This is a genomic window from Dysgonomonas sp. 520 (assembly GCF_010501095.1).
Lineage (GTDB): Bacteria > Bacteroidota > Bacteroidia > Bacteroidales > Dysgonomonadaceae > QVMP01.
Window position 1 is genome coordinate 1 of sequence record NZ_QVMP01000009.1, and the last position, 115,343, is coordinate 115,343.

101 protein-coding genes and 3 tRNA genes (1 of these 104 running past the window's edge) are annotated in these 115,343 nt (G+C 38.0%); 47 read left to right on the forward strand and 57 right to left on the reverse strand.

Features of this window, described 5'->3' with window-relative positions; all coding sequences use genetic code 11:
• Positions 1–188: hypothetical protein (locus D0T56_RS16625; RefSeq protein ID WP_221412340.1), on the forward strand; the 188-nt coding region annotated here is incomplete at its 5' end.
• Between the two features lie 85 nt (positions 189–273).
• Here D0T56_RS16625 and D0T56_RS06935 read toward each other — a convergent pair.
• Both D0T56_RS06935 and D0T56_RS06940 read right to left on the reverse strand, forming a co-directional pair.
• A complete protein-coding gene (locus D0T56_RS06935) occupies positions 274–783 on the reverse strand; it encodes an outer membrane protein (protein WP_163319423.1) in 510 nt (169 codons plus the stop codon).
• Positions 784–992: 209 nt separating this feature from the next.
• A complete protein-coding gene (locus D0T56_RS06940) occupies positions 993–2,744 on the reverse strand; it encodes a cellulase family glycosylhydrolase (protein ID WP_163319424.1) in 1,752 nt (583 codons plus the stop codon).
• 90 nt (positions 2,745–2,834) lie between these two features.
• Here D0T56_RS06940 and D0T56_RS06945 point away from each other — a divergent pair.
• From D0T56_RS06945 to D0T56_RS06970, 6 genes are all read left to right on the forward strand, one after another.
• Positions 2,835–2,908: transfer RNA gene (locus D0T56_RS06945), tRNA-Pro, on the forward strand.
• Positions 2,909–3,655: 747 nt separating this feature from the next.
• Positions 3,656–3,976 (forward strand): hypothetical protein, encoded by a 321-nt coding sequence (locus D0T56_RS06950; protein ID WP_163319425.1) that lies wholly within the window; start codon positions 3,656–3,658, stop codon positions 3,974–3,976.
• Between the two features lie 120 nt (positions 3,977–4,096).
• Positions 4,097–6,274, forward strand: coding sequence for a TonB-dependent receptor (locus D0T56_RS06955; RefSeq protein ID WP_163319426.1), 2,178 nt, complete (start codon positions 4,097–4,099; stop codon positions 6,272–6,274).
• Between the two features lies 1 nt (position 6,275).
• The gene (locus tag D0T56_RS06960; RefSeq protein ID WP_163319427.1) at positions 6,276–7,076 is read left to right on the forward strand and encodes a cation transporter; all 801 of its coding nucleotides are present in this window, start codon (positions 6,276–6,278) and stop codon (positions 7,074–7,076) included.
• A gap of 335 nt (positions 7,077–7,411) precedes the next feature.
• The gene (locus D0T56_RS06965; protein WP_163319428.1) at positions 7,412–7,594 is read left to right on the forward strand and encodes a hypothetical protein; all 183 of its coding nucleotides are present in this window, start codon (positions 7,412–7,414) and stop codon (positions 7,592–7,594) included.
• A 75-nt stretch (positions 7,595–7,669) separates the two neighbouring features.
• A complete protein-coding gene (locus tag D0T56_RS06970; RefSeq protein WP_163319429.1) occupies positions 7,670–8,071 on the forward strand; it encodes a hypothetical protein in 402 nt (133 codons plus the stop codon).
• Positions 8,072–8,287: 216 nt separating this feature from the next.
• Here D0T56_RS06970 and D0T56_RS06975 read toward each other — a convergent pair whose 3' ends face one another.
• The 4 genes from D0T56_RS06975 to D0T56_RS06990 form a co-directional block, all read right to left on the reverse strand.
• A complete protein-coding gene (locus D0T56_RS06975) occupies positions 8,288–9,157 on the reverse strand; it encodes a hypothetical protein (protein ID WP_163319430.1) in 870 nt (289 codons plus the stop codon).
• A 53-nt stretch (positions 9,158–9,210) separates the two neighbouring features.
• The gene (locus tag D0T56_RS06980) at positions 9,211–9,546 is read right to left on the reverse strand and encodes an AlpA family transcriptional regulator (protein WP_163319431.1); all 336 of its coding nucleotides are present in this window, start codon (positions 9,544–9,546) and stop codon (positions 9,211–9,213) included.
• 214 nt (positions 9,547–9,760) lie between these two features.
• Positions 9,761–10,546: a hypothetical protein gene (locus tag D0T56_RS06985; RefSeq protein WP_163319432.1), complete on the reverse strand. Its 786-nt coding sequence runs from the start codon at positions 10,544–10,546 to the stop codon at positions 9,761–9,763.
• 25 nt (positions 10,547–10,571) lie between these two features.
• Entirely contained in the window at positions 10,572–11,864 is a 1,293-nt protein-coding gene (locus tag D0T56_RS06990; RefSeq protein WP_185153855.1) for a site-specific integrase, read from the reverse strand.
• Between the two features lie 374 nt (positions 11,865–12,238).
• On the opposite strand from D0T56_RS06990, the gene D0T56_RS06995 reads away from it, so the two are divergent.
• Positions 12,239–13,027, forward strand: coding sequence for an aspartate dehydrogenase domain-containing protein (locus tag D0T56_RS06995; protein ID WP_163319433.1), 789 nt, complete (start codon positions 12,239–12,241; stop codon positions 13,025–13,027).
• Here the strand turns inward: D0T56_RS06995 and D0T56_RS07000 are convergent.
• Together D0T56_RS07000 and D0T56_RS16630 are read right to left on the reverse strand one after the other, a co-directional pair.
• Positions 12,998–13,894: an NAD(P)-dependent oxidoreductase gene (locus D0T56_RS07000; protein WP_163319434.1), complete on the reverse strand. Its 897-nt coding sequence runs from the start codon at positions 13,892–13,894 to the stop codon at positions 12,998–13,000. The genes D0T56_RS06995 and D0T56_RS07000 overlap by 30 nt on opposite strands.
• Before the next feature lie 77 nt (positions 13,895–13,971).
• Complete coding sequence (locus D0T56_RS16630; RefSeq protein WP_221412341.1) at positions 13,972–14,115, reverse strand: hypothetical protein; 144 nt, start codon at positions 14,113–14,115, stop codon at positions 13,972–13,974.
• Positions 14,116–14,297: 182 nt separating this feature from the next.
• Here D0T56_RS16630 and D0T56_RS07005 point away from each other — a divergent pair, with 182 nt between their 5' ends.
• Positions 14,298–15,665, forward strand: coding sequence for an MFS transporter (locus D0T56_RS07005; protein WP_163319435.1), 1,368 nt, complete (start codon positions 14,298–14,300; stop codon positions 15,663–15,665).
• 6 nt (positions 15,666–15,671) lie between these two features.
• On the opposite strand, the gene D0T56_RS16730 is transcribed toward D0T56_RS07005, so the two are convergent.
• Both D0T56_RS16730 and D0T56_RS07010 read right to left on the reverse strand, forming a co-directional pair.
• Positions 15,672–15,794 (reverse strand): hypothetical protein, encoded by a 123-nt coding sequence (locus D0T56_RS16730; protein WP_255491093.1) that lies wholly within the window; start codon positions 15,792–15,794, stop codon positions 15,672–15,674.
• 222 nt (positions 15,795–16,016) lie between these two features.
• On the reverse strand, positions 16,017–17,015 hold the full coding sequence (locus D0T56_RS07010) for a class II fructose-bisphosphate aldolase (protein WP_163319436.1): 999 nt from the start codon (positions 17,013–17,015) through the stop codon (positions 16,017–16,019).
• A 332-nt stretch (positions 17,016–17,347) separates the two neighbouring features.
• Here D0T56_RS07010 and D0T56_RS07015 point away from each other — a divergent pair, with 332 nt between their 5' ends.
• From D0T56_RS07015 to D0T56_RS07030, 4 genes are all read left to right on the forward strand, one after another.
• Positions 17,348–17,986 (forward strand): hypothetical protein, encoded by a 639-nt coding sequence (locus D0T56_RS07015; protein ID WP_163319437.1) that lies wholly within the window; start codon positions 17,348–17,350, stop codon positions 17,984–17,986.
• Between the two features lie 76 nt (positions 17,987–18,062).
• Positions 18,063–19,544 (forward strand): proline--tRNA ligase, encoded by a 1,482-nt coding sequence (gene proS / locus D0T56_RS07020; RefSeq protein WP_163319438.1) that lies wholly within the window; start codon positions 18,063–18,065, stop codon positions 19,542–19,544.
• Entirely contained in the window at positions 19,534–20,109 is a 576-nt protein-coding gene (locus D0T56_RS07025) for a hypothetical protein (protein ID WP_221412342.1), read from the forward strand. Before proS ends, D0T56_RS07025 begins: the two co-directional genes overlap by 11 nt.
• A 139-nt stretch (positions 20,110–20,248) precedes the next feature.
• Positions 20,249–20,773, forward strand: coding sequence for a C40 family peptidase (locus D0T56_RS07030; RefSeq protein ID WP_163319439.1), 525 nt, complete (start codon positions 20,249–20,251; stop codon positions 20,771–20,773).
• Positions 20,774–21,633: 860 nt separating this feature from the next.
• On the opposite strand, the gene D0T56_RS07035 is transcribed toward D0T56_RS07030, so the two are convergent.
• Positions 21,634–21,721, reverse strand: a tRNA-Ser gene (locus D0T56_RS07035).
• A gap of 122 nt (positions 21,722–21,843) precedes the next feature.
• Between D0T56_RS07035 and D0T56_RS07040 the strand changes: the two genes are divergently transcribed.
• The gene (locus tag D0T56_RS07040; protein ID WP_163319440.1) at positions 21,844–23,064 is read left to right on the forward strand and encodes a site-specific integrase; all 1,221 of its coding nucleotides are present in this window, start codon (positions 21,844–21,846) and stop codon (positions 23,062–23,064) included.
• A 35-nt stretch (positions 23,065–23,099) separates the two neighbouring features.
• Here D0T56_RS07040 and D0T56_RS07045 read toward each other — a convergent pair whose 3' ends face one another.
• A complete protein-coding gene (locus D0T56_RS07045) occupies positions 23,100–24,101 on the reverse strand; it encodes an AbiH family protein (protein WP_163319441.1) in 1,002 nt (333 codons plus the stop codon).
• A gap of 115 nt (positions 24,102–24,216) precedes the next feature.
• On the opposite strand from D0T56_RS07045, the gene D0T56_RS07050 reads away from it, so the two are divergent.
• Positions 24,217–25,152 carry a hypothetical protein gene (locus D0T56_RS07050; RefSeq protein WP_163319442.1) on the forward strand — a complete coding sequence of 312 codons (936 nt, stop codon included), beginning with the start codon at positions 24,217–24,219 and terminating at the stop codon, positions 25,150–25,152.
• 31 nt (positions 25,153–25,183) lie between these two features.
• Here the strand turns inward: D0T56_RS07050 and D0T56_RS07055 are convergent, their stop codons facing one another.
• The gene (locus D0T56_RS07055) at positions 25,184–25,546 is read right to left on the reverse strand and encodes a hypothetical protein (protein WP_163319443.1); all 363 of its coding nucleotides are present in this window, start codon (positions 25,544–25,546) and stop codon (positions 25,184–25,186) included.
• Between the two features lie 206 nt (positions 25,547–25,752).
• Here D0T56_RS07055 and D0T56_RS07060 point away from each other — a divergent pair, with 206 nt between their 5' ends.
• On the forward strand, positions 25,753–26,238 hold the full coding sequence (locus D0T56_RS07060; protein ID WP_163319444.1) for a hypothetical protein: 486 nt from the start codon (positions 25,753–25,755) through the stop codon (positions 26,236–26,238).
• 117 nt (positions 26,239–26,355) lie between these two features.
• Positions 26,356–28,188 carry a hypothetical protein gene (locus tag D0T56_RS07065; RefSeq protein WP_163319445.1) on the forward strand — a complete coding sequence of 611 codons (1,833 nt, stop codon included), beginning with the start codon at positions 26,356–26,358 and terminating at the stop codon, positions 28,186–28,188.
• A gap of 265 nt (positions 28,189–28,453) precedes the next feature.
• Here the strand turns inward: D0T56_RS07065 and D0T56_RS07070 are convergent, their stop codons facing one another.
• Entirely contained in the window at positions 28,454–29,845 is a 1,392-nt protein-coding gene (locus D0T56_RS07070) for a WG repeat-containing protein (protein ID WP_163319446.1), read from the reverse strand.
• Between the two features lie 760 nt (positions 29,846–30,605).
• On the opposite strand from D0T56_RS07070, the gene D0T56_RS07075 reads away from it, so the two are divergent.
• From D0T56_RS07075 to D0T56_RS07095, 5 genes are all read left to right on the forward strand, one after another.
• Complete coding sequence (locus D0T56_RS07075; RefSeq protein ID WP_163319447.1) at positions 30,606–31,193, forward strand: tyrosine-type recombinase/integrase; 588 nt, start codon at positions 30,606–30,608, stop codon at positions 31,191–31,193.
• A gap of 644 nt (positions 31,194–31,837) precedes the next feature.
• Positions 31,838–32,218, forward strand: a complete 381-nt coding sequence (locus D0T56_RS07080) for a hypothetical protein (protein ID WP_163319448.1) — start codon at positions 31,838–31,840, stop codon at positions 32,216–32,218.
• 124 nt (positions 32,219–32,342) lie between these two features.
• A complete protein-coding gene (locus D0T56_RS07085; RefSeq protein ID WP_163319449.1) occupies positions 32,343–32,999 on the forward strand; it encodes a hypothetical protein in 657 nt (218 codons plus the stop codon).
• Positions 33,000–33,085: 86 nt separating this feature from the next.
• Positions 33,086–33,811 (forward strand): hypothetical protein, encoded by a 726-nt coding sequence (locus D0T56_RS07090; RefSeq protein WP_163319450.1) that lies wholly within the window; start codon positions 33,086–33,088, stop codon positions 33,809–33,811.
• A 2-nt stretch (positions 33,812–33,813) separates the two neighbouring features.
• Entirely contained in the window at positions 33,814–34,251 is a 438-nt protein-coding gene (locus D0T56_RS07095) for a tetratricopeptide repeat protein (RefSeq protein WP_163319544.1), read from the forward strand.
• 164 nt (positions 34,252–34,415) lie between these two features.
• Here D0T56_RS07095 and D0T56_RS07100 read toward each other — a convergent pair.
• Both D0T56_RS07100 and D0T56_RS07105 read right to left on the reverse strand, forming a co-directional pair.
• A tRNA-Ser gene (locus tag D0T56_RS07100) sits at positions 34,416–34,502 on the reverse strand.
• Between the two features lie 399 nt (positions 34,503–34,901).
• The gene (locus D0T56_RS07105) at positions 34,902–35,714 is read right to left on the reverse strand and encodes a hypothetical protein (RefSeq protein WP_163319451.1); all 813 of its coding nucleotides are present in this window, start codon (positions 35,712–35,714) and stop codon (positions 34,902–34,904) included.
• Between the two features lie 366 nt (positions 35,715–36,080).
• On the opposite strand from D0T56_RS07105, the gene D0T56_RS07110 reads away from it, so the two are divergent.
• The 4 genes from D0T56_RS07110 (at position 36,081) to cdaA (ending at position 39,926) form a co-directional block, all read left to right on the forward strand.
• Positions 36,081–36,908 carry an AraC family transcriptional regulator gene (locus tag D0T56_RS07110; RefSeq protein ID WP_163319452.1) on the forward strand — a complete coding sequence of 276 codons (828 nt, stop codon included), beginning with the start codon at positions 36,081–36,083 and terminating at the stop codon, positions 36,906–36,908.
• Between the two features lie 168 nt (positions 36,909–37,076).
• The gene (locus D0T56_RS07115; RefSeq protein ID WP_163319453.1) at positions 37,077–38,255 is read left to right on the forward strand and encodes a Xaa-Pro peptidase family protein; all 1,179 of its coding nucleotides are present in this window, start codon (positions 37,077–37,079) and stop codon (positions 38,253–38,255) included.
• Positions 38,252–39,085 (forward strand): dihydropteroate synthase, encoded by an 834-nt coding sequence (gene folP / locus D0T56_RS07120; protein ID WP_163319454.1) that lies wholly within the window; start codon positions 38,252–38,254, stop codon positions 39,083–39,085. The genes D0T56_RS07115 and folP overlap by 4 nt, the downstream gene beginning before the upstream one ends.
• 16 nt (positions 39,086–39,101) lie before the next feature.
• Positions 39,102–39,926: a diadenylate cyclase CdaA gene (gene cdaA / locus D0T56_RS07125; RefSeq protein ID WP_163319455.1), complete on the forward strand. Its 825-nt coding sequence runs from the start codon at positions 39,102–39,104 to the stop codon at positions 39,924–39,926.
• Between the two features lie 9 nt (positions 39,927–39,935).
• Here the strand turns inward: cdaA and D0T56_RS07130 are convergent, their stop codons facing one another.
• The 3 genes from D0T56_RS07130 to panC all read right to left on the reverse strand — a co-directional run bounded on the left by D0T56_RS07130 (position 39,936) and on the right by panC (position 42,575).
• On the reverse strand, positions 39,936–41,261 hold the full coding sequence (locus D0T56_RS07130) for an MATE family efflux transporter (protein ID WP_163319456.1): 1,326 nt from the start codon (positions 41,259–41,261) through the stop codon (positions 39,936–39,938).
• A gap of 63 nt (positions 41,262–41,324) precedes the next feature.
• Positions 41,325–41,678: an aspartate 1-decarboxylase gene (gene panD, locus D0T56_RS07135; RefSeq protein WP_163319457.1), complete on the reverse strand. Its 354-nt coding sequence runs from the start codon at positions 41,676–41,678 to the stop codon at positions 41,325–41,327.
• 30 nt (positions 41,679–41,708) lie between these two features.
• Positions 41,709–42,575, reverse strand: coding sequence for a pantoate--beta-alanine ligase (panC, locus tag D0T56_RS07140; RefSeq protein WP_163319458.1), 867 nt, complete (start codon positions 42,573–42,575; stop codon positions 41,709–41,711).
• A 231-nt stretch (positions 42,576–42,806) separates the two neighbouring features.
• Here panC and D0T56_RS07145 point away from each other — a divergent pair, with 231 nt between their 5' ends.
• The 4 genes from D0T56_RS07145 (at position 42,807) to D0T56_RS07160 (ending at position 48,544) form a co-directional block, all read left to right on the forward strand.
• A complete protein-coding gene (locus D0T56_RS07145; RefSeq protein ID WP_163319459.1) occupies positions 42,807–43,619 on the forward strand; it encodes a glycogen/starch synthase in 813 nt (270 codons plus the stop codon).
• Between the two features lie 207 nt (positions 43,620–43,826).
• A complete protein-coding gene (locus D0T56_RS07150; protein WP_163319460.1) occupies positions 43,827–46,160 on the forward strand; it encodes a T9SS type A sorting domain-containing protein in 2,334 nt (777 codons plus the stop codon).
• Positions 46,161–46,354: 194 nt separating this feature from the next.
• Entirely contained in the window at positions 46,355–47,749 is a 1,395-nt protein-coding gene (locus D0T56_RS07155; RefSeq protein ID WP_163319461.1) for a DUF4270 domain-containing protein, read from the forward strand.
• Positions 47,750–47,917: 168 nt separating this feature from the next.
• Entirely contained in the window at positions 47,918–48,544 is a 627-nt protein-coding gene (locus D0T56_RS07160; protein ID WP_163319462.1) for a LysE family translocator, read from the forward strand.
• Between the two features lies 1 nt (position 48,545).
• Here the strand turns inward: D0T56_RS07160 and D0T56_RS07165 are convergent, their stop codons facing one another.
• Positions 48,546–49,625, reverse strand: a complete 1,080-nt coding sequence (locus D0T56_RS07165; protein ID WP_163319463.1) for a magnesium and cobalt transport protein CorA — start codon at positions 49,623–49,625, stop codon at positions 48,546–48,548.
• 131 nt (positions 49,626–49,756) lie between these two features.
• On the opposite strand from D0T56_RS07165, the gene D0T56_RS07170 reads away from it, so the two are divergent.
• Complete coding sequence (locus D0T56_RS07170) at positions 49,757–51,403, forward strand: sulfatase-like hydrolase/transferase (RefSeq protein WP_163319464.1); 1,647 nt, start codon at positions 49,757–49,759, stop codon at positions 51,401–51,403.
• Between the two features lie 15 nt (positions 51,404–51,418).
• Here the strand turns inward: D0T56_RS07170 and D0T56_RS07175 are convergent, their stop codons facing one another.
• The 6 genes from D0T56_RS07175 to D0T56_RS07200 form a co-directional block, all read right to left on the reverse strand.
• Positions 51,419–52,165 (reverse strand): YgcG family protein, encoded by a 747-nt coding sequence (locus D0T56_RS07175; protein WP_163319465.1) that lies wholly within the window; start codon positions 52,163–52,165, stop codon positions 51,419–51,421.
• Positions 52,166–52,170: 5 nt separating this feature from the next.
• Entirely contained in the window at positions 52,171–52,758 is a 588-nt protein-coding gene (locus tag D0T56_RS07180) for a LemA family protein (protein ID WP_163319466.1), read from the reverse strand.
• Between the two features lie 287 nt (positions 52,759–53,045).
• Positions 53,046–54,365, reverse strand: coding sequence for a TldD/PmbA family protein (locus tag D0T56_RS07185; protein WP_163319467.1), 1,320 nt, complete (start codon positions 54,363–54,365; stop codon positions 53,046–53,048).
• 4 nt (positions 54,366–54,369) lie between these two features.
• Entirely contained in the window at positions 54,370–55,806 is a 1,437-nt protein-coding gene (locus D0T56_RS07190) for a TldD/PmbA family protein (RefSeq protein WP_163319468.1), read from the reverse strand.
• Between the two features lie 308 nt (positions 55,807–56,114).
• Positions 56,115–58,133, reverse strand: a complete 2,019-nt coding sequence (locus D0T56_RS07195; protein ID WP_163319469.1) for an AAA family ATPase — start codon at positions 58,131–58,133, stop codon at positions 56,115–56,117.
• Between the two features lie 283 nt (positions 58,134–58,416).
• Complete coding sequence (locus tag D0T56_RS07200) at positions 58,417–59,232, reverse strand: AraC family transcriptional regulator (protein ID WP_163319470.1); 816 nt, start codon at positions 59,230–59,232, stop codon at positions 58,417–58,419.
• Positions 59,233–59,541: 309 nt separating this feature from the next.
• Between D0T56_RS07200 and D0T56_RS07205 the strand changes: the two genes are divergently transcribed.
• Positions 59,542–60,273 (forward strand): hypothetical protein, encoded by a 732-nt coding sequence (locus tag D0T56_RS07205; protein ID WP_163319471.1) that lies wholly within the window; start codon positions 59,542–59,544, stop codon positions 60,271–60,273.
• A gap of 57 nt (positions 60,274–60,330) precedes the next feature.
• On the opposite strand, the gene D0T56_RS16855 is transcribed toward D0T56_RS07205, so the two are convergent.
• From D0T56_RS16855 to D0T56_RS07255, 10 genes are all read right to left on the reverse strand, one after another.
• Positions 60,331–60,699, reverse strand: a complete 369-nt coding sequence (locus D0T56_RS16855) for a LysM peptidoglycan-binding domain-containing protein (protein WP_163319472.1) — start codon at positions 60,697–60,699, stop codon at positions 60,331–60,333.
• Positions 60,700–61,179 (reverse strand): BON domain-containing protein, encoded by a 480-nt coding sequence (locus D0T56_RS07215; protein WP_163319473.1) that lies wholly within the window; start codon positions 61,177–61,179, stop codon positions 60,700–60,702.
• A gap of 198 nt (positions 61,180–61,377) precedes the next feature.
• The gene (locus tag D0T56_RS07220; protein WP_163319474.1) at positions 61,378–62,610 is read right to left on the reverse strand and encodes a peroxiredoxin; all 1,233 of its coding nucleotides are present in this window, start codon (positions 62,608–62,610) and stop codon (positions 61,378–61,380) included.
• Positions 62,611–62,783: 173 nt separating this feature from the next.
• Entirely contained in the window at positions 62,784–63,290 is a 507-nt protein-coding gene (locus tag D0T56_RS07225; RefSeq protein WP_163319475.1) for a gliding motility lipoprotein GldH, read from the reverse strand.
• Positions 63,253–64,746: a regulatory iron-sulfur-containing complex subunit RicT gene (locus D0T56_RS07230; protein ID WP_163319476.1), complete on the reverse strand. Its 1,494-nt coding sequence runs from the start codon at positions 64,744–64,746 to the stop codon at positions 63,253–63,255. Before D0T56_RS07230 ends, D0T56_RS07225 begins: the two co-directional genes overlap by 38 nt.
• A gap of 65 nt (positions 64,747–64,811) precedes the next feature.
• Complete coding sequence (locus D0T56_RS07235; RefSeq protein ID WP_163319477.1) at positions 64,812–65,930, reverse strand: DNA polymerase III subunit; 1,119 nt, start codon at positions 65,928–65,930, stop codon at positions 64,812–64,814.
• Positions 65,931–66,006: 76 nt separating this feature from the next.
• On the reverse strand, positions 66,007–66,957 hold the full coding sequence (locus D0T56_RS07240) for a methylenetetrahydrofolate reductase (protein ID WP_163319545.1): 951 nt from the start codon (positions 66,955–66,957) through the stop codon (positions 66,007–66,009).
• Between the two features lie 8 nt (positions 66,958–66,965).
• Positions 66,966–68,300 (reverse strand): RIP metalloprotease RseP, encoded by a 1,335-nt coding sequence (rseP, locus tag D0T56_RS07245; protein WP_163319478.1) that lies wholly within the window; start codon positions 68,298–68,300, stop codon positions 66,966–66,968.
• A gap of 22 nt (positions 68,301–68,322) precedes the next feature.
• The gene (locus tag D0T56_RS07250; protein WP_163319479.1) at positions 68,323–69,471 is read right to left on the reverse strand and encodes a 1-deoxy-D-xylulose-5-phosphate reductoisomerase; all 1,149 of its coding nucleotides are present in this window, start codon (positions 69,469–69,471) and stop codon (positions 68,323–68,325) included.
• Between the two features lie 8 nt (positions 69,472–69,479).
• Entirely contained in the window at positions 69,480–70,355 is an 876-nt protein-coding gene (locus tag D0T56_RS07255) for a murein hydrolase activator EnvC (RefSeq protein WP_163319480.1), read from the reverse strand.
• Positions 70,356–70,806: 451 nt separating this feature from the next.
• Between D0T56_RS07255 and D0T56_RS07260 the strand changes: the two genes are divergently transcribed.
• A complete protein-coding gene (locus D0T56_RS07260) occupies positions 70,807–72,009 on the forward strand; it encodes a pyridoxal phosphate-dependent aminotransferase family protein (protein WP_163319481.1) in 1,203 nt (400 codons plus the stop codon).
• Between the two features lie 115 nt (positions 72,010–72,124).
• The gene (locus D0T56_RS07265; RefSeq protein WP_163319482.1) at positions 72,125–73,444 is read left to right on the forward strand and encodes a gliding motility-associated C-terminal domain-containing protein; all 1,320 of its coding nucleotides are present in this window, start codon (positions 72,125–72,127) and stop codon (positions 73,442–73,444) included.
• Position 73,445: 1 nt separating this feature from the next.
• Here D0T56_RS07265 and D0T56_RS07270 read toward each other — a convergent pair whose 3' ends face one another.
• From D0T56_RS07270 to D0T56_RS07285, 4 genes are all read right to left on the reverse strand, one after another.
• Complete coding sequence (locus tag D0T56_RS07270; protein WP_163319483.1) at positions 73,446–75,788, reverse strand: ATP-dependent helicase; 2,343 nt, start codon at positions 75,786–75,788, stop codon at positions 73,446–73,448.
• 115 nt (positions 75,789–75,903) lie between these two features.
• The gene (locus D0T56_RS07275) at positions 75,904–76,380 is read right to left on the reverse strand and encodes a single-stranded DNA-binding protein (protein ID WP_163319484.1); all 477 of its coding nucleotides are present in this window, start codon (positions 76,378–76,380) and stop codon (positions 75,904–75,906) included.
• 58 nt (positions 76,381–76,438) lie between these two features.
• On the reverse strand, positions 76,439–76,984 hold the full coding sequence (locus tag D0T56_RS07280) for a mechanosensitive ion channel domain-containing protein (protein WP_163319485.1): 546 nt from the start codon (positions 76,982–76,984) through the stop codon (positions 76,439–76,441).
• A gap of 1,025 nt (positions 76,985–78,009) precedes the next feature.
• A complete protein-coding gene (locus tag D0T56_RS07285) occupies positions 78,010–78,387 on the reverse strand; it encodes a VOC family protein (RefSeq protein ID WP_163319486.1) in 378 nt (125 codons plus the stop codon).
• A gap of 288 nt (positions 78,388–78,675) precedes the next feature.
• Between D0T56_RS07285 and D0T56_RS07290 the strand changes: the two genes are divergently transcribed.
• Positions 78,676–78,996 carry a DUF3784 domain-containing protein gene (locus tag D0T56_RS07290; RefSeq protein WP_163319487.1) on the forward strand — a complete coding sequence of 107 codons (321 nt, stop codon included), beginning with the start codon at positions 78,676–78,678 and terminating at the stop codon, positions 78,994–78,996.
• Positions 78,997–79,095: 99 nt separating this feature from the next.
• On the opposite strand, the gene D0T56_RS07295 is transcribed toward D0T56_RS07290, so the two are convergent.
• Positions 79,096–79,815, reverse strand: coding sequence for an MBL fold metallo-hydrolase (locus tag D0T56_RS07295; protein ID WP_163319488.1), 720 nt, complete (start codon positions 79,813–79,815; stop codon positions 79,096–79,098).
• On the reverse strand, positions 79,812–80,633 hold the full coding sequence (locus D0T56_RS07300; RefSeq protein ID WP_163319489.1) for a hypothetical protein: 822 nt from the start codon (positions 80,631–80,633) through the stop codon (positions 79,812–79,814). Before D0T56_RS07300 ends, D0T56_RS07295 begins: the two co-directional genes overlap by 4 nt.
• Before the next feature lie 325 nt (positions 80,634–80,958).
• Between D0T56_RS07300 and D0T56_RS07305 the strand changes: the two genes are divergently transcribed.
• On the forward strand, positions 80,959–81,813 hold the full coding sequence (locus D0T56_RS07305) for an SH3 domain-containing protein (RefSeq protein WP_163319490.1): 855 nt from the start codon (positions 80,959–80,961) through the stop codon (positions 81,811–81,813).
• Between the two features lie 69 nt (positions 81,814–81,882).
• Here the strand turns inward: D0T56_RS07305 and D0T56_RS07310 are convergent, their stop codons facing one another.
• The 6 genes from D0T56_RS07310 to D0T56_RS07335 all read right to left on the reverse strand — a co-directional run bounded on the left by D0T56_RS07310 (position 81,883) and on the right by D0T56_RS07335 (position 87,496).
• Positions 81,883–83,151 carry a hypothetical protein gene (locus D0T56_RS07310; RefSeq protein WP_163319491.1) on the reverse strand — a complete coding sequence of 423 codons (1,269 nt, stop codon included), beginning with the start codon at positions 83,149–83,151 and terminating at the stop codon, positions 81,883–81,885.
• 25 nt (positions 83,152–83,176) lie between these two features.
• Positions 83,177–83,584, reverse strand: coding sequence for a PaaI family thioesterase (locus D0T56_RS07315; RefSeq protein WP_163319492.1), 408 nt, complete (start codon positions 83,582–83,584; stop codon positions 83,177–83,179).
• Positions 83,585–83,687: 103 nt separating this feature from the next.
• Positions 83,688–84,194: a thioredoxin gene (gene trxA / locus D0T56_RS07320; protein WP_185153856.1), complete on the reverse strand. Its 507-nt coding sequence runs from the start codon at positions 84,192–84,194 to the stop codon at positions 83,688–83,690.
• Positions 84,181–84,399, reverse strand: a complete 219-nt coding sequence (locus D0T56_RS07325) for a DUF6132 family protein (RefSeq protein WP_163319493.1) — start codon at positions 84,397–84,399, stop codon at positions 84,181–84,183. The genes trxA and D0T56_RS07325 overlap by 14 nt, the downstream gene beginning before the upstream one ends.
• 288 nt (positions 84,400–84,687) lie before the next feature.
• Positions 84,688–87,129, reverse strand: a complete 2,442-nt coding sequence (locus tag D0T56_RS07330; protein WP_163319494.1) for a CoA-disulfide reductase — start codon at positions 87,127–87,129, stop codon at positions 84,688–84,690.
• A gap of 7 nt (positions 87,130–87,136) precedes the next feature.
• The gene (locus D0T56_RS07335) at positions 87,137–87,496 is read right to left on the reverse strand and encodes a MarR family winged helix-turn-helix transcriptional regulator (protein ID WP_163319495.1); all 360 of its coding nucleotides are present in this window, start codon (positions 87,494–87,496) and stop codon (positions 87,137–87,139) included.
• Between the two features lie 213 nt (positions 87,497–87,709).
• Here D0T56_RS07335 and D0T56_RS07340 point away from each other — a divergent pair, with 213 nt between their 5' ends.
• Positions 87,710–88,948, forward strand: coding sequence for an MFS transporter (locus D0T56_RS07340; RefSeq protein ID WP_163319496.1), 1,239 nt, complete (start codon positions 87,710–87,712; stop codon positions 88,946–88,948).
• Positions 88,949–89,043: 95 nt separating this feature from the next.
• On the forward strand, positions 89,044–89,631 hold the full coding sequence (locus D0T56_RS07345; RefSeq protein ID WP_163319497.1) for a Spy/CpxP family protein refolding chaperone: 588 nt from the start codon (positions 89,044–89,046) through the stop codon (positions 89,629–89,631).
• A 339-nt stretch (positions 89,632–89,970) separates the two neighbouring features.
• Here the strand turns inward: D0T56_RS07345 and D0T56_RS07350 are convergent, their stop codons facing one another.
• Both D0T56_RS07350 and D0T56_RS07355 read right to left on the reverse strand, forming a co-directional pair.
• Positions 89,971–91,674, reverse strand: coding sequence for a hypothetical protein (locus D0T56_RS07350; RefSeq protein WP_163319498.1), 1,704 nt, complete (start codon positions 91,672–91,674; stop codon positions 89,971–89,973).
• Between the two features lie 27 nt (positions 91,675–91,701).
• The gene (locus tag D0T56_RS07355) at positions 91,702–93,354 is read right to left on the reverse strand and encodes an alkaline phosphatase (protein WP_163319499.1); all 1,653 of its coding nucleotides are present in this window, start codon (positions 93,352–93,354) and stop codon (positions 91,702–91,704) included.
• Positions 93,355–93,516: 162 nt separating this feature from the next.
• Between D0T56_RS07355 and surE the strand changes: the two genes are divergently transcribed.
• Together surE and lpxB are read left to right on the forward strand one after the other, a co-directional pair.
• Complete coding sequence (surE, locus tag D0T56_RS07360) at positions 93,517–94,329, forward strand: 5'/3'-nucleotidase SurE (protein WP_163319500.1); 813 nt, start codon at positions 93,517–93,519, stop codon at positions 94,327–94,329.
• 579 nt (positions 94,330–94,908) lie between these two features.
• Positions 94,909–96,048, forward strand: a complete 1,140-nt coding sequence (lpxB, locus tag D0T56_RS07365; RefSeq protein WP_163319501.1) for a lipid-A-disaccharide synthase — start codon at positions 94,909–94,911, stop codon at positions 96,046–96,048.
• Positions 96,049–96,130: 82 nt separating this feature from the next.
• On the opposite strand, the gene D0T56_RS07370 is transcribed toward lpxB, so the two are convergent.
• Positions 96,131–99,079 (reverse strand): PEP/pyruvate-binding domain-containing protein, encoded by a 2,949-nt coding sequence (locus D0T56_RS07370; protein WP_163319502.1) that lies wholly within the window; start codon positions 99,077–99,079, stop codon positions 96,131–96,133.
• A gap of 93 nt (positions 99,080–99,172) precedes the next feature.
• Positions 99,173–99,337 carry a hypothetical protein gene (locus tag D0T56_RS07375; RefSeq protein ID WP_163319503.1) on the reverse strand — a complete coding sequence of 55 codons (165 nt, stop codon included), beginning with the start codon at positions 99,335–99,337 and terminating at the stop codon, positions 99,173–99,175.
• Between the two features lie 388 nt (positions 99,338–99,725).
• Between D0T56_RS07375 and D0T56_RS07380 the strand changes: the two genes are divergently transcribed.
• Positions 99,726–101,396 carry a putative transporter gene (locus tag D0T56_RS07380; RefSeq protein WP_163319504.1) on the forward strand — a complete coding sequence of 557 codons (1,671 nt, stop codon included), beginning with the start codon at positions 99,726–99,728 and terminating at the stop codon, positions 101,394–101,396.
• Positions 101,397–101,470: 74 nt separating this feature from the next.
• On the opposite strand, the gene D0T56_RS07385 is transcribed toward D0T56_RS07380, so the two are convergent.
• Both D0T56_RS07385 and D0T56_RS07390 read right to left on the reverse strand, forming a co-directional pair.
• A complete protein-coding gene (locus tag D0T56_RS07385; protein WP_163319505.1) occupies positions 101,471–103,405 on the reverse strand; it encodes a family 10 glycosylhydrolase in 1,935 nt (644 codons plus the stop codon).
• A 152-nt stretch (positions 103,406–103,557) separates the two neighbouring features.
• The gene (locus tag D0T56_RS07390; RefSeq protein ID WP_163319506.1) at positions 103,558–105,507 is read right to left on the reverse strand and encodes an ATP-binding cassette domain-containing protein; all 1,950 of its coding nucleotides are present in this window, start codon (positions 105,505–105,507) and stop codon (positions 103,558–103,560) included.
• Between the two features lie 306 nt (positions 105,508–105,813).
• On the opposite strand from D0T56_RS07390, the gene D0T56_RS07395 reads away from it, so the two are divergent.
• Positions 105,814–107,934 (forward strand): tetratricopeptide repeat protein, encoded by a 2,121-nt coding sequence (locus D0T56_RS07395; protein ID WP_163319507.1) that lies wholly within the window; start codon positions 105,814–105,816, stop codon positions 107,932–107,934.
• Positions 107,935–107,996: 62 nt separating this feature from the next.
• Here D0T56_RS07395 and D0T56_RS07400 read toward each other — a convergent pair whose 3' ends face one another.
• Positions 107,997–108,599: a nitroreductase family protein gene (locus D0T56_RS07400; protein ID WP_163319508.1), complete on the reverse strand. Its 603-nt coding sequence runs from the start codon at positions 108,597–108,599 to the stop codon at positions 107,997–107,999.
• 180 nt (positions 108,600–108,779) lie between these two features.
• Here D0T56_RS07400 and D0T56_RS07405 point away from each other — a divergent pair, with 180 nt between their 5' ends.
• From D0T56_RS07405 to D0T56_RS07425, 5 genes are all read left to right on the forward strand, one after another.
• Positions 108,780–110,636, forward strand: a complete 1,857-nt coding sequence (locus D0T56_RS07405; RefSeq protein ID WP_163319509.1) for a hypothetical protein — start codon at positions 108,780–108,782, stop codon at positions 110,634–110,636.
• 77 nt (positions 110,637–110,713) lie between these two features.
• Positions 110,714–110,962 (forward strand): type II toxin-antitoxin system ParD family antitoxin, encoded by a 249-nt coding sequence (locus D0T56_RS07410; protein WP_163319510.1) that lies wholly within the window; start codon positions 110,714–110,716, stop codon positions 110,960–110,962.
• Entirely contained in the window at positions 110,955–111,254 is a 300-nt protein-coding gene (locus D0T56_RS07415; RefSeq protein WP_163319511.1) for a type II toxin-antitoxin system RelE/ParE family toxin, read from the forward strand. Before D0T56_RS07410 ends, D0T56_RS07415 begins: the two co-directional genes overlap by 8 nt.
• Before the next feature lie 301 nt (positions 111,255–111,555).
• Positions 111,556–112,053, forward strand: a complete 498-nt coding sequence (locus D0T56_RS07420) for a transposase (protein ID WP_255491096.1) — start codon at positions 111,556–111,558, stop codon at positions 112,051–112,053.
• A 371-nt stretch (positions 112,054–112,424) separates the two neighbouring features.
• A complete protein-coding gene (locus tag D0T56_RS07425; RefSeq protein WP_163319513.1) occupies positions 112,425–112,793 on the forward strand; it encodes a hypothetical protein in 369 nt (122 codons plus the stop codon).
• 29 nt (positions 112,794–112,822) lie between these two features.
• Here the strand turns inward: D0T56_RS07425 and D0T56_RS07430 are convergent, their stop codons facing one another.
• A complete protein-coding gene (locus tag D0T56_RS07430; protein ID WP_163319514.1) occupies positions 112,823–114,787 on the reverse strand; it encodes a hypothetical protein in 1,965 nt (654 codons plus the stop codon).
• A 79-nt stretch (positions 114,788–114,866) separates the two neighbouring features.
• A protein-coding gene (locus D0T56_RS07435; RefSeq protein ID WP_163319515.1) for a hypothetical protein crosses the window boundary here: on the reverse strand, positions 114,867–115,343 show its 3' end. The gene runs 645 nt beyond the window's last position; only the last 477 of its 1,122 coding nucleotides appear in the window; the start codon falls outside the window, past its right edge; it ends in the stop codon at positions 114,867–114,869.

The following is a 115,343-nucleotide window of genomic DNA, read 5'->3' on the forward strand; positions in this document are numbered from 1 at the left end:
GATTATTTACAGAAGCCCTTTATTATTTTTTTTCATTCATTTTTAAACAGGCTCTAAAAAGTCTAGATGACTTCGATGTCAAAAATATAATTAAAAAATCTTTTTATCGCTTTTTGTGTTATAAAAATAAGGTTAGTTTGTTCCAAGATATTGCAAGTTCATATTCAATGATTAGTTTTTACGAATAAAAAAAACCGATGGAAATAAATCCATCGGCTCACAAAGATCAGTTAATCTACAATAAAATGTAAATTATAACCAAACCAAATATTATCAGAATCTGATACCATATCCGAGCATAATAACAGCGCAGTCGTTATCGCCGAACATGAATTTACCTTCGGCATTCAGATAATTTTTCGCATCCAGATTGTAACTAATGCCGCCTCCCAAGTTAAACGCAAGATCGGTAGAGCTTTTCGACTTCGTTCTCACTTCTATACCACCAGTATCAATAACAGTCTTTTTTCCCCAGAAGTTATTCTGCATACTGAAACCTACTAACGGATAGAAACTCAATTGGCTAGGTTTCAAATTAATGACATAATGAACGTTCAAGTTCAAATCCAATCCTGTAACTTTATTTTTCGGAAAAAACACCATAAGATCAGGTGCTATACGAACGTTATTCAGAAGATTGTACCTGAATTGAGCCCCTACTCCAAATCTTTCATAATCTGTCTGGTAACCGATATTAGCCAAAACTGACGTATTTCCTTTTTGTGCAGACATGCTAATTGATGCCGCAAATAAAACCGCTACTAAAAACAAAATCTTTTTCATAATTTTTCTTATTTTAATTTTCTAAATATTTCTGTTTTCATTAATAACTTTAACACGAACACCGGGTCGTTTGTTCATGTCAAGACATAATTCCTTTCAGAGAATCAATTACTTACTTATCAGTGTTATATATATACGAAGAAAGGATACTCGACCAAATCGAATACCCTTTCCGTAAATTTTTTATTAAAAATACTTCGCTACTCTCTCTATTTTTTACTTATTTCGATGGAGCTAAACTTAACTCCACCTTTTTCGAAATATACTCTCAATGTATTTTTCCCTTTATTCAGCGTCACTTTATTGAACGTTGATGTATGCCAGTTCAATTTGCTGCCGGAGGTTGATACTGTTTTTGTTCTTTTATTGTTCACCGACAAATAAACCGCTCCTGCCGTATTTTCCGCTATTGTGCAAAGATTTATACTATAAGTCCCTGCTTTCTCCACATCTATCGTATATTGCAACCATTCTCCGTCCTCTATCGAAAACACACAGAAACCGTTACCGAGATTTTTACAAGGCATAATATCCACGCCATCATTCCGGTATGCATTACCTTTGTTCCAAGGAGTATTTATACCTGTCGATGTTCTGTAATTAGCCGTATCTTTATCATAAAAAGCAAAATTGCAACGACCTAAATCGTAATCGGTTGCATAAACAGTAAGAGGGGAATTATCTTTCAGCAGATGTTTTGTATAGGGCATGGTTTCGGTTGTTTTGGTTTGCCTGAACAAAGCATCTATATAATCTTTCTTGAAAATCGTATTCTGAAGTTTTGTGTCTTCGGCTAACTTCATCAAACCCTTATAAGCGACATCTGCCGATGGCCTTTCTGCTTCACTTTTCCAATACTGCTTTATCAATTCATATTCTGCATTTGTAGGGATTACCATAGGACAACTGTTCGGCATCTTTTTATAATTCCACCAACACCACCCGATATTATTTTCCTCTAAAAGTTTTATGGCATCGGTATGCCATGTATTTGAGTTTTCGCCCGATTCGCTCAGCCAAAGCGGAGCGTTATTCTCTTCGCTGAATTTCAAATAACCGGCAATTTCACCCAAGGTATTATAATTCCAATATTTATGAATACTGATAACCATATTATCGTCCCAAAGCGGAAAAATTCCGTTGTAATTATTGCCCCAGCAATTACCCGAAATGACGATCATGTGATTTTTATCGACCTGCCTGATCGCCTTTGTTATCTCGATGTATAACTGCCTCAAAGGCTCGTTCAGTTTTTCTTTACAACCATTCAAATCTTCCGAGTCCTGAAATCCCCAGTTCGGTTCATTCAAAATATCGTATCCGCCTATCCATTCTTTATCTTTATATCGCTCGGCCAGTTTCTTCCAAAAAAGCACTGTATTCTCTTTATGCCGGGCACTATTCCACAATTTCACATCGGCTGCGTCGGATATGGCCAAATCATTGCCTTGCCCTCCGGGAGCTGCATGCAAATCGAGAATAAGATACATTTTGTTAGCTTCGCACCATGCAAGCAAAGAATCCGTCAGGCTGAACCCTTCTTCCAACCACTCAACTCCATTTTTAGACGGCTGCATGTATAAATTATAGTGCATTGGCAATCTGATACTATTAAATCCCCAAGTGGCTAATAAATCTATATCTTCTTTTTGCACACCGTTTTTCAACCATGCCGAATAGAACTCTTTGGTTTTATCAGCCCCGACCAGTTCTGATATGCGTCGTTTTATATCTGTTTGATTTTTAGAAATGCCCGAAAGTTGCATCATGTAAGGTTCTTGCAACATCCAACCACCCAACCCCATTCCTCGCAACAAAAATTCTCCGTCATTATCCACAATCCGTGTGCCCTCAGTTCTTAAAAAACCGGCAGCATATAAGTTCGTAATCGGGAAAATAGAAATGAAAATAGAGGTCAACAAAATGGTTTTTAATTTTCTAAATCTAAGTGTTTTTCTCATGATAGACTATGATTATTTGAAAAATTAGCTACTAAGGTAGAATAAAGCTTGCGATTATTAAAATATTATACTAATTTCGCATCACATTTTCGGGATGTAGCTCAGCCCGGTAGAGTACACGTCTGGGGGGCGTGTGGTCGCAGGTTCAAATCCTGTCATCCCGACTATTTGATAATCAAGAGGTTAGGCGCGCCGTTTAGCCTCTTTTTATTTTGCCATAGTAAAACATTAGTAAAACATTCAGCCAAAGATATTTTTAGTAAAACATAAAAAATGTGTTTTCAAATTTAGAGGGGTGAGAGAAAATCTCTTTTTGGGGGTGGCTTTTGGTCAAGTAGGTCATGGTTTTCAGCAGAGATTAAAGCAAAAACTACATTTATTGAGTAAAAAGCACTCAAAAATGGCAAAAACATACCATTTCCGAGTGCTTTTTGTTAAAAGTTTTTGTGTCGTATGAATCGACAACTCCCATAACCTTTTATATAGGGATTAGAATTAAAAAGACATGATTTTGATGTTAAATACTTACATTTTATATTTAAGGTCAAAAAGCAATGGAAAAACACTCAAATTTCAGCAAAAAACGTGCAAAATTAGCCTGTTTTCTTTAATTAAATTAGTCCTCTTATGTGTACCACATTCCCATAAATATTAGTAAGAAATTTATAGTTATATAAACAGTTTATTTTCAACAGGATAACTTCACTTGTGTCTGTTTAGAGTTTTTGACTATATTTCCCTCTTATTTTGGCTAAAAAATGACCTTTCTTTCTCTCTAATTATTTTTTTACAAATCATATATCAGGAGAATTGAAATAATAGTCAACATTCCAATCAATGATGCATACTCTCATTTTTAAGAAAATCAGATTCTTAGCTAATTTTAATCTAAATTTATATATCTTTGCAGCATGAAATATTTATCTCTAATATTATCCATCAGTGTGTTGCTGTTATCAGTAGTACCTTGTTGTTTAGAGGATAAATGTTTGTCTGCTTATACCGAAACCGTTGATACGGATGATGATACTAACAGTTGTGATGACTGTTCTGATAATAGTTGTTGTTCTCCTTTTTTGCATTGTAATACTTGTTCAGGATTTCCGGAAGCCCGTTACAACAATCCAATAGAAGTAACTATTACTTTAATTTCTGATTGCGAATTAGAATATATTTTAAGAAACGATCTTCCTGATTTTATTTCTTCAATCTGGCGACCGCCAAAAGCATAAATCAACTTTTAATTTTACAGGACATTTAGAATATGCCCTGCGTTTTTTGCGATAATACATTATTTGTAGTATCGTAACTCCTATATCATTTCAAATTGAAGATTAAAAAGAAGAATAAAAATGAAAACAAAAATTATACTGATGTTATTTTTAGCATTCAGCTTTTCCAATATTTTCGCACAAAACACACTTAGAGTCAAATTAATAGATTGTGATAGCAAAGAGATATTAATAGGTGCTAATATTGTGCTACAAAACACAACGAACGGTACATCTTCCGATACCGAAGGTTTGGCGGTTCTCTCCAATATTCCTGATGGAAAACATAAGTTTGAAATTACTTATGTGGGATATGAAAAAACCATCAAAGAGTTTACATTCCCTTTGGCTTCGGATGAAGTTATTGTTATCAGGGTTGAAGCGGACGAAGAAACATTGCAGGAAATAGTTGTTTCTTCGACAAGGGGAACACGTACTTTTAAAGATATTCCTACACGCATTGAATTTATAAATGCCGAAGAATTAGGCGAAAAAGGGGTTATGAAACCTGGCGATATACGTATGTTATTAAATGAAAGTACGGGTATTATGACACAACAAACATCTGCCATATCGGGTAATTCATCTATCCGTATTCAGGGCTTGGACGGTAGATACACCCAAATATTAAAAGACGGTTTTCCTGTATTTTCGGGTGCAGCAAGCGGATTAGGCTTATTACAGACACCGCCTCTCGATTTAAAGCAGGTTGAAATTATAAAAGGTTCTTCTTCTACCTTATACGGTGGCGGTGCGATTGCGGGTTTGGTAAACCTTATATCGAAAACACCTGAAAAAGAAAGGGATTTTTCAATACACCTGAACGGGACAACAGGCAAAGGACTTGATGTAAACAGCTTTTTCGGTCAGAAATTCAATAAAGTAGGTACTACCATATTTGCATCATATAACCGTAACTGGGCTTATGACCCGTCTGATGTGGGTTTTACGGCAATACCAAAGTTCGACAGGTTTGTTTTAAATCCGAAACTATTTCTATACTTGTCAGAAAATACAGATTTTAATTTCGGTATAAACTCTATGATCGAAAACCGTCTGGGTGGCGATATGGAGTATGTAAAGGATAAAGGGAACGAAGAACACTCTTATTTTGAACGGAATAAGACACAAAGGCATTCAAGCCAACTTACATTCGAACACCGTTTTGACAAACAAAACAGGCTGAATGTAAAAAACAGTGTAACATATTTCAGTCGTAAACTTGAAATTCCCGATTTTAAATTTGACGGGGATCAGTTATCGTCTTTCTCGGAGGTATCCTATATACATACAAAGGAAAAAACGGAATGGGTAGCAGGTGCAAATGTGTGGACGGATAAATTTACAGAAAAGAAACGGACAGATTTTCCCTTGCGTGATTACAACATGACTACTTTAGGTCTGTTTGTGCAAAACAACACCAAAATAACCGATTGGATGAATTTAGAAAGCGGATTACGTACCGACTATGTTACCGACTACGGTTTCGCAGTTTTACCTCGTATATCTTCTCATTTCAAGATTACAGAGAAATTTTCATCTCGTGTAGGCGGTGGATTCGGATATAAAGCACCTACTATCTTTTCGGAAGATAGCGAACGAATTCAGTTTCAAAATGTTTTACCAATAGATGATGACAGAAATAAACTGGAAAGAAGCTACGGGGCAAATGTGGATTTTACCTATAAAACAGGTTTGTTTAACGATCAAGTCTTTTTAAGTATAAACCAGTTATTCTTTTATACTTACCTGAAAAATCCGCTTGAACTTCAAGCTGCGGATAATAACCGTTGGCAGTTTAATAACATAGATGGTCATGTAGACAGTAAAGGTGCTGAAACCAATATGAAGATAAAGTATAAGGACTTCGGTTTGTTTCTCGGCTACACCTATACAGATGCTAAGGTTAAGGAAGATGGCAGAAGCTACCAAAAAACCTTAACTCCGAAACATAAAATCAATTCTGTATTAATGTATGAGGTGGAAGATAAATGGAAAATCGGATTGGAAGCCTATTATACAGGAAAACAAAATCTGAATGACGGCAAGAAAGGTAAGGATTACCTTATCTGCGGATTAATGATGCAACGGATTTGGGAAAAGTTCTCTATATATGCTAACTTTGAGAACTTTACCGACAGACGGCAAACAAGATTTGACACCATTCATACAGGTTCTATGACTAACCCTGAATTTCGGGATATTTACGCACCGTTGGACGGTTTTGTCCTGAATGCTGGGATTATAATTAAATTGTAGAATGATAAAAACAATTTTTAAAATTGAACAGATGGATTGTCCGAGTGAGGAAAACCTCATTCGGATGAAACTTCAAAACATAGAGGGTATTGCCAAACAGGAATACGACCTGAGAGGCAGGACACTGACCATTTACCATACAGGCGACTATCAAGCAATCGAACAGCAACTTGCGACCTTAAATCTCGGTTCACGTTTTATAGAAAGTTCAGAAACGACAGAAGAGTTTCAGGCAGAAGAAGATAATAAACAGCGTAAAGTCCTTTGGATTGTACTGGCTATCAATTTCGGTTTTTTCCTGATTGAGATGTCAACTGGTGTTATCTCTAAATCAATGGGATTAGTCGCTGATAGTCTCGATATGCTTGCAGATGCTTTTGTGTATGGTTTAAGTTTGTTCGCTGTGGGTGCAGCCGTAAGCCGTAAGAAGCGTGTTGCCATGATTTGCGGATATTTCCAGATCGTTTTGGCTGCAATCGGTTTTATAGAGGTCGTCAGGCGGTTTACAGGTGCAGAAGAAATGCCCGTTTTTCAAACTATGATAGGAATATCCGTACTCGCTTTGATAGCCAATGTTATATGCTTGCTTTTGCTTCAAAGGACAAAAAGCAAAGATGCCCATATTCAGGCAAGTATTATTTTTTCATCTAATGATGTAATTATAAATGCAGGGGTTATTCTTGCGGGATTCTTGGTATGGCAGTTAGATAATCAAATCCCCGACCTTATAATTGGTAGTATTGTATTCCTTATTGTAATAAGAGGTGCTTTGAGAATATTGAAACTCAGTAAGCATACTTAATTATTTTTTTCATCATAGATATTAGAAATTATTAGTTAAAATAGAATTAAAGATTTGTTAAATAATAATTCATTGTATATTTGTGAATGAATTAGCTATAAAGCGTTGTAACTATTCATTTTATTAAAATATAGGAGCGTTAGCTTTTATTCTTGTCTTAGAAAACGACCAATTTTAAAGACGCACAAGGATAATCGGTTGATGCCTACGTTTACGTGGGGTTAACTTGTTTGTGCGTAAGGTGCTTGGTCGTACCTCTAAGACAGACAGGTTACATCCCACGTTCCGTTTTCTATAACCTCTATTTTGGGATTGAATAGAACAAATTATTTATTATGAAAACTTTTAAACTTATTCTTGGGGTTATTTTAGCAATAGCCTCTTTAGTTACTCTTAGCCAGCTGTCAGGAGGTGATGCACAAGGTGCAGGTCTTGCAGGCTCTTTGACAGGATTTCTCTTAATCGGAGGTTTAGCTGCTTGGTTAATTTACAGTGGTACTAAATCCGACAATAAATGACCGACAAAATAAAACATTATTTAACTTAATTAAATCAATATGAAAAATCTATTTTTATTCATTACTCTATTTAGTATGTTATTTAGTTTCACATCTTGCTCCGATGATGACGATGATAATGGCGGTCAAGGTTCAGGAAGTTCCTCTTTAATCAATCCTCCAACTTGGATTATCGGCACTTGGATAGCTGATAATAATACTTGTAAGGCTGAATTTAAAACTAACAACCTACTTTTTACCGCTTTTGGAATGGGAGAAGTCACGGTTGACCTTGACAAAGAGTCTAAACAAACCTATTACACGGTGAAAGAGATCACAAAAACGAATTCGGAATATCAGATAAACAGCACCCTTGACAATGGAATAGGAACTTCTTATACTTCCGTCTATAGATTTAAGAAAATATCAGATACTCAAATTGTCTATTACAATCCTGTTGGAAATTCTTTTATAGAAATCACGATGAACAAACAATGAAAATATTAAATTTAAGGCTATTTAGAAGCGATTTAAGACACTTTCTTTACCCTTGCGAGGATTTGTGCATCTTCAATGAAAATCAAGTCTTAAAATGTTAAAATTTCACATTTATTGATAATTAAATAAAGAGGTTGATAAATTAAGTCTATCAACCTCTTTTTATTAGAAATTCCGTACACCTATATTATAGGAAAATATAATTAAATATTTTCATTAATAAGAATAATATCTTTCATCACTATATAGTAACTGTTTGAATTTTTCTTCAATGAGATGCCTTAGGTATTTTCTTCTCTTATCTAATCCATATTTGTGTATAAGGTATTCCAGTTCTTGCTTTGAACTCTTTCTTCTTTCATACTTTTTTTCATCAAGTAACTCTATCCAATATTGAGGGTGTGTATACAAAACCATTTTGCGTCTCGCTTTTTGTGGCATAGTCTTATTCCCATCAAACCTGTCAACAATTAAAAAATCGTCATATTTTTTTAATAAACTATGGAATAAGAATTCTAACTTATCAGTATCCAATAAATCTTTTAAAGACCTAATATTAAGCTCCTTTAATTCATCTGTTTTAAAACCTACTTCAAATCTTAAAATATTATCTTTTAACCCATATTGCAGAGACTTATCATAGATTTTTACATAATAATTATCAAGATCAAACCTCTTGAATTTCATAGATTTTTGATTTTTAGGGTCACGACAAGGCAATTTTAGTTTAAACATCAAAATAAATTTATCAATAAACCTATTTGGTTCCATGTCTAAATTGACATTAAACCCCATCTCGCAAATCGTCATTCTTGTTTTTGACAAATCATATTTCAAGCGTTTCTCTAAATCTTCTAATACCTCCAAAAGATTTTGATAAGTAAAATCATTGTAATTAAACCATTTGTCTTTTTCATTTTTGGATTTTCGACCTTTCATTGCATTATGATAAGAATGTAATGAACCTTCAAGATGAGTTCCCTTTTGTGTAGAAACTAAACTCATATTGTAAAGCCTTGCAATCTTTGTATTTTCTCCATCCTCCTTTTTTATTTCACGAATGGTAGACTTTCGTCTACCATCCATAAAATACTTATCTATAGAGGGTTTATCATCAAAGTATATTTTAATGAAATCTATCACGACACCCTCCTTTCCATATGATTGACAAACTCTGTATCTTTACGATTAAGATACTCTACCTTTGTTTCTACTCGACCAGAAAATACCCAGTCAAGAATTTCACTACGTTTGAAGTAAATCTTCTTTCTGCCCTGACCCTTATAATAAGGGACTTCATTATGTTGAATCATTTTATTAAGGGCATCCATTGAATAACCTGTCAACTCACAAAACCCATCTTTATCTAAAATCTCAGATTCCTCTTTGCTATCACTCGGAAAAAAGATTTTTAGCAAATCTATAAACTGCCTTACAGTCAATGCTGCTATAGGCAAATCATAATTTATAACCATAATAACTAAAATTTATATAATGTCTTTCCCTCGTTGGTCGACACAACGAGTTGTTTGACAAATACAAAAAAAGCCTGTGGTCGATGTTTTTTCCAAATTAAAGCTTAGAAAAAACAACTTTACAAACGCCTGTTTTTTAGATATTTACATGATATTAGGTAAGGAGATGACTGTGGTTGCTGTGGTCATTTTTTAGAAGAAAGGTGTATTGGGGTCATTCTATAATTTTTCTCAGTTCTTTTTCCCATTTGTCAGGAATATTAGCACCACTACATTCTGCTTTTGTATGTCCTATACTTTGTGCAGATAATGCATACCATTGGTCACCCATAAACGAAGAAAGTATATATATTAAATATTTCAGTTTAGCTTTTTTAGTTAACTTAAGTTTGTATATGAGATAAAAATCTGCTTTTCTTATGCAAAATAGAAATGTGTTTTTATCTACACTTATGGGAGAAAAGGCAATATGATCATCATCAATACAAAGGTCATATATTGCTTCTATTTTCGAATAAGTATCTGGTTTAAAAATTATTTCGTCAAATGGCTCAACAGATGTTTCAATTTCGTTATTATCAGAGAAATTGAGATTGTTAATCTCTGACAAAGAAGAAACAAAAGCCTTTTTCACTTTATCTATAGCATTGTTAATTACATCTGGAGGAAAAGTGTTGAAACCTATGTATACTGAAAAGTTCGGGTCTCCTGGCTGAGCATCATTCTGACGAGTAACCAAATTAGGAGTAACCATATATAGAACACTCACATTTAACAGTTTTATTCTATCTGCAAGAAGTTTATTCTTTGTTGTTATCGTATATTTTGTAGCTTCTATAATGAGACCTGCAATATCTTCTATATCAGTAATTGTAGAAAGAGATAAGCCTAAATTATTTTGAATTGAATCTTTAACAAAGCTCAATAAATCTTCTATTTTAGATAGTTTTCCTTCTATTTCTCTGTTCAAATCTGGATTCTGCTTAATTTCTTCGTTCATGATATTTTAAGATTAATGCCTAAACTTACAAAACTTTTGCAGCTTCATCAATAACAGAACTGCCAAAACTATCGAGATATGTATTTGTCGTTTGTAAATCGTTATGTCCCAGAATCTGACTTATAACTTCACGAGGTATATTATTTCCTTGCAGTGTCATAGCCATTGTATGACGAGAAACGTAGCTTGTCAGGTTAATATCTTCCATTTCTAATTCTTTTGCTAACAGTTTAAGCGAAGTTGAATATTTCTTATATCTATAGCGAATGTGTTTGTATAGTTTCTCATCCGTATATCCTTCTATCGAAACAATCGGCAGAATATAATGTGGAACTATTTTGGTATTATTCTTAAACCATTCGATAAGACTTGATATTTCATCTGTGATCTTTATTTGAATAGGAGATATTTTTCTCTGGGTCTGTGTCTTTTGACGTTTGTATACTATATAACTGCCATTTTCATACCTGATTATATTTTTGCTTTGGAGTTGAGCCATATCAATAAAGCTAATACCATAGCAGTAATAGGAAAACAGAAATAGTTTTCTTGCTGTCTCTGTCCTGATGGATTTACCTTGACACTCTTTTAGTTGAGTTAAATAAACAGATGGCAAATACCGCTTTTCAGTTTCTTCTTCTAAATCGGCAATACTAAAACCATTCTTCCCGAATGGATATGTAGAAGGAGAGCCTTCATTTGCTTTTATAGCCATATTTAGAATTGAGCGTAAAGTTTTCATATAATATTTACGAGTATTACCAGCATTCCCACTTCTTAAGGTCTTTTTCCCTTTCTTTGTAGTTGTTATTCGTGGCTTTTGAAGCCATATATCAAAGTCTATTACATATTTCAAGTCTATTTCACTAAATATTCTCTCTCCGAATTTTTTGTCATATAATTGCAATATATGTAATGTGTTAGCATAAGTGTTAGCATTTCCTGTATGTCCCGTTTCCTTAAGTTGACTTATGGTTTTTTGAAAGTAATCTTGTATTTTTCCTCTTTTGGCTCTGTTCAAAAACTTTTCTTCAAATTGATTTAGAGTCCAATCAGTTCTATTTCGTTCAAAGTCTGATATTATATCATTAGCTCTGTTCTCATATTCATTTAAGAGAATATTATACTTTTCATAATCGGCAGTCAGCCTTTTATCCTTTTTGTACCGTTCGGCATCTTTATCCCATTGTTTTTCTGTCGCAGATAAACCAAAAGAAAAATATTTTGGCTTTCGATTCCTTGTTATACGAAGTCTGACAGGATAAGTTTCATCAGTATTCTTTTGATGTGTCCACAGAATAAATTTAATGTTAGCCATAATAGTAAAACAATAGTAAAACATTTATTACAACATGATACAAAATGATTATCTTTGCATCATTGATTATCAGATGTAAATATAATGAAATACAACGAAATACCAAAACAAAAGTATATAAAACTCACCTCTGGGGGGCGTGTGGTCGCGGGTTCAAGTCCCGCCATCCCGACCGATGAAAATCAGTCACTTACAAACAATATGTAAGTGGCTGTTTTATTTTACTGACGGATTACTGATGTTTTTTTATCCGCTTCCGAATTTTCAATCATTTATTTTCAGTGTAATACATTTCGATGTGCAGAGATAGTGATTCTTATCCCTAATTTTTATAATCTTAGGAGGTTATAGTTTAATAAAGTATATTTGCAGGCATGAAAAAGTTAGTAATTGTAGGATGTGGACGGCTTGCCGAAATAGTTGCGGATGCCGTTATTAATGGAGTATTGTCCGATTATGATTTAGTGGGTGCTTATTCTCGTACACCATCTAAGGCAGAGCATATGGCTGTCAAAATGCAGCAACACGGAAGAACTTGTAAAGCATGTACAACACTTGATGATTTGCTGGCATTGAAACCTGATTATCTGGTTGAAGCTGCGTCGCCTGCTGCCATGCGCCAAATAGCCTTGCCGACATTGAAAAACGGGACATCTATTGTAACCTTATCTATTGGAGCTTTAGCCGATGCCGATTTTTACGAAGAGGTAAAAAATACAGCCAAAGCCAATGGTTCTCGCGTATACATTGCCTCGGGTGCTACGGGAGGCTTTGATGTATTACGGACTGCGGCCTTAATGGGTAATGCTTCGGCCAAATTTTTCAACGAAAAAGGAGTACGTGCGCTAAGGCGTTCGTCTGTTTATAATGAATTGCTGGAAACGGAAAAACGCATTGTTTTTTCAGGAACGGCAACAGAGGCTATCGGTACATTTCCCACAGGACTTAATGTAGCGGTTGCAGCTTCGCTGGCCTCCGTTGGTCCCGAAAAAATGCAGGTGGCTATGCAATCTACACCCGGTTTTGTGGGCGACACACAACGGGTTGAAATAAAAAACGATCAGGTACATGCCGTAGTGGATGTATATAGTGCTACGCCCGAAATTGCGGGTTGGTCGGTAGTGAGTACACTGCTAAATATCGCTTCTCCGATTGTATTCTGACAGGTTTGCCAATACTTTTTCGCTTAGCCGGTCGAATGCCTGACGTGTTCGCCCGGTTGACACTTGCATACAACGCACATGAGGGTGCGTGAGGAGGTGTTTGTCACCCAATGCTCCTAACGTATCGCAAAAACAAAGGTTATTCTCATTCAACCATTGGGTAAACGGAGTTTCGTCCCATGCGGGTGATAGTCCGGTATTGAATAGTATCTTTTTGTTGCCAAGCTGCTCAAATTCGGCTTTGTGCAGTAGAACCGTATTTTTGTTGAGGCAGCAGCAAACAACTTCACTTTGTTCAAGTAGTTCGCTTAATGGCAAAAAACTATACCCTTTGGCTTTAGCTTCTGCTTTTTCGCTACGGGCAAAATAGGAAATGTCGGCTCCGAAAAACTTCAAGGCATCGGCTATCATACCTCCCGATTTGCCAAGTCCAATAATACCGGCTTTCAAACCGGTTATTTCGCGGGGCATATCGTCCCACGGTTCCTGTCCGAATCCGTGCAGGCAACGCACCAGTTCGCTAATTACATATTCTACCACACCTTCGTCGCCGTAGTCACGTATTCCGGTTACTGTAATGCCTCGTTCGTTGGCATACCTAATGTCTACATTTGCACTTTCGGGCGAATATAACGAACAGCACATGCCAATGTATTTTACATTCGGACATTTTTCCAGTGCATATTGGTTGATGCGCGAAGTATAACTTAAAAGTACTGCATCGGCATCGCCAATACGTGCTGCAATTTCGTCGTCGTTTGCAGGTATATTGTTGTGCATAACAACTTCATTCGCAAAGGAATGTAGTGCTTCTTCGGCTGATGGAATCAGGCTTACAGGCTCTATGGCTACAAGTTTTCGGAACATGATATTTTTATTTAAAGAGCATAAAGTTAACGAAAACATTCGGGGTTTTCAAAACAAACCGGAAACCCCGAATGTTTTTATATTTCCAATAAAACAGGCTTATTTGCAAGTTCGTATTGTTCATTAAGCATTGAGGCGTTCACGAAAGTTGTATTGTCAATCTTTTCTATACCTTTTTCCACTCTTTTTTTTGCAGTCCTATCACTATTAATGATTATCATAACGCATAGTGCATTTAGAAGATAATAGGCTTTTTGGGAGATTTCTTTTGTTTAGAAAAATCGAATCAAGTAATATATTAATACGAATCATGGATAAGAAAACCGGGCACATCATTCTTTTTTACTAAATTTGTCCGTTTTTTAATCTAAATAGGAAAACACAATAAAATAACTTAAATATTATGACTGAATATTTGCAAAGAAAATTAAGCGACTCAAAAGCTGCCAGATGGACAGTTTTGTGTGTTGTAGCTTTCACTATGTTCTGTGGCTATTTTATCACAGATATCATGGCTCCATTGATGGAAATGTTAAGTGCCGAATTCAACTGGACAGCAAGTGAATACGGACTATTCAATATGGCCTATGGTTGGCTCAACGTTTTCCTTTTTATGCTGATTTTCAGCGGTATGATTCTTGATAAATTCGGAGTGCGCATAACAGGTATAGGAGCCTGTATATTGATGATTACAGGATGTGCCATAAAATATTATGCAATATCAAATACTTTTGCAGGAACACTTTTTGGCGTGAAAATGCAGGTTATTATTGCTTGCGTAGGATTTGCTATATTCGCCTTAGGTATTGAAACTGCAGGGATCACCGTTACGAAAGTTATTGTACGTTGGTTTAAAGGTCACGAAATGGCATTGGCTATGGGAATACAAGTTGCAGTGGCCAGATTGGGAACCGGCTTGGCTATGGCAACCACAATACCGATGGCTAAACACTTTCAAAGTCTTTCAATGCCCATCCTTATCGGGTTAATAGCTTTATGTATCGGACTTATTGCATATCTTGTTTTCTGTGTAATGGATCGTAAATTGGATGCTTCGATAGATGCTAATGATGAAGATAAAGAAGAGCCGTTCAAAGCAAAAGATATACTTTCGATCATTAATAATAAAGGATTCTGGCTTATAGCCCTTTTATGCGTGTTGTTTTACTCGGCTGTATTCCCTTTCCTTAAATATGCAACCGCATTGATGATAAACAAATATGAGGTGAAATCATCCCTGGCAGGATTAATTCCGGCAATTCTTCCATTCGGAACGATCTTACTGACACCTTTATTTGGAGGTATTTATGATAAAAAAGGCAGAGGCGCAAGTATAATGATGCTTGGTGCGGCTTTACTTATAGTTGTTCACTTCTTATTTTCGTTGCCTCTACTCAATTTCTGGTGGTTTGCCGCATTCCTTATGATTCTTCTAGGTGTTGCATTCTCCTTGGTTCCGTCTGCTATGTGGCCTTCTGTGCCAAAGATTATACCCGAAAATAAAGTGGGGACGGCTTATGGTTTAATTTTCTGGGTACAAAACATCGGATTAAGCCTTGTTCCTCTTCTTATAGGTTGGGTTCTGGAAAAATTTTGTATCATAGGAACTAAGGTGGGCGAAAACGGTAAGGATGTTCCTGTATATGACTTTACTCTTCCGATGATAATATTCACTTGTTTTGGTATTTTGTCATTTTTCATTGCAATAATGCTGAAAGCCGAGGACAAGAAAAAAGGCTACGGTTTGGAAAGACCGAATATGAAAGAATAAAAATGATTATACTTCTGAGCTAATAAACGAGGTGATGTTGTTCCAAACATCACCTCGTTTTCTGTCTATAAATGCAGGAAGAATCCAATCGGCATTAGTTTCTGTTATATGGAAAACAAAATATACCATTGAAGTCATCTAGACTTTTTAAATTATACTTAATTTTTGAGTTTTTGTCATGTTGAACGTAGTGAAACATCTAAAAAACAGATCCTTCGATACTCTCAGGATGACAAAATTGAATAAAACGAAAAAGTCTAGACGGTTTCATTCTAAATAATGGAATAAAAAAAAGGTTCGACTCAGAAACGAGTCGAACCTTTTGATATGCTTAACTTAATCAAGTGCTGATTATTCTGCTTTTCCTGCACTACCAAGCACAGCTTCAATTTTATGCTTGTATAGTTTTTTCATGTTTTCACGAGCAGGACCTAAATATTTACGAGGGTCAAACTCTGCCGGTTTATTAGCGAAAACTTCACGTACGGCTGCAGTCATAGCCAAACGGCTGTCTGAGTCGATGTTGATTTTACATACCGCCGATTTTGCAGCTTTGCGCAATTGCTCTTCCGGAATACCGATTGCATCTTTCAATGCACCGCCGTATTTGTTGATTGTAGCAACTTCTTCCTGAGGAACTGATGATGCTCCGTGCAATACGATAGGGAATCCGGGAAGTTCTTTTTCCACACCTTCCAATATGTCGAAACGCAATGGGGGAGGAACCAATACACCGTTTTCGTCTGTTGTACATTGCGCAGGTGTAAATTTGTTTGCACCGTGAGATGTACCTATCGAAATTGCCAACGAATCGCAACCCGATCTTGTAGCAAAGTCTACCACTTCTTCAGGTTGTGTATATGTGTGGTGTTCGGCAACTACGTCATCTTCAATACCTGCCAATACGCCAAGCTCTCCTTCTACTGTTACGTCAAATTGGTGAGCATATTCCACAACTTTCTTTGTAAGGGCAATATTTTCTTCGTAAGGGAAGTGAGATCCATCAATCATTACTGATGAAAAACCAGAGTCGATACAAGCCTTACATGTTTCGAAAGAATCGCCATGGTCAAGGTGAAGTACGATCTGAGGTTTTTCCCAACCCAAACTTTTTGCATATTCCACAGCTCCCTGAGCCATATAACGCAACAAGATAGGGTTTGCATATTCACGGGCACCTTTCGATACTTGAAGGATAACAGGCGATTTTGTTTCTGCCGCAGCTTGTATGATAGCTTGCAACTGCTCCATGTTGTTGAAGTTGAATGCCGGAATAGCATAACCTCCTTTAATAGCTTTTGCGAACATGTCTTTTGTGTTCACAAGTCCTAGGTCTTTGTAATTTACCATTGCTAATTAAAATAATTTATTTGTAATTAATAGATTTCCTAAATAAAAGTGGCTACAAATGTACAAAAAATAAAATGAATAAAGCTCGCCTTTTTTACGTAAAAATGATGTAAATGATAAAGTGTAAGATGTCTTTTATACAAATGTTTGCAATCTGTCATTTATATGTTACAAAATCACATCTATCCGTATTTGTGTTTTTCGAGAGATAATTATTTGGCATTCCATCCGGCAAATCTGTGCGTGTTGGCGATCTTCAAATACTGCCGGCATATTTAACAAAAAATGATTTTAACTTGTTATATTTACAAGATATAAGAAAAATACTAGAAATGAGAGATTATAAGACATTCTTTTTGAAAGAAAAAAATGAGTCGTGGAGATATGCCTTGGATAGGTATAAAGATTTCCTTAATTCGGATATGAAGAACTATTCCGGGAAGAATGACTACTCTTACCGGTTTATCGACAATTCGTCGTATCAGTTTCATCTGAGGCCGAGAGTGCCTCAATCCGTTATGACTGATTTTACGAAAGAAAATGACATGAAAGTTCCTTTTCCATTGATAAATATGATGTGTAATTACGGAACATTCAAGATAGGATCGGGCATAATGGAGGTGTTTGACGATAAAATGTTTCGTAATCTTTCGGAGATGCTGATGTATTGTGGGGCGGCAAGTTTTATCAACAGTATAGGGCTAGGGGTATTGACTTCGCTCAATCAATATTACTATTTTTTCGGAATCAGTTTTCCTGAATCGGAAGAACCTAGTTTCTTGTATTTCAATAAATCAGGATATTTTGGGAAAATGACATTTGCCAGGAATAACCCCGATTATGTGTTGAAAAAAATACTTCCGTCCATGTTCAACGGAAGCATCGAGCGATTTACGCTGGATAGCCTTATTTCTAATCAGGTAGACCGTGTTATAACCAGTGCATTGGTTGTTCGGGGATATATTGATTAAAATGCCGATATTATCATCTTTTTTCTTAAATTTGCCGATCAAATAAAAAAAATCTAGTCTTTTAAGATAAAAAGGTATGGCAAAAGAACTTAAAGAGTTGACTTCCCGTAGTCAAGATTATAGTCAATGGTATCAAGATTTGGTAATTAAAGCCGATTTGGCCGAAAATTCGGCAGTAAGGGGTTGTATGGTTATTAAACCCTATGGATATGCGATCTGGGAAAAGATGCAGCGTCAGTTGGATGATATGTTCAAGGAAACAGGTCATGTGAACGCTTATTTTCCTTTGTTTATACCTAAATCTTTTTTGAGCAAGGAGGCCGACCATGTGGAAGGTTTTGCCAAAGAGTGCGCAGTGGTTACACATTACCGTTTGAAAAACGATCCTGAGGGTAAGGGAGTTGTTGTTGATCCGGAAGCAAAACTCGAAGAAGAGCTTATTGTACGTCCTACGTCCGAAACAATTATCTGGAACACATACCGCAACTGGATACAATCGTATCGGGATTTGCCGTTGCTTATCAATCAATGGGCAAATGTTGTGAGATGGGAAATGCGTACACGCTTGTTCTTGCGTACAGCCGAATTCCTTTGGCAAGAAGGGCATACGGCACATGCAACCAGCGAAGAGGCGGTAGCGGAAGCTCGTCAGATGTTGGATGTTTATGCCGAATTTGCCGAAAAATATATGGCTGTTCCTGTTGTGAAAGGAGTGAAATCGGCTTCAGAACGTTTTGCAGGAGCGGTAGACACTTATGCCATTGAGGCATTGATGCAAGATGGAAAAGCCTTGCAAGCCGGTACATCTCATTTCTTGGGGCAAAATTTTGCCAAAGCATTTGATGTGAAGTTTGCCGACAAAGAAGGAAAACAAGAATATGTTTGGGCTACATCGTGGGGAGTATCTACCCGTTTGATGGGAGCTTTGATAATGTCTCATTCCGATGACAACGGATTGGTTTTACCTCCAAAACTGGCGCCTTATCAGGTGGTGATTGTTCCTATTTATAGAAGTTTGGAGCAATTGTCGGAGATCGACGCTAAAGTGGATGGTATCGTTAAGTCGCTTCGGGCGTTAGGTATCAGTGTTAAATACGACAATGCCGATAACAAAAAACCGGGTTGGAAATTTTCGGAATATGAATTGAAAGGTGTGCCTGTGCGCTTAGCTATGGGTGGGCGTGACATGGAGAACAACACTGTTGAGGTTGCCCGTCGGGATACGTTGACAAAAGAAACAATTTCTTGCGATGGTATAGATCAGTATATCAAGAATTTGTTGGACGAAATACAGGAAAATATTTATAAGAAAGCCTTTGACCTTAGGGCAGAGAAAACCATTACGGTAGACACTTACGACGAATTTAAAGAAAAAATAGAGGAAGGCGGATTCATTCTGGCTCATTGGGATGGAACTCCTGAAACTGAAGAAAAAGTGAAAGCCGAGACTAAGGCTACTATCCGTTGCATACCTTTGGAAGGGGACAAAACTCCCGGAAAATGTATGGTTACAGGCAAACCATCGGTTCAACGTGTGCTGTTTGCCCGTGCATACTAAGAAAATACAATATCAAAAATCAATACTGGCACAATTCGGACAAGTTCTGAATGGTGCCGGTTTGCTTTGGGGCGTGGGTGCATCGGCTATGCTATATCGTTATGGCTTGGTCGATTTGCCAAACGATATAGATATTATAGTTGCCGAGAAAGATATAGAGAAAGCCGATGAAATCCTTTCTTCGTTTGGGCGGAAGAGGCTGGAATATGAAGACTCGGATGTGTATCTTACGGAATATTTTTATGAATATGAACTGCCCGGTTTAGACGTCGATCTGATATCCGGTTATAAAATTGTCTTGCCAAACGGAGCCTATTCGTATCTTTTTGATGAGCAGTCCATTTCCGTGAAATGGGAGGTGAATGGTGTGATGATACCTTACTCTGCCATCGAAGAATGGTATGTGCTTTATCAATTGATGCCAAACAGGGAGCAGAAAGTGAGGTTGATAGAAACATATTTCGAAAAGAATGGGATTTCATATCCCGATTTATTGAAGAGGATGTTATTGCAGGATTGCGTTCCGCCTGATATTGTTGCGAGAACAATGAAACTTTTGAGGTAAGTTTGCAGGTAAATTTCACATTTACAGATAGCTTTATGTTTTTAAATATGTTTAGAGGGTACTCTTTGTACTGTCATAATTGTACCTTTGTTAAAACTTAAAATCGGGTAAATTTAGTTCTAACGAAATTTGACAAATAATGATTACTGCGAAAAGTATCAGACTGATATTGTTTTTTTGTTTAGGGATACTTATTACGTCTTGTGGAACGAAGAAATCGCTTTATCGTCCCAATGAGGTGGCCGATCTTTCCAATAAATTAGGCATAGAAATAAGAAACGATGACCCCAACATTCCGCTTTATGCCGAAGTGTCGTCGTGGCTGGGTGTAAAGTACAGATATGGTGGGAATTCGCGCAGTGGAACAGATTGCTCGGGGTTTACACAGAATATTTATAGGGATGTTTATAATAAAAAACTTTCACGTTCGTCAAATGATCAGTCCAAAAATGATGTGAAGAATATATCTAAAAATAAACTTCAAACAGGCGACCTTGTCTTTTTTGCAACAAATTCGAAAAAGAAGAATACGATAAATCATGTGGGCATCTATCTGAAAGATTCATATTTTGTACATGCATCAACCAAAAGGGGAGTTGTGGTTAGTAGTTTGAATCAGGATTATTATAAAAGGACATGGAAAAAAGGAGGACGGGTAAAATAGTTTTTTTTCATCTGAAATACTTTTTATAAGAAAGAATTTTTTTTATTGTAAGTCGCTTGTAATGAGCTGTTTGTGTTTTGGTCTGTGGTTTTTTTTATTTTTATTCAAACAAAATGCAACGTTTTTGTAAATATTTAGTCTTCTATATATAAACAAAGAACTTTTTTTCTTACATAGAAACTATAAGAACTACACACACACACACAACCTTATTTTTTTGAGACTCAATTGAAAGGGATGCAAACATTTGATTTGCGTTCCTTTCTTCTTTTATTTCAGACTCATACCCTTATAATTGACGAGAGAGGTGATTTATCAACAGATAAGCCCCTCTCTACACTACATAATATATGTCTTATGCCTGCAATATATGAAACGATTGTCGGAAATATATATTTTAGGCTTTATTTTTAATTAACGAGAATTCTTTTTTGTAGAAACCGTCTAGACTTTTTTCGTTTTATTCAATTTTGTCATCCTGAGAGTATCGAAGGATCTGTTTTTTAGATGTTTCACTACGTTCAACATGACAAAAGCTCAAAAATTAAGTATAACTTAATAAGTCTAGATGACTTCGATGCTAATAAGTGCTTAATAAGCAGTATTTTAAGCTAAAAATAGTTTAATCTTGAATTTTAATAGCCATCAGTACATCTTCCGACCATATGCCTTGACGCAGTTCCGAAATTTAACTGCTGCTGGTATGCCTGGCTGCGCATCAATCTTCATTACTATCTTCGATGATTGTGCTCAAGGGAATATTTCCTTCCGTCAAGCCTGTCCGAACCCAGCAAAAAAAACTGCATAGTGACAAATAAAACAAAAAAGAAGTTATCAACAGATAACTTCTTTTTAATCAGCGGAAAGGAAGAGATTCGAACTCTCGATACCCTTTAGGGGTATACACGCTTTCCAGGCGTGCCTCTTCAACCACTCGAGCACCTTTCCTTTTTGGTTGTGGATGCAAAGATAATAGGATTTTCGGGATTGGCAAGAGGGTTTGAGAAGAAGCTTTTTGAATAACGATTTTAGTAGGTTTGGGAGCATTTGTGCTACAAAATGTGCTACAAATGAAAACTACTATTGATGTGATAGCAGAAACTTACAGATTAACAACAAGTAATTGTGTACCAATAACTTTAAGGCTAACCAAAAACAGGAAAAGAAAGATTATCAGACTAGGTATTTCAATAGATGTGCTACATTGGGATGAAACGAAGAAAAAAATTAAAATTAATTGCCCCAATTATGAATATATAGAAAACATTATTACTGAAACAAAAGCCAAATATCAAAAGCAAGTATTAGAGTTCCAATCTATTGGTAAAGATTATTCATTGCAACAACTTGTTAATGCAGTTGAAAAACCTACTAAAAATATTACAGTTGAAAAATATATTGAAACAATTATTCAAAATTTGATTGCTGAAAATAGAGTCGGAAATGCAAGCCACTACAAAGCCTTATTAAATTCATTACAGAGGTATTGTCAATTATCACAACTTCTTTTTGTCGATATTGATTCTAAGTTCCTGAACAAATACGAAACATATCTAAGGTCTTTAGGAAACAAGGGTAATACTATTAGCATAAGAATGCGAACTTTAAAAGCGACTTATAATAAGGCTATTAAAGACAATATTATTAAACAAGACTATTATCCGTTTAACAATTACAGTGTTTCTAAGCTAAAGGAAACGACTGTAAAACGTTCTATTACTAAAGAAGAAATGCTAAAAGTTATTGATTTTGAAGTTAATACAATAAGTAACCGTCCTCAATCATTAATGCAATTCAGTAAAGATATATTTCTGTTTAGTTACTTTGGATGTGGTCTTAATATGGTGGATATTGCTTATTTAAAGATAGATAATATCCTAGATAACAGAGTTGTTTATAAAAGGCAAAAAACAGGTAAACGAATAAGTTTCATGCTACAACCTTATGCAATAGAAATTATTCGAAAATATGAGGGATTAAATAACAACTATATTTTTCCTATTCTAGATGATTCTATACATAAAACCGCAGAACAGCAAATAAGACGTATTAAGAAAATAACTTATGTTGTAAATAAGAATTTGAAGAAGATAGGTTCTGCTATTGGTTTAACTATTCCTTTAACGACCTATGTTTCAAGACACTCATTCGCCACAATTTTAAAGCGTTCAGGTGTGAATATTGCTATTATTAGCGAGGCTTTGGGACATTCTGATTTGAAAACTACTCAAATTTATCTTGATAGCTTTGAAAATAGTCAAATAGATGAAGCAATGAAAAATTTGTTGTGAGAATTAGCTATATATGAAATAGAAAGAGGCGAAAATCAGCCTCTTTTTTTCATCTTAAAAATATTAGTGTTACATCCTATATAAATTCGTTCTTCAATTTGTTTCTTTTGCTCTGGAGATAAGTTTGTTTGAGATAAGAAATAAGATTTAATTTTTTTTACTTCTCGCACTTTCTTATGTTTATGATTAGACGGAAAATCATCTCCTTTATGAAAAAGAATCACTCTGCAAGTTCCCGAATTCAACATATATTTTCCAATTAACTCCCACCAAAATTTATCTGTATCTCCAAATGATAATCCAAATAAGACAATTAGTTGAGATTGCCTTATCAAATCAATTGCTTCCTTATCAATTAACTCTTTTAATTCTTGGTTTCGTTTGGGTTTAACTATAGTTGTTAGAACATCATCATCTGATTTCAAAACATCATTATGAATTTGAGAAGCATCATTTACTCCTAAAATCATACCATCATTAATTAATCCATGAATATGAAGAATTTTATTTAATATGGATTTATAAGATGTATTATTACCTCTACGAAGAGGTAAAGGATAATCACCATTTTCCGAATATAATAATTTCTCTATTGTTGATGTATAATTAAATGTTACAATATTGATTCTCCAGTTATTATTTGCATATTTATTTTTATATTCAATCAAACTCTGTTTATCAGCCAATACAAGATGATTTTCGGGAAAAACAAGATCATTCGGAAAATTTGATACATCTAAATCTGCAATTGAAAGAGCACTTTCTTCTTTTGCCAAATATTCAGATAAAGAATCACATAAATCTTCATAAACATCATCTAAATGTTTTAAAGATGTCATGTCTTTCATGTATTTTCCAAATTCGAGTTCTAAATCAGCCCAATTATTCAAATCCTTTTTTAAATCTGTCTTAAATTTCTCAATGTGGGTATTGTCACCACAAGGCATTTTAAGATAATATGGGTAAAAATGGCTATATCTGGTCTTCATGTCAATATTTAAATCAAACCCATTTCCAAGCAAAAATGTAATATTCATATTATAAATAATTTAGAGCAAGTACAAAAGTAATTATTTTTTTACATTTGTCTAAAATCTTAGAACCATGTACATCCACATCAACTCTGAATATCTGCAACTAGCAGAGCCATTAATGGCAAAATACTATGATTTTCATTCTACAATGTTCATTGATGAAATAAAGCATTGTGTTGAAAATAGTGGAATAAATTATAAGAAAAGGATAAACGGTATTCTAACAGTTGATTATGAGGAAACATTCAGAGAAAATAAAGACTTGACTTTTATAACAACCACTCCAACCGACAAATCAATGTCCGAACAGTTCGGCGATTATTTTATATTTCTAGATGATGATTCAGAGGAAGAAGAAGTTGTTACTGATGATGATATTGTTTATCTGTGCCTGACTTATATGTCTTACGCTTATCATAAAGAAAACACAGGATTATTTAAACAATCTTTTATCATTGATGCTTTAGACCTTGAATATGAAAGTGTCTTACACAATCGTATCTATCCAGAAATATTATCCCTCTATAAAATCATACTAGAATCAAAAACAAAAAAACACAGAGGTTCAAAAGTAACCCTAACTTACAAGCAAGATAAAATAGATATAAATTCCTGTGCATGGTTTCTAGATGATATGGAAAAGCTATTTAAAGAACGTTTCCCAGACTTAAATCTAGAAAAGATAAACCAGTTACTACCAGACAATAAAGGTAAAGCAGGGCGAAAATTCAACAACCGAATAACAAACAATCTGATTTGGGGAACTTATCAATTACTCTATAACCACCATTCTAGATTTAAAAACTCCAAAACACGTATAAGCGAAGAAATTAGTCAATTCATTATTAATTATCTGGACTATCTAAATATTCCGCACGATTTGATTCTAGTCAATGTTAGGGATTGGCTAAAAGATATGCTAAAAAGAGGTTATACCCCTCAATGGGATTTACCTTGGCGCAACGCTTTTTCTAATATTCAAGAAATACAGCCAGAAACCTTTGAAGAAAAATTAAATACACCACTTCGCAGATATGACTTATCTAGCTTATAATTAGAAGTCTATGTGTTTGTTTTAAACAATATTAAACTTCGTTTAAGTCTATGGGACAATTAGGTATAAAAATCTTCAAATTATAAACTTCTGTACCATCAATAATATTTATCATGCCTTTAACAGTCATGTATTTTAACAGTTTATCTACATAGCTTGTTGTAATGTCTGTTACTTTATCAGACAACCAAATATGAAGTTCATTGAGGCTTGTACCTTCTTTCGGTATTAACCCTTGGATAACATCCTTTAATACTCCATTAATTACGAACTCAATCTTATCCTTAGGGCAGTTTTGCACAACTAGCATATTGCGCATCTGTTCTAGTGATGTCGATTGGTGATTAAGCAAATTATTGACAAATTCAAAGTAGTGGGATATATGTCTTTCCATATAATAAGATTATTTAGTCCTACAAAGTTATACATATTTTAATAGAATAGACACATTCTTATTATTTTGGGAGTAATTGAGCCTGTTTTTGGTTTTAATTACTCCCCAGACACGTTTTGCCTTTTCATCACTTTTGTAATGTCAAACGGTTGCGCAACTTACTTGACAAAGTAAAATTATACATTAACCATCTAAAATTAAAAAAGATGAAAAAGGCATTTAATTTCGTATTAAACATTGATTTAAGTAAAGCTGAAGAATCAGAAAGATTAAGTAATCAATCTTCATTAGAAAGATTCAGTAAATTATCGGCAAACGGTTATAAATTCTTCCTAGAACCTAAGAATAACCGTAAAGGGGAAGCTTATTTATGGATAATTGCGACTAAAAAAGGTGAAGATAGAGAAGTATTTTCTCTATATGTAAATGAGCAAATATTGAATTATGTAATTATTATCTTGACAGGACGAAATTCAGACATTTCTTGTATTGATGCTGATAATCTGAATTCATTTAATGAAGTTGTAAAGAACTTTGAACTGGAATTATATATGGCTGAAAGAACACAGGGTAAAACAATGAAAAATACTCACACAACAACGGTAATGACAATAACTAGTCATTATAAAAATGGTGTAATTGTTTACAGACCATACAAAAATCCTGAACTTAAAGCGTATTTGAACGCTTAATAGCTATTTCAAAGGGCAGGTAATTCTGCCTGCCCTTTTTCCTCTCAATTTTATTAATCTAGACAAGATACATTTTGTGTGTCTAGCCATTCTTACGCCCTATAAAAAGATAAAATTATGAATAATAATAAACTGCATTTCGATTTGTACACAGAACCCCTAAATATTAAAGAGGGACAATTTCTAAAAGATATAATGTCTGAAATTCCGACAAATACTATCCTTTCCAAAACATTGCCAGGACTTGGAGCGACAACATTGGAGATTGAATCTAGTAGACATTCTATTATAATTGAACCGAATGTTCCTGTTATAAAAGGTAAAGAGAAAAAACATAAAGGAGATTTGTTTGGGGTATATGAGGGAATAACAACCGATGATGTTATTGACTATTTACTAGAACCAACAGAGAAGTATAAGAAACTAATGACTACACCCGAAAGTTTCTTTAAAATAGTCAGAGCAATGAATGCTTTACAAATAGACTTCTATAAAGACTTTATGTTACTCTTTGATGAATGTGATAAGATTGTTAAAGATATAAGTTATAGAAGTACAATAGCATTACCAATTGAAGATTTTTTCCTTTTTGAAAATAAGGCTTTTGTTTCGGCAACTCCGATTTTACCTAGCGATCCCCGATTTGAACAACAAGATTTTCAAGTTATCAAAATTGTACCCGATTATGATTATACCCAGAAGATGCAATTAGTAACCACTAATAATGTTGTGGCAATATTCAGAGAAATATTGACTAGATGTGAAAATAAAGACCATATTTGTATTTTCTTGAACTCAACAGATACAATTCTGGCAATTATAAAAAAATTCAATCTAGAAAGTTGTTCCAAAGTATTTTGTTCGCAAGACAGTGTTGATAAATTAGAAAAATTAGGCTATTCAGATGCTTATTCAAATTTACAATTTGACAATAACAATAATGTGAAACTAGAACAATACACCTTTTTTACTAGTCGATTCTTTTCTGCGGTTGATATTGACCTATCCACAAAACCAACAGTCATAATTATTTCCGATTTGTTCTATGCAAAACATTCTATGATTGACCCACACACGGAATCAGTACAAATAATAGGACGTTTCAGAAATGGCACAGGTGGAATAATCCATGTTTCTAATACTAACCGAAACCTATCATATAAAACCCCAGAACAATTAGAAAATTATCTGGCTGGTTGCCATGAAACATATTTACAAATCAAACAATTATTCAAGACGGCAACAAACGAGGGAGTAAGAGAAACATTAAGAGAAGCATTAGAACGGATTACTTATGCTAAATACATTGATAGTGAGGGTAATAAAAATCATTTTGCCATTGATAACTACTTTGACGAAGAAAGAGTAAAAAGTTATTACATATATCCCTCTAGATTAAAACAAGCCTATGAGATTTCCGAACATTTCACTGTGAAATATCAATATTATCCGTTGCCTCTAGGCGATGAAGACCGTTTGAAAATAAGCAGAGCCGATAATAAAAAAGAAAGGCGTTTAGCGATTATCGAACAGCTAGATTTGCTTAACGGAGAAGAAGATGTTTATGACGAGCCGTTATTTAAAGAATTTCGGGATTCATTACACAGAGAAGATGCTTTGATAGTCGAAGTTTACGAGGAATTAGGAGAAGATTACACAAAAGATAATCTAATGAAAGACAAGAAAATGAATCTAGACTTAATTATACATCGAAGCAAAAACGGGAAAGACCGATTTCCGATTATGACTTCTGTATATGCTGTTTTTCAAGAGGGTGGAAGATACCCAGTCAATTATATAAAGAAAGAACTAAGAAAAATCTACGCTTTGTATGGAGATAATAACCCATATACAGCAAGAAAAATAGAAGAGTTCTTTAAAATAGCCAATTACGGTATTAAGGTTAGTGGGCAACGAGGATATTTGTTAGGAAAAAAACGCTTTTCATAATATTTTCTAGATAGGACATTTTTTAGAATTTATTGGTTATATACCCCCAAAACAGAAAATGTCCTACTTTATAGAAAAATAAAGCTAAGAAACCTCTAATCTCAATTTTTTATACTTTGGGTTTAGAGGTTAGTTGTGTTTTAGGTATTTATATCTATTTTTGATGTAATACTTTGTTGTAATCTATTAAATATAATACACAAGACATTCTGGAGAAATTGCTTTTAGAGAATGAAGGAGAAGAAGTTTTTTTAATCTCATTTTTTTATTTTGCAGGAACAAGAACTCCTCCTTTGTATCTGCCTAATTCTTTTCCGGTTTCATCGATCAGGAAACCCTGTTTATTTCCATTTTCGTCCCAGCCCGAAACATGTGCTGTGCCATTGTGAAAGCGTTCAACCTTGTAATACATTGCCGGAATAGCTTCTTCACCTTTGGTGTTGAGGTATCCATATTTATCACCTGTTTTCATGACAGACAGCCCTTCATATGATTGTTCTATTTTGTCATATTTTATAGGAGTGATCTCTTTTCCGGTTTTATCAATCAGCCCGAATTTGTTGTTGAGCTTAACTACCGCTACACCCCCTTTAAAAAGATTAACATCATCGTATTTCATGGGAGCTATTATTTGATTTTGTTTATTTACAAAACCGAATTTATTATTTTGTTGCACCCCTGCCAAACCTTCCGAAAAGCTAAGTGCCCAGTCGTACATTAAAGGGATAATTTCTTTTCCGGTTTTATCAATATGTCCGTATTTTTCATTCAGTTTAGCGACAACCACCTCGTCCGAGAACCAACGATACAACAAGTCATATTTGTAAGGGACAATCACCTTTCCGGTTTTATCAATCACCCCGAATTTACCTTTTAAAGAAACAGTAGCCAGACCGTCTTCGAATTCGTTGGCTTCATCATATTTCAATGGAATAACCTCTTTTCCGGTTTTGTCTATATACCCTCTTTTTTCTTTTAGCTCAACAGCAGCAAGCCCTTCACTAAAATTCCATACATTATCATATTTAAAAGGGATAACTTCTTTTCCATATACATCTACATAGCCACACTTGTCGTACGATTTTATTTTTGCCAAACCTTCCGAAAAAAATATCAGGATATTTCTCTCAATAGGATACTTATTATTTAAAACCTGTATAGTTGCTCTTTCATGACCTTGTTCCGAAGCTTTTTTATACCATTTTAAGGCTGTTGCCCTGTCTTCTTCTACGCCTACTCCAAACTCATAGCACACAGCTAAAGAAAATTGAGCCATTGCAAGACCTTGGTCGGCAGCTTTTCGATACCATTGGGCAGCAATGGTTCTGTTATATTCCGAGCCCGTACCATTATAATAGGTGTCTCCTAACAGCTTCTGTGCCATTGCAAAACCCTGATCGGCAGCTTTCCTATACCATTGGGCAGCTTTTGTATAATCAATTTTTCCGCCAAATCCTTTTTCGTAATATATACCCAACGCACATTGAGCCCTGTCATAACCCTGATTGGCCGATTTAAGATACCATTCTTCGGCTTGTTTATACTCTTTGTTTTTAAACAATTCGAATCCTTTCTGATATTGTTCCTCTGCGGTTGTTTGTCCGGTTAGTGTAACAAACATCAGGAGAGATGAGAGTATCAATAAAATCTTTTTCATAAGCTATATTTAAATATCAGGTTTTATGGGTCTTACAAAGGTAAAAAAATTATTGAACACAAATATTATGTTCAATGCTTTTATACAGCATAATTGTTGCGTCAACACTAAAAACTATCTAATCCGGACAAGCGTTAAAAAAATGATTATTTTGTTTGCTTAAAACAAATTGAAAACAAAAATTGACCTTTACTAGATAAAAACGATTCTTAAATTTCTTATTAATTTCTGCTATTCCCTTTATAAGGAAAAGTCAAATAAGGAATATTTTTAGGAAAGTATGAGATACACTCACAATATTAACCTTATCCTCAAAATACCCCTCCCCATAAACGAAAAATAAAAAATCATATATAATTGCCGTTCCAGATAGAGAAATGTCCCCTCCTACCATTGACTAAGGAAAAACAAATCTTCCACACAAAAAAACATTTAAGAATCGGTTTAGGAAAAGACAGAGGGAAATTTAGGTGTTTTTGTTCTCTGAAAAAACTCTCCTAAAATCTTAATATATCACCTTTTTTTAGAATGAAAAGCGAAAAAAATCAATCGGAAGAAAAGATTAATCGAAAATAAAACAATTTTTCAGATTCAAGCCAAACAAATAAACTTTTCTATTGTGGTTTACTTCTGAAATATATTGTTATGAAAAATATTCACTTTCATTATTAGTGAATGTTTGTTTGATTATCAGCAAGTTATCATTCTAGAATAAATAAAAACAATCACTCTTATTATTAACCCTATAAAACTGAATATTATGAGCCTAAAATATAGCAATACAACGGCTGATTATTTGAATTGGAATGAAGCAATGAATTTGATTCACAAATTGACAAAAGACGGAGAACATAATGCAAGTTTGCTTATCGCTATCGGTTGCTTTTGGGGATTGCGAATTTCTGATATTTTAGCTTTACGTTGGAATCAAATACTAGAAGTAGAAGAATTTACGATTATTGAGAAAAAGACAGGTAAAAACAGAACAATTAGAATAAATCAGCAATTAAAAAGACATATTGTAGATTGTTATAAACAAATCAATCCAATGGGTATAAATAGCCCGATTCTAGTAAGTCAGAAAGGCACGGTTTATTCAGTTCAGCGGATAAACGTAATACTAAAGGAATTGAAGTCTAAATACAAATTATCTGTTAAAAACTTTAGCTGCCATTCACTAAGAAAAACTTTCGGGAGACAAGTGTATAATAACAATTCTGAAAACGCAGAATTAGCACTAGTCAAATTAATGGAACTGTTTAATCATTCAAGTATTTCAATTACAAAGAGATATTTAGGACTGAAACAGGAAGAACTATTACAAACCTACGATTCTCTAACTTTTTAGTTGAAAAACTTGATACTAATAACGCTTTTCGTAAATTTGTGCTAATTCCAAAAGTCAAAGAGTTGATTTTTAGAAGGACTTATTAATGAAAGCATAAAAGCATTACTCTTGATTTGAAAATCTCGACAATTTTTAGCCATCAAGGAGTGATAGCAGCCTGCTTTCATGTCATTTGTATATATCCCTGTAAAGGTTTATAAATAATGGCATGAGGCGGTTGTCTATTTACTTTGAATGGCAGGGAGTCGAGACCCTTCAAATCAAGTATTTAGCAATCGTTCTCATGCTTTTTTGTTTTAGTGAGAATATTATTTGTAACAAAAACGCTTTTGTTATCTTTGTTCTAATTCCGATTTATTGAAGTGTCGACTATCGGAAGGACATATTTAAGAGCGTTTAAGTATATTACTTTGTCTTAGAAAATCCCCAATTTTCAAAGCCGTACATTGTAATAGACAACAAACGCTCACGCTTTCTTTGTATATAAGTATCTTATATATGATAAGGGCGTGAGACTGTTGTTTATTTGTACGGTGGGTATGGGGATACCTCTAAGACAGATAAGATTTAGCAGTTCTCACGCTTTTTTATTTATATAACCAGTCTTTAAGAGAACGGAAAGACACAAACAGTGCGAATAGATTATGAACAAAAAGGTAATTATCCCTATCTTATTTCTTTTCCTTTGCTTAGCAGCACAAGGGCAAAACGAAATTTTATCAGAGGTTGTAACAGTCTCTGCAAGTATGCAAACCGAATATCTTGGTCAAGTTTCAACACAGAAAGTTATGATTAAAATTGCAAAAGTGGGTAGTGCTCCAACAAGAAATGGTCTTTTATCATACCAAACACAAGCAAAAGATTGTGTAATAGCTTATCGAATAGTGCCAAAACAAACTTATTTTGGTCAATCTGCAACAAGATATACATATCTTTCTCCGTATGCTACTATTTATTATGATAGTAGAAATGATGTTTATTATGCACAAATAGGCGCATACAGTACAATCTATTTTAATCTGTGAAATCAATAGTAATAATCTGAGATTTATGAAAACAAAAATATATTTACTCGTCTTTATATCTTCCTTTTGTATTTCATGTAATAAGAATACTGAAATTCTCGAATCTTTGTCAAATTCTACTTTTATGAATGAAAACGGCAACACAATTTCATTTGGAATTTATAGTAAAGGTAATTCTGTTTACAAAGCGACATATTCTTATCCGTTTACTGTAAAAATATCTTATGATATAATTTATTCTACTTTCGATAACCCCAAATTACAATTTAGAGAGAATGATTTTTTAAATTTGAATAGGACGAACTCGGATGAAATATATCCTGAATTTGACATAGATAGTTTGGTTATAATTGACGAAAATACATTAAAGGCATTTGGTTTGTTTGAACAACTAGGTGAACCCGTTATTTATAAAAGACAAACAAAAGAAGATATTGAAAGAGCCAAAGAACACGAAGCTATTGCAAAAAAAAGAGCAATTGAAGAACAAGAGTTGAAAATACAAAATATAAAAAATAATATAGCAAAGTATGTGTACATTAAAAAGGGCTCTTATCTGGGGACTGATACCCTCTTTAATGATACTGATTATACCATAGATGAAGTATCCTATAAGTATTTTTATGAAACGAAGACAGGATATATTAATGAAAATACTTATGGATCAATAGGAGTAACAAAAGAAACAAAGGAACATTATTTTCAAGCACACTCTAAAGTATCCGTTCCGCAAGGAAGTAAAATTATATCAATAAAAAGCCAAGTATTAGGAATAGATTAATTATGAAACAAAGCAATAAGGACAAGATTATATTTTATTTAAAATAGAGAATTGATTTTGTCCCTTATTGCCTAAATTCTATTAGCATGAAAACAAAAATCTATCTACTAGGTTTTATAACATTGCTTTCTTTTGCTTGTAATAGTTCAAACAAACAAGAAAGCTACAACTCTCTGTTTGATTTATCCGATTGGAATAAAGTAAAAGAGGTATTTAACCAATGGAGGAAACAGGAAATAAAGAAAGGCTATTTTGTTGAAAACTGTTTAAGCAATCCAGAGGAATTTATAAATAAGTATGGCGACAAATGGGAAACAGACAGTTTAAGATATGCTTTGCCAAATTTATTAGAGAAGTTTAATTCTGATATTGATACCTGTATGGTGGATATAAATCTAGATGGAAAACAAGATGTTATTTTCAAAATAAATCCGATTGATTGTGTAAATGGAGCATCTACACACCCACCGTTATATATTTTAGTTGTTTCTAGTAAAAATAGCTATATAATTGATAATACTTGTATTAGTAAAGTTAAAACGGCGATTAGAGATTATACAAAGCAGTTATCTAATAGAGAATATCAATGGTTTCAGATTGATAGTATTAGGAATGACAAAGGAATTATTATAATATCGGGAAACTCTAGTATATATCTGAATGATGATGCAAATTGCTGTCCTAGTATTGAATTGAATTTTATTGCTTATATAGATAAATCAATGAAAGGACATATTAATATTGAAGCTATTAATACAAATCAGTTTGATAATACAGAAAGTAAATTTAAAACGAAATTGGTAATTAAATAATTATGGATAATATAGATAACTTGTTTGAAAAAGGTATTGCCTTGCTTGAAGAAAAATTATACAATGATGCAATTAAATGTTTCGATGAAGTAATAGAGTTAAATCCGAACAGTGCAGAATCATACAACTTTCGAGGCATTGCAAAAGGGTATGCAGCAAGTGGATATTCAGAAAAATATATTGATGTGGTTGAAGATTTTAATAAAACTATTGAACTCTCCCCAAATGAAGCAATATTATATAACAATCGAGGGTTAGCAAATATGCTATTGGGCGATTATATAAGTGCAATAAAAGACTATAATAAATCCATAGAACTAGGCAATACTGACATAAGTTCTTATGATATTTGTATTGATGCTTATAAATTATTGAATGATTTTGAGGGTGCAAAAAAAATGGAAGATCGGAAAAATGTTGCTTTCAACTTATCCGATTGATAGATGAAAATAGCAAGTCTGGAATATGGCTTACTGTTTACTAGAATAAAGAGAGAATTAAAATATTTATAAACAAATGCGCAATGTGCTACAAAATCGACTACAAAAGTTATTTGAAAGGTGAGAAACAGAGTGATAGAAGTTTATAGAACACTCATTTTCAACACAAAAGAAGAGATTCGAACTCTCGATACAGTTACCCGTATACATGCTTTCCAGGCGTGCCTCTTCAACCACTCGAGCACCTTTCCTTTTTGGTTGTGGATGCAAAGATAATAGGATTTTCGGGAATGGCAAGAGGGATTGAGAAGAACATTGTTATTAGGTTTTTATACGTATTCTAGGCATGATATTAAGAATGTCAATTAACCCTAATCAATGGAATTGAAGGGAACAATACTACCTTGATATCCACAAAACTATTTATACCCGTAGTGCATTTAAGAGTTTGATGTTAACTCATTTGTTATAAGATTTATATCGGTTTTGTCATTTTGAACGAAGTGAAAAATCTGAGTGTTTTCAATCCAGATCCTTCGTTTTACTCAGAAACAACGTTCGAGGAGCGAAGGCGACTCAATGACAATATAAATATGTATTATATTTCAGTTAGTTATCTTTTATTCTCTAAATGCACTACGGGTAGAATCTTACAAAGACTCTATTAAAATATACGTGTGCCCTTCTCTTCCAAATAATGTAATATTTGCAGAAGGCTCATATGGATCATAAGCACGAACCCAGAAGCTAATGGCATCTCCCTTATTTAAACTAACCAGTCCCATAATGAAGTTATTCTGGTCGCGTCCGGCATCTGTAATCGAAATAAAACCCGGATCCTGAAATAAATTACCATTCTTGAATATATAAACTCTCTGATTCATACCAGGCTGAGTTGACCTAAAATACATATTCATCGAAATCCGATATATACCAGAAACAGGTGCAATATAGTGTTGGTTAGCCAGATCCCATCCATAGGCACTGCCATAGATATCTTTAACCCTATCAAAAACGACATTGGTGAAAAAATTAATTTTTGCTCCTACTCCAATAGGACTATCTGTTGCTGGATATGGCACTAATCCATTAAAATTATAAGCACCACCTACACCAACAACCTTTGTTTGATACTGTACAGCACCGGATACCCAAACCCCGTTACCCTGAGTGTCAGACGTTAGCACTTTGCCTGAAGCTGCGCCATTAGGCAAATAAAGTCCGGTATTGGCTCCTGTGGTATGAATTGACAGCTTGTTTGTTGGCACATTTGTACCTATCCCAACTCTACCTTCTGTGTCTACCACCACATCATCCGACACGTTGGTGTTTCCATTTGTGTTCCTCTTTCCATCAATGTGAAATATGCCCTGCGGATTCTCTGTATTGATTCCGACCTGAGCATTAAGTGTTGCTGTGAGAATGATGGAAATCGCCATCAAAAAATACAATTTTCTTTTCATAATTTTTCTGTTTTTTTGTTGTGTTAATTTCTCGTTTTTGACAAACCCATTTTTGCATAATTATCTAGTTGTTAGATGATTACAAATCCGTCACTTTATAAGTGACGGAAAATGAGAAGTAGTACTTTTATTTCATTGATAATGAAGCTTTAACACTATTAGAATTTGAAAATGTTTTAAGAAAAACCGACCTGATAAGAAAGAATACAGGTAAAATCAGACAACGAGTAGAAAAATAATTTGTAAACAATTGAAAATTAACACCCTATTACACATATCGAGGTGCTTTACAATTTAGCAAATTTCAAAATGATGTAGAACATTAGTTAAACATCAACATACACAAATACTTAAACAACAGAAATAATGAAATTTTTAGATCAAGACAATCCGGACAAGGAAAAATCTGAAATACTTTTTCACCATCTGCAAAAAGGTGAAGAACTGATTACGGACGGCAGCAATTGCAAGATTATTCTAATCACAGAAGGACGATTGCATATATCTTCTTCAGCGCATAAGAAAGAAACAGTTTCGGCAGGAAAGTTGGTTCTTGTTTCGTCTGAATATGAGTGTTTTATGAAGGCCATAGAGCAATCTACATTGATCTCATTTGCCTTAAATGAGGAAAACCATTTGTTCTCGGACATTCAAATAGAAAAAACGAACGAAACAGAGAAACGCTCATCTTTGCATCTATCTTTCAATGAAGCTATTACGGCATACGTAAAATCGCTTCGTATCTACAAAGAAAACAATATCGACAACCATTATCTGACGGGAATAAAGGTAAAAGAATTGGTCTGCATACTAAAGGCTTCTTATACACAGCACGAACTTAGCAGCTTTTTAAGCACCTATATCACAGCCGATTTACTATTCTCGGAGCAAGTGAAGCAACAATCGAGAAGCATCAAAAACGTAAGGGAACTAGCCGAAAGAATGAATTACAGCTATTCGGGGTTCAACAAAAAATTCAGGAAGGTTTTCGGTGTTTCTGCCTATCTGTGGCTGAGGCAACAACGGGCAAACATGGTGTATTACGAGATTTATCATACCAACAAAAGTCTGAAGCAGATATCAACAGATAATAAATTCTGCACGCTATCTCATTTCAACGAATTTTGTAACAAAATATTGGGCAATTCGCCCAGAAAAATAAGGAACGGAAGACAGAAAACTCAAACTATATAAAAACAAACCTCCGTCACTTATAAAGTGACAGAGGTCCGTTTTATCCAATAATTAAGGTACAAATGTAAGTATTTTTTGTTGAAATCCAAATTATGAATAAACTGTTATCTTTCAGTCTTAATATTCTCATATTCTTTCTTAAATTTGTACTTCAAAAAAAGAGAAATCATGAGTTATCAAAAACAATTAGCAGAAGATATTAAAGATCGTTTACAAAAAGTACAAAAACAAATACAAGTAGCAGGAGCAGATGCCTGCATACTTAGTAGCACCGTTAATATATTCTACATTGCGGGAGTAGTTTATGCAGGATATGCCTATATCCCGGCCGAAGGCGATATCATCCACTTTGTGAAGCGTCCGCAAGGCGTTGCCTTGGAAAATGTGACCTTCGTTCGCAAGCCTGAACAAATAATAGAGGAACTCGGAAACAGAGAATTACCCGCTCCCGAAAAAGTATTGATAGAAACCGACTCAGCCAACTATACCGAGTGCTGCCGGCTTATCAATAGCCTTGCAATAAAAGAAGTGATGAACGCATCCACATTCATGCGGAAGATACGCAGTGTAAAATCGGACTTCGAACTGCAACAAACACGAGCATGTGCCCGTAAGCACGAAGCCGTTTACAAACTGATACCGTCTTTGTTTAAGAAAGGTATGACCGACGTAGAACTGCAAATTGAAATTGAACGCCAAATGCGCCTGTATGGCTCGATGGGAATTTTTCGGGCTTATGGAGAAAATATGGACATCTTTATGGGTAGCATCCTGACAGGTGAAAACGCAGAATCTCCTTCGCCTTTCGACTATGCTCTGGGTGGTCACGGTGCAAATCCGACTTTGCCCATCGGCGCAAGCGGAGAGGAAATTAAGGAAGGCTACACCATTATGATAGATATGGCTGGAAATTACTCTCCCTGGATGACAGACATGACACGGGTTTTCTCTTTGGGACGAACAACCGAACTTGCATACAAAGCTCATCAGGTTTCGATAGAAATTTGCAATACGATTGAAAGTTATGCCAAAGTCGGAACTCCATGTGCCGATTTGTACAACACGGCAATGGAAATGACAAAGAAAAACGGATTGGAGGCTTACTTTATGGGAACGAAGCAACAGGCTAAATTTGTTGGTCACGGCGTGGGTCTGGAAATCAACGAAGTACCTGTTCTTACCCCCAGATCGAAGGAAGTATTTGAAGAAAATGTTGTCTTTGCTCTCGAACCTAAGTTTGTGATCCCTGAAATTGGTGCGGTAGGAATCGAAAATACGTATGCCGTAACAGCTAGCGGTTTGGAAAAAATCACTCTTTTCGAAGAAGGTATTATTGATTTAGGATGAATAAAACAATCAACATAAAAGGTGAACTCTGGGATTTGTCCGAAAATCCCGTTGTGATGGGTATCCTTAACATTACTCCCGATTCGTTCTATTCTGTCAGCAGAAAACAAACGGAAAAAGAGATCATCGACCGTGCTGCTCAAATTATAGAAGACGGGGCGAGGATTATAGATATAGGGGCACAATCGTCCAACCCTCGGTCGCCATTGCTATCGGCCAATGAAGAAATAGAACGGCTGCGTTTTGCGATGCCACATATAAACAGGGAGTTTCCCGATGCAGTTCTTTCCATCGACACCTTCTACGGTGATGTAGCCAAATGTGCCGTTGAAGAATACGGGATAGCTATCGTCAACGATATATCGGGCGGGCAAATAGATGCGATGATGTTCGACACTGTTGCCAATCTGCATGTACCATACATCTTGATGCACATGCGAGGCATGCCTCAGACCATGCAACAACTGACCGAATATGACGACATGACGCAAGATATTTTCTACTATTTTTCAGAAAAAATAGCAGAATTGCAGCAACTCGGTGTTTGCGATGTGATTGTCGACCCCGGATTCGGATTCAGTAAAACTGTGATCCAGAACTACGAATTGATGAAACAATTGGATAAGTTTCAAATATTTGAATTACCTTTGCTTGTAGGTATATCGCGCAAGTCGATGATATACAAGCTGCTGGACATAACACCCGAAGCCAGTCTGAACGGAACCAGTGTGCTGAACACTTTCGCCGTGGAGCATGGAGCAAACATTTTGCGTGTTCACGATGTTAAAGAAGCTGTGGAAGTGATCGAAATAATGAGACAATTGAAATAACAATCCTCAATTTGTTATGCTTGATAATTTCGGAATAAGAGATATAATTGACGTCATACTGGTTGCAGTGTTGATGTACCAGTTATTTAACCTTGTGAAAAGATCAGGCACTACCACGCTGTTCAATGGTATTCTGGCATTTATCATTTTGTGGATATTCGTTTCCCAGATATTCCAGATGCGCTTGCTTGGTTCCATTCTGGATATGTTTGGTAATGTGGGACTTTTCGTTATCATCATTCTCTTTCAGGACGAAATCCGCCGATTCCTCATGAATCTGGGTTCGAACAGGACTTTCAATACCATAGCCAAATTCTTCGGCGTTAAAAAACAAGCAAGTATAAAAGAAGACAGCATCACCGCCTTGGTTCTTGCCTGCATGAATATGGCAAAAACAAAAACGGGAGCCCTGATTGTGATAGAACAAGAGATCGGACTTGGCATGTACGAATCGACAGGCGAGATAATCAACTCAACCATCAGCACACGGCTAATCGAAAACATTTTCTTTAAAAACAGTCCGTTACACGATGGAGCAATGATTATCTCGAAAGGTAAAATAGAGGCTGCCGGTTGCATACTTCCTGTATCTCAGAAAACAGACTTACCCAAAAGTATGGGGGTGAGGCATCGTGCGGCTCTGGGTATAGCCACCGAAACCGATGCAATAGCAATAGTAATTTCGGAAGAAAGAGGAAAAATATCTTACGCCGTACAAGACAAAATCTACCAGAACGTAACCCCCGAAACATTACAGAATATTCTGAATGCTGCCCTGAGAGCTAATAAGAACCGAGCTGCTAATCAAACTACTTCTCCAACACAACCAAAAGATTCCTGATTTTTTTTGTCAGATTTCTTTTGTCTGCCATTTGCCAAATCTGAAATAAAGGGCGCAGAATATCAGAAGGAATCCCCAATATATGTACTCCACTGTCCAACAGACAGCCACAGGTGCTTTAGCCTGAATAACGATAAACCAGATTCCGAGCATGTATAGAGCAAGTGTAGTTATTTCCATTGTCAATGCAGTGCGGGTGTTACCCGTTCCCGAAACAGAGTTAAACAACACTGAGCCAATACTGTAAATAGGCAAAATAAAAACTATAACCAACAAAGAAGGTACAGTATCTTGCACCAGCAGCATATCACGGCTCGACATAATCATCGCTATCCAGAACTTCGGGGCAATCAATACCACTGCCATCACAATAACAATAACCCCTACGCTGAGCAAGCTAATCCTCTTTATGAGGGGGATAACGTTACTTATCAATCCTTTGCCCATCGTATTCCCGACCAACGTATTTGCTGCCGTAGCCAACGCATTGACAGGTATTGAGAATATCATATAGAATACACGTATGCCCGTCGCAATCTCGGCATCACGCAAACCGTGGTTTTCAATTGCGGCAAAAAATATAAACCATGTAGACAACGATACGGTGTATTGCACCATTGTGAAAACAGAAATATTAAGAATGCGTTTGATAACGCCAAAATCGAAATGTATTTTATTGAACCCGTATTTCTTCAGGTCTACTGTTTTATATGTATAAATAATGAAAAACAATACAGACACAATTTCTGCCGTCAACGAAGCTATTCCTGCTCCGGCAATGCCCATCTGAGGAAAACCAAAATTTCCCAGAATAAGCACGTAATCTACAAAAATATTCACCGAAGCCATAATTACGGCATTCAGGGTAAGAACCGACGTGCGGGCAATCCCAACATAAAACGCACGGAACATAACGTTGATGAATGCAACAAAAAATCCATACATACGCCAGTTCAGATACTCTTCGGCTGCCGCACACACCTCCGGCGACTTGAGGACTATCGGCAACAGGTAGTCCATAAACACAGACGAAAGCACAAACAATGCAAGTGCCAATACTTCCAGAAATATGACACCCTGCATCATAATGCCACCGATACGGAAATATTGCTTTTCCCCGTTCCGTCGGCTGATCATAATCTGCGCCCCCACGCTGAAACCAAAGCCAAGCATGAAGAAAGCTATATAGTAAATGCCCGCAAGATTGGATGCCGTGAACTCGACACTACCAATCTCCCGTAGAAAAAGGGTATTTACTATCTGCATTATATTTTGGGCCAGCAAACCCAACATGATAGGTAGGCTTACCTTCCATATATCTTTGTAAGAATACATATATTGATATTTTTCAGTCTGTTAGAAACAAGTTACAGACTGATGAAATTTAGAAAATGTGATTTATTTTATAAGCTTGTTGGTTCTGGTATCGGGAAAAATAATCCAGGGTTGAAACGTTTTTGCCTCTTCAAAATCCATTATCGCATAAGAGATTATAATAATAACGTCTCCCGGTTGAACTCTTCTGGCAGCGGCCCCGTTCAGGCAAACAGCACCACTGCCACGCTCGCCTTTTATAACGTACGTTTCGAGGCGTTCGCCATTGTTATTGTTTACGATACATACTTTTTCACCGGCTATAATGTTTGCGGCATCCATCAAGTCTTCGTCAATGGTGATACTTCCAATGTAGTTCAGATTTGCGTCTGTTACGGTTACCCTGTGAATTTTTGATTTTAAAACCTCTATTTTCATTTTTCCTTGTAAAAGAGTCTCTTAATAGTTTTAAGAAAAATCTTCGTTATTGTTAAAGTATGTAATATTGTCGATCAAACGTACATCACCGCAAAAAACAGCGATGCACCCCACTGCATAATCTGTGTCAGTCCAACTATTTATTGGTTGAAGTGTATTTCCATCCACAATTTCGTAATATTCCACTTCAAAACCTGGTTCGTTATTTATTTCTTCAATTACTTTGTTTATAACACTTTCCACCGTGTTTTGTTTCATCCAATCCTTACTTGCGGACAATGTTTTATATATAATCGGGGCTCTTTTTCTTTCATCTTCCGAGAGGCGCTCGTTCCGGCTGCTCATAGCCAAGCCGTTAGCATCTCGTATAATGGGCATACCTTTTATTTTTACAGGCAAATTCAATTGTTTCACCATCTCCCTGATTATTGCCAACTGCTGAAAATCTTTCTCGCCAAAGTAGGCCACATCAGGTTTCACCAGTTCGAACAAACGGCTTACCACCTGCGCCACCCCATTGAAATGTCCGGGACGAAACTTTCCTTCCATCACCTTATCCAACATACCAAAGTCGAACGTTCGGGTATCGGGTTCGGGATAGATTTCCTCAACGGATGGAGCAAAAATCACATCAACAGAGGTTTCTTTCTCCAGCATTACCGAATCGCATTCTAAAGTGCGTGGATATTTAATCAAATCGTTCTGATCATTAAATTGTGTAGGATTGACAAATATACTAACCACATTCACCTGGTTTTCCATACAACTTTGTTTCACCAAAGAAATATGCCCGTAATGAAGCGCGCCCATTGTAGGAACAAAACCCACAGTTCTCCCATCTACACGCAAGCTATTTAGCATGTCACACAATTCTTTTACAGTGTGGACTATAACCATCTTTGCTAATCTTTATTTAACCACAGGCAATTGCCTGTTAAAAAACAATGCAAAGCAACAAAATATTTATGAGAATATAAAAGAAATTCGTTCTTTTTTAAAGTAAAAAAACATACCGATTTTGGCTTAAAATAAATGAATAAACTCAAAAATCGCAAATTTGCTAAGCATTTGTTGCAAAAAACAAGATTTTTTTTTATTATCTTTGTATTCCAATTACGAAAATAAAAAATGAGCGCAAAAAGAGTATTATTTATCACACAAGAAATTTCACCGTACCTACCAGATTCACCAATCTCTACAAACTGCAGACAATTGCCTCAAGCTATTCAAGAGGCTGGTCGGGAAATCAGAACTTTCATGCCCAAGTTTGGTAATATCAACGAAAGACGTAACCAACTGCACGAAGTGATCAGGCTATCCGGTATGAACCTCATTATAGACGACACAGATCACCCGCTGATCATAAAAGTGGCATCTATACAAGCAGCACGTATGCAGGTATATTTCATCGACAATGAAGATTTTTTCAACCGCAAGTTCACCACATCTGACGATGAAGGCAATGAATTTGAAGACAACGATGAAAGAAGTATTTTCTATGTGAGAGGAGTACTTGAAACAATAAAAAAACTGAGATGGATTCCGGATGTCATTCACTGTCACGGATGGATGACAGCATTGACGCCGCTTTATATAAAGACTGCGTTTGCCGACGATCCTTGTTTCAAAGACACTAAGGTGGTTTATTCATTGTACAACGACGATTTCAAACAATCTTTCACCGAAAAGTTTGCAACAAAACTGAAATTGAAAGGTATTTCGGGCAATCATCTGAAAGACTTTAAGGGAGACATTGATTATGTTACACTTTCTACTTTTGCATCTAAATATGCAGACGGAGTTATTCAAAGTGAAGAAACTGTAAATCCTGAAATATTGAATTATATAAAAGAAAATAAAATAAAATTCCTGCCTTATCAGGGCGAAGCTAAAGAAGCCGTAGCACCTATCGCCGAATTTTACGATAGTTTGTATGTCTAAATAAATAGATTAAGCATAATAGGAAAAAGGTTATATCTACAAAGGATATAACCTTTTTGGTTATTACAAAATGCCTTGACGTCTAAAAACACACCCTTTTAGTCGAAAATTACCCCCTTGCGATATTAAGTCAAACTATATTTGTTCCGATGTTTTATATCCGATTACAAAATATCAGGAACAAAACTTGACAACAATCTTAATATCATGAAAAAATTATTTTTACTATCAATTACTCTATTTATTTTTTCTGTTGCCTCAATATGGGCTCAGAATGTAAACATTACGGAGTCTGCAGGTTGGCTCGAATCGGCCTATGTGAAATGGGACCCTGTTAATGGCGCCGACAGCTATAATGTATATTATAAGGCTGTAAACTCACAAGATGCCGACTACGTAAAAATAGACGGTTTTCTAATAAGAAAATACTCAAGCTATTTCAGAGCTGACGTTTTAGGTTTAAAAGCGGGAAATTACCAGATAAAGGTTGTACCCGTTTTCGGCGAAACTCAAGACGATTCGAAACAAGCAGTTTCAGCGTCATTGGAAGTAAAAGCTCACCTACGTGAAGGCTTTGCATTTTCAGCAAACTCGACATTCAAGTCCGGATCAGGAGCTTACAATGACGATGGTTCTCTCAAATCAGGTGCTCAAGTAATCTATATCACACCAACAAATGGGGCATCGGTAAAAGGTTTTGTAACCACAGATAAAGGTAAAGAAGAACGTACCGGAATTGTAGCAATATTGCAAGGAAGAGAAAAAGGGCTTGACAAAACCCCTTTGGCTATCCGTTTTATAGGCAATATCACAGCATCCAGTTTAGGCAGTCTATCATCGGGAAGCCTACTTGAAGTGAAAGGCAAGAACTATTCCGAAATGAACATCACATTCGAAGGAGTAGGTGATGATGCTACCACAAACGGCTGGGGACTTTTAATAAACAAATGCGGCAATGTAGAAGTACGTAACCTCGCATTTATGGGGTTTCCGGATGACGGAGTTTCCCTAAAAGAAAGTGTAAACTTATGGATACACAACAATGACTTCCTCTACGGAAAAAACAAAGGAGGCGATCAATCGAAAGGTGACGGATCATTAGACGTGAAAGATGACTGTAAATACACCGTTTTCTCTTACAATCACTTCATCGATTCAGGAAAAGCCTCTCTTTGCGGTATGAAGAGCGAAAGCGGCCCCAACTACCTGACTTACCACCACAATTGGTTTGACCATTCCGACAGCCGTCATCCACGTGTTCGTACAATGACTGTTCATGTGTATAACAACTATTACGATGGTGTAGCAAAATATGGCATCGGGGCAACAACAGGAGCCAGTGTATTTGTAGAAAACAATTACTTCAGAAACACTAAAAATCCGATGTTGATCTCTAAACAAGGAACAGACATTTTGGAAGGTGATGGTAGCGGAACTTTCTCCGGCGAAGCCGGCGGTATGATTAAAGCATTCGGAAACTACCTTGATGCTGAATCGGCAACAAACAAAAGATACAAGCCTTATTCATCAAGCAACACTACCAATTTTGATGCTTACGTTGCTTCCAGCAGAGACGAGCAAGTACCATCTACAATAAAAACTCTGTCAGGGACAAACACATACAACAATTTTGACACCAATTCGTCTATCATGTATGCGTACACCCCCGATAGTCCGGAAGACGCTAAAACAAAAGTCATGGCATACGCCGGACGTATGTTTGGAGGCGATTTCAAGTGGTCGTTCAACAATGCAACCGACGACAGCTCTTACGATGTAAACTCTCAATTATCATCTGCACTTACCGGCTATAAATCCGGTTTGGTTTCCATACAAGGTGGAGCTGGTGGCAACAGCGGAGACGATGGTGGTGATGACGGCGGCGACGGCGGCGGCGATGGAGGAGATGGCGGCGATGGCGGCATTGTTCCTGATGGAGATCAGGTACATAACTTCACAGCCAATGACAAAAACAGTTCATTCTACTCTATCACAGGAAGCACCACATCAGGAAGTGCCGGAGGTACAGTTACGGTTAATGGTTCAACTCTGTCAAAATACCTGAAAATGGAATCTTCCACATCAATTACATTTACCTCCGATAAGCAAGGTACACTTACACTAGTATTTGCCGCAGCTTCAAGTAAAAAAATTGAGATCAACGGTACAGCGTACGATATACCTAGTGATGGCAAACTTACGTTAGAACTTCCGGCAGGAAGCCATAAAATAGCAAAAGGATCGAAAGGTACAACCAATACATTCCTGTTCTATATAAGTCTGACTTACCCAACTTCCGGTATCGGAGAAGTACAAAGTACATCATTTACTGTATATCCAAATCCTGTGACGGAAACTTTATATATTTCTTCAGAAGTTGAAGTAGAAAACGTAGATGTATACAGCATCACAGGAACTCTGGTTCAACGGATTAAAGGCAATGTTAATGCGATAGATATGAGTAATCTTGTTTCGGGTAGCTACATTGTGAATGTAAAAACAGCACAAGGAGCACATAAACAAGTGGTAATCAAAAAATAAAATTATCATTGATATAGATAAGAAGCCGGTTCTTTAAAATGAGAACCGGCTTCTGCTATTTCGGCATAATTGTTTTCAGAACTCAATTTGAAAGAATCAATAATCATAAAAAAAATGAAAATAGATGCCCTAATTATATTTATAAGAGTTTTTTTAAGATATTTGGGGCAAAATATAAAATCAGGAATCATAAGATGAATTTTAAATCATTCTTGTATAGTATCGCAATTGCGCTGACGGTTATCTTTTCAGCGTGTGATGACGATTTGAATAGTGTTGGTAACGGAATTCTTCCCGATGGCGATAACATTGATGTTATTGTGGATTCTGTATACCTGACTGCAAAAACAGTTCAGGCGGAATCTATATACGCCCGCACCATCAACGGCTTAGTTGGTAAGTATGAAGACGATGTTTTTGGTACTATCAAGTCCGATTATCTATGCCAATTCTATTGCCCGGACAATGTTAGCTTCGAAGATGAATACCCGATAACGATAGATTCTGTATATTTTTCAATCGATTTCGACCAATTTGTTGGCGATTCACTTTCGCAAATGGGTATCAGCTTATACAAAGTCACATCTCCTTTAGTAAACAACTACTACACGGATATAGATCCTACCGAGTTTTGCGATATGTCTGCCCTGTTGGGCAAAACAGCATTCTCTGTAAATTCCATTCCTTTTGTTTCCAGTTCATCACTGGGCAGATCGTTACAAATAGACTTGGGGAAAGAATTCGGGCAAGATTTTTATAACGCATACAAAAGTGATAACAATCCTTTTGCCAACTCAGAAAAATTCAATGAGTTTTTCCCCGGAGTATATGTAACATCCGACTTTGGTTCCGAAACGCTGATAAAAGTATTGTATTCCTCTATCGATCTATACTACTCATACGTTATCCCCAAAGGTAGCGTGGATGAAGTTACCGATACAACTCTGGTTAGATATATGTCTTTAAGCACAACAACCGAAGTTGTGCAATTGAATCAGGTTCGGAACAAAATCCCTGCCGACCTTCTAACCGAAGGAACGGGAGCATGCTATCTGAAAAGTCCGGCCGGAGTTTTCACAGAATTATCTCTCCCGATAAAAGATATAGCAGATATGATGAGAGATAAGAACGGTGTGATCGACACAATACGTGCCATTAACCTTGCCAGCCTCACTCTGACAGGTTACACCGAAAAAGAAAATATAACTACCACCTCGCCCACAAGAGTGTCTAATATTCTACTTATCGATTCTGATTCGATAAAAACATTCTTCGAGCGAAAAAAACTTCCCGATGGGAAATACTGTACAACCGCATCTATAGTAAATCCGGATAAGACGTTTACCAATACCTTCATGTTCAAAAATGTGTCAGCCTTGGTTCACAACTATGTAAAGAAATATAGCAGAGGAGAAATTTCGGGAGACAATAAGAGTTTCACAGTCATTCCTGTCGAAATAGCGCAAGAAGGCAGTAGTAATACCGGATATTATGACGTTGGAGTATTTCATTACATGATGCCCGCATCGTCAATATTGAGAACAGACCCTGATTATCTGAAAATGAAACTGATATTCAGCAAGTATTGACAATAACTGTATGAAATTATATGAAAAGGCAAGGGTTAAATACATTTTTAGCCCTTGTTCTCTTTTATAAAATTGACCGGCACAAACAACAAGTTTGATAAAATATATTCTGTTTTTAATATTTTGATAGTATCTTTGTTGTACCAAAAAAGAATTAAGCTGTAAAATATGGCCGATATCGTTTGGCAAGGACTATTCATAGGAATTTTGGTATCTGCACCGATGGGGCCCATTGGTGTGTTGTGTATTCAACGAACTTTAAGTGAAGGCCGTAATCATGGTTTAACTACAGGTTTGGGGGCTATGCTGTCGGATATGATATATGCTCTTATAGCAGGTCTGGGTATGGGGTTTGTTGTAAACTTTATCGAAACCAACCATATAATCCTGCAAATATTAGGAAGCATAGTGCTTCTCGTATTCGGGTATTTTGTCTCTAAAACCAATCCTGCCATAGGCTTGAAAAAGCAAGGGCAAAAAACATCGCCCTATTGGAAAGACTTGCTTTCATCCTTTTTCCTCAACCTGTCTAACGTCGGTATATTCTTCTATTTCATAGCAATGTTTGCGCAATTCAACTTTATATCGGCCGACAATAACGAGCAAAATATAGTAGGCCTTATATCTGTAAGCGTCGGCATCATGCTATGGTGGTTTTTGGTATCAACAATTGTCAATAGGCTAAGAAGCCGTTTCAACCCTCGTGCCTTGAAACTTTTCAACAGAATATTGGGTTGTATTCTCATCGTTATCGGTGTTGCCGGTTTAATTATGGGTATCTATAATTGGGAGTAAGTTAGAACCATCTCTTTTTCTTCAGAAGCCAAACAGAGATCAATGTTATGGCAAATATAACCAGCCACGCAAAAAGATAACCGTATTTCCACTCTACTTCAGGCATAATTTTAAAATTCATACCCCATACACCCACTATAAAAGTGAGCGGAATGAAGATAGTAGAAACAACCGTCAATCGCTTGATTATCTCGTTCATCCGTTGGCTATTATCGTTGTAATAGATTTCCAATACCGACCTCAATGTTTCGTTATATATCTCCAAGTCGTTCAAAACCGCCCTGAGTTTGTCGTCAAAATCATTGAAATACATCATATTATCCGAAGATATCAAACCGTTTGTGTTGTGCAGAATATTTGCAAACTCTTCCCGCAGCGGAGACACACTTCGTCGCAGAGTCAGATAATTATTCCTGCCCTCACGCATACTGGCCATTACATTCACCTGCTGATCTGTTTTATCTATCAAAATGTCTTCCACTTCGCTCATAATCTCAATTTCGCTATAAATGGTTTCCACATACTGACCTTGTACACAGTTGAGCAACATACACAGCAAATAATCGGCATTTTTCATACGAAGTTGCGAACTCGGGTTTTGCAAGACCTCCACAATCCCGTTGAAATAAGATGTAGACGATTCTTGCATACTGATCACGAAATCTTTACCCAGAATGAAAGCAATCTGCTCTGTCTGCATATTTTTTTCATTATCCACATAACACCCCGACAGCAATAAGAAGCTGATGTTAGGATACGAAACAACTTTAGTCACCCGTTGCCCTGCAAACAGGTTCCTTATATCGAAACGTTCGATTCCACACTCTTTGCAGATCTTCTTTATCTTGTCTACATCGGTAAGGCCAGTAATTTGAAACCACGATACCGTATTTGGCAAAAGGCAATCGTATATTTTTATTTCCCCTTGCATTTTTTTATCTGTATACGATTGGTTATTATACTGATAATGCTCAATAGAGGTCGGGATATTATAACTTCCCCGATAAGTTATATCGCCTAAAACAAGGGATTCTTTCTTGTATTTGCCCAATTTTGATTTCCTGACAAGATGCTTTGACATAAAAATGTTCTTTAGAAAAATTAATAGATTATCAAAAATAAGAATAAAGTGCTACATTTGTCGTTGATATGAAACGAAACATGACCAATTTCTAACTAAGATTGCTGCTTCTTTTACAGAACCCACAAACTATGAAAAAAGTTTTACCGGAGGAGATTTTAAATATTCTGAATAAAAAGAAACTCCAATTAATATTTTTATTCTACATTCTTCTCATTTTGCCGATACTTTGCCCTATTGCCCAAAATCTTGATTTTTGGCATGTTGTACTCATCATAGTAGTGAATGGCATATTATTTATATCGTTGGCCTTGCTTTCTCTTTTCTGCTCGTCGAAAGCTGAGAAAATAATAAGTACCGTTATATTGATTGTTTCGATCATACCTTCTGCCATATTTTTGTCTTATTTGCTTTTTGCCAGGGTGATGCTCGAAACATATAGCATAACAAGCCTGTTTGAAACAAATCCCGACGAAAGCAAAGAGTTTCTGACAGACTACTTAAGCATCTGGGTTATAATAGCAGTGCTCATTTATGTGGCTATACCCGCCGTTATGATATGGAAGATGAAAGCATTTAAACCCCTGAAAATAAAGGGACACAAGGTTTTATTTTCCGTGCCTTTCATTTTGTTGATACTTATATTTGCAGGACAAAAACTTTCTCAGTCCGTATACATATTCAGCTTCTACAAAACGTTCTGCACCTATAAACTGAGGCTAGGTTATGAAGAAAAAACAATATCGTCGCGTCATACAATAAGTTACCCTGTTGAGATTGCAAATACCGACAGCATCCCTCAAACCATAGTAGTTGTGATAGGCGAATCGCTTACTCGCAATCACATGAGCCTGTACGGATATCCTCGTCAGACCAATCCTCTGCTGTCTAAAAGAAAAGACAAACTATATGTTTATGAGGATGTTACCCCTCCACAGGTGCATACTATACCCGTCGTCAGAACCCTATTTACGATGATGGATGAGGAAAACCCCGACTATTTCACCGAAAAGCCATCCGTATTCGAGTTATTCAACAGAGCAGGGTACGACACATATTTCATGAGTAATCAACCCTTTGGTGGCAAGTTCAGAACCAGCTATGATGTATTGCTCGATATAGCGAAAAACAGATACCAATTAAGTCAGAAGAAGCAACACGATGAGGTTATCCTTCCTACTTTGAAAGAAATTCTGGAAAACAAAGATAACTCATCTAAAAACAAACTCATCATCATACAGCTATTGGGTAGCCACATGGCCTATAAAAAGAGATACCCCGAAAATTTTAAATTATTCGATCATACAAAAGACGGTTTGGTTGCCAACGCCGAATACAGAGATCAGGAAGCAAAAAATATGATTGACGAATACGACAATTCCGTCGCATACAACGATTTTGTTATAAACAGCATCATTGACAACCTGGAACAAAAGGGCGGTGAAAAAAGCGTTTTAATATACTTTTCCGATCACGGCGAAGAATTGTACGACAAACGAAAGTTTGCAGGTCATGCCTACGAAAAGGTATCCCGCTACATGTGCCAGATTCCTTTCATGGTGTGGGTTTCCGATAAATATAAAGAAACAAATCCTGAGATTGTTTTCAACACAAAACTGCCTTATTCAACCACAGGATTCATTTATGGATTATCGGATGTTGCGGGACTGAGATACATGGACTACGATGCCGAAAAAAGCATGTTTTCGCCTCAGTTTAAGCCTGAAACACGATACATTGGCAAACTTACATACGAGGAAGTATTGGAAAGGGAATAGATTGGCTACCAGCTTCTACCAGCTTCTACCGGCTCCACCGCCGCCAAAGCTGCCGCCACCACCTCCGCCGAAACCTCCAAAGCCTCCGCCCGAAGACCGTCCTCCGCCAAAGCCACCCATCGGAGGGAAAAATCCGCCACCACCGGAGCGTCCTCCTGTGTTTCCTTTGTTTTTATTGGAAGACATTATAATAAAGACAAGGATAATGATGATAATTATCGTTACCGTGAACCCCGAGTCGTCGTCATCCGGATCGCCTTGAAACTGCCCGGAAAGATATTGTATCATCTTCTCGATAGCAGCCTTTGTGCCGCCATAATAATTATTCCGTTTAAAATAAGGAAGCATCTGATTATCAATAATACGCCCGATTCTTCCATCTGTAAGAAAAGGCTCCAGTCCATATCCCACGGAGATGAACACTTGTCCTCTTTCGCTTCCTATTTTAGGTTTAATCAATATAATCGCACCATTATTTTTTCCTTTTTGTCCTGCGCCCCATTTTTCGCCGAGCCTGATAGCATAATCGCTTACGTCATAGCCTTGCAGGTCTTTTACCGTAACCACATAAATTTGAGTAGACGTACTGTCATTATATGCTCTAAGCATCTGCTCCAAATCGGCACTTTGCTGCGAACTGAAAATTCCTGCAAAATCATTTACCAGCCTCGGTGGCGACATAGGCTGTGGCAGGTCTTGAGCATTAAGTTCAAAACCTGACAGCAAAAACGGTATGATGACAATCAAAAGGAATTTTCTCATTATCATCAATTATTGAAATTCACAGATGGCGCTTTCTGGCTGGCTGCATCTGCTTCGAAATATCCTTTTTTATCGAAACCAAACCATCCTGACCAAATCACTTGCGGAAACTTGCGGATATATCCATTATAGTCTTTTACGATCTCATTATATTTGTTCCTTTCGGTCGAAATGCGGTTCTCAGTCCCTGCCAGTTCATCCTGCAAATTGATAAAGTTCACATTGGCTTTCAGGTCGGGATAAGCCTCACGCACCATCATCAATTTACCCAAAGCAGAGCTCAATTCACCCTGAGCCGCCTGATACTTCTGGATATTTTCTTCCGTTAGCTGGTCGGCTGTCAAATTTATAGAAGTAGCCTTTGCTCTGGCCTCCACAACATCAGTTAAAGTTTTACTCTCGTGAGAAGCATACCCCTTTACCGTCTCCACCAGATTAGGAATAAGATCGGCACGGCGTTGATAAGAGTTCTGCACATTTCCCCACTGAGAAGAAACTGCTTCTTGCTTTTCAACCATCGAATTGTAAGAACAACTGGAAAAAAAGAATGATGCAAAAAGAGCAACAATTAATGTGATTTTTAAAGGTTTCATGATTGTCTGTTTATTTATTAAATTATTAGTTTGTTCTGCGCGGAATTGAAATTCCTTGCATTCCTTTTGAGTCGCCTTCGCTCCTCGATTGTTAATTGACCTAAGTCTCAAAAGGAATCAAAAAGGCTTTTTGAGACTCAGATTGTTTTATATCAAGCGTACGCCACTTGTAACTTGTAACTCGTAACTAATTAACTCGTAACTAAATTAACTCGTAACTAAATTAACTCTATCTTTATTTAAACAAGGTAAATTGCAATTAGTTTCTGTTATCTTGATTATTTTTTCTAAACTCCATTAAAATTTACATCCTCGAAAACCAAAGCCGGCAATCGCCACGAAGAATTGTTGCGAGGATCGTTGCCTATCTCCGCCAGATTCATCCACAAAGATAAAATATTACCCGTAATATTCATCTCACTCAACGGTGTCACTGCAATTCCATTTTCTATGAGAAAACCCTCTATTCCAAAAGAAAAATCGCCTGTTGTAGAGTTACAATTCCCTCCATTAAAGCCTGTCACCCAAATGCCTTTTTTTATTGATTTTAACAAACCATCAAAATTTTCCGACCCCAATGCCGCTTCTATAATGGACGGTGATGCTATTGTAGGAGCAACGTTCATTTTCAGAGCATTATAAGTGTCAATGAAATAGGTGTTCAAAACACCATTACTTACGATTGTTCCCTCATGGGTTGCCACCCCTTCGCCGTCGAACCAACGTGCACCAAATGCTCTTTTCAGATGAGGATTGTCTCGTATTGTTAGTTTTTCAGATACAACCTGTACGCCCAGTTTATCTAACAAAAATGAGTTTTTTTGCTGTAACGCAGATCCATACATAGCCGAGATAAGCGGCGACAACAATCGTGACGACATTGTATTATCCAACAACATTGTATATTTGCCCGATTTTATCTTCCGCTGCCCGATTTTCCGCAAAGCTCTTTCCAATGCAGTTTTGGCAATACCCGTTTTTTGAAGATCAGACCAATAGACACGGCTATCGTACCAATATGCTTCGGGACGAGCATCAGTATCCGTTTTCAGCGCAACTTCGGCTGTCAGGCTAAAAGCCGAATCTTGTGTTTCCTCTTCAAAGCCATTGCTGGCTATCATATATTCGGCTCCACAACCATCACCAAAACTCGCCGTGACTGAAACTATCCTGTCGTCCGTTCCATATATCTCGTTAACGGTTTGCTTTAGCAAGTCCAGTTTTTCATCCGTGGAACGATCGAAATAAGAAGGGTCGTACAAGTCTAAATCTCTCCCATCCGATTTATAGTAGCGAGAAGCGTCGGGCAATTGCCTGCAAACATCCTCAGCCAAAAATTTAGTGGAAAGTATCCCTTCTTTTATAAATGTTTCCAACTCTGCCCTGTCCAATCTGTTTGTAGAAAAAGAGCCGTACTTTCCTTCTACAAACAATTCTATATAGAGTTTATTCTCTGAGTTCAGTTGCAACTTATCCAATTGAGTATTACGATACTCGAACGAACTGTTTTGCCCCGTTATAACAGAAACACGGGATGCCGAGCAACCATTTTTCAAGGCATAATCCATCGCCCAACGGGCAATCTCTTTATGTTTTTCTTCTATCATTTGTTTATTCTCCTCCAACCGTTAATTTACTAACCAACACCGACGGCAACCCTTGTCCTACCGGCATACCCTGCCCATCTTTTCCGCAAGTCCATGCACCCTCATCAATTTTCAGGTTGTTGCCCACCATTGTTATATCTGCAAGTGCTTTCGGACCATTTCCAATAATATTTATATCTTTTATTGGAGTAGTCAACTTTCCGTTTTCTATCAGATATCCAGTCTTCACAAAAAAGGTAAAGTCTCCTGCGCCAATCTGCACCTGTCCGTTTGTGAAATTGTCAACATAAACCCCACTCTTCACACTTGCAATCATTTCCGACTCAGGCATGTCTCCGTCTTCCATGTAAGTAACACGCATCCTCGGCATAGGTATGTGACGGAAAGACTGACGGCGACCGTTGCCCGTAGGCTTCACCCCATAATATCCGGCACTGATGCGGTCGTGCAGATAACTCTCCAGTATTCCGTCTTTCACAATGTACGTTTTTTGACTCTCGATGCCCTCATCATCAAAATTGATTGCACCACGAGCATATTCGACAGTTCCGTCATCCACAACGTTTATCTGAGAATTACATATTTGTTTACCCAACTGATCGGAAAATATAGATACATTTTTCCGGTTAAAATCGGCTTCAAAGGCATGTCCTATTGCCTCATGCAGCAAGATTCCAGAGCCTCCCGCACCCATTACCACTGGCATTTCTCCACCTTTTGGCTTCACGGCTTCAAACATCAATGCCGTTTTAGCAACAGCTTCCTGCGCCAATGTTTCTATCAGGTCATTGCCCAGAAATTCAAAACCTTTTCTGTAGGCACGGGACGAATAGCCATTCTCCAAACTGCCGTTTTGCTCCATCGTACACGATGCGTACATAACGGCCATAGGTCGATAATCCCACGTCAACAATCCTTCCGAATTGAAAAACAGGATGTAAGATGTTGTATCGCTCAAACTTACCGATACCTTCACCACACGATTGTCCAGTTCAAAAATCCGGTCGTTAAGCCTCTGTATAAACGATTTCTTATCATTCACCGAAAAATCCGGCCACGGCTTCTCTATTTTGTAATAGTTTCTGAACTCCTTTTCATCCACATGTACGGATGAAACTTCTTTAGGCATATTTGCAATGCTAGCCGCAGTTTTAGCCGCACGCACCATATCTTCCAAGGCTGTGTTCTCTACATAAGCATAGCCTGTCTGATCGCCAACAACAACACGTATGCCCACGCCAAAATCAATGTTAGAAGATGCTCTGTTCACTTCATTGTCACGCAGGCTGATATTGTTATTGAAAGTATGTTCGAAAAACAAGTCTGCATAATCGCCGCCCTTTTTCAGGGCTTCGTGCATAACTTTCTGCAAATCGTCGGTTGTCACCCTAAAGTGAGCAAGTATATCTGCAATGCTTCTATTATATATATTCTCTTTCATATTTTTTCAATTTATTTGCGATCACTAATAAGTTTCTCCTCCTTTTTTGGCGATTTATAGGGTCAGGCCTCAGGTCTGCCCGAAAATAGGGAGGTATCCCAAAAGTAAATTTTGGTATCTTTTTGTCATCCTGAACAGAGTGAAAGATCTGTTTTTTGAGAATCGATATTCTTCGTTATACTCAGAATGATAAAGATGAGTAACACTTTGATAGTGTAATCTTACTTTTGGGACACCTCCGTTATGCGTTTATGCCGGGCAAATACGATTTGCTCCTACATTCCCAATTTCAAAAAAATGCTCAAACTTCACACATCGTTAATATCCTCGCCACGCAACTCTCGTGCAATGAGGTTGTGTTTTTTTGCCATTTCAGTCTCTCCTAAATGTGTGTATGCTTCAGCCAGATAGTCATGACAGGCGGCGTGTTCGGGTTTTATGCTACTGGCCTTGTCAAGGTCTGTTATTGCCAAATCGTATTCTTTCATCGCAATGCGGTTCTTGCCCCTGTTATATAGAGACTTAAACGAGCAGGGGCTTAGCCGTATTGCTGTATTGAAACAGATATCAGCTTCGTAATAGTCTTTGCGGTCATATAAAGTTACACCTTTGCGCACCCATGCGTCAACAAACGAGGGGTCAAGCTCCAGTGCCTTATCAAAATTTGCAAGGGCAGCACGATGATCTTTATAAGAAGTAATGCACTCATTTCCCAGCAAATAATACTCACGGGCATATTTTTTCAGGGCATTTGTTTGTTCGTGCATTTTATCTTTCAAAGTCTTGTTTTCCTCTTTCAGTTTGTTTATGATATTGAGTTTCTTTCGGATAAATCGTTTACTCAGAGCTTTTTCAATATCGTACCGAGCGTGGATAGCTTTAAAGAATACTTCCAGAAAATCGTCAAATTCGCCATTGTCGTACAACCTGTTTGCTTCTGAATATAATGAATCTGCGTCAGATTCTTTCAACGCCCTGTTTATGAGTTGTTGGTTGTTGAACTGACGGCTGAATTCTATCACCTCAGGTCTAACAAAGACATCCGACCTGTTTATTATCTTTCTCAGAACAATTCCGTCAAGAGTGGTACAGCGGCTAAGAGCGACATATGCTTGCCCTCCCGAAAAAGTTCCTCCCGAAAAATCTACAATTACTTTATTGAAAGTTAACCCTTGGCTCTTGTGTATCGTTATAGCCCATGCTGCCTTTAGTGGAAGCTGGGTAAACGTACCGACTATTTCTTCTTCTATCCGTTTTTCTTTTTCGTTGTATCGGTAGCGGTAATTTCGCCATGTTTCCAAATCAACTTTAACCTCCCTGCCGTCTTCCATCATCACATGCACATTGTCCATATCGTCAATGTGTGAGACAATTCCGAGACTTCCGTTCACCCATCGGCGAGGCCATTGAATATCGTTTCGGATAAACATCACCTGCGCTTGTTCTTTCAGCACCAGATCTTTGGCAGTGGGTAAACTGCTATCCGGAAATTCTCCGTCAATCTCTCCGTAGCTAATGAAAGGAGAGGTTTCCAGTTCATCCATTTTTTTCTCGTTAATAGAATCTACATTGTCTCTGCGAGTGGCTAATGTGATGTACATTTCCTCGGAAGATGGGTTGAATGTAGGCTGGTAACGGATATTTAGTTTTTTCAAGTCGGAGGCGTCGGCATTGCTTGTTCGTATCCTGTCTAATACCGATATAAACTCCTGATCTGTCTGCCTGTATATTTTTGTAAATTCGATTGGGAGCAGATTTGTCTCTTTAAATACATTTGCCGAAAAAAAGAACGGAGAACTATAAAAACGGTCTATTATCTCTTTCGAATCGTTGGTAACTACCGGTTCGAGCTGAAAGACGTCTCCTACGAAAACAATCTGCTTGCCCCCGAATGGTGTGCGCATATTGCCCGAATATACACGAAGTATGCGGTCTATGCAGTCTACCATATCGGCTCTCACCATTGATATTTCGTCAATAATGATGAGCTCTACTTGTTGTATAATCTTTCTATGCTCTTTCTTGTATTTAAAAAATTCGAATATTCGTCCGTTTACGAGGCTGAGGTCAGCGTCGTCGGGCAACATAGGACGGAAAGGCATCTTGAAAAAAGAATGTATAGTAGAGCCATTTGCGTTAATGGCAGCGATGCCTGTTGGAGCCAGCACAACATATTTTTTCTTGGTGGTTTCGCAAAGATATTTCAAAAAGGTAGATTTACCTGTCCCGGCTTTTCCTGTAAGAAACACAGATTGGCGGGTACGCGTTATAATATCCAGAGCATTGCGGAACTCTTTATTCGTAGTATCAATAGTTGGTGTTGTCAAAATATATCCTGCTTTTTCGTATACACAAAAATAAGAGTTTATTCGCAGATAAATAAATAATCGAGTGTCAATAAAAATAAAAAGACAAGTTGGACGGATTAACTTGTCTTTTGCCGCAGCTTCGGTTGCTATTTTTCTTTCTTCCCCAAAAGCAGTTTAACCGGATAATATTGATAATTAAATGACGGGAAAATATCAAACTTAAGAAACTTTTTATATCTTTGTATGCTGATAATGAGACGATGAGGGTCTCTGTCACTTGTAGAGTGACGGATATCTTTTTTTATGTATATTGTTTTACCCTATTTTTTCTTCTGATTTCGGAAGGAGAATTTCCCAGATTTTTGTGACAAAATTCGTTGAAATGAGACAAGGTGGCAAATTTATGATTTGTGCTAATCTCTTTCAGGCTTTTACTTGTCTGACAAATGTCCTGATACACTTGTTTGGCTCTCTGGCTTCTCATCCAGCTGTATGCCGATGTGTTGAAAACCCTTCTGAAACGTTTGTTAAACCCCGAATAGCTATAATTCATTCTTTCAGCCAGTTGGCGAACAGAACGCACACTCAGGCTAAGGCTGCACACTTCTTCCGAAAAGCGTAAATCGTTACCGGGAAGCAGTTGGAAGAAACCTAGCAACTGCTCTTCCGAATAGAAATGTTTGAGGATATAGCCAAATTCTTTTAGCTTCAAATCAGACAGGTAGCTGTCGCAAATATCCCTATCTATATATTTTTTCACCAAGTCTATGTAGTTGTATATTACATTTTTAATTGGTATTGATCGGATATTGTCTTCATGCAGCTTCATTGTAGAATCGGTAGTGGCAGAAGAAAGTATACTACAAAGCACAGATTCATTCGTGAAGCGAATTGATACTACTTCCGATTTCTTTACAGCTTTCAATACTACTCGTTCCTGAAAGGGGTAAAATGCCATATTCGAGGCTGTTATGCTAATTTCGGTGTAGGATGAAGAGCTGATTTGTAATTTACCTTCCATCACCAGAATTATTTTGTTTTCTCCCGGCTCAAGGCTCCAAGATTGACCTCCATCCAGTTGCAAAAATTCTATTGGGATATCATTTTCCGATTTCATTATTACTGTTGTTTAAGTGTTGTATATTAGTTTGTTAAACGAATGTTTTGCCAAAAAACATTTAAGTGTTATTTTTTATATTGCTCAAAATTCAGATTATCAACAGATTATCGTCTATGTTTCATCTCGTTTTATCAAAATGTTTTACGCGTGTTAAACTAAAAGCATATTTCTATATTTCTGCGTTTGTCTAATTGCTTAATAATTAAATAAATACAAATAGTTATTTGGTTTTTCCGTCACTCTACAAGTGACAGATATGTTAAAACACAAATAAAACAGATAACAATTAATGCAAACAACAACCTTATGAAGAAGAAAATTTTATTTTTGACAACCATTATGTTTTCATTAACAGTAATGGCTCAGGTGGGAGTGAACACAGAAAATCCTCAGGGCATATTTCACATTGATGGAAAGAGTGATACTAACGGAAACACCAACATATCGGATGATGTGGTGGTAGACAATCAAGGGAGAATTGGGGTAGGAACAAATGCTCCGACAACAAAAGTAGATATCCGCAGTTCGGCGGTAGGCAGAGGACTTCGCTTGCAAGATGGAACGGAAAATATTGGAAAAGTCTTAACCTCTGATGCCTCGGGAAATGCTACATGGCAAGTAAATGTTGGTAATCAAAATTCTTTATATCAAGAATTTAGAGTTTCTACGGCCAGTAATGTAACTCTTGAATCTGGTGTTGTTTATGCTTTTCCCGGAATAGGAAATTACACGGCTTTAAATACAGGAAAGTATCAGGTTTTTTATCATTCTTTTTTGCATGTGCCACCAACATCCAATGCAGGAATGAAGTCTTTTTATTTTATAATAAACAATAATGGTACTCAAATTGTGAGAGATGAAACCTATAGTTATGTTGAACCTAATTATCATTTCAATACACATTACTCCACTGTGGTTTCTTTAAACGCAGGAGATGTTATGTCCTTTGGTATTCAGGTCTTGGTTGGAGCTCCTCTAACGATAATTAATACCCTTGCTTATAGAAATGTTATAGAAGTTATTTTCTTAGGAATATAGTATTAGTCTTAGAAAAAAACAGTGCATAGACAAATAAAGTAATGCACTGTTTTTGAATTATAGAGGTATTCTCAGTTTCTGACCCGGATGAATCATATCCGGATTTTTAAGCTGATCTTTGTTTGCCTCAAATATTTTCTGCCAGGTCATTCCCGGATATTTAGCCGCTATTTTACTCAGGTTATCTCCGGCTTTCACTTCGTAGGTTTCTTCACCTCCGGCAACAACGTCAATTTTCAGAACCAAGTCACCGGCACGCATGTCGGGATCAATTTCGTCGTATATTTTCCAAATCTGATCTTTAACCGAAGCTGCTGCAGCTCCCGAAACATACAATACATTATCTTGCTCTGTTACAGCCAGATTTTGCACGCCTGACGATTGTGCGTATTGTATCAATTTTGCATATTTATCTTTCAAACTCATTTATTTCAGTGTTAATTGATTGTTTACTTTCTTTGGTTTAGCCTCGTTGGCTATCTGCATAATTTTCTGAAGGTCGGTCTTTTTTGCATTACCTGTAAGCGTAACTTCCCCATCCTTAACGGTAACCACCACATCTTTATATCCGGCGGCAGAAAGAGCTGCTGTTACGGTACTACTCAATGTGCTGTCTGGATTTACTTCAACCACAGGCTGAGGTTTATCCACGCTGATTTGGTTTATTACCGATTTCACATCTTTCATTGCTTTTACGGTAGCTTCTGTTGCCGATCTGGCTTCTTCCGAATTTACAGAACCAGTGAGTGTAACAACCCCATCTTTAACTGTGGCGTTCACAGCACCTTCCGATATGGATATTACAGAGTCGATTTGTTTTTGCAATTTTTTATCATTAGGCGTACAAGAGAAAAGAACAACCCCCATAAGCATTGCAAATACAGAATATAAAACAGATTTTCTCATTTTGTTTTTTTATTAATTAGTAATTGATTAGAACTATGCTTATAATGATTTTCAGACCTAAATTGTTCAGTTTGTCTATTTTTTTTGCTTTTTTTAAACTATTGGAATAAAAATTGCTCTAACAATTCTAATGTGGTTTTTATCATATTTGACGGATATCAAATAATTAATGAGAATCTGTAGTAGAAAATCGCTTGTTTATTCTTCGGCCAATAGGTTATCTACCAAAGCATTAAACTTCGTTTTTAAATCATCAAAAAACAATCCTGTTGCCGGACCGTTAAATCCTGTATGGATTTTACGGACAATCCCTTTCTTATCTATGAAAATGGTTGTCGGATAACTCATCACCTTTGTCAATGCAGGCAGAGCCTTTTCGGTCGATTCGGTTCCAACCTTTCCTGCAAATAATATCTCATACTTTACATTGTACCTGTCACGCAATCTACTCAGAACCTTTTTCGCATATTCCGTATCGTCTTTTCGCTCAAAAGCAATACCCAACACCTCGACACCCCTGTCCTTATTTTCGTCATACCAAGGAGACAGATAGTCCATTTCGTCTAAACAATTGGGACACCAACTACCCAAAATAGACAGTATAACAACCTTGCCCCTATACTTCGAATCTTTGAGGGAAACCATATCACCATCAATATTGGGGAAGGTAAAATCAATGCTCTTATATCCTTTTTTCAGAGCTGTCAAACTATATGGGTCGATAGGGTTCGCCTCATCATTCCGTTTCCCGACAAGCTGAGTCTTGCCTCGGGTAGTATAAAACTTACCTTTAAAATTATCTTTATCTTCAAACTTGGTTTCAATCAAATACGGACTTAATCCTGCAAATGCCGAAAGTTGAAAGCCTTCGGAGGTCATTGCACCTTCCAGAAACCTCAAATCGCCTGTTTTGGTAAGTATTGAACCTGTGAGTATGTTATTTTCGAGAGCGAATATGCCCACATTTCTGGTTGTATCTCCTTTTTCGTCAATAAACAGAACATCCCATTTCCCTGCCGGAGATATGTTCACAGGAGAAGATATCGGGGCAAAACGTGGAACCGAGTCACTTCTGGTTGCTTCAAAAAATATCCCGGAATCATTATCCAGAAAATTCTTTATAAACCGCCCCTTCATTTTCAACCCGTCTATGGTAGCCACCAACATGGCATCATAGGCCTCGATAGGAATTGTCAATGTATCTCCCAATTTTGAAATACCTTTGAGCTCTACCCTTTCCGCCCCATTTATAAGATAAGCCGTAGCCGAATCCGTATCCAGATGGTGAATATCGAATACAAATGGAATTTGCTTTTCATTTATTATGAACTCGGCATGCCACCTCCCATTCAAGGTCTTTTCTGTTGATAGTTTGCCACAAGATGAAAATAAAATAGCAACTGAAAATAAGAATGTTAAGGTTTGTTTCATTACTTTTTGCAATTTATAGAGATTTTTTCACAAAAGAAATTCGTTTGTTAGACAAACAAATGTAACGAATGTTTTGCAGACCTTTTAGATTAAACATATATAAATTTAACATTTTCAAAAAAAGACACAATGGAAAGTCTTTTTTCTTGTGCAGTTTCGAATTTAGAAAAAGCCTATTTTCTAAGCTTGTCAATACGAATACCCAATTTATCAATACCTACAAGAGGCTCGTCACGCATTCCTTGCACTACTGAAAATGTATAATTACGTTTTTCTTTGAAAATCACAGAATCCATATAGCCTAACGGAAGTTGAAATAAACTACCAAACCCCGATCCGTACCATTTCCCATATTCGTCGCACAGCATATATTGTAGTGCATCGTTTTTTCTCACATCGCTATTTCCCAGATTGTTCTGAACATACAGCCACAAGTTGCGATAGGGATAGTTGGAATCGTAAACCAACTCGATAGTAACCGAATAAGGAACTCCCACTTCAATGGAAGACGAATCCACAACAAATGTCAATGTATCATTCTTGCTCCACTGGGCATTTTTTATTTCGTGAAAATGATAATAAGCCTCCCTTTCTCCGCAAGAAAAGAAAATGAAGCCTGCCAATAATGCTAATAATATTGCTTTATGCCTGAACATCTCCTGTCTGATTTCCTTTATCACCGTTTTTGTCGTTGTTGTTCCTATTAGGCTTATTATTACGTTTTTTAAAGTTCTTCTTCTGATCGTTGCGGTTGGCATTTGTAGCCGCATTTTTGTTTTCGTCACGTCTTTCACGTTGAGGTTTATTATTTTCCTGACGACCTGCTTCATTGGTTTGCGCCGGCATTTCTCCATTATTTTCACCAGCCGGACGTGAGCCTTGATTATTATTCTTGGATAATTTTTTCTTTTTCTTTTTGGGTTTATTATCGAAACGAGTAATACTTTCCTGAGCCAACACGTCTGTCGGTTTGTTTTTTTCTTGCGCCTGTTCATTATCCGGAACCAAAGACAAAGGTTTATAGTTCCTCTTATTCATACGCACAATTTCATAAACCCGTTCCTTGTCAATAGTCACCAAATTGGCAGCGAAATGCTTATCCGTTGAATAGGTCATCATTCCCGACAATATATCCGTCTTGAAATGAAAGTATGAACTATCTTTCGTTTCCAAAACAACTTCCTTCGATGGCAATTTACGTTGAGCTTCTACATATACATCGACTTCGTAGTTGAGACAGCATTTCAACTTGCCACATTGTCCGGCCAGTTTCAACGGATTCAGGGATATATCTTGGTAACGGGCGGCCGACGTTGATACCGAAACAAAGCTGGAGATGGAACTGGAACAGCACAATTCTCGTCCACACGGACCAATTCCGCCGACACGACCAGCCTCCTGACGAGCACCAATCTGCTTCATTTCTATCTTTACCCTGAACTTCTCGGCATAAACCTTGATCAATTGGCGAAAATCGACACGTTCGTCCGCTATATAGTAAAAGATTGCTTTATTGCCATCTCCTTGATATTCAACGTCACTGATTTTCATTTGCAAACCAAGTTCTTCGGCATATTCCCTCGCACGAAGCATTGTTTTATGTTCCAATGCTTTAGCAGCATTGTATTTTTCCATATCTATCGGTTTGGCTATACGGTAGACCCGCCTCACCTCTCCGTTAGGAGCCCGATAGTTGCTTTTTTTCATTTGCAGCAACACCAGTTTCCCCGTAAGGGTAACTTCGCCTATATCATGCCCTGGACTAGCTTCCACGGCAACTATATCTCCTTTAAACAACTCCAGATTATTGCTATTCAGGTAATATCCCTTTCTGGTGTTTTTGAACTGTACTTCAACCATTTGAGTACTCATTCCCGCTTCCGGCAAATCGCACAGCCAATCAAAGACTTCCAGTTTGTGAGTTCCACTCAAACAAATACACTTTCCATTTTTGGCACAAGAATCACAATTTTTCTTATTGTCCGTCTGACATCCGTTACCCGTCTTGCATCCGCATGTTTCTCCCGGATTCTTTCCACAAGTACACTTGGTTGATTCTTCTGTTTTTTTCGCCAGAACCTGCTCTTCTTTATTGGGTTCCTGCTCTGTATTTTGATTTGTATTATCTAAATCCATAGTTTTATATCTAGGTTTCAAACAAAGCCCCTTTTCCTGCTTTGTGGGTTTATATTATAGTAAAATCACCTTTTCAGCAACATGGTAACTTTCAGGCATAAGTCGAAAAATACCATTTTCGCATTCACATTTTGTTCTATATGCCGTTCGGCCAGAGCCAATTCGTCAGAGAAGTCTATAATATTCTTCTCATTGATGAACGGGGCAAACCGAACGCCGAAATTACCCTCATCCTGATTAAGATAAATCATTTCGGGATGTTTCAGGTTGCTGACAAAATATTCACGAATCATTCGTTGGCAATATACTAAAAAATTCTTTTGTCTTTCTCTTCCAACCGAAGCAATATCGTTGGCTATCTTTTTTATATCCTTAATGTTCCTCGCATACGACGAGCGCATCATCTGAACAAAAAGGTTGAAAAAAAACTTATGTTCTTCATCCAGACTGATGGTTTCCATTGCTTTCAGGTAGCTGCCATTTGCAATATGCGCAACCGATGCTGCATCCTGTGGCGAAACATTATACTCCGACTGCAATGTACTGATCATTACGTCTTCGGGCAAACCATGTATATTGACACGCTGGCATCTGGACTGAATTGTTGTAAGGATATAATCAGGATTGTTAGAAACCAACAATATAAGGGTATTATCCGTAGGTTCTTCAATCAGTTTCAAGAGTTTATTTGCACAAACTTCATGCATCTTTTCAGGAAGCCATATCAACAAAACCTTATATTTTGCTTCATATATTTTCAGGCTCAATTTGCGGATTATCTCTTCACTCTCTCTGGCATAAATAAGCCCTTGAGCATTATCTGTCCCTATATGCGCCAACCACTGGCTCAGGCTGAAATACGGATTTTCGGAAACCATAGTCCGCCAATCGGAGATATAATCGTCGCAAACTTCTTTCTTATCTTTTTTGATAATCGGAAATACAAAGTGCAAGTCGGGATGTGCCAGATTTTTGTATTTGACACACGAACTGCACTTTCCACAGCTATCATTTTCCTGAGGATCGAGACAATTGAGATATTGAGCATAGGCAATAGCCAAAGGAAGTTTTCCTACCCCCTCCGGTCCGCAAAAGAGTTGTGCATGAGGCACAAAACCCTCGTTGGCCGTCCGCAACAGCCTCTCCTTTACTTCCGATTGTCCTATGATATCTGTGAAAAACATTTATTTAAAATTATAAGTAAAAAGTGAAAAACGAATTTCATCAACTATTTTTCGTTTTCAGTTTTTCACTCCTCATCTAATACACCTCTTTTGCAATACGCCTTACGCTATCCGTTGCCATCAACGAGTAGAAGTGAATGCTCGATACTCCATGCCCGATCAATTCACGACATTGTTTGATACCCCATTCCACACCTACTTCTTTTGCCTCGGCATCTGTTTTGCATTTTCTCAATTCAATAGCCAGTTCTTCAGGAATATCGGAACGGAATATTTTGGGCAATACACTCAATTGGTTCATCAAAACAATAGGTTTGATGCCCGGTATAATAGGCACGGTTATACCCTCGGTACGACATCTTTCTACAAACGCAAAATACTTCTCATTGTCAAAAAACATCTGTGTGACAAAGTACTCCGCACCCATCTCCTGTTTCATCTTCATATAGTGAAGGTCCGATTCCAGATTGGGAGCTTCCTCGTGCTTTTCGGGATAACAAGCCATACCATAAGAAAAAGGCGTATCGAACTGCTCAAATGTAGATCCATCGGCAGCAATTCCTTCATTAAACAGATTTACCTGCCGTTGCAGATCAGTAGCATACTTGTTGAAGTTACCTTTCAGTTGGTCTGCATCCAATTTATTCGCATCCCCTCTCAAAAGCAAAAGGTTATGTATTCCCAGAAAATTGAGGTCGATAAGAGCATATTCCGTTTCTTCACGGGTGAACCCCTTACAAATCATGTGAGGAATTGCCGTTACATTATACTTATTCTGTATGGCGGCAGCAATAGCCACAGTTCCGGGACGCTTACGCACATTTACTTTCTGTATGGTTCCGTCCGGTTGTTCCCTATAAACATTTTCGCTATGATGCGTTGTTATATTTATATATTGAGGGTCAAACTCGATCAGTTTGTCAATTATATTGTAAACCTTTTCTATACTGTTCCCTTTCAGAGGAGGAAGTATTTCGAACGAAAAGGCTGTTTTATCCGATTTACTTATCAAATCGGTGATCTTCATTTTATTCATCATTTTATAAAGAATCTATATACATCATTTCCATTTGCATAAATCAACAATGCAAACAATAGAATCATACCCGCATATTGTGCATATTCCATAAACTTTTCGTTTGGTTTACGGCGGGTTATAACCTCATAAAGCAAAAACATAACATGCCCTCCGTCGAGCGCAGGGATAGGAAGAATATTCATCACTGCTAGGATGATAGACAGAAATGCTGTCATAAACCAGAATGCCTGCCAATCCCAAGTCGCTGAAAACAAACTACCAATAGCACCAAAACCTCCAAGGCTTTTCACCCCTTCCGATGTAAAGACAAAACGGAATTGAGCAATATACCCTTGCAGTGTTTCTTTAGCCAAAGTCAGACCTGCCGGAAAAGACGCAAAAAAGCCATACTTATCATGCCTTAATGCTCCGGGATCAACAACCTGCACGGTAAAACCTAATTTGCCTAAAGAATCTATCTGGGCACTGGTTTTATATCTTGTTCCGTCACGATAGAAACGCATATCGACCCTGTTCGATTTATTCTCACTAAGCAAAGTTGTCATTTCCGAAAAAGATTTCACCTCTTTTCCGTTAATGGAAATTATACTGTCGCCCTTAATTAATCCGCACATGAAGGCATTACTTTTCGGCACAACACTATCTATAACAGCCGGCACAATAGGCTGAAAAGCCACCTTTTTGGATGCAATCAGCTTATCGGCAAAATCTTCTGCCATTGTCAATGTTATCTGCTCCCCATTACGGTCAACCACTATCTGACGTGCCTCGGCAAACTGCATATAAGTGTTCAGGAACAATGTTCTATCATCATACATTTTCAGCTCTTGACCATCGGCACTGATTATTCGATCTCCATCCTGAAAACCAGCATCCTTAGCCACATCACTAAAAGACATACCCCGTTTGAGGTCTTTAAAAGCCACGTAGTTGTCACCCCATGCAAACGTTATCATGGAATATATAAAAACCGCAAGAATTACATTGAACAAAACACCGCCGACCATCACCAGAAGACGCTGCCATGCAGGTTTTGAACGGAATTCATACGGCTGAGGAGGTTGAGCCATCTGTTCTTTGTCCATCGACTCGTCAATCATGCCCGATATCTTTACGTATCCGCCAAGCGGCAACCAACCGATACCATATTCTGTATCACTGTTTTTAGGTTTATATTTGAATAGGTGAAATCCGGCATCAAAGAAAAGATAGAATTTTTCAACCTTGATTTTAAACAGCCGGGCAAACAAAAAATGTCCGAACTCGTGAATAATGACCAAGATTGATAAACTCAGAATAAGTTGTAACGCTTTTATAAAAAAAGTTTCCATTCGTTTTTGTTAGTATATAAATTTATATAAGTTCGGAGGCTATTCTACGAGCCTCCTCATTCGATTCGACATAATCCTCATAAGTTGGTTTACCAACAAACGAGGCTTTTTGCATTGTTTTTTCTATAATATCGCTCATCTCCAGAAAGCCTGTCTTTTCTCTCAGGAAAGCGTCTACTACAATTTCGTTTGCAGCATTCAATATGCAAGACATATTTCCGCCTATCCGTGCCGCTTCAAAAGCAAAAGCCAGATTTCGGAACTTATCCATATCCGGTTTTTCGAAAGTCATTGTACCCAGTTTGAACAAATCTAACCTCTCGAAACTTGATTTCAACCTGAATGGATATGCCAACGCATACTGTATAGGCAGACGCATATCGGGCAAACCCATCTGTGCAATAACCGAAGAATCTTCAAATTGCACCATCGAGTGTATAATTGACTGAGGATGAACCACTACTTCTACCTGATCGGGCGAAAGTCCGAAAAGCCACTTGGCTTCTATCATCTCAAAGCCTTTGTTCATCAAGGACGCTGAGTCAATGGTGATCTTCGCACCCATATCCCAGTTAGGATGTTTTAAAGCCTCACGCTTAGTCACTTTCGACAGCTCTTCTTTCGACATATTTCGGAAAGGTCCTCCCGAAGCCGTAAGCAAAATTTTCTCAACAGGACTGTTTTCGCCAACCAAGCACTGAAATATGGCCGAATGTTCCGAATCGACAGGCAGTATGGGTGTTTTATATTCCAACGCCAATTCGGTAATAAGCTCACCTGCAACAACAAGCGTCTCCTTATTAGCCAATGCGATCGTCTTTTTTGCTTTTATCGCACTTATTGTTGATGCCAAGCCGCAATAGCCTACCATTGCCGTTAAAACGATGTCTATCGGTTCGCTCTGCACAACCTGTACGATGGACTCCATACCTGTCCATACTTTTACAGGCATATCGGCAAGAGCGTCTTTCAAGGCTTGATATTTTGCTTCGTTTGCAATGACTACAACCTCAGGCTGAAATTCCCTGGCCTGTTTTATCAGCAAATCCACACTGTTGTTGGCAGTGATGGCATAAACCTCAAACTTATCGGGGTGCTCGCGCACAACATCCAAGGCCTGCGTTCCGATGGAACCGGTTGAACCTAATATTGCGAGTCTCCGTTTCTTCATTTCCATAATTAGAACGAAATATAATTTTCGGGATTTACAGGACTTCCTTTATACCACAGTTCGAAATGTAAGTTTGCCTTACCTTGTCCCTTTTCTTCTTTTCCCACAATAGCAAGAGCTTCCCCTGTGCTAACGCGGTCGCCCAAGTCTTTCAACAACATGGCGTTATTTTTGTAAATGGATATAAACCCGTTTTTGTGTTGCACTTGTATAACATACCCGTCGGCATCATATCCGGCAAAAACAACCGTACCCTCCAATGTTGCCACAACGCTTTCTTTCGGAGCAGTTATCATATCTATACCGAAATGGCGTGCGCCTATGTCGAACGGTCTTTTCACCAATCCTTTCACCGGACGGAAGAAAGTCATTCCTTCAACCATCGGGGTGGCTGAATTTGCAGCCGATTGAATATTATACTTTTCTTCTTCTTCGTAATTCTCTACAAATTCCCGTTCCGCATCCGACGGCAACAGTAATTTATCGTCGGGAGCCACCAACATAGAATCGGGCAGGTACTTGATCGAGTCGGTCTGCACTTTACCCTCAAAAGCCAAACGGATATTTTGGAGGTAAGCCTCCTGATATTGTCCACTTCTTTCCAGCGAATCGACCTGAATAGCCGACCTTATGGCTTGTTCCCTAATTTCAGAATCCAGATAACCGGGCAAATAGTTCCTGATTGGTGTAGAAATAATGATAATTGACGTTAAAGAAATCAGCAAGAGGGCAAAAGCCACAACCACAACAGCACCCGAAAACCACGAAATGCGCATTTTCCAAGTTTCGGACAGCGTATTTTCATTTATTATAGACACTTTATACTTAAAGTGTATCCGCTTCCAAAAGTCGTGTTTTTTCTTTTTATCCCTTCTTCTGTTCATTAAATATTATTACCAAAACAAGATTGCAAATTTATAAAAAAGATATGCAATACCTTACATGTAGGCAAGACATATTACTTAAATAAATCAAAAAAGCTAATTATGCCAATCTGTAATTGAAAAACGTTGGTTTGTTTTCGATATTGTGTCGGGGCGAATAAACATTCGCCCTGATATTCGGGTGTAAAATTTCACATCCTTATGACAACAATATCACCCGAAAACAGCCTCTGTCTGAGAAATAACAACTTTCAGAAAATAAGTAAACAAGAGTTAATTACAGAACTCAAACAAGCTGTTTCCAAAAAAAGTAGAATAAATGAAGTCCAAAATAAAAAAAAATAGCTATTTTTGCAGCCTGCTTTTTTGTGAACATTACAAATATGTATAAAAAGTGTTGCAAGAATGCAGTTATAACTTAAAATAAAAGGATTTTGTTATAATATTTATTATGAATCTATTAAAAGAAAAAATGTTTAAATACGACGCTGCTCGTAATGCTCGCGCGGCAGGTATTTATCCTTATTTCAGAGAGATCCAAAGTGATCAGGATACTGAAGTTACAATCAATGGAAAGAAAGTCCTGATGTTTGGCTCAAACGCCTACCTTGGATTAACTAATCACCCAAAAGTTATAGAAGCCTCCATCAATGCTACCAAAAAATATGGTACAGGAATGGCAGGCTCTCGTTTTTTAAACGGGACTCTTGATATTCATACCGAACTGGAAAATAAACTGGCAAACTTTGTAGGAAAAGAAGATGCTTTGGTTTATTCTACCGGATTCAATGTAAATCAAGGTGTTATAGGCTGCATTACGGGGCGTGAAGACTATATCATTTGGGATGAGCTCGACCATGCTTCCATCATTGAAGGAAACAGAGCATCTTTGTCGAACAAACTGAAATTCAGACACAACGACATGGAATCGCTCGAAAAACAACTTCAAAAATGCGAGGCCGACAAGGTTAAACTAATTGTTGTAGATGGCGTATTCAGCATGGAGGGCGATGTTATCAACCTTCCTGAGCTGGTAAAATTAGCAAAAAAATACAATGCCAATGTGATGATTGACGAAGCTCACGGACTTGGAGTTATGGGACGTAACAACAACGGAAAAGGTGTTCACGACCATTATGGCTTGACCGATGACATGGACCTGATTATGGGAACATTCAGCAAATCGCTGGCTTCTATTGGTGGATTTATAGCAGCAGATGAGGCTACGATAGACTATCTTCGCCACAATTCTCGCCCATATATTTTCAGTGCCAGCATCACTCCGGGAGCCACAGCAGCTGCCTCTGCCGCATTAGACATACTGATTGCCGAACCGGAAAGAGTAAAGAACCTTTGGGACAATACACACTACGCATTGGAAGGATTCCGCCAGATGGGATGCGAAATAGGACACACTTCAACACCTATTATCCCGCTGTTTATCCGCAACAATGAAAAAACATTTATGATAACAAAAGCCTTGTTTGAAGAGGGAATATTCGTCAATCCGGTGGTTTCGCCGGCAGTTGCACCTAAAGATACGCTTATCCGCTTCTCACTGATGGCAACACACACGAAAGAACAGGTTGACATGGCTATTGAAAAGATCGGTGTCATCTTCAAGAAGTTTGAAGTAATGAATGTTCTTGCCTAAAAAACAGAAGAGAATACAGGAAATAACAATTTCTTACAAAATAAAACAAACCCTCTAACGTTAAATTCTTTAGAGGGTTTTTATTTTTTTCAAATAAACGTATTACATTTATAAAATGAAACGCTTACTGTTTATATTCTTCGTTACACTTTTTTGCCACAGTGCTATGGCTCAGCAATTTGAAGCAACAGGTGGAATTGGTGTTCCGCACAGGGAGACTCCGAAAGGCAGTACCGGTATTACGGCGATCTACTTTTTCAATACGCTGAATGGAGCAAAGATAACTTACACAGAAATAAACTCCGGCGCACGATTTTATAAATACAAACAAAACAAAGAATCGGAAAGAACCCCAATTCCCGAATCCGACATAGAAAGAGACAGCTTCAATGGCAGCATAACTATTCATAATCTGGAAGATAGCTATGGTTATTGGGCCGAGGGAGTGGGCATGTCGCAAAAAGTGTTGTGGATCATCGACTACACGCAACATTTACCCCAATTTAACTCTATCACGCCCGTAGAATCGGGTGACAAATGCGAATATCTGAAACTATTGATAGACAAATCCGACAAACTGATTTACTACACGACCGGAGGTATCCCTACCGAAATAGAGCGGAAATACACCATTTCTTACACCGATTTATCGTGGAAAGAAACAAATCTTGCTTTTCTGGAAGAAACTAGAACCAAGGATATTACCATAGAACCCGAAGTTAATATTACAGCGCCTCTGAAAAACACCAATTTTACGATAACCGGCGACCAGTATGCAGGATATCTGGGTATGGACAAGCAAACTTTTACTTCCGAACTATATCAGGCTCAGGCCACCGAAGCGCACATAGAGGCTGTGTGGCACGAGGAAGAATCGGGTGAACAAAACATAGATGCGGGAGATAAAGATCAATATCCTACCCCCGCCAGATTCTCTTTTTACGGGCATACAAATGAGCCGGTAGTTGAATGGTTCAAGTGGGAAGTGTTCAACAAAAATGACATGCACAACTGGATAGTCAGCTATACCGACAAAGATATGTCTTACACGTTCGACAGGGAGGGCGATTTTGTTATTGCATTCACAGTTGGCAGATATGGCGATCAGAGTTGCAAATATTCCGACTCGGTATATGTCAGCATTTCTGACACGAAACTGGAAGTCCCCAATTTCTTCACTCCTGACGACAGTCCCGGCGTGAACGATGAATTTAAAGTGGCATACAGGTCGATCACCAAATTTAAATGCACGATCTTCAATAGCTGGGGCAATAAATTGTACGAGTGGACTGACCCCTCGAAGGGTTGGGATGGTAAATACAAAGGAAAACTCGTTAATACAGGTGCTTACTACTACGTTATCGAATATACCGATTCGAGAGGTAAAAAGAGGCATAAAGCAGGAGATGTCAATATCTTGCGAATGAAAAAATAGGTTATCCAACAATTTCGAAACGGGCAAATTTGAGCAGCAATTGCTTCACTCCAGCATTTTCAAATTCTACTGTCGCTTTCCGACTATCTGGATCGCCCGATACGGCAGTTACCTTACCGATACCAAACCGCTCATGTTTGATGATAGCTCCCACAGCCACATCGCCGGCAGATGTTTGTGCAGATAGTTTTGGTTTTGCATGTCTTACATTCACCATATTGGATGAGGGTTGAGACGGCTTAGGTGTATCAGCATTTTGCCGGGGTGGAAAGTCTTGTTGAGATGCTTCCCTGTTTTCCCTGTCTTTCTTCACCTTATCCCAGAACGATCCGTATTGTTTTTCTTCCGGTGCAAAAATATTGGATGATCCCAAGACACCGCCATTTACGTTCAAATATTCGGAATCCACATCTCGTAAAAAACGACTCGGATTGCATGGATTGGTTTTTCCGTTACGAAAACGGCTCTTTGCATAAGAAAGCATACAAAACTCCTCGGCACGGGTCAACGCCACATAAAACAATCGGCGTTCTTCTTCCAATCCTCTGAATTCGGCTTTTGCCATTGCCGACGGAAACAAATCTTCCTCCAGTCCTACAACAAATACATTCTTAAATTCCAGGCCTTTAGCTGCATGAATGGTCATCATCGTCACTTTTTCCTGTTCCGATTCCTTGTCTGTGTCCTGATCGGTCAGCAAAGAAACTTCCGACAAGAAATCCATTAAGCCGATATTTTCAATGCCTTCTTCCTGACGAGATTCGCAAAACTCGTGAATACCGGAAAGAAGTTCCTGTAAGTTTTCCTGACGGCTCATTCCTTCGGGAGTCCTATCCGTGTATGCCTCTTGCGCCATACCACTTTGCTTCACTATCAGGCTTGCCAATTCGTAAGCCGACAGTTCCTGCAACTGCTCAATAAAAGCATCTATGATTTCTTTGAAACCGGTCAGTTTTTTAGCCGTACCTGCGTTAACATTCAGATTGTAGCCTAAAATATCGCCTATCACTTTCCACATACTGACATTGTGCAGACGGGCAGCGTCGGCAATCTTGTCAACGGTTGTTTTCCCTATTCCACGAGCGGGAAAGTTCACTATCCGTTTAAAGGCTTCCTCGTCATAAGGGTTCACCACCATTCGGAAGTATGCTATCACATCCTTGATTTCCTTACGCTGATAGAACGAAAGTCCGCCATAAATACGATAGGGAATATTTTTTTTCCGTAATGCTTCTTCAAAAATACGGGATTGAGCGTTAGTTCGGTACAGGATTACAAAATCGGAATAAGACTGTAGTTTATCTCTGCGCAAATCCATTATCCGGTTGGCAACAATCACCCCTTCTTCAAAATCGGAAAAAGCACTTGTCACTTCTATTTTCTCGCCTTCTTCTTTCTCTGAAAATACCGTCTTTTTTATTTGGTCTACATTTCGGCTGATAACACTATTTGCCGCATTTACAATATTTTGTGTCGATCTGTAATTTTGCTCAAGTTTAAAAATGCGTGCTTCGGGATAATCTTTCTCAAAATTAAGAATATTATCAATATTCGCCCCCCGAAAAGAATAGATGCTTTGCGCATCGTCACCCACAACGGCTATGCGATGATGCTTATCGGCAAGTTTCTTAATAATATTGTATTGAGAACGGTTTGTGTCTTGATACTCATCCACCAGAATAAACTGAAAACGCTCTTGATAAGAAGCCAGAACATCCGGAAAATCACGGAACAAGACATTTGTATAATACAAAAGATCGTCGAAGTCCATCGTATTCGAAGCCTTCAATCTCTGATTATAAGCCTTATAAATATCTTTCGTATGAGGAATACGAGCTTTCTGGTCGTATTCCATCTGTTCCCGGCTATTGGCATAAGCATCGGGCGAGACAAGGTAGTTTTTTGCTTTCGAGATAATTCCTTGTATGCTTGCCGGCTTATAGACCTTATCGTCCAACTGCATTTCTTTGATGATGGTTTTCACCAGATTGCGCGAGTCGGCCGAGTCGAAGATGGTAAACGTAGATTGAAATCCAAGTTTTTCTGCTTCTGCCCTCAACATTCTGGAAAAAATGGAGTGAAAAGTTCCCATCCACAACCGTCGGGCGATATTTTCGCCGACTAATTCGCCTATGCGTGCCCTCATTTCGCGTGCCGCTTTATTCGTAAAAGTGAGAGCTAAAATATTGTAAGGAGACAGCCTAAGTTTCAGCATATAAGCTATTTTGACGGTAAGCACACGGGTTTTTCCCGAACCTGCCCCTGCTACAATCAGGGAAGGCCCGTCGCAAAATTCAACGGCATCTCGCTGCGATTTATTTAGTTGTTGAAGTAAATTTTCCATTCTCTACTGTAAAGTGAAAACAAAGATATATAAACAAAAAAAGACACCGACACAATTCTACAAAAATTGTACCGATGCCTTACTATATTTTTGAATCAGTCGGATAAAAATCCAATCAGAATGGCAAATCGTCTGCGTCGTCGCTTCCGCCAAAAGGCTCTGTTGCTTGCTGTTGCGTATTATTGTTGGCCTGAGGTTGAGATTGCTGCTGTGCAGGCTGACTGAAAGATGCCGAATCGCCCGACGCCGGATTATCTCCCCTACGACCAAGAAGTTCCATATTGTCGGCATAGATTTCAGTCATGTATCTTTTCACCCCATTCTGATCGTCATAAGAGCGTGTACGTATTTTCCCCTCAATATACAATGGAGTCCCTTTCTTCACAAATTGTTCGGCAATCTTAGCCAGGCCACGCCAACACACAATGTTGTGCCATTCGGTACGGTCCGGAACCTGTGTCCCGTTAGCTGCGGTGTAGCCTCTCTCTGTTGTTGCCAACGGAAAATTAACTACCGCACTGCCATTATCAAAATATCTCACGTCAGGGTCTTTCCCTACATTTCCTATCAGTATTACTTTATTTACAGACATATACGACTATTATTTATATTTTTGGAAAGAACAAATATAAGTAAATTTTACCAGATGCTTACTCTTTAAACTCGAAGTTTTCGTCTTCCCCTTTTTTCTTGCTCCGCAATGGTTCGCCCACCGAAACAGCTTTCTGCAAGAACAACGAATTAGGGTATATAACCGACTCGCCCTCGTCGGTTCTCAGGTAAGTATGAAAAGTCCTGATATCGGTTATCTCGGCATCTTCGGGAGTATCGTTGTCATGAATACGTATACGGTCGCCAATTCGGAATGGGGAGGTGAAAAATATTATCAATCCGGCGGTTATATTGCTAAGCATCGACCATTGGGCAAACATTGCCACACCAATGATCGCAAAAATGGACGACAGTGCCAAGAAAATATTTTTCGGATCGACACCCCAGATAATGATTATCGCTATGACACAAGTCAGGTTGATCAAGATTTGTATGATGTGGATTATCTGGTTTGTTCTCGATTCCAACCTTTTATTTATTCGTGCATATTTTCTTATCAGTTTGCGTGCAACAAATTTCATAGAGGGCATCATCAAGAATAGTATTCCTGTGACTATTATTTGTATCAGATATTGTTCGATCATAAGTTTATCACATAAAAAGAGAACTTCAAAAGTAGCAATAATAACATTGACTGTAAAATTAACAATGAAGTCATCTAGACTTTTTAAATTATACTTAATTTTTGAGTTTTTGTCATGTTGAACGTAGTGAAACATCTAAAAAACAGATCCTTCGATACTCTCAGGATGACAAAATTGAATAAAACGAAAAAGTCTAGACGGTTTCAATATAAACAGGTTGAACACATTATTTGTTTAAATATAATTACGAATACATTAGATATTCTATCGAATAATTATTTTCAGCGATTCAACCGTAATTTTATTTCCTTCACTCATCTTTCGTTTACGTATTTTATCCACATACTTACGTTTGCCAACCCACATTAACCTAAAATCCCAACCAAAAGTAAAAATACAAAGGATCCATAAAAAACAAGGATATATTATTGATTATAACCACATTACACTTATATGGTATGTATAACGCATCAAGGTGCCATTTTAGAGGTTTTCCTTTGTGTAATTTATACAAACTCCATAAAGGTTATCGTTATGGTTCATTATTTTTCCGCCAATCAGAAAGAATATAAATGCCAGATAATGTGAAATTTACCTATGGATGTAGGAAACGGCCCTAGCTTTTAAAGTCACTAAAAAAGCAATCGGATTTTAAGAAATTTAAAAAATTTGGTGTAACATTATCGTATGTATATCATGACCAATCAAACAACCCTATTGCGACTGTATATTTAACACCTGAAGATTACAAATAAAGGTCTTCCATCGACAACGAATATAGAAAGTTTAAAAGTTTATGCGACGGAAGTTTTACGATACGCATCTTGATAAAAATAAGAATAACAAAAGGAAGATTACCTTCGTCCCCTCATGAGCAAGTCTCAATTGAGCACGATCTCTTTTCTTTCCATACCCATATTTACATTGCTTATAGTCTGAAACGTCCATAAGTATACACACAAAGATAACAATGAAAGCGATAACTACCGTGAAAAGTGAATCGACTATATTTGTAAAATCTTGCATTACTTGGCAGGTAATACTTCAATCCAGTAATCATCCGGATCGTTGATGAAATACAAGCCCATACTGTGATTCTCGAAGCAAACACAATTCATTTCTTTGTGGTACTTGCGCACTTCGTCGTAATCTCCTGCAACACGAAAACACAGGTGACTTTCGTTTTCGCCCAGTTCGTAAGGCTCTTTATGATCGCGCAACCATGTCAGTTCGAGCGAGAAAGGAGAAACTCCGTCCGAAAGATATACCAGAATGAACGAGCCGTCTCCCGCTTCTTTCCTGCGGGCTTCTTTCAATCCTAATGCCTTGTTGTAGAACTCTATACTTTTGTCCAGATTGGAGACATTGATGTTGAAATGATCGAATTTTGCTTTTATTTCCATAATCTTGATACCTTTATTTTTGATGAATTGCAATGATACAATATTTCTTCCATTATTGCAATAATAAATGGACCTGCGAGGCCATATCCAATGCCTGTTTCATTTCTTGCCAACCTTAGGTTTTCCCTGTTCTTCAGAAAGATGAATATTGCGTAATCATTGTGTTTTTAAAGCGTTAAATGAGTAAACAAAAATACAAAAATAAAACTTCAATATGTATATAATCTCTCATCTAAAATAGTATTTTTACAGAAGAGAAATGAATACATAGAAATTAACTTTTGGAAAATGAATTCTGTTTTACCTGTTTATATCGTATTGTTTGTTGTATTATTAGCCATAACAATAGTTTTTTACCTCAACAAAGGAGAATCTCTTGTTGCAGGTTATAACACTATGAAAGATGAAGAAAAGGAAAAATACGATAAAGAAAAGATATTTAGATTTATGCGTAGGGTTATGCTGGCATATACGATCAGTATTCTGTGTCTTATACTCAAAGAAACTTTAAAGATAAAAGGATTGGAAGTGCTTGGATTTTCTATTTTGACGATTGCATCTATATACTTGATCATCTCTATATTCAGACCTGAAAAAATGATGAAATAATAGCGCGTCGTATGATTTGGCTCCTACACTTCCTGCATCTTCTTCTTTCATTCTTCGCCCAAAGGAGGAGCTGTTTTACTTCCTATTTAAATAAACAATCTAAAAATCAATGCTCTGCCCTTTCTGCTTGATGGCAAAGAAGCGTGAGTTTTTCTTTTCAGCATAACTTTCAAATGCGTTTGCTTTATCATATTCAAGTCCAAAGTGCATGGGGGCGAATACGTCAGCCTCTATCTTGTCAAGAAACTGCTTTGCACCCAGCATATAATCGCTACCCAAACGGGAATCGACAGGAAACATAGCTAAATCAAGGTGATTTGCCGATTGTGCCAGCAGGCTTAATTCATCCAGATAATATTTTTCAGCCTCCGAAATTTCCTCAGGAGTAGATTCGTCTTTCCAATGCCAGTTGTTAAGGTCGCCGGCATGGAATATTTTTTTACCTTCGACCTCAATCAGAAAAGAGATGCCTATATCGGTTGAGCCAAATGCTTTTACTTTGAGTGTATCATCTTCGTATATATCCAATTTATTCATGTAAACGGCATCATTCTGTTTTGCCAGCCTTTCATGTAGAATGTCGCTAGAGAAAATGTATTTAATGTTTGGATATTTTTCTTTCCATCCTAAAATTTCAGGATTAAAATGGTCGGCATGTGAGTGTGTGGATAATACGTAAATATGTTTTTCATTTTTAGCCAACTCCTGATGGGTTACTCCCTCAGTGTTGTTGGGTGCATCTTTGTAATAATCTATAATGATGGAAATATTATCTGTCTCGATCACAAAACAACTGTGAAAAACATATGTTAGCTTCATTTTTCTTCTTTTATTGTTACTCTCTTATAACAAAAATTGTTGTCATTGGTTTCTATTTTAAGAAGGAAAGTTTTATCATCAGCCCAAATAACTTCGGAACAGCTCTTTTCATTATTGTCGTCAGCACTGTTATTCAGTTTCAATGATGAATAGTTTGCATAAGAATATATCCCGTTTTCATTATTGATTTTAATTATGAAAACGGATGGTATATTATCACTATATTCGTATGTTGTGAAAAAGACCAGAAATTTATTATCAGGCGATACTATGGGTGGAGAAACAGGCCCATCTGTGCCGGAATCCATTAGGTAATGAATATTGGTGAGACTATCTACCCATGTTGAAGCTCCTATCAGCATTTCGCCCGATCCCCAATCTTCTAAGATGTATAACCGTAAATCGGGAATATAGCCTTTGTACTGAACCCACCATTTGGGGTATTTATCCGTGTTGGTCATGATGTCAAAAGTTGGATATACGACTTGTTTTCCCATTACTTTAATGGCGATAGAATCTTTGGTTGGGTTTGTGTGTATATACGAAGAATCTGTAATAAATTTGGTGCGGTATATTTTTTTATACTTATCATATTCATTTTCTGAAATATCTTCCATATTAGAACTGTCAAGAAGTGTTTCGTCGGAAAAGCCAAGATAAACTATATCATCAGGCATTGGATATTTTGTTGTCTGTTCATCATCCGAATGCTGTGGTTCTGTTACTGCTGTGGTTGGACTATCTCCATTCTTTGTGTTGGCAGAATTGCATGATATCAGAAATATACTCGATATAAGTATGTAAAGTAAAGTTTTCATGTGTTCTTCGTTTTCAGTAAAACAAAAATACAGATTAAAATCTTTAATTGATATATTGTCTCTTATAAATTATGCGAATCAGTATTTGACAAATGTTGGTCTAAATTCGACGTTTTTCGGGTGGAGTAGGGGGCAGGGTTCTGCTCTGCCCGAAAGTAGGAGGGTAAAATTTTACGCCCGAAAAGAAAAATATATGCGGGCGAATGTTTATTCGCCCCTACACAATATCGAAAACAAACCAACACTTTTATTATAGTAAATTCAACTATTGATTCATATAAATTATTAATTTTGGCGAATTAATTTACTTAACACATTTCAGTTTATGAAAATACGTATTTTATCTCTACTTACATTGGTGTTGAGTTCAATATCAATATATGCTCAGAATTCAGGTTTTTACTACTATAATGATAGCGCAGAAGCAAATAAACGATACATATACTCTAATATCGCAAATGTAAGATCAGGTGCAGGAACAGGCTATGAGGGAATAGACAAATTGCCTTGTGGACACGAAGTTGCGATTTTTGCTCAGGCAAAAGAATCTAGTGTAATTGATGATCTGCAAGGTTATTGGGTGAAAATAAGGTATGAAAAAGATGGCGAAACAAAAGAAGGATATCTTTGGGATCAAAACCTGTCGTATACTCAGTTGCGTAGAGGGAATGTGAAGTTTGTTTTTGGATTGAATGGCACAAAGAAAAAAGATGAAGATTACACTGTTGCTGAGGCTGGGGTGAAAGCTGTAAAAGACAACGAAATAGTTTCGCAGAAGAATTTTGAAGTGGGAGCACATTCTGCTATTCATGGACGTGTTCTTCCTCAAACAGGACTGTCGGGAGCCGAACAAGTGATAGAACTTACATACGGTGGTGAGGCTTGTGGTATTCCTACTGACAATTTTTATTTCGTGTGGACAGGGACAGAACTTGTTCATCTGATCAGGACTACAAGTGTTGGGGATAGTGGTATTTATGGTTATTGGGAGACTTTGGTATTTCCAGAACAGCATCGGTTCGAGGATATTGTAGTGAAAATGATTGGGCAGTATGAAGAAGATGAGACTCGGACAAATCCGAGTACCGGAGACTATGAATTAATATACAGATATAAAACAGAAATGTATAAATGGAATGGTCGTAAATTATCTCAGATAGATCAGAATTGGAAAGAATAACACGGAGAAAATAAGAACAGCCTGAATGTCAATATTCAGGCCGCTTTGATATTCATAAGAAATTTATTTTTAGAAGATATATTGAACACCCACCTGATAACCGATATAAAGTTGTTGAAGTTTAGAATCTCCATGTTTTTTCCATAACGAATGACTGGGGAACATCTTTTTATCGTCCATGTCTTTCGATTGCATGTAGTTAATGCTAGGCCCTCCAAAAATTTCAAAATGAGGAGACAACCTGAAAGCCGGCAATAGAGAATAACCGGTTTGATAAGTATAATCGTCAGCATCGGAAAATGCGTTGAAAGAGGTGAATTTGATTTCGTTGTTTATTTTCATCCAAGGAAAGAGATTGATGTGTGCACCAAAACCACCTTCAAATGCGAATGAGTCGTGTTTTGCTTTGTGATTGTAACCCAATCCGACGATACCATAAAGCACTCTTCCTCCTGAACGGAATGTTGCCATTGTGCTCCCTATTTCGTTGTAGGTGACAGCAATGCCTTTTTCTCCGTTTTTTATCAGGTTAACCAATCCTACGGGGTAATCACTTTCGTCTGCAATGTTGACTAAAATACCTACCTGCGTACCCGTTACTCTTTTCGCCTTATTGAATATCCCTGCAATTTGAGAGCCTTTCACATCGTTGGCTTTGTTTGCCAAACCTGCTATCTGAACACCTTTTACGTTGTCGGCAACATTCATTAGACCTGCAATCTGGAATCCCCGGACATTGTCGGCAAGGTTCAGTAAACCGGAAAATTGAGCGCTGACGTCGTTTGCAGTGTTAATCAATCCGGCAGCTTGCACACCATTTACATTATTGGCGGCGTTTAACAATCCTGAGAATTGTATTCCGTTTACGTTATTTGCAGCGTTAATCAGTCCACCGGCTTGCAACCCTTTGAAGTTATCAGACATATTCATTAATCCGCCGAATTGTAGTCCTTTAAAGTTGTTCACTGCATTAAATAATCCTGCAAATTGTAGACCGTTGTAGTCTTTGCCTACCGTATTTACCAGTCCTGCAAACATAATGCCCTTTCCATTATTGCCGATACCGTTATAAAGTCCTGCCAGTTGTAGTCCGTTAGCATCATTCTTTATAATATTTGCCAAGCCTGCAAAAGCGAAAGCTTTTTCGTTTCGCGATTCTCCTGCCAGAAGGCTGAATGATACATCGTTTGTGTATTCCTTGGCCTTGTCTCCGTTGGTGCTTAGGGGTGGAAATATACTGAAATGGAAAGCACTTTCTTTTTCATTATCATCCGATTGGGAAAACAACACTTCATTGCTTAATAAGCAGAGTGTAATTAGTAATAATAGTTTTTTCATTAAATTGATTATTAAATTTCGATTTTTACTTTAAAGCATCAAAAGGCAGTTCTATTTCTTTTCTGTAGCCTGTGCCACTGAATGTTGCGATCAATTCGCCCGCTTCGTTTTTTACCTCAACTTCGCAACTTGCTATTCGTTTATGACTGAATATTTCGCGAGCTTCGGCATACAAGAATCCCGATCTTTCCGATTTGAAAAAATTGATATTTGAGTTTATTGAAAATGTCAGTTGTGCATGGCTATTTGTTGCTACGCCGAAAGCAAAATCTGCAAGAGTGAATATTGCTCCACCTTGACATACTCCGCCTGCATTCAGGTGAGATGGTTTTATCTCCATTCGGGCTTTTGCATAGCCGTTTTCAATTTCGAGCAATTCTACTCCGGTCATTTTTGCAAATTCATCTTGCTCGAAATATTCTTTTACTTTCATAATCTTACATCTAGTTTTTGTGCAAAAGTAAGTTAATTTGGATAGGTTGCCAAAATCATAAAAATGAAAAGCCTCACCATAATGAGGGTGAGGCTTTCGGTCTTTATTTATTCAGCAGTATTTTATCTATTGCCGATTTTAATTCAGGTTTAGGAACTGCTCCCTGCGACATTTGAGGCTGTCCGTTCATTGGAATGAAGAGCAAGCTCGGAATACTTCTTATCCCGAAAAGTGCAGCAAGTTCCTGTTCTTTATCCGTATCTATTTTGTAAATATATATTTGATCGCCATATTCGGCGGCAAGTTCTTCCAGGGTTGGCGCTATTGCTTTGCATGGTCCACACCAATCGGCATAAAAGTCAATCAACGCAGGCTTGTCTCCCAGATATTTCCATTCGGGATTTGCTTCATAATTAGCCACTTTAGTCAAGAATTCGGTTTTTGTCAATTTTATTGTTTTCATATTACTTCCTTTTTTCGTTCTGTTTTCGTTACTTTCTATTTTAACAATTTCATTGTCTTTTTGTTCTTTGTTTGTTTCTTTCTTGCAGGAAATGAGCAATATAGCTATTGCTAAAAATAGAGCTGCGGATAGTTTACTTGTTTTCATTACTCGGTTGTTTTTTTAATATACTTAATAATAATGCACCCATTATTGCACCCCAGAGCATACTCATCTTTGGTGATGAAGTGATAGGGCAACTTCCACTTGTGCATCCAACGAAATACCAATAGAGATATCCGCTTGTTGCGCCCATTGCAGCACCGGCCAGATAAAGCCAGTTTTGTTTTAATATATTCCTGATTCTTTTCATTTTATTATTTCTCCTTTCTCTTATATAAATAATGCCAATCAGTAGCTGAGAACTCTTGGTTTTATTCGTCATTTTCCGGGTGGAGTAGAACCCCACCCCTACAATCAAATGGGATATTGTTGTAGGGGCAGGGCTCTGCTCTGCCCGAAATGTTTGTCATGCTGAGCAACGCGAAGCATCTATAAAAACAGATACTTCACTCCGTTCAAGATGACAAATCGAAAAACTTTGGGTTCTCTATATCTTTGCGGTTTGCTTAATTTAAACCAACACTTTTCAACTACTGATTCATATAAATAAATTGACGTTCGCATTTTCGGCTCTGTCCAAATAAGCTGCAACTCCTCCGATAGTGATATCGTCCATCAGTTCTTCTTTTTTTATACCCATAACATCCATCGACATGGAACAGGCAATGAATTCAACCCCATTTTCTTTTGCTTGTTGCATCAACGACTCCAAACTGTCAATGTTTTTCTTTTTCATGATGTAGCGCATCATTTTACCGCCTAGTCCTCCCATATTCATTTTCGATAAGCCTAGTTTTTTGCTGCCGGAAGCTAGCATCAAGCCAAACATTTTTCCGAAAAAATCCTTTTCTACTTTGGGTTTGTTCGCTTTCTTTATCACATTCAACCCCCAGAAGGTGAAAAAGATACTTACCTTCTTGTTCGATGCCGCAGCACCATTGGCAATAACAAACGAAGCCAAAGCTCTGTCGAGATCGTCGCTGAAAACTACAAGTGTTTTATTATCCCTGACTGATACTGTGTTTTTCGGCTCTTCTTTAGGAAGTTTCTCGATTGTTGCCGTTATTATTCCTTTAGAATTTTCCATACTCACAACTTTCGCACCCACCATTCTGCTCCATCCGTTAAGGTCTTCGCCGAAAGCCTGATCGGTCACTTTTATTTCCAGGCGATCGCCGACGCCTATTTGGTCGAAATTCTTTTTCAATTGCATTATCGGACCCGGACATTGCAAGCCGCAGGCATTTATTGATACGGTTTTCATACCATCGGTTCTTGTTATTGGTTTGTTGTTTTCATTTTGCTCTTGAAAAGCATTTTGAGTAGACTGGCTTCCATCTACGGATGACTGTGTTTTGTATCCGCCCGAAAGGTTATAAATATTATCATAACCATTCTGAGTCAGGATTCGTGAGGCAACATACCCTCTTTTTCCCACAGCACAGTAGAGTATAATCTTCTTGTCTTTGGGTATCTCAGTCAGCCTGTTGCGCAAATCATCCAAAGGAATATTTATCGAGCCTTTGATATTTCCCATTTCATGCTCATTCTTTGAACGGGTGTCAAGCAAAATATACTCCGATGCTGCGAGTTTCTGCACATCTTTCCAGTGTATAATTTTTACTTTTTCTTTCAATATATTTTCGGCAACAAACCCTGCCATGTTTACAGGGTCTTTTGCTCCTGAATAGGGTGGGGCATAGGCGTGCTCTATTTCCTGCAAATCGTAGATTGTTCCACCATTCTTTATAACCTGAGCAAGCAGGTCGATTCGTTTGTCAACACCGTCAAATCCAACAACTTGTGCGCCTAATAGTTTCCCGTCATTTGGTGAAAAGTTTATCATGATGGAAAGGGGCAACGCATTGGGATAATAATCGGCATGCGAATTGCCATGTGTGAAAGACGAATGATGAGCAATCCCTTCCCTGTCGAGGAGCTTGGATGAAGCACCTGCTGCCGAAACAGTCAGGTCAAATACTTTTGCAATGGATGTTCCAATGGTTCCGATATATTTATGCTTATTTCCTTCCAGAATGTTGTCGGCAACAATGCGAGCCTGTTTGTTGGCAGGTCCGGCAAGAGGTATCAGCATATGCTTGCCAATGACAGGATTAAACACTTCTGCCGCATCACCTAAGGCGTAAACATCTTTGTCGGATGTTTGCATGTAATCGTCTGTTTTTATACCGCCCAGCGAGCCGAGTTCTATCCCTGCATCTTTGGCTAATCTTGATTCGGGTTTCACGCCTATACTCAGAATAACCATATCGGCGGGTATGCTTTTTCCACTTTCCAATTGTACGGTTATCCGGCTTCCATTGTCATCGAAGCCCGTTACATTTTCACCCAAAAGCAACCCGATGTTTTTACTCTTAAGATGCTGGTGAACCATCGAAGCCATCGAAAAATCGAGTGGAGCCATCACCTGATCGGCTTTTTCAACAACGCAGACATCCACTCCGGCATCATGAAGATTTTCAACCATTTCCAACCCGATAAAGCCACCACCTATAACTACTGCCCGTTGAGGTTTGTTTTCAGTAATGTATTTTTTTATCCTGTCTGTATCGGGTACATTTCTCAAAGAGAAAATCTTATCGTTTTCTATTCCATTGATTGGTGGTTTTATAGGCTCTGCACCTGTGGATATCACCAATTTATCGTAACTTTCGTCGTATGTTTCATCTTTCTGCCGATTGCGTACTGTTACGGTCTTTTCTTTCAGGTTTATTGCCGTGACTTCCGACATTATCCTGACGTCAATTTTCAGATGTTGGGCAAACCCATCGGCAGTTTGAACAAACAATCGGTCTCTGTCGGCGATTGTTCCTCCGATGTAATATGGCAAGCCACAATTGGCGTAAGAAATATATTCGCCCCGTTCGAAAAGGACTATCTCTGCGCTTTCATCCATCCTTCTAAGACGGGCAGCAACTGTTGCGCCTCCCGCAACACCTCCTATTATCAATACTTTCATATCTATCTTATTCTATTATTTTATTTAGTTGTACGGCCAACGCCGAGAAATCCATCTCTTTAGCCAACATTTCTTTTACTTTTTCTTTACCCGATTTTGTGAGAGTGAAAATCATCTGCCGTTTATCATTAGTGCCCATCTCACGGGCAATGTATCCTTTCGATTCCACAGTGTTTATAACCTTCGAAACCCTTGAATTTGATAAACCTACGAAACCGCACAAATCGTTGGCCGATTTAGGTTTGCCATCTTTCAGGCAACACAGTATCATGCCCTCGTTGATGGTGATTCCGTTTGTTTCGGAAAATTCTTTCTCAAAATTGTAAAGAGCCTTATATATATCTTTTAATTTGCAAATTGCTTCCATATGTAAATATTTTCTAGTATGAAATATTTGCAAAGGAAAGTATTGTATCTTATAAAAACAAATTAAATTGGTTATTTTATGTTGAATTAAGTTTCAAAAACTTGCTACCTTTACACTGTTTTTTTCTGACTTTGATGTCAAAAATGTGCATTTAGGGAACAAAAAAGATAATTATTACGTTAAGTTTGGGTGTGTTTGTAGAGTAATTAAGATATGAATCCGACAAGTAAACCTAAGTTGTGGTCGATGGGCTTTCTGAATGTCTGTTTGGCCAATTTTTTGATGGCATGCTCTTTCAATTTGCTGATGCCGTCTATTCCGTTATATATAACCGAAGTGTTGAATATACCTCAGACCAAGACAGGTATAGTGCTGGCTTCGTATGCTATTGCGATACTGATTATCCGACCGTTTTCGGGTTATATTGTGGATATGTTTTCACGAAAGAAGATATTGCTCATAAGTTTCGTGTGTTATGTACTGATCTTTTTCGGATATTTCAATTTTTCGGCCGAACTGGTATACAAAGGTGTAGAAAAACTGCTGGGTGTTTCGCTTGACTTTTACACAACCGTTCTGATTCTTTTCATAATTGTCCGTTTTTTTCATGGAATGGCGTGGGGTATGTCTACGGTTTCTTCAAGCACGTTGGCCATTGATGTTGTGCCGTCGGAGCGACGAGCAGAAGGCATTGGCTATTACGGAACATTTATGAATGTGGCAATGGCTGTTGGTCCTTTCATCGCTATTCATATTTACCATGAAAGTGGCTTTTCCACTTTGTTGTGGTGTGCCATAGGTATGGGAGTTTTAGGAGTTCTTGCTGCAGCAATGATAAAGGCTCCTATACGCCAACCTCAGAAAAGGGAACGTCTTTCTTTCGACCGTTTCTTTCTGCTTCCGGCTTTTCCTATATTTCTCAATCAGCTTTTGCCTTGCTTTGCGTGGGGCACAATAGGTCCCTTTGTTGCGCAATATGGCAAGGAGGTTGATGTTCCTAACGCAGGAATTTTCTTTTTGTTTTGGGCGGGAGGAATCATTGCGTCACGAATCTTTGCCGGAAAACTGGTTGATAGAGGCTATATTCATCTGGTGAATGTGGTGGCTATGGGCATTGTGGCTGTTGCATTTTTCTCTTTTGCTCTGATTCATAATATATATGCGTTCTGTGCATCGGGGTTATTCATCGGTGTTGGTTTTGGGATGATGTTTCCCGCTTTGCAAACGTTATATATCAATATGGCGGAAAACAATCAACGGGGCACAGCCAATTCAACCTATTTGGTAGCGTTCGATCTCGGACTCGCTCTTGGAATGTTGGTGGGAGGATATATTTCAGGAATCTACTCCTTCGAGGGTTTGTATATGACCGGAGCTGTTCTTTGCTGCTTGAGTATTGTTGTCTATTGGACAATTACTCGCCGAGTGTTTGAGAAGAAGCGACTTAGATAATAGTTCTGTAACCGATGTTAAATTATGTGAAGGCTTTAAACGTTCTTGTGTAACTTTAATCAAACTATTTGTAAACACATAAAAAAAATAAGGTTATGAAGAAATTGTTTTTATTTGCGCTGATCGCTTCTGTTATTTCGGTAGGATCAATTGCGGCACAAGGAAATACAAAGCAGAAAAAAGGTGACGGCAGACGAAGTGTGATGAAAGAATTGAATCTGACTGCCGAACAACAAAGCAAAATTGAAGCTCTGAACAAAGATTTTAAGAATAAGTCGGATGCGTTGAAAACCCAGCGAAAAGACTTGGCTAAGTCGCACAGGGAAAGTATTAATTCTATACTCACTCCCGAACAGCAATCTCTATTGAAAGACAAGCGAAAAGACAGGTCTGAAAAAATGGCTAAAAAGGGGAAAGACCATAAGAAATTTGCGAAAGGAAAAGGTAACAAAAGACCTCACATGAAATTGGATGAGGCAACACGCAATCAGCTTAGAGCTTTGAAAAATAATTATATTCAGGAAAAAAGTGCAATAAAAAGAAGCCGGATTGCGCCGGAAGTTCAGGCAAAGCAATTAGAGGCTGCAAAAGAAAAATTCAGGACAGATCGTCGTGAAATAATACAGAAAAGCCTGAAAAATGGTCAGGGTGTAAAAAACGACGAAAAGCGACAAAACTCATGATGCCTTGAGTTTTTTAATAATAATTTTATAGAATAGATTAATAATGGAGAAATCGTTTGATTGCCTGAATAGGGGCTTTCAGACGATTTCTTTTTTATGCTGTTTCAGAGAACGAGGCGAGAATGAGAAAAAAGGAAGGTGTCCCAAAAGTAAATTTCAATGTCTTTTTGTCATCCTGAACAAAGTGAAGGGTCTGTTTTTAGAAAGTACAGATTCTTCGTTGCACTCAGAAACAACGTTCGAGGAGCGAAAGCGACTCAATGACAAAAATCAGTAACACTTTGATAGTGTAATCTTACTTTTGGGACACCCTCTTTTCTATGTTGTAGGTTTTCTTGTTTATCTCAAAGCATTCAATACGTCATTGTTCGACAAGAATTTAGAGAATTCCAGATCGTTGAAAGCTGAAGTTTTCAAGTCAGGGTCAATTTGAATAGCCTTTTTCAATCCGCTGACAACACCCGATGTGTTATTTGTGCGGGCAGCCACAATCGCATTCAAATAATAAGTAGTTGCATCTTTGCGTGATACAGAATCTAATATTTGTTGAGCCTTGCTATAATTTTTGTTCAATATCTGAGCCAATGCAGAGTTGTTTGTCGCCACATTACCAAAAGATTGCGCAGCTTTTGCGTAATCACCTTTTTTCAGATACATCACGCCAAGCGCTTCGTTCAGGTTGTTTGCGCCGGCTGCATTTCCTAACAGTTGCTCCGCCTTAGATGTATTGTTGTCAGCCAAAGCCAACAATGCCAGGTTCATGTTGCTTTCGGCAGAACGGGAATTCACTTGGGCAGCCTTTTGAAAGGCGTTAGCAGCCTGATCGGTCAAACCTGTTTGCAAGTATACAGCACCTAGATTGTTCCATCCTCTGTAATCGTTTGGATATTTAGATGTTACGTAAGAATATATTCTCTCTTTTTCAGTTGCCACGTTTGTCAATGTTGCAGCATATAACAATTCTTCAACAGAAAGGCTACCCATATTTGAAGCCACAGCAGACCTCAACTCATCGTCGGTTTTACCTATCACTTCTACATAAGCAGTAAGGCGAGAACGACGAAGTTTTGGTAAAATAGTTTCTGCCAGATCTTTGTAAACAACCGAGATGTTTTTTATCTCACGCTCTCTTTCTGCCGGATCATTATACATCGAAAGAACGCTGATTATAAGATTTTTATCCTGAAGATTAGATGCTTCTACCAATTTTCTGAAACCATCCCAATCCTGAGCAGTGTAATGTGCTGTGATATCTGCATCGACATTCGATTTTTTAAATTCTTTTTCCAAATATCCTGTTGTGTTGCGCTCACGTTTTTCAGCCAGAGCCTCATTCAGTTTGAAACCACCATCGGGAGAAGCATAAGCAGATATCTCAACATTTACGTTCTTTTTCACATCCTTGTCTGCATCCGCTACCAGTTTTTTCCATGCCGACAAGTCTCCGGAGTTCAACTCACTTGAGCGAAGTTCGGCTTGTTGTATAAGGAACATGATTTCAGCATCATAAGCCTCTTGTATAGATTTCTGGAATTTATCCGGAGCAATAGACGGTGTTGTTGTGAGAGGGTCGGCAAAAGCTGCGGATGCAACTACTCCGTCGGCTATCTTTACATCGGGGAAGCTGAATTTTTTTCCTTTAATTGAAGCCTCGAACCGAAGATACAATTCCGATTTTTGCATTGCCGGAACGTAATCGAATTCGCTACCCATGGTAATGCTTGCTCCCGTAGATTCGCGCACGATGATATTGTTTCCGGCAACATTTTCTCCCTGATAATAAAACGGAGTGCCTAACGCTTCACCTCCTTGATATTTAAGAACGGGAGTGATGGTTAGCTCTGCATTTTTATTGAACCATTTTGCGGGAATCCTACCATTCACCACAACAGGAACTTTTGTTCCCACCAATTCGAGTGGAGCCGGGCTTGCAGTAAACAAATTAGCTGACAACGGGTCGAGCTTTTTGCTACAAGAACTGGCCACCATAGCAACACAAGTAATCACTACTAGTTGCAACCATAAAATACTTTTCCGATTCATACAATTTGATAGATTTTTATTTAACAATTATTTCAATTTTTCGCTTAATTCGAGAGGAACATAAAATGTTTCGTTTTTGTCTACATACACTATAACGGATTTTAGATCGAATGGGTTTCCGTTTAACGATGCTACTGATTTAAACGCCGGAATTTCCAGTTTATTTTTTCCTTTCTTCACAATAAGGACAGGAAAATTACTTTCTTTATCATGTATAACATAGTTCATTCCTGCAAATACCTCTTGGTGTTTAACATAAACTTCTTTCGTCATGTCTGACAATGGAGTTTGCAGATCCGCCAGATCGGCCAGATATTGATTGATTTCGGTATTCCTGTTTACGCCGATTGGCAAATCGCCTTGCGGATGATAGGCGGCAAGAAAAACCTCTTCTCCTGTGTGCCCTCCTGTTGTGAAACCAAAGCATGTGCGGGAATTCATAATATCAACGATCGTGCCTACGAGGCTTTTATCGTGCTTCACATCCATGTAGTCCTCTACGTTCATGTCTTTGGATGATAGCAGCAATTTAAGTTCCTGTTCCGTAAGGTCTATATCCATATATTCCTTAAACAGAGACTTATACTGATTGGGCGAATGTGCCCTTAGCACCTCTTCCATGCCGTAAGCAGATTTTTTATATTTGGAAACCGTACCGAATAAATCTGCCAACGATAACTTTGTGTATCCCTTGCAATTTCTTTCTCCAATGGTAAGTCCACTGTTGCCATGATCAGGAAGTATGACAACTGCCGTTTCTCCGTCTTTTTTTGCAAAATCCATAGCCACACCCACAGCTTCGTCGAAAGCTAGGAACTCCGTTATACATCCAACTGCATCATTAGCATGAGCTGCCCAATCAACCTTGCTGCCTTCCACCATCAGGAAAAAGCCGTCTTCGTGCTTAGACAAACGCTCTATAGCCAGATGTGTCATTTCGGCAAGTGAAGGAACTTTCGAGGGGTCACGATCCAAGTCATTTGGCTGATGTTTTTTTCCGAACAAGGCCCACATTTTCTCCGACCCGGTTGACGTACGAAATGCTTCTACGTCATCTTGTATCAAAATTGTTCCTGTATTGCTGAAATGTTTCCGCATATCTTCCGATACATAATCATTTCCGCCACCAAACATTACATCCAGATTGTTGTAAGCCATTTGAGGCGCAATCACGCTATATTTATTTCTGTTATAGTAATGCGAAGCGCACGCAGCAGGTGTTGCATGCGGAAATTCTACCGTGACAACCAATCCCGTAGCTTTGTTTTTTTGATATTTTGCGGCTTCTAATATGGTTGCAAGAGGCTGGTATGTCTTTGCTGAATCAACATCCACCAAATCTTTACCCTGGCTGGCTAAAGGATAGATGGAAATATTTCCCGCTTGCTGAGGCATACCTGTCATATAGGCCGACATCGTGGGGGCAGAATCACCTATCGGAGCATCAGACGAAAATGTAATCACGGTTCCACACATATAAGGGTCTATATTCAGGCTTTTGCTGTCCGGGTTGTTTAATATCTGATACCATCGTGCAGCCGAAACCACGTCTATCGACGTTCCGTCAGGAATCATCAATATCACGTTTTTCACAGGTTTCACAGGCTTTCTGTACTGTTGTGCAAAACCGAGGCTACACGCTAAAACCAGCAATAAAAAACTGATGCTAAACTTTTTCATTACGAGAAATAATTATACTTGAATATGATATTTCCTAATCATAGCAAATGTAAATAAAAATAATAATTTACCGAAAATTTTTAACCTCTGTTATGCCATAAATACCAAACGTTCGACAAATTCTGGTTATCTTTGTCTATCGAAAGAAAATTTTGAGTGAAAATGAGTAAAAATAAGCCACTTATATTTGTCACAAATGACGACGGTTACCAGTCAAAAGGTATCAAATCGCTCGTAGAAGCAGTAAAAGATCTGGGCGAAGTGATTGTAGTTGCTCCCGACGGGCCACGCTCGGGAATGTCGGGTGCTATAACAAGCCTTTCTCCGATACGTTGCCATTTGGTTGAAAAAAAGGAAAATGTTACCGTATATGCCTGTACCGGAACACCCGTAGATTGTGTGAAGCTTGGGTTGAGCGAGATTGTAGACCGCCAGCCCGATCTTGTTGTTACAGGAATTAATCACGGAACCAATGCTTCCATTTGTGTATTGTATTCGGGTACGATGGGTGCTGCAATGGAGGGTTGTATTTTTAAAATTCCGTCCATCGGGTTTTCATTGACAGACCATCGTGCAGATGCGGATTTTGAGAACTCGAAAAAAGTTGCTGCCAAGCTGAGTGCCGATGTGCTGAAAACAGGGCTTCCTCTTGGTGTTTGCCTGAACGTAAACATACCCAAGGGGGACGAACTGAAAGGCATAAAGGTTTGCCGTCAGACAGCAGGGCAATGGGTGGAAGAGTTTGTGAGGTCGAAAGATGGCATAGGCAAAGAGGTTTTCTGGTTAACCGGAAGATTTGCCAATGACGAACCAAACGATAAAGATACAGACGAATGGGCTTTGGCAAACGGGTATGCGTCTGTTGTTCCCATCAAAATAGATATGACGGCTCACGATTTCATAGAGATGGCTCGTGGGTGGGAAAGCATGGAAATGACTACCGATAAAGCGAAATTAACGGAAAATCCATCTTGACTTTTATTCGACGTTTTTCGGGTGGAGTAAAACCCCACCCCTACACTTCTCCAAAGGAAAAGAAATAAATCCCTTCCTTCTTTAGGGGGAGGATGGGAGGGGGGGTAGGGGCAGGGCTCTGCTCTGCCCGAAAGGTCGAGGGTGTGTCAAAAGTCTTTTCTACCCCTAATCCCCTAAAGGGGACTTTTTAAACAATTGATAATCAATACACCCCTTTAGGGGCCGGGGGTGTTTTCTGAAATTTGGAACTTTTGACACACGCCCCTACTGGGTAGATGTTGTACAGCATAAAAGAATACGTTTCAACTATTGAATTGCATTAAAATAAGATATTGAAACCGTCTAGACTTTTTCGTTTTATTCAATTTTGTCATCCTGAGAGTATCGAAGGATCTGTTTTTTNTTTTTTAGATGTTTCACTACGTTCAACATGACAAAAACTCAAAAATTAAGTATAATTTAAAAAGTCTAGATGGCTTCATTGAAAGGATGCTTAAATTATATAGAGACAGTAGGTAAGGCTATTTGGTTCAGTATAAAAAAAAGTAGAGACTGGTTAAAATAAACAAATAACAAAACATGAAATACTTCCTTATTGCAGGTGAGGCCTCGGGCGATTTACATGGTGCCAACCTGATGCAAGCTTTGAAAGAAAAAGATGTGAATGCAGAATTTTGCTATTTTGGTGGCGATTTGATGCAAAATCAGGGAGGTATTCTACTTAAGCACTATCGTGAAATGGCGTTCATGGGAGTTATTCCCGTGGTGATGAATGCGAAGACTATCTTGCGAAATATGAAGACCTGTCAGGACGAAATACTGAAATTTCAACCTGATGTTGTCATTCTTATCGACTATCCGGGTTTCAACCTGAAGATGGCTAAGTTTGTAAAGAAAAACACTTATATTCCAGTCTATTACTACATTTCGCCTAAGGTTTGGGCATGGAAGGAATACCGTGTCAAGTCTTTCAAAAAATATGTGGACGAAATGTTTTGCATCCTGCCTTTCGAGGTTGAATTTTTCAAGAAGCACGATTATAAGGTTAACTATGTTGGCAACCCTACTGTTGATGAGGTAGTTGATTTCAGAAAGAGAAACGAAGCGGACACTTTAGATAAATTCAGAACTGACAATTCTCTGTCGAATAAACCATTAGTTGCGTTGTTGGCAGGGAGCCGCAAGCAGGAAATAAAAGATAATCTGCCTACTATGCTTGAGGTAATGAAAAGTTTTCCTGACTATCAGCCTGTCATTGCCGGTGCTCCGGGAATAGATGAGGAATATTACAGCCAATACCTGAAAAATAGCGATTGTAAGATAATTTTTGCGCAGACGTACAGGCTGTTAAGCTATTCGCAGGCAGCTTTAGTTACTTCGGGAACGGCAACTCTCGAAACAGCTCTGTTTCGGGTTCCCCAAGTTGTGTGCTACAAAACACCTGTGCCTCCACTGACATATTGGGTGTTTAAACATCTGCTCACCACGAAATATATTTCGCTAGTCAACCTGATTGCAGACGAGACTGTTGTTCAGGAGCTCTTTGCTAAGTTCTTCTCTATAAAGAATATCAAAGCTGAATTGGATAAGATTCTACATGACAAAACTTACAGAAATCAGATGCTGCAAAATTATGACCGGATAATAAACATTTTGGGCGAGGCAGGCGCTTCGGAACATGCCGCTTCTCTGATGGTTGAGAAATTGAAAAATCAATAGTATCCAATCATTCTTTTTGTAAGGGTACTTAATTTCTTTGTAATTTCACTTTGCTCAGATGACAAAGCATGCGACAGTAAATTTATGGTTTCATCACTACACCTAGTTTCTTTCCTCCGTTTATTTTCATTATCAATGGTTTATCGAAGCGAATATGGCGCAGATATTCTGTCTCGGTTTCTGCGGTTTGCTGTTTAAGAAATTCTTCATCGAAACTGCCTCCGCCGTCGAGGTATGGGTTTATAGTAAAATATCCTACACCAAATGCCGTCAAATTCTGAAAAAAATGTGTGCCCTGACTAGGTTCTATACGATAATTCTCCAATCCTAACTCTACCAACAACTTCGCATTACTGATATATGCCCATTTCACAGGAACACCCAGCCAAGGGTCGCTACTGCCCCATCGTCCGGGAGCAACCAATACATAGTTGCGGTCTTCTTTTACCAGACTGCTGTTTATCTTCTCCAATTCTTCGGCAACTTTATTGTTGTTGCTCGGATCAAAATTTTCTGTCTTCACATAAACAATGTCATATATATCTTCCGTGACCCCATGCCCAAGAGCGTCCGTGGCTAACAGAACTGTATCTTTCGGGTCAATCTTGCTCAAGTCCACTTTGGCTGTGTCAGCACTTTTCACTATCGGGCGGATTTGCAACAAATAGAACATGCCTTTGTCGGGTTCGGGAAGATTCACCGCAAACTCGATTTCTACGGCACGACCCATTTCCTGCTGACCGATACTCAAAATATCACGAAGTACGCGTGACAATGGGAATAATTTGTGTTGAAGTAACCCGTTGAAAGTTATTACTTTCCGTCCTCCCTCATAATATCCGTCGTTGATGATGTTGTCGTAAGGGTCGAAGGTTGAGGAAATGTACCGGATAGAGCCGTCTTTCTCCGCATCTTTCAGTCCCAATCTCAACAAATTGAAACTGTCATTTACAGAAAAATTGGACGGTATATTTTTCATGTCCAACGCATAAAAACGCCTTTGTGTATCTCTCAAAGCCAGATCGAGCGTGCTCAATTGCAGTATATTGTCGGGATGATAGGGCGAGTATGTGAGAGACATCCCTCCGTCTACAATATATTTACCCAATCCCAAGGCTAGATTTACGACACCTTCTTCCGGTTTTTGATTGCCAATCGGGTAAAAATTTATTGACCGTGCAACTCCCGAAACTGTGGGATAGAAATGATCTCCATATCTTTGACCTACAACTTCCTGCAACACAACCGCCATTTTTTCCTCATCTATCATATTCTGAGTAGCAGTCATATAGGCTTTACTTTCCGAATAGAAAACAGATGCATACACAGCCTTGATTCCCTCGCTCAGCATCCGAAGCATTTCGTATTTGTCGTTTACATAAGGAATCATATAGGTGCTGTAAACCCCTGCAAATGGTTGTAAATGTGAGTCTTCGAGCATGCTGGACGATCGGATGGCAATAGGGTTCTTTACAATTTCGAGAAATGCAATGAAATCTTCGGCCAAATGTTCGGGCAAACTGGAATGTAAAAAATAAGACAAGATCTCTTCGTTAGGTCTGTCCGACATGCCTATCTTGTACAAGTCGTTCATTTCCATGAACTCGTCAAAGATATCGGTGCAGACTACTACTGTCTTCGGGATTGTGACCGGAGCATATTCGAAGTCGAGTGTGTCGGCATATATTTTTGCCAAATGCCCCATAAATGCCAAACCACGCCCTTTTCCTCCGAGCGAACCATTGCCGATACGTGCAAAATAGGAAAACTCATCGAAACGGTCTTTCTGAAAAACGGCTACGGTTCCCGTATTTTTCATCCGCCTGTATTCCAAAATAGCCTCATATATAGTTTGGCGTGCGTCTTCCAGATCAGTAGATTCATGCAAGTGTATATTTTTCAGCACTTCAGCAACAGGAAACATTGCCCGCGAATAGAAAAACCTCGAAAAATGATTGTGAGACATGTGGTATTTCAGCGACTTTTGGGGGATGGTCTTTATACTCACCTGCATATCTTTCAGGTTGCGAATTCTTGTTATTTCTTCCTTTGTGTCGGGGTCGATAATAACAAAATCGCCAAATCCGAAGTTCAATTTTATTTGCCTTTTCAGATCGAAAGGAAAGGTTTTCTGATTTTTATCCACAAAACTACATTTCAATTCGTCTGCATATTGTTTATTCGTATTTTCGGAAGAAGTTATAACAACCGGCAAATATTTGTCTTGCGATTTTACCCATTTGGTAAATTCATATCCTGCCAACTGCTCTTTCGTCCCGCCACGGATATAAGACATGTCTGTGATAACCCCCAAAATATAATCACTATAAGTATTATAAATGGCTTCGGCTTCTTCGTAACTTCTGGCAAGCATGATTTTTGGGCGTCCCCTCATGCGGAGTTTTTCCTCATGTTGGTTTAAGGCTTCTTTGGCAAAATTTTTCGATTCTTCCAATATTATATGATAGAGTGTCGGCAGTGCCGATGAATAGAAACGCACCGAATCTTCTATCAATAGAATAATCTGAACACCAACTTCTTGCGTGTCGTGTTCGGCGTTCATGGCATCCTCTATCAGCTTGATGATAGCCACTAATAACTCTGCATTTCCCAACCATGTGAAAATGTAGTCTACATTCATCATTTCCTTGTTGGACATACGTTTTACAACTTCTCTGGAAAATGGGGTCAGGATAACTACCGGAATATCGGGGTGCTGTCCTTTTAGCGTATTGACTATGGAAAACGAATCGTCATCCATATTTGGCATATAGATAATCAGTTCGTAATGGTTGTTTTGCAGTTCGTACAGAGCTTGTTCTTCGTTCAATACCTCCGTGAACCGAGGTGGATAACTGAGGTTTAGCGATACGTATTCATTGAAAATCTGTTCGTTGACCCTGCCGTCATCTTCCAAAATGAAAATGTCGTATTTGGTAGCTATGAGTAGAACGTTGAAAATTCGTTTATTCATCAAGCTGGCGAACGAAGTGTCTTTTAGCCTGTGTTTTCTTATATAATTGTTTGTCATCCTGTTTGTTTTCTTTTCGGTTCGTACAAAAATAAACAAAAAAATAGCAGAGCCTTGTATGTGCCCTGCTAATATTATCGGTAATAGTAATGGTTATCCTATAAACTCTTGTCCTTTTGCCTGATTTTCAGTGTCTGGATATTCCATGCTTTTCTCCACACTGCCTGAAACTGGATAAGGGCATCCGCAATCTTTTGATGATTTGCACGAAGCAAAGGCTAAAGATACGATACAGAGGCAAAGAATAATTTTTTTCATTTCTATATTTTTTTTGATTGTTATTTCATTAATCATGCGATTCAGTAATCGAAAACGTTGGTTTAAATTAGTCGTTTTTCGGGTGGTTTGTAGGGGCAGGGCTCTGCTCTGCCCGAAATGTTTGTCATGCTGAGCAACGCGAAGCATCTAAAAAAACAGATCCTTCACTCCGTTCAGAAACAATGTTCGAGAAGCAAAGGCGACTCAGTGACAAATCGAAAAACTTTACGTTCTCTATATCTTTGCGGTTTGCTTAATTTAAACCAACAATAATTGTAACGACAAAAAAAGGATTATATTTTATTTCGGAAGGCAAAATTTCATACATTACTATCGTTGCTAATATCCGATTTAAGTAATACCTTTGTCTCCGAATATTCAGTGTTGTATGAACTGGTTGTATGAATTGATTCAAACGCCGTCTATGATTCAGACGGTTATACTGATTTCCGTCATTTCGGCAATCGGGCTCCAACTCGGGAAGATTAAAATACTCAACATCTCGTTAGGTATTGCTTTCGTTTTTTTTACGGGGATTATTGTCGGCCATTTCCGATTGGCTACCAATGGAGATATGCTGTTTTTTGCCCAGAATTTTGGACTGATTTTGTTTGTCTATTCACTGGGGTTGCAAGTAGGACCGGGATTTTTTTCGTCGATGAAAAAAGCCGGACTTCAACTCAATCTGATTTCCTTATCTGTTGTAGTGCTAGGGTTGGCGCTTGCCATTATTTTCCATTTCACCACCCGTGTTTCTTTGCCGGATATAGTTGGAGTTATGTCCGGAGCCGTTACAAACACGCCCGCATTGGGTGCTGCACAACAAACCTACCATCAGTTGGTTCCGAACGATAGTAAAACGCTTTCCGATATGGCATTGGCTTGTGCGGTTGCTTATCCTTTGGGTGTGTTCGGCGTTATTCTGGCTATCGCCTTGATGAGAAAATGCTTTCCTCCCGATACTCTTCCCGAACCGGAAAAAAGGAACAAGGCTCCTTATGTGGGCGAATTTATGGTGACAAATCCAGCCATTGCAGGAAAAACCATCAAAGAAATAATGAGATTGTCACCAAAAAAATTCGTCATTTCACGTATCTGGAGCGATGGTAAAGTAACGATACCTACTTCCGACAATGTATTGGCTTTGAACGATCATGTGATGGTTATTTCAATAAAATCGGATGTGGAGCATATAAAGGTTTTGTTTGGAGAGCAGGAAAATGTAGATTGGAACAAGGAAGATATAGACTGGAATCATATTGATAACAGTCATCTTGTTTCACGACGGATTATTGTAACGAGAAGTAAAGTCAACGGCGTAAAACTTGGAAATCTGAAACTTCGTAATCTTTATGGGATAAATATTACGCGGGTGAATCGTGTAGGGATTGATTTGTTGCCTTCGTCCGATTTATCCTTGCAAATAGGTGACAGGCTGACTGTTGTTGGTGAAAAGGTGTCGATAGATAATGTTGCGAGAATATTAGGTGATGAGATCAAACGCCTGAAAAATCCGAATTTAATTGCCATTTTCACGGGCATTGCCTTGGGGTTGATATTGGGTGTTATACCTTTTCCTTTTCCGGGAGTAACCATTCCTGTGCGATTGGGCATTGCCGGCGGTCCCATTATTGTGGGCATATTGATGGGGGCATTTGGCCCGAGATTTGGATTTGCCACCTACACCACTCAAAGCGCAAATCTGATGCTGAGGCAATTGGGTATTGTTATTTATCTTGCCTGTTTGGGTTTGGATGCCGGAACCTATTTCTTCGAAACGGTATTGCATGGCGATGGCTTGTTGTGGTTGGCGATTGGCTTTTGCATCACCATTATACCTGTGTTGATTGTAGGAGTTGTAGCCATAAAGGTTTTCAAACTGAACTATGCCAATACTGCGGGAATGCTTTGTGGAAGTATGGCCAACCCGATGGCTCTCAATTATGCTAACTCAACTGTGGATGGGGATGAGCCTGCAGTGACTTACGCTACTGTCTATCCTGTTTCGATGTTCGTCAGAATTATATCGGCTCAGTTAATGCTGATGATATTCTTATGATAAATTAAAAACCCCATAGAGCCGACAAGTCGGCGTCCATAGGGTTTTCATCCTCTATTAATAATCAACCTAACCTAATTTATGAATTTTAGGCTTTTTGTCATGCTTTTGGTTTTGATGGTGATGATGTATACACCATTTGCCAAGTTGTCAGGAAGCAGGTAGTCCTTTGTCCCCACTATCATTCCGGACGTAATATCTGCGATTTTTGTACCGGAAACCGAATGGAGGGAAATCGAGGTATTTTCTTCCGAATTGAACGATAACCTAAGAATGTTTTTATCTCCATCCTTGCAAATTGTAGCATTTATATTCGGTGCAGATTCATTTCCGATTGAACTTTGCAGTTTTCTGAAAGTTATGTCAAACTCATTGCCGTATCTGTCGAATACTGCCACAGCGTAATTATAATCGTCCGTCAACTTGTCATTGGGAATAGTGTATTCATTCACATAAGTAACGCCTTGCAGATACTTTACCTTGTTGGTTTCGAAATCTGTGCTGGTTTTCGGAACGATGTAAACTGTATACCGCAAACCCGGATCGGGGGCAGTCCATGTAAGTTTCGATCCGTTCAGTTCCAAACCTTCTACTCCTGAGTATTCTTTATGTTTCTTCCAGTCTATGGCAGGACGTAGTGCCTTGTATTTGAATTCATTATTCCGAAGGTATTGCATCCACGATTTGTTATAATAATCCGTACTGTAATGTTTTCTGTAATAGAAATGTTTTGTGGAAAAGAAAACACTTCCCGGCGCACCATATTTTATGGATGATCTGTTTTTCGCTATTTGCAAGCCATATTCATTTGGAGCCAAGTCTGTTGCTTTTAGCGACATTTGTTTTTCTTTCCGATCGCTCGATTGTTCTGTATAGATAAAACTTCGAGGAATAATTTCTCCACTCACCATCAGGATGTCACCCGTACTGAGAGCCGATTTTGACTTGTCGATTGCCGTGAGCGAATGGCTTGCGTAAAAATGAGTATTGTAACGAGCCGCCAGGTCAGACCACCACGGACACAGCCTGTTATAGCTCTGACCGGTAGATGTAGTGGGCCAATAGAGCTGAGGCGATATGTAATCGACAGTTCCTGCCTTCATCCATGAAACAGGATTGCAATAGATTTGGCTGTATGCGTCCATTCCTGTAATATTACTGGGCAAAGTAATGCCTTCTTTCTGCGCTACGCTAGAATTTATGGTCCATATTCCGAAAGGAGAAATACCAAATGTTACATAAGGTTTTACTTTTTGGATGGTATCGTAAACACTTTTCACCAGTTCATCTACATTTGAGCGTCTCCAGTCTCCGATGCTCATACTATTAGGTTTATACAATTTTTGAGTTTCCGAATCCAGATTGTCGGGAGTTCCTTCATACGGATAAAAGTAATCATCAAAAACCACCCCGTCAATATCGTAGTTGTTCACAACCTCAGCCACAATATTTGTGACATGTTTCCTGACTGCCGGTATACCCGGATTCAAAATAACAGGTTTCTTTCCGCTAGTCGCATTTTTAGGATAATGCAATAGCCAATCGGGATGAGTTTCCCTGTAAACGCCCGGTTTTCCAAGCCATTGGTCAGGCCATGTTTCAAAGCGGTAGGGGTTTATCCAGGCATGTATTTCAAGTCCTCTTTTGTGCCCCTCATCAATAATAAATTGTAGAGGGTCGTAGCCGGGTTCCATCCCTCTGGTTGCAACCAAGTCTTCCGACCAAGGTTCGTAAGACGATTTATACATGGCATCGCAATGCGACCTTATCTGAAAGAAGACAGTATTAATATTTACTGACAAGAGTGAATCTAACAGAAAAGTGATGTCGTCTTTTTGAGACTTGGTTTGAGTGGTGTGCCCTGTTGCCCCTAATTTCACAGCAGGCCAATCGATTCTTGACACCGTGGCAACCCACGTCGATCTAAGTTCTCTTTCTTGTATTTGCTGTGCAGAAATAGGTGCAAAAGAGAGTAAACTTATAAAAATAAGAATAAAGTATTTTTTCATGGTGTGTTAGTATGAATATAAAACCACTATTGTGTGCATAAAGGTATTTATATTTTTGAAATATATTCTTATTTTGATATATTTTATAATTTAAATACATATTTTTAATTAATTGAAGGGTGTGTTTTTCTTCTATACTAACATTTTTGTTCTTACAATTTCTCTTTTAATTCTTCCAGTTCTAAGGTAAGAAGTTCCCAGGCACTCATTTCATTATCAATTGATTTGAGTAGTTTTCCATGCCTGTCGAAAAGACTGATGTCGGAAATTCCGTCGGGCGAGGCAAGCAGTTCCTCCATTTCGGATTTTTCCTGTTCCATTTTCTCAATCTTTTGCTCCGCATCTTCAATCTGTTTCTCCAGCTTTTTGATCAGTTTACTTAATTCTTTCCTTTCGACATACGAAATTTTATTTTCCGACTTGGTCGATTCTTGAGTTTTTGCTTCGGAAACATTCTTTGCCTTAGGTGATTGGACTTCTAATTCTTTCAGGGTGTCCATTTTTTTCTTTTGCAGAAAATCGTAGATGCCACCCAGATGCTCTTTCACCTGTTGATTGCCAAACTCGTATACCTTATCAACCAATCCGTCCAGAAATTCACGATCGTGGGAAACAACAATAACTGTTCCGTCAAACTCCTTGATAGCCTCTTTCAATACGTCTTTCGATTTCATATCGAGGTGATTGGTGGGTTCGTCAAGAATCAACAGATTGACAGGCTCCAACAACAAACGGATCATAGCCAGACGGCTTCGCTCTCCTCCCGAAAGCACTTTCACTTTCTTGTCCGATGCTTCGCCTCCAAACATGAATGCTCCTAGAATATCTCTGATTTTTGTGCGTATATCACCAACAGCCACATAATCAATGGTTTCAAAAACCGTCTTGTTATCATCGAGCAACGATGCCTGATTTTGAGCGAAATAGCCGATTTTTACATTGTGTCCTAATTCCAGTTTTCCCGAAAAATCGGTTTCACCCATAATGCACTTAACCAGAGTGGACTTTCCTTCACCGTTTTTACCAACAAAGGCAACCTTGTCTCCTCTTTCGATAGTAAAAGTTACATCTTTGAAAATAAGGTGATCTCCATAGCTTTTGCTCAGGTCTTCTGCTATCACAGGGTAAGAACCCGACCGTGGCGCAGGAGGAAACTTCAATCGAAGGGCCGAGTTGTCTTCTTCATCCACTTCTATCCGTTCTATTTTTTCGAGCTGCTTGATACGCGATTGCACCTGAACGGCTTTCGTTGCTTTATATCGGAATCGTTCTATAAAATCCTCTGTGTCTTGTATTTGCTTCTGCTGATTTTCGTAGGCACGCAATTGTTGCTCGCGACGCTCCTTTCTTAGCTCCACGTACTTCGAATAGTTTACCTTATAGTCATGAATCTGCCCTAAAAGTATTTCAATGGTGCGTGTTGTAACAGCATCAAGAAAGGCTCGGTCGTGCGAAACGAGGATAACGGCATTGGCACGAGTTGCCAGAAAATTTTCGAGCCATTGTATCGATTCTATATCGAGGTGATTGGTGGGTTCGTCCAGCAACAATACGTCAGGGCGACGAAGCAACAGTTTAACCAGTTCGATACGCATACGCCAACCGCCGCTAAATTCGTTTGTAGGCCTGTCGAAATCGGAACGCTTAAAACCCAGACCCAATAATGTTTTTTCTACTTCTGCCAGAAAATTTCCACCACCCGACATCATGAATTGCTCATTCAAATGTGCCGAGCGTTCTATAAGATTGTGGTATTCTTCCGATTCGTAATCGGTGCGTTCTGCCAATTGCTGATTAACGTGTTCCAGGTCTGCTTCCAATTGCTGAATATGGTCGAAAGCCAATGATGCTTCTTCCAGAACGGTGTTTCCGTCTGTTAGCTTCATTTGTTGAGGCAAATAGCCAATTGTCAGATCTTTAGGGTATGAAACGTTGCCCGAAGTAGGTTGCTGAATACCTGCCAAAATCTTGAGCATAGTAGTCTTTCCTGCTCCATTTTTACCGACCAACGCTATACGGTCTTTCTTGTTGACAACATAAGAGATATCATCAAACAAAGCCCTGCCTCCAAATTCTACTGTTAATCCTTCTACCGAAACCACTGTTCTATAATGTTTTGTTTTACGGTTGCGAAGTTAATCAAAAGTAATTAAAAACAGAGTCCCGGTTTGTAAGTAGTGTTGAAGAGAATTGGAATTGTAGAGATAGCCTCTAAAGTTATATTGAGAAAATATTGCATCATCTACTGATTCGTATATTTTTATCCCTGTTGGTAATTTTTATACATTGATGGCGTCGGATTAATAACATTTTGATTATTTTTGCATTTGTTTATTACTCTGGTTAATAAAGCGAAAGAGGTACACAAACAAAGCAAATCTTTTATAAATAATAAATTGTAGAAAGACATGAAACTTACTTTTATGCGTTGGTTTGCAATCATTCTCGTCTCGGTAACATTGGTGGTGGGAGTGAAATCATATATGAATATCAGGCAGATAATAGAGCAATCGACTATGCGTGAGAGGACATTGGAAGATACGTCACTTTTACTTAAAAATAGTATTGATGTTCCGGAAACAGACTCAGGCAAGCAATCTGTGGATGCTGATACGAAGTTGAAGTTGGCTTTGATCGGAAATATTTCCGAATATTCGGATCTGACCAAAAAGGAAACATTGCTTTTCTATGATACTTTGTTGAAAATAGCTGTCATATTGACGCTTTTGGCAGTAACACTATTCTTCCTTGTATTGATAGAAGTTCGTGGGATTTTTTTATCGAAGAATGTTGAGCAGAAATCATCTGAACGACAAAGAACTACAACTCACGAATATATAGTAGACGAAAACGAGCAGAGTGTGCCGGAGGTGGATGAAGCTGATGAGGAGGAAACCTCTCAACCTCAGTTGAAAAAAGCGGACGCGATGCCCGAACAATCGGCTGAAGTGCGAGAAACCCCAATAGACAAACAAAACGAAGCTGAATGGCTGGCAGATGTGAGCAGAAGATTGGATTTGGCTCTGATAAAGATTGCGGACGAAGATAAGATTCAGATATTAGGCGAATTGGTTGATGAGGTGAATAATATGGCATCAACAGGACCTAATGACAAGAAAAAGTCTATACTAGGTAAGAGTTTCCAGAACATGGGCAAGGCATATTACAATCTGGGTGAATATGATAAGGCCATAGAATGTTTCACTAATGTGTTGAAAGATTATTCGAATCATGTCAATACGCTCAATTACAGAGGACTTACGTATGTGGCCATAGGCAACAATAGGAAAGCTATGGACGACTATAATAGGGCAATTGACATAAGGAACGATAATGTAAAAAGTTTTGTGAACAGAGGCAACCTTTATCTTAAGATGGGCGATCAGGATAAGGCTATAATGGATTTCGACTCGGCACTGAGCCTCAACCCTGTTACCGGGGAGGCTTGTTTTGGCAAAGGTGTGGCCTATTTTGAAAGGGAGGAATACGAAAAAGCCTTGCCTGAGTTTTCGAGAACGCTATTCCTCGACCCAAATAACGTGGAGGCATCGAAAAAGAAATCGCTTACCTATTATTTTCAAGGGCAATATGCCGAAGCATTGAAAGATATCAATGAAATCTTGTTCAGAGACAGAAAAGATGATGAGGCGTACTATTACAGGGCGATGATACAGTCGGCAATGGGCAAGGACGATGCGGCATTGTCGGATTATGATACGGCGATTGAAATAGATCCGAAAAATCAGGATTATTATTATTCAAGAGCTCTCTTGTTCACAAAAATGGGGCAATGCGACAAAGCCGTAGATGAATTGAGCTATGTGATAAGCCAGCAAAGCAGCAGGTTGGATGCCTATTATAACAGAGGAATTGCTTATGCCCGTATGAACGATCTGGAAAAGGCCATCGAAGATTTTTCGACGGTTATGAAGATGGATAATTCCAACTATGGAGCATATTATCTGAGAGGCAGCATATTCATGGAGCAAAAATTGTTTGGAAAAGCAATGGAAGACCTTGATTATTTCATAAACAATGCCTCGGATAAAAAATTGATGAAAGAAGCCTTGATAAGCCGAGCGTTGTGCTTTATCGAATTTTCCGATTATGACAGGGCATTGCGGGATGTGGACAGGGCTTTGCGAATAGACGACAAATATGCATCGGCATACAGCCTGAAAGGTATAATTTACTACAAACAAGGCAATCAGGCGGAAGCAATGAGCGACCTGAACGAAGCTGTGTTGAATGACCCTACATTGCCCGAAGCGTACTTCTACAAGGCAAATGTGTATGAAGAAATAGGCGCATACAAGGATGCTTTAGACAATTATTCCACTGCCATAGATTTGGACCGGGAATATTATGAGGCATACTACAACAGAGGCCTGTTATATGTGAAATTCGATAAGATGGAAGAGGCTGTTGACGATTTTAATGTATGTATCGCTTTGGATGAAAATAACGAGTTAGGGGTAAAATATCGTGCCGGAGTGCAGATAGACAAGCTGTCTGTAAGTATAGATTAAAAATGAAGAAACAGTGAAAACTGAAAACGCTTCCCTCTTTCAAGAAGGAAGCGTTTTATATATTATTCGAATATCAGCGATCTGCCGACTAAGGGATTGAACTCTTTAGCTCCGGGTTCTTCGAGAGGTGTCCCGAAAGGCATTTGAGCCACTAGTTTCCATTTCGGATTCAGTGCCCATGTGTGGATAACTTCTTCATCAATCAGCGGATTGTAATGCTGGAGGGAAGCACCAAGTCCGGCATCTTCAAGCATTGTCCAGATAGCAAATTGATGCATAGCCGATGTGTGCTGCGACCATACCGGAAATTTGTCACTGTAGGTAGGAAAAGCATTCTGCAACTCTTCTACAACAGTGTTATCTTCAAAAAAGAGAACTGTTCCATAGCCGGATGCAAAACAGTTGTCTATTTTTGACTCTGTCGACTTGAAATTATCTGCCGACAACTTTTTGCGTAAAGTTTCTTTAACTATATTCCATAATTTCTTATGGTGGTCGCCCAACAGCAATACCGTACGTGTGCTTTGCGAGTTGAAAGCAGAAGGTACATTCTTAACAGCCGTATCAACAACTTCCTTTATTTGAGAATCACTAATTGGTGATGTATTGCTCAATGAATAATAAGAGCGGCGATGCTCTATCGCCTCTTTAAAGTTTCGTGTCATAGATAAAATTCTTTTAAATATATTTATATTGTTCAAAGTTTAGCTTTCCTACCGGAAAAGCCTTTTTTCAAACTATTGATTCACTTGATTTCGTTTGTTCATTTAACAAAGAATCTTATCCATTTGTTTTTAGCCACATAATTTTTTTACTATGTTTGCAGCACAAAAAATTACAAAACGATGTTTAATAATCAACTGTTCAGGGTATTATTCGACCCTACAATAAAGATAGACAAGCGTACCTATCGGGGTGGACTTATATTCCTTCTATTTTTTGTCCTTCTGAGTACATTTTTTAGTTTTCAGTACTCAATATTTGATGTGTTAAGGCAATTTAACGGCTATTCTTTCGGAAAAGGATTTTCAGGTATTTTGAAAAATCTGACAGACGATTATCGTTCCTATTCGGCCATACTTTACCTTATTCCCCTCAGAGATATACTGATTGTGATAGTTTTTGTTGCTTCCATAACTCTCTCTGTTAAAAGATGCAAGGCGTTGGAACTGCCCGGTTGGATAGGCTGGATTGCGGGCATATTGACATACATGGCATACTGGGCATTAGCTACGTATATCGTACCAGCAGGATCTTTCTTTGTGTTTTTTAGTTTCGACACATGGATATGGTTGTGTCTGCTTCCGGGGATAGCAGTGGTTTATTTCTTGTTGAGAGACGATGCAAAAGATACAAAAACGGCTGATTTATTTCCCATCCCCAAAAGTTTGGATATTGAGTCTTTCTTCAAATATTTTTTCTGGTTGGTGGTTGTGTATTTCGGTATATTTATTTTGTTCGATATAATAGCTTTGTTCAGAGTAACAATCCCTGTTTCTGTTGTGACTATCAAGTATGCGGTGTTTGTTTTTGGTTTTGCCTTTTTACTGATAAAACGAATAAAATCGACCTCTTTGAATAAACGACTTGTTTTCGGAATCTTTGGTGTTTTAATCGCTCTGGAAATAGTATATATGTTGCTATGGACTTTAGATTTGGAGAGTGGACGTATAGCGTATCTACCCGAATTTTCGTCGTTTCTTAGCTTGATGGAATACTGTGCCATCGTTTTGACGGTTGTGATCATTGCCCAGCCGGATGGTGATGAGACAGGAGGGATTAAAACTAATTTTTATATCAATAACCGGATTTTGAGATCGTTGCTGGATTATCGTGGAACTATCAGCAACAGAGGGTATTTGGCCGGGCTGAGCATCGTGTTCTTGTGCGTTGCTGCATATAATTTGGCGTTTAATCAGATATGTATCAGTAGTTTGTTCAATAATTTCATAAACGAGGGCGAGACAAGCAATCTTCTGAATGAGTTTCCTCTGCAACATTTATATTTGGCTGTGATTTTCTACTCAACATTTGTTCTGACCATTAAGCGTGGGCGGGCACTGCGTATGCCGGTCTTGATTGGCGGAATAATAGGGGCTGTTATATACATGGCATTTTACATGTTGAAGGTATTAAATCAGATGATTCTCCTGAATTGGTCGAAACTGGTTGCTCGCGACCCGTCGCTATCCTTGTTCCGTGACCTTTTCTCTATGTGGGGGTATGTCATTATGTTCGGATTGGCTATTGGCGCGATTGTGCTTCTGTCTCAAAAGCTGAAAAACGAAATGGATGACTACAACGAAGACGAAGATTTTTCTTTCTATCGGATGACATCGGAGGTGTTTCTTTTCAAGCGGATGACATTGGCAATAGCTATGGTTGCAGTTGTTTTAACGATGGTCTTGATTTATAAAGTGAGCGGCAGCCTGTCGATGATGATTCTTCGAGCTTTCGTCGTGGCAATATTGGTATTCATCTCCATGAATGTTTATTACCTGTTAGACAGGGCGAAGGATGCGGCGTTGCATCTCTGGAAGATATGGATAGGCGTGGTTCTTTTCATTGGTTTGGGCATAGCTTTTCACTTTACGCAAAACAATGTTTATATATTGATCGACCACCTCATTCTGGTATTGTGGTTTTGGGTTATTTTTCTTCCGTCTGCCAATCTGGAGGAAGAAAATCACGCTAGTTTATAGTACTTTAACTTTTGATAAAAGAATAATATTGTCAGAATTACCAATTTTTGGTAACTTTGAGAAAACATTGAAAAGTTATGAGAAAGAACACCTCTGTATCGCTCGGAAATTATTTTGAAAATTTTGTGGAAAATAAAATTTCTCAAGGTCGATATAAAAATGCAAGTGAAGTTATCCGTGCAGGGTTAAGGCTTTTGGAAGAAGAAGAGAATCGTGCATCTGTTCTGAAAAATGCACTTCAGGAAGGATTAGATAGTGGAATAGCAACAGATTTTGATTCGAAAGAACATCTGGCGCTATTGAAAGCTAAAAGACGTAATGGCTAAATATCATTTTACGAACAAGTCGGTTGAAGATTTATCATCCATCTGGAATTATACCTTTGACACATGGTCGGAAAAACAAGCGGATCTGTATTATGAAATGCTGATAAGTTCTTGTCAGACGATAGCTGAAAAGCCGAGATGCGGAAAAAATTATGAGGAAATATCAGAAAATATCTACGGATTCAGAACCTATAAACACATAATATTCTACAAAATAATAACTCATGAAGAAGTTGAGATTGTGAGAATTTTACATGAAAGCATGGACTTGAAAAGCAGAATTGACGAATAAAGATGCTCTCCCGAAATAAACCTTTCTTACGAAATGTCGTCTATAGTACTTTAACTTTTGATAAAAGAATAATATTGTTAGGCTTTGAAGCGCTTCTGTTAATGCCTATCGGGTTGCAAACCCGATAGAACGGCAAGGCTATTTACGTTTTTCGGAGTTTGTAACTCCGAAGTTATTATAGTTTGGGTTTGTAACCCAGAGGATGCTAATGTGTGGTTTGTAATTTGATAAAACTTATAGCTATCTTAGTAAAATGATAAATATTCAGTATCGAACAACTAAAGATCTTTATTTTATAACCATGACTGTTGTAGATTGGGTTGATATCTTCATTCGTCCATGTTACAAGCATGTTATAATAGAATCGTTGCAGTATTGTCAACAAAACAAAGGGCTTGAAATATATGCTTGGGTACTTATGAGTAATCATCTGCACATGATTGTTGGCATAAATGATGATAATGAACTTAGTAATGTCCTTCGTGATTTTAAGAAATATACTAGTAAGAAAATACTAAGTATATTAGAAGTAGATAATAGTGAATCTCGGCGTGAATGGATGCTCAATCGTTTTAAATACGCTGCATTGAATGACAAGAAAACGAAGAAATATCATTTTTGGCAAAATGGCAATGATGTACAAGAAATCTATACGGTCGACTATTTACGCCAAAAATTAGATTATATTCATCAAAATCCCGTTGTGGCAGAGTTTGTTAATCGCGCAGACGATTATAGATACAGTTCTGCGATAGACTATAGCGGCAACAAAGGTTTGATAGATGTCATTGTTATATAAAATCAGAATTTGAAATTCTGCTGTTAATGCCTATCGGGTTGCAAACCCGATAGAACGGCAAGGCTATTTACGTTTTTCGGAGTTTGTAACTCCGAAGTTGTTATAGTTTGGTTTTGTAATTCAGAGAATAATATTGTCGGGCTTTGAAGTGCTTGCGTTAATGCCTATCGGGTTGCAAACCCGATAGAACGGCAGTTTTTTAATAAGCCTTCTTTATCGTCAAAATACAAAGATTTGTCAAAAATTATGTATATTTGTCATTGAGTAGCCTTCGCTCCTCGAACGTTGTTTCTGAAAGTAACGAAGGATCTAAAAAAAACAGATGCTTCGTGCTGCTCAGCATGACAAAAAGAAAACAAAACACCGAAACAATGAAAAAAATACTGACCCTGTTGTTGCTCGCCACCCTGTTTGTTGCTTGTGGCGATGATGATGAAAAGCCAGAACCTGAACCACAACCTACCTACATTGACAACAAACTGATAGAAGGGGAGTGGTACTGGATACAAGCTACAGACTCTGTTGTATATACCTTTGAAAACAATAATGCTTCCAGAAAAACAATCGAAAAATATATCCTTGTTCAGATATCTTCTTATGATTATGGGGTCTATAAGCTTACTGATGAATATATTTATTACCCGGAGAGAGGCGATTGGAAAAGTAAATACTATCTGAAAGAAGATTCTTTGTGGATTTATAATGGAGATACTCCGGTAAAATATATACGGGTGAAATAAAAATAAATCCCACTTATGTGGGATTATTTTTATGGCATTAATATAAGTTCGCAGTTTGCCGCACCTTTTGTGTCTATTGTTACGTTTATGGGCATATAGTAGTTACCATCAATAATAACAGGATATCTTTCTTTAAAATTATATAAGTCTACACTGTCAAATTTTACGGAACATTTTATCACAATAGGGTTTTTTAGAACTTTTTGGTAAAACTCATAATATTTATTGAGTAAGCCATCGGGAGTTCCAAAATGAAGAAATTCATTAAAAATACCAGACTTGTAACTAATATCTTCTTCTCCTATAAATTCTTTCTCTCTCAATACCCTTGTAGTCACCGAGTTTACGCTTGTTTTGTCGTTTTCTTTATCTATTTCGAAAAGCTTAATCTTGGCATACTCGTTTTTCCCTTTCCACATCTGGTTTATATCAATAGGCTCCGATATATTGTCTGTTGCCGAGAAGGGTAGCGCCACTATTTCTTTAGGGCCTTCGGGTATCGCGTTGTTTTCGAGGGGGAGTATTCCGTCGGCATCGGTAACCACGTCTTTGTCATTCTTATACTTGAATGTATTTTCCTGAGCATAGTCGCTGTATGTGTACGAAGTGGTGATGCGTCCCGACCCGCTATCCAAAATTCTGTGCGTCCAGTCTTCTGCTTTATCTTTTTCAAGATACATATCGTCTATTGCCAGAAACTGAATTTCATTGTCTTTGTACATATCATAATACGCAAACAGACCATACATATTCATCACAGCTTTCAGAAAATCGGTAACTTTCATGTCGGGTAGGTTGGGCGTGATGTAGTATTTTCCATTCATGCCAAACCAGGTCTTTGCTAGGTTTATCCTATAATCACCCTTTATCAAAACTTCGTCCGGTCTTGAAGTGCTTGCGTTAATTATCTCTTCCTCGTCGTTCAACGAAGTAGCGAAATTCAGATGGCGATACACACTGTCGTCGTCGTTCACAATATACATTTCCATCCAAGAGGCGGTAGCATAATCAATATCAACATCTTTGGTCCTATCAAACTCAAATACCTCGTCGATGTTTACGGTGGCTTTGTTAGTATCGGCACTATATGGAATTCCATAATAGCGGATATCTTCATCGGTACTGAGTTGGTGGGTGATGGCAAGCCTTTTTCCATCGGGAACATCTTTCAATGTCACAGGTCCTTTCAATGCCAGAGTATAGCGTCCTGAATATCCTATACGGAAAAGGCTCTGCGTCATCATTCTGTCCTTAAAGTTTCCCGAACCGTTTTTGTTGGGAAAAGGAGTAGCTGCTACTTCTTTTTTATTGGCAGACCGTAAGTAGAAAGTTGCTTCAGCTCCTTCACTTTGGCTTTCAATGGCATTGTAATCGAGTAGGGGAATCCAAGTTTTAGTAAACACCGAATAGAACCGGTCGGGTATATCGAAAGATACATTGGTGCTGTTTACTATAAGATCTAATATGTATTGTATTGTCACGCTGGGGTATACGTACTTCATGGGGTTATGTCTATACTTTGTGATGCCATTAAACCCTCTCCCCAAATCGACACGTATAAATCCAGCCTGCTCGGTATCGGAACTTTTCAGAAAAGTTGAATCGGAATTCCAATCTACGCAATGCTCTTTGTTCAGGTCACGAAGATTTATGTCTTTAAGTTTTTGCAGATTAATCGGGTTGCCCCAAAGAACCTGAAGCTCAATGTTATTTTCGTTAACCCCCAACAGAGAACATTCTCCTTTGATAAACGGAAATCCGTCTCGATATTCCAATATTTCATGTTTCTGATAAGGAAACTTGCCTCTGACATCCGGCATATCGGTGTTGCCGATAATGGCAAGGTTGCGAGCTGTTTTGGGCAATTTGTAAGTGGTTGTCCTATTACCAAAAATTTTAGTTAAATCTCGGAATATGGGAGATGTGAAAATGTAACCGATTTCGCTCGATTCTTCCACATCCACTCTTTTGTTGTTTATGTATACTTCTCTCATAATTTAGTTACAAGTTACGAGGCGCAAGTTGCTTGCGCCACATTTACGTTATTTACTTTTAATTTTTTACTTTTCATTTCTAAAGTTTTTGTGTAAATACGTCGGGCATAACGAGGGTGAACTCGAAATCTTGCAGATGCTGGTTGCTCTTGCCGAAAGTTCCTGCTTGAGTTTTCACACCTACCCATTTCGATCGGTCTGTGCTCCTGTTATAATCCACAAGCAAATCGACAACAGGCGATTGCACCATCTGCGAGAGGAAATCGAATGTGTTGGCATCAACCAACGAAGCATAAAGCTGAATGCTCTTTTTCACTTCCTTGCCTATGGGTTTTCCTGTTCCGGGGTGATATCCGTTGTTGTCATCAAGGCTTACTGAGGTGAAATACTGGTCAAAAACAACACTGCTATCGGAAGTTTGTGTCGATTCGCCTTTTTTGTGAAAGAGGTAATAGTTCCACTCGCCATAACGGTTTATCCACCGCAGATAGAAGCCATCTTGCTGACAATCTTCCACATCAATGATAATGTTAATGTCATTTACCGCCTCTTTGCG

Excerpts from the sequence above, each read along its gene's own strand:
- D0T56_RS06935 (WP_163319423.1), bottom strand. The coding sequence starts at position 783 with ATGAAAAAGATTTTGTTTTTAGTAGCGGTTTTATTTGCGGCATCAATT.
- D0T56_RS06940 (WP_163319424.1), bottom strand. The coding sequence starts at position 2,744 with ATGAGAAAAACACTTAGATTTAGAAAATTAAAAACCATTTTGTTGACC.
- D0T56_RS06950 (WP_163319425.1), top strand. The coding sequence starts at position 3,656 with ATGAAATATTTATCTCTAATATTATCCATCAGTGTGTTGCTGTTATCA.
- D0T56_RS06955 (WP_163319426.1), top strand. The coding sequence starts at position 4,097 with ATGAAAACAAAAATTATACTGATGTTATTTTTAGCATTCAGCTTTTCC.
- D0T56_RS06960 (WP_163319427.1), top strand. The coding sequence starts at position 6,276 with ATGATAAAAACAATTTTTAAAATTGAACAGATGGATTGTCCGAGTGAG.
- D0T56_RS06965 (WP_163319428.1), top strand. The coding sequence starts at position 7,412 with ATGAAAACTTTTAAACTTATTCTTGGGGTTATTTTAGCAATAGCCTCT.
- D0T56_RS06970 (WP_163319429.1), top strand. The coding sequence starts at position 7,670 with ATGTTATTTAGTTTCACATCTTGCTCCGATGATGACGATGATAATGGC.
- D0T56_RS06975 (WP_163319430.1), bottom strand. The coding sequence starts at position 9,157 with ATGGATGGTAGACGAAAGTCTACCATTCGTGAAATAAAAAAGGAGGAT.
- D0T56_RS06980 (WP_163319431.1), bottom strand. The coding sequence starts at position 9,546 with ATGGTTATAAATTATGATTTGCCTATAGCAGCATTGACTGTAAGGCAG.
- D0T56_RS06985 (WP_163319432.1), bottom strand. The coding sequence starts at position 10,546 with ATGAACGAAGAAATTAAGCAGAATCCAGATTTGAACAGAGAAATAGAA.
- D0T56_RS06990 (WP_185153855.1), bottom strand. The coding sequence starts at position 11,864 with ATGGCTAACATTAAATTTATTCTGTGGACACATCAAAAGAATACTGAT.
- D0T56_RS06995 (WP_163319433.1), top strand. The coding sequence starts at position 12,239 with ATGAAAAAGTTAGTAATTGTAGGATGTGGACGGCTTGCCGAAATAGTT.
- D0T56_RS07000 (WP_163319434.1), bottom strand. The coding sequence starts at position 13,894 with ATGTTCCGAAAACTTGTAGCCATAGAGCCTGTAAGCCTGATTCCATCA.
- D0T56_RS16630 (WP_221412341.1), bottom strand. The coding sequence starts at position 14,115 with ATGATAATCATTAATAGTGATAGGACTGCAAAAAAAAGAGTGGAAAAA.
- D0T56_RS07005 (WP_163319435.1), top strand. The coding sequence starts at position 14,298 with ATGACTGAATATTTGCAAAGAAAATTAAGCGACTCAAAAGCTGCCAGA.
- D0T56_RS16730 (WP_255491093.1), bottom strand. The coding sequence starts at position 15,794 with ATGGTATATTTTGTTTTCCATATAACAGAAACTAATGCCGATTGGATT.
- D0T56_RS07010 (WP_163319436.1), bottom strand. The coding sequence starts at position 17,015 with ATGGTAAATTACAAAGACCTAGGACTTGTGAACACAAAAGACATGTTC.
- D0T56_RS07015 (WP_163319437.1), top strand. The coding sequence starts at position 17,348 with ATGAGAGATTATAAGACATTCTTTTTGAAAGAAAAAAATGAGTCGTGG.
- proS (WP_163319438.1), top strand. The coding sequence starts at position 18,063 with ATGGCAAAAGAACTTAAAGAGTTGACTTCCCGTAGTCAAGATTATAGT.
- D0T56_RS07030 (WP_163319439.1), top strand. The coding sequence starts at position 20,249 with ATGATTACTGCGAAAAGTATCAGACTGATATTGTTTTTTTGTTTAGGG.
- D0T56_RS07040 (WP_163319440.1), top strand. The coding sequence starts at position 21,844 with ATGAAAACTACTATTGATGTGATAGCAGAAACTTACAGATTAACAACA.
- D0T56_RS07045 (WP_163319441.1), bottom strand. The coding sequence starts at position 24,101 with ATGAATATTACATTTTTGCTTGGAAATGGGTTTGATTTAAATATTGAC.
- D0T56_RS07050 (WP_163319442.1), top strand. The coding sequence starts at position 24,217 with ATGGCAAAATACTATGATTTTCATTCTACAATGTTCATTGATGAAATA.
- D0T56_RS07055 (WP_163319443.1), bottom strand. The coding sequence starts at position 25,546 with ATGGAAAGACATATATCCCACTACTTTGAATTTGTCAATAATTTGCTT.
- D0T56_RS07060 (WP_163319444.1), top strand. The coding sequence starts at position 25,753 with ATGAAAAAGGCATTTAATTTCGTATTAAACATTGATTTAAGTAAAGCT.
- D0T56_RS07065 (WP_163319445.1), top strand. The coding sequence starts at position 26,356 with ATGAATAATAATAAACTGCATTTCGATTTGTACACAGAACCCCTAAAT.
- D0T56_RS07070 (WP_163319446.1), bottom strand. The coding sequence starts at position 29,845 with ATGAAAAAGATTTTATTGATACTCTCATCTCTCCTGATGTTTGTTACA.
- D0T56_RS07075 (WP_163319447.1), top strand. The coding sequence starts at position 30,606 with ATGAGCCTAAAATATAGCAATACAACGGCTGATTATTTGAATTGGAAT.
- D0T56_RS07080 (WP_163319448.1), top strand. The coding sequence starts at position 31,838 with ATGAACAAAAAGGTAATTATCCCTATCTTATTTCTTTTCCTTTGCTTA.
- D0T56_RS07085 (WP_163319449.1), top strand. The coding sequence starts at position 32,343 with ATGAATGAAAACGGCAACACAATTTCATTTGGAATTTATAGTAAAGGT.
- D0T56_RS07090 (WP_163319450.1), top strand. The coding sequence starts at position 33,086 with ATGAAAACAAAAATCTATCTACTAGGTTTTATAACATTGCTTTCTTTT.
- D0T56_RS07095 (WP_163319544.1), top strand. The coding sequence starts at position 33,814 with ATGGATAATATAGATAACTTGTTTGAAAAAGGTATTGCCTTGCTTGAA.
- D0T56_RS07105 (WP_163319451.1), bottom strand. The coding sequence starts at position 35,714 with ATGAAAAGAAAATTGTATTTTTTGATGGCGATTTCCATCATTCTCACA.
- D0T56_RS07110 (WP_163319452.1), top strand. The coding sequence starts at position 36,081 with ATGAAATTTTTAGATCAAGACAATCCGGACAAGGAAAAATCTGAAATA.
- D0T56_RS07115 (WP_163319453.1), top strand. The coding sequence starts at position 37,077 with ATGAGTTATCAAAAACAATTAGCAGAAGATATTAAAGATCGTTTACAA.
- folP (WP_163319454.1), top strand. The coding sequence starts at position 38,252 with ATGAATAAAACAATCAACATAAAAGGTGAACTCTGGGATTTGTCCGAA.
- cdaA (WP_163319455.1), top strand. The coding sequence starts at position 39,102 with ATGCTTGATAATTTCGGAATAAGAGATATAATTGACGTCATACTGGTT.
- D0T56_RS07130 (WP_163319456.1), bottom strand. The coding sequence starts at position 41,261 with ATGTATTCTTACAAAGATATATGGAAGGTAAGCCTACCTATCATGTTG.
- panD (WP_163319457.1), bottom strand. The coding sequence starts at position 41,678 with ATGAAAATAGAGGTTTTAAAATCAAAAATTCACAGGGTAACCGTAACA.
- panC (WP_163319458.1), bottom strand. The coding sequence starts at position 42,575 with ATGGTTATAGTCCACACTGTAAAAGAATTGTGTGACATGCTAAATAGC.
- D0T56_RS07145 (WP_163319459.1), top strand. The coding sequence starts at position 42,807 with ATGAGCGCAAAAAGAGTATTATTTATCACACAAGAAATTTCACCGTAC.
- D0T56_RS07150 (WP_163319460.1), top strand. The coding sequence starts at position 43,827 with ATGAAAAAATTATTTTTACTATCAATTACTCTATTTATTTTTTCTGTT.
- D0T56_RS07155 (WP_163319461.1), top strand. The coding sequence starts at position 46,355 with ATGAATTTTAAATCATTCTTGTATAGTATCGCAATTGCGCTGACGGTT.
- D0T56_RS07160 (WP_163319462.1), top strand. The coding sequence starts at position 47,918 with ATGGCCGATATCGTTTGGCAAGGACTATTCATAGGAATTTTGGTATCT.
- D0T56_RS07165 (WP_163319463.1), bottom strand. The coding sequence starts at position 49,625 with ATGTCAAAGCATCTTGTCAGGAAATCAAAATTGGGCAAATACAAGAAA.
- D0T56_RS07170 (WP_163319464.1), top strand. The coding sequence starts at position 49,757 with ATGAAAAAAGTTTTACCGGAGGAGATTTTAAATATTCTGAATAAAAAG.
- D0T56_RS07175 (WP_163319465.1), bottom strand. The coding sequence starts at position 52,165 with ATGAGAAAATTCCTTTTGATTGTCATCATACCGTTTTTGCTGTCAGGT.
- D0T56_RS07180 (WP_163319466.1), bottom strand. The coding sequence starts at position 52,758 with ATGAAACCTTTAAAAATCACATTAATTGTTGCTCTTTTTGCATCATTC.
- D0T56_RS07185 (WP_163319467.1), bottom strand. The coding sequence starts at position 54,365 with ATGATAGAAGAAAAACATAAAGAGATTGCCCGTTGGGCGATGGATTAT.
- D0T56_RS07190 (WP_163319468.1), bottom strand. The coding sequence starts at position 55,806 with ATGAAAGAGAATATATATAATAGAAGCATTGCAGATATACTTGCTCAC.
- D0T56_RS07200 (WP_163319470.1), bottom strand. The coding sequence starts at position 59,232 with ATGAAATCGGAAAATGATATCCCAATAGAATTTTTGCAACTGGATGGA.
- D0T56_RS07205 (WP_163319471.1), top strand. The coding sequence starts at position 59,542 with ATGAAGAAGAAAATTTTATTTTTGACAACCATTATGTTTTCATTAACA.
- D0T56_RS16855 (WP_163319472.1), bottom strand. The coding sequence starts at position 60,699 with ATGAGTTTGAAAGATAAATATGCAAAATTGATACAATACGCACAATCG.
- D0T56_RS07215 (WP_163319473.1), bottom strand. The coding sequence starts at position 61,179 with ATGAGAAAATCTGTTTTATATTCTGTATTTGCAATGCTTATGGGGGTT.
- D0T56_RS07220 (WP_163319474.1), bottom strand. The coding sequence starts at position 62,610 with ATGAAACAAACCTTAACATTCTTATTTTCAGTTGCTATTTTATTTTCA.
- D0T56_RS07230 (WP_163319476.1), bottom strand. The coding sequence starts at position 64,746 with ATGGATTTAGATAATACAAATCAAAATACAGAGCAGGAACCCAATAAA.
- D0T56_RS07235 (WP_163319477.1), bottom strand. The coding sequence starts at position 65,930 with ATGTTTTTCACAGATATCATAGGACAATCGGAAGTAAAGGAGAGGCTG.
- D0T56_RS07240 (WP_163319545.1), bottom strand. The coding sequence starts at position 66,957 with ATGAAGATCACCGATTTGATAAGTAAATCGGATAAAACAGCCTTTTCG.
- rseP (WP_163319478.1), bottom strand. The coding sequence starts at position 68,300 with ATGGAAACTTTTTTTATAAAAGCGTTACAACTTATTCTGAGTTTATCA.
- D0T56_RS07250 (WP_163319479.1), bottom strand. The coding sequence starts at position 69,471 with ATGAAGAAACGGAGACTCGCAATATTAGGTTCAACCGGTTCCATCGGA.
- D0T56_RS07255 (WP_163319480.1), bottom strand. The coding sequence starts at position 70,355 with ATGAACAGAAGAAGGGATAAAAAGAAAAAACACGACTTTTGGAAGCGG.
- D0T56_RS07260 (WP_163319481.1), top strand. The coding sequence starts at position 70,807 with ATGAATCTATTAAAAGAAAAAATGTTTAAATACGACGCTGCTCGTAAT.
- D0T56_RS07265 (WP_163319482.1), top strand. The coding sequence starts at position 72,125 with ATGAAACGCTTACTGTTTATATTCTTCGTTACACTTTTTTGCCACAGT.
- D0T56_RS07270 (WP_163319483.1), bottom strand. The coding sequence starts at position 75,788 with ATGGAAAATTTACTTCAACAACTAAATAAATCGCAGCGAGATGCCGTT.
- D0T56_RS07275 (WP_163319484.1), bottom strand. The coding sequence starts at position 76,380 with ATGTCTGTAAATAAAGTAATACTGATAGGAAATGTAGGGAAAGACCCT.
- D0T56_RS07280 (WP_163319485.1), bottom strand. The coding sequence starts at position 76,984 with ATGATCGAACAATATCTGATACAAATAATAGTCACAGGAATACTATTC.
- D0T56_RS07285 (WP_163319486.1), bottom strand. The coding sequence starts at position 78,387 with ATGGAAATAAAAGCAAAATTCGATCATTTCAACATCAATGTCTCCAAT.
- D0T56_RS07290 (WP_163319487.1), top strand. The coding sequence starts at position 78,676 with ATGAATTCTGTTTTACCTGTTTATATCGTATTGTTTGTTGTATTATTA.
- D0T56_RS07295 (WP_163319488.1), bottom strand. The coding sequence starts at position 79,815 with ATGAAGCTAACATATGTTTTTCACAGTTGTTTTGTGATCGAGACAGAT.
- D0T56_RS07300 (WP_163319489.1), bottom strand. The coding sequence starts at position 80,633 with ATGAAAACTTTACTTTACATACTTATATCGAGTATATTTCTGATATCA.
- D0T56_RS07305 (WP_163319490.1), top strand. The coding sequence starts at position 80,959 with ATGAAAATACGTATTTTATCTCTACTTACATTGGTGTTGAGTTCAATA.
- D0T56_RS07310 (WP_163319491.1), bottom strand. The coding sequence starts at position 83,151 with ATGAAAAAACTATTATTACTAATTACACTCTGCTTATTAAGCAATGAA.
- D0T56_RS07315 (WP_163319492.1), bottom strand. The coding sequence starts at position 83,584 with ATGAAAGTAAAAGAATATTTCGAGCAAGATGAATTTGCAAAAATGACC.
- trxA (WP_185153856.1), bottom strand. The coding sequence starts at position 84,194 with ATGAAAACAAGTAAACTATCCGCAGCTCTATTTTTAGCAATAGCTATA.
- D0T56_RS07325 (WP_163319493.1), bottom strand. The coding sequence starts at position 84,399 with ATGAAAAGAATCAGGAATATATTAAAACAAAACTGGCTTTATCTGGCC.
- D0T56_RS07330 (WP_163319494.1), bottom strand. The coding sequence starts at position 87,129 with ATGAAAGTATTGATAATAGGAGGTGTTGCGGGAGGCGCAACAGTTGCT.
- D0T56_RS07335 (WP_163319495.1), bottom strand. The coding sequence starts at position 87,496 with ATGGAAGCAATTTGCAAATTAAAAGATATATATAAGGCTCTTTACAAT.
- D0T56_RS07340 (WP_163319496.1), top strand. The coding sequence starts at position 87,710 with ATGAATCCGACAAGTAAACCTAAGTTGTGGTCGATGGGCTTTCTGAAT.
- D0T56_RS07345 (WP_163319497.1), top strand. The coding sequence starts at position 89,044 with ATGAAGAAATTGTTTTTATTTGCGCTGATCGCTTCTGTTATTTCGGTA.
- D0T56_RS07350 (WP_163319498.1), bottom strand. The coding sequence starts at position 91,674 with ATGAATCGGAAAAGTATTTTATGGTTGCAACTAGTAGTGATTACTTGT.
- D0T56_RS07355 (WP_163319499.1), bottom strand. The coding sequence starts at position 93,354 with ATGAAAAAGTTTAGCATCAGTTTTTTATTGCTGGTTTTAGCGTGTAGC.
- surE (WP_163319500.1), top strand. The coding sequence starts at position 93,517 with ATGAGTAAAAATAAGCCACTTATATTTGTCACAAATGACGACGGTTAC.
- lpxB (WP_163319501.1), top strand. The coding sequence starts at position 94,909 with ATGAAATACTTCCTTATTGCAGGTGAGGCCTCGGGCGATTTACATGGT.
- D0T56_RS07370 (WP_163319502.1), bottom strand. The coding sequence starts at position 99,079 with ATGACAAACAATTATATAAGAAAACACAGGCTAAAAGACACTTCGTTC.
- D0T56_RS07375 (WP_163319503.1), bottom strand. The coding sequence starts at position 99,337 with ATGAAAAAAATTATTCTTTGCCTCTGTATCGTATCTTTAGCCTTTGCT.
- D0T56_RS07380 (WP_163319504.1), top strand. The coding sequence starts at position 99,726 with ATGAACTGGTTGTATGAATTGATTCAAACGCCGTCTATGATTCAGACG.
- D0T56_RS07385 (WP_163319505.1), bottom strand. The coding sequence starts at position 103,405 with ATGAAAAAATACTTTATTCTTATTTTTATAAGTTTACTCTCTTTTGCA.
- D0T56_RS07395 (WP_163319507.1), top strand. The coding sequence starts at position 105,814 with ATGAAACTTACTTTTATGCGTTGGTTTGCAATCATTCTCGTCTCGGTA.
- D0T56_RS07400 (WP_163319508.1), bottom strand. The coding sequence starts at position 108,599 with ATGACACGAAACTTTAAAGAGGCGATAGAGCATCGCCGCTCTTATTAT.
- D0T56_RS07405 (WP_163319509.1), top strand. The coding sequence starts at position 108,780 with ATGTTTAATAATCAACTGTTCAGGGTATTATTCGACCCTACAATAAAG.
- D0T56_RS07410 (WP_163319510.1), top strand. The coding sequence starts at position 110,714 with ATGAGAAAGAACACCTCTGTATCGCTCGGAAATTATTTTGAAAATTTT.
- D0T56_RS07415 (WP_163319511.1), top strand. The coding sequence starts at position 110,955 with ATGGCTAAATATCATTTTACGAACAAGTCGGTTGAAGATTTATCATCC.
- D0T56_RS07420 (WP_255491096.1), top strand. The coding sequence starts at position 111,556 with ATGACTGTTGTAGATTGGGTTGATATCTTCATTCGTCCATGTTACAAG.
- D0T56_RS07425 (WP_163319513.1), top strand. The coding sequence starts at position 112,425 with ATGAAAAAAATACTGACCCTGTTGTTGCTCGCCACCCTGTTTGTTGCT.
- D0T56_RS07430 (WP_163319514.1), bottom strand. The coding sequence starts at position 114,787 with ATGAGAGAAGTATACATAAACAACAAAAGAGTGGATGTGGAAGAATCG.